Origin of the sequence: uncultured Alteromonas sp. (genome assembly GCF_963976965.1) — a bacterium.
Lineage (GTDB): Bacteria > Pseudomonadota > Gammaproteobacteria > Enterobacterales > Alteromonadaceae > Alteromonas > Alteromonas naphthalenivorans.
Genome location: NZ_CAXBMP010000001.1, coordinates 230686 through 346028, shown reverse-complemented (window position 1 = coordinate 346028; position 115343 = coordinate 230686). Strand labels below are relative to the sequence as shown.

Below are 115343 nucleotides of genomic sequence, written 5' to 3'. Positions count from 1 at the left end.
TCTACACCATTATGCAGCGCTACGTACATGGCGGGAATAATTAGCATACCGGCAATAACAGCAACGCCGATGTCTACTAATGCAACTGAAGCACCAATGGTGGGCAAGTTTTCTTTTTTGCTTAGGTATGAACCGTAAACCAGCATAGTTCCCACACCCAATGACATGGAGAAAAAGGCTTGGCCCATGGCATCAATTAATAAGTCGGGGTCAAGAATACGTGTAAAATCAGGCACCAAATAAGCGCTCCAGCCATCAGAGGCACCAGGCTGCAAACTGACATAAACGATAAGGGCAAGGATGAGCAGTACCAATGTGGGCATCAATCTTACCGACCATTTCTCAATACCTGACTTTACACCACCTACAACGATAAAAGCTGTTAACGCCATGAAAATAAAGCAGAAAATAACGTTACGCGTAACTGAAGATGTAAGCAGCCAGTCACTTGCAGACTGTAGTCCCACCATATTGACGGCAGAATCAGCAAAATAAACCAACATCCAACCGCCCACAATGGCGTAAAACGCAAGGATAAGTGAGACCGTAATACAGCCCCAAATTCCGGTTGCACGACCAATGAAGTTTCCAGAAATATTGCCTAGCGCGTCCACCATGTTAGAACGAGAGCTGCGCCCAATGATGAGTTCGGCCATGAGAACGGGATATGCAAGAACAAATGCGAGAAGTAAATAAACAAGAACAAAAGCAGCACCGCCATTCGTTGCCACTTTGGTGGGGAAACCCCAAATATTACCGAGCCCAACTGCTGAACCCGCTGCTGCGAGCACGAACCCGATTCGAGAAGAAAACTCGCCTCTGATAGCCATGTGATTTCCCTTTATTTATTATTGTTGTATAGGTATATCAGACACAAAAAAAGGGCTGGCCATTGACCAGCCCTCTGTCATCAACCTTTAGTGTGTTATTGCGTATCTGCCTGTTTCAATCATATCAAAAGTAATATTGGCAGCTTCATCTAAGAACGGATCTAACTCTTCCATATCTTCAGGTAGGTCATCAAGTGTTTTGACTAATTCTTTACCCATACGCTGTAAACGTTCATTGGCTCTTTCGAGTGCTTTTTCTTCAGCTTCTTTTTTATCTGACTCACGTTCAGATTTTACCAATGAAATAAAGTTCTTATCTTTGTTTTCTTTGTACTCAACAATATCGTCGTGAATATAAGAAAACTCAGGGTCTTGCATGATACGTTTATTATGTTTCGCAGTTAATACGTCTAATGCAGCCTGTCCGTCAGCAAACGTTGTGTAATTTGCGCGGTTAATGCTGTCCCAAGGTAATGCGTTATCCTGTTGGCTCTCGCCCCAATCAGCCGGTTCTATTGCTGAAGGATAAAGAATATCTGGCACTACCCCTTTGTGCTGCGTACTTCCACCGTCAATACGGTAGAACTTAGCGATAGTGAACTGCACGCTACCTAGTGGGTTGTCGTACAAGTCATAAATTTTACCTAAACCACGGTGTTGTTGAACAGTCCCTTTACCGAAGGTTTGTTCTCCAATAATTAACGCGCGGTTATAATCTTGCATTGCTGCGGCGAAGATCTCTGACGCCGACGCACTGTAGCGGTCTACTAAAACCGTTAATGGGCCATCGTAAGAAACTTTTCCATCGGTATCGCGATTCACGCTCACCTTAGTTTGGCCGTAACGGATTTGTACCACGGGTCCTTTTTCGATGAAAAGGCCGGTAAGTAATGTTGCTTCTGTTAAAGAACCACCACCATTTCCGCGCAAATCTACAATAATACCTTTAACGTTCTGCGCTTTAAGGCTGTTTATTTCCTTTTCAACATCAGCGTGTAGGTTGTTGTAGAAGCTAGGAATCGTAATAACACCTAAAGGCTGATTTGCATGTGGTCCAGTTTCAGGCGTGTAAACCTCAGACTGAGCAGCTCGGTCTTCAAGCTTAATTTTGTCACGAGTAAGACTGACAACAGACATCGTTTTTGCATCTGTCGCGCCTTTTTGAACTTGCAAGCGTACCGCGCTGCCTTTAGGCCCTTTGATAAGCTCTACAACTTCATCTAAGCGCCAGCCGACAACATCAACAAACTCTTCATCTTCTTGAGCCACACCAACAATTTTATCTTCCGGCTTTAATGCGCCCGATTCATCAGCAGGGCCACCAGGCACGACGCTTTTAATAACGGTGTAGTCTTCCTCGCTTTGAAGTACCGCACCAATACCTTCAAATTCCAAATTCATTTCCATTTGGAATCGATCAGCATTACGTGGTGAAAGATAACTAGTGTGAGCTTCGATGGTGCGCGCAAATGCATTCATAGCAATTTGAAATACATCTTCGCTTTTAGTTTGCTTAGTTCGCTTAATAGAACGTGTATAGCGTTTTTCAAGAAGCTCTTTAGCTTCTTCCCACGTTTTGTCAGCAAGAATAAGATTTAACGCATCATACTTAACACGTTGACGCCAAATCTCATCTAATTCATCTTTGCTAGTAGGCCATTCGGCTTCTTCGCGGTCGTAATAAAATTTGTCGTCAGCTTTTTCAAAATCAAAAGGCCCTTCCTCCAGCATAGCCAGCGCAAACTCATAACGCTCAATACGGCGTTGTGCGCTTACATTGTACATGTCGTACGCAACAGAAAGGTTACCTTTACTCAACGCATCATCAAAAGCATTTCGATATTTTTCGAAACCCACCACATCAGACAATAAAAGGACTTGCTTGTTGTGATCTAAAGATTCAATGAAGCGCTGATAGATTCGTGCTGATAACACATCATCCAACGAAATTTCTTTATAGTGAGCGCGAGTAAATAACGCACTTACGCGTTTAGCAGCAACACTATGCTGTGTCTCTTGTTGAAGAACGGGTAGCTCTTCAACATCTGGGGTTGTGGTGACTGCACCAGCGCCTACCCCAACGGTAAGAAATGCACTAGCAATGGAAATTCGAAGGATATCTTTCATATTTACGACCTCTTGGAGCGTGCCAAACGTAAAGCATCTGCATTTACTTTTACCACCATACCTGAGTCTAACTGAACATGAATACCGTCTTTAGCAATTTCGGTAATAACGGCTGGCATAGGTGTTTTACCTAATTTAACCGTTACGTTTGTACCTTGTTGCATATCGGCATCAGTCAATTTAGCCGGTGGTGTCTTAGTTGGTCTCTGAATTTTCGGTTTAGTTCCCTGCTGGCCTTCTTTGTTGCTGCCTGCAGGTGTAGAACCAGAAGATCTCGGACGTGCAAATTGACGTTTTTCTTTCTTTTGAGGCTGCTGAGCTTGCTTAGCTTTGCGCTTTTCAGCGGCTTTCGCTTTGCTTTCTTCTAGCTGCTTCTGTGCATGATCGGCATGCTCTTTCTCAATGGTTTCCCCTTCAACACCATCTAAGTCGACACGGTTAGCGCCTTCTTTGATGCTGTAGAGATAACGCCAGCTATTTGTATAGTGACGAAGTGTAGAGCGGAGTAATGTTTTACTCACTCGTTCTTCGCTTTCTAAACGCTGGGCTAAATCTTGAAAGATGCCGATCTTAAGTGGTAGGGCTTCGCCTTCAATACTAAAGCATTTAGGGAAGGTCTCGGAAAGGAAAGCGATAACTTCCTTACTGCTAGTAAACTTTTCTGGTGATTCCATTAAACTTTCTAAATTATTCAAGAGATTTCTTCATTACTCTCATCATCCCAAGTTGCCAGCGCGTGGTCAACCCAATCGAGTAATTCGTCATCATCAATTTCTAATAAATGTTTATCTTGTTGCCAAGACTCCCAACCGTGTTGCAATAATTGTTCAAGCCGATGGGTTTCAATATCTTCATCGGCTCTATCATAAATTGCGTGAAGTACGAAATTCAATCGTTCTGACGCTTCATCAGGGTCATCGTGATTGTCTTCCATATCTTCATAAGTAGATAGTACTACATGGATGTCAACGTTGTATTTCATAACGATTGCTGAGATTCAATAAGTATATCGGCTATTTTACACAACCCAAGCTCATCTTGCTCGTCGAAACGAGAAAATTCTGGGCTATCGATATCTAAAACACCAATTAGTTCGCCATTTACTACAAGAGGAATGACGATTTCGGAGTTTGAAGCGGCATCACAGGCAATGTGGCCAGAGAAGGCGTGAACATCTGCGATACGCTGTACAGTGCGGGTTTCAGCGGCAGTACCACACACCCCCTTCCCCATAGGAATACGGATGCAAGCGGGTTGTCCTTGAAAAGGACCCAACACTAACTGCGCTTCTTTATAAAAATAAAAACCAGCCCAATTTACCTTATCGAGATGGTTAAAAAGTAGTGCACTGATATTTGCCATGTTGGCAATGACATCGTGCTCACCAGCAACCAGGCTTTTCGCCTGGCTTATTAACTGGGCGTATTGTTCTTCTTTCAAACGGTTACCCTGCTATTGAATGATAGTGAAACTAACGTTTATGCGCGCTTCAACCGTTTCTTGCCCTGGTAAAGAAACCGACATTTCTTTGGCAAACGCATCTGCACGCATAACTGGAACGGGCATATTGCCACCAGATTCAGAGATTGCAACTACTTCGCCCACTTCAACGCCTAATTCCTTCGCCAAAAGTGCCGCTCTTGCCTTTGCATCCTTCACCGCTGCAACTAATGCAGTTTGGTATGCGTTGGTTTGCGTTGTACTAACAAACGAGAACTGTTGAATGCGATCAACGCCACGACCTAGTACACCGTCTAACACTTTATCATAGTTTTCGATATTAGAATCAGTCACTGATATTTCGCGACTTAACGTAAATCCTTCTTGTACTCGACCATTAGGACTGTTCACATAGCGTGGGGTTAAACGAACTTGCATAGATTGAATGTTATTGCGCTCAATACCCTGCTCTAGCAGAAAGCTAACAATAGCGCGTAAATCGGAAGCAAGGGTCGTGTTAAGCTTACCAACAGTTTCGCCTTGTTCTTCAATAACAAAGGTAACTGAATATGCATTAGGCGTGACTGACATTGCGCCTGTGCCTTGAACATGGATAAGTTGTTGCTGAGGCTGAGCCATTGATGCCGTACTAAGCATTGTGGCAACAATGCCCGTTAATAATATCATCGGTGATAAGCGCTTGCCTGCGGCAGTACGTTTAAGAGGCATCGCTAGTTTACTGATTGAATTCATTAAAAACTCCGTGTTTATTATCATTAGTTCAGGCAAATCATAAGTAACGGTAAGTGAACGTATTATGAACCGCAACTAAATCATTCATAAAACAGGCGAGTTAACTGATACGTCAGTTTTAATAAAAAGCGTTTAACTTTTTTTGCTTTATAGGCTTACCCAATGGCGATAATAAAAAGTGGGCCCGATGGCCCACTTTTGATGTGTCGTAAACTTATGCCCTAATCTGTATTTTTTATTTTAGTACTTTTTGTAACGATGTAAGGCAATGATCGATATTGCGTGGTTTACACGCATAGCCCATTAATCCAATGCGCCATACTTTACCAGCAAACTCACCCAAACCAGCACCAATTTCTAAATTGAAATCGTTAAGTAGTCTTGCGCGAACTTCAGCGTCATTAACACCGTCTGGAATGTTCACTACATTGAGTTGAGGTAGGCGATATTCAGCATCTACGGCAAGTGAAAGACCTAAGCCTTCGAGTCCAGCCACCAGCTCGTTATGCCCAGTTTGATGGCGTTGCCATGCGTTTTCTAAGCCTTCTTCTTTTAAAATAAGTAGGGCTTCATAAAATGCATACATACTGTTTACCGGTGCAGTATGGTGATAAGCACGCTTAGCCCCTTTCCCCCAATAACCCACAATTAAGTTCATGTCTAAAAACCAGCTTTGCACTTTGGTTTTGCGGTTTTGAATAACATGCACTGCACGGTCGCTGAACGATACGGGTGAAATTCCTGGTACACAGCTTAAGCACTTTTGTGACCCCGAATAAATGGCATCAATGCCCCACCCGTCTACGTCTAGCTCAATACCGCCTAAAGAGGTTACGGCATCGACTATCGATAAACAGTCGTATTGTTTTGCAAGTTCACATAACCGTTTTGCATCGTTTCTCACACCGGTTGAGGTTTCTGCATGTACGAAAGCCAGCACTTTAATATCGGCCTCTTTTTTAAGTGCATCTTCTACCGCGTTCAAATCGGTTTGCTTGCCCCAATCGTTTTTAATCACGATAGCTTGACCGCCACATCGTTCAACATTTTCAACCATACGGTTGCCGAACACGCCGTTGATGCACACCAATACTTTATCACCTGGCTCCACAAGGTTAACAAAGCAGGCTTCCATCCCGGCGGATCCCGGGGCTGAAATAGGCATTGTTAATGCGTTTTCAGTTTTAAATGCGTATTGAAGCAGCTGTTTGGTAGCATCCATAAGCTCGATAAATAGCGGATCTAGATGACCAACAGTTGGCCTAGCAATAGCGTTAAGAATACGAGGGTTTACGTCTGAAGGACCAGGCCCCATTAATGTGCGCTCAGGCGGAAGAAAAGTGGAATGCGTTTGCATATCAGTCCTTAACAATAATAGTAACAATAGCGTACCTGCATTCTTACAATCTTAACGGCTGGGTACAACAGCTTGTTATGAACATAATTAACATGAATGGAATCACTTCACCCCATAACAAAGTGAACATTGAGCAAGATGTGGATAACCCGTGCGTATCATGAGGATAAAAGCGTTGAAAAAAAATCAGAAACTCCGACCAGTAAAAAGCCTATGATTTTTCAGAAGTTATTATCATTTTATTTAGATTAAGGGGTCTGTAAAATAAATTTCACAATGTTTAGTTTATAAAATGAACAAATATGGACTATAGTTATTGTCCGTCTGAAAGAATTTGCATGCACTTCTCCCTTGCAATAGTTAGCGCACGGCTCAGCAATGAGCCATTCCCCTATGCCCAGAACCTATGTTCTGGGCATTTTTTATGGGACAGGTATAACTTCCTTTGACCAAACGCTCTGCAATAAAGCGCTGAAATGAAGCGCAGGAATACAACGACATAATGGAAGTGGCAAGAATAATAGCGGTTAGCGGTTATTCCTACATAAGACATGATAATTTGGCTTGCGCATACTGATTAAACTTCAGAAAGGTGCTTATTGTAATGCGTGGCATTATGCGCATAGTGCGCTGCAGATGCTTGAAGCTTTTCCTCTACACTGCTATCGAACTGCTTTACCACTTTTCCCGGTGATCCCACCACTAAGCTGTAGTCTGGAATTTCCATATTTTCGGTAATTAACGTATTAGCGCCAATAATGCAGTACTTGCCAATTTTCGCGCCATTTAACACCACCGCGTTGATACCAATTAAGGAGTAGTCACCTACGGTGCAGCCATGCAACATGACTTTGTGACCCACGGTTACGCCTTTACCTAACGTTAGAGGAATGCCCGAGTCGGTATGAAGCACACTACCATCTTGTACGTTCGTGAGCTCCCCTACCGTAATCGCATCCATATCTGCGCGAATGACCACATTAAACCATACACTGCTATGGGGCTTTAATATCACGTTGCCAATAACATGTGCGCCGGGGGCAACATAACTGGTGCTATCACACTTGGGCGTTAACGTATCAAGAGAATATTGCATAAGCGTTCCTTGTTAATATTTTTATAGTTGGCTCAAAATACAGTGTTGATATGTTGTTAGTCGACATCGACTTGTCGCATTAAGCCTTCTTGCGTAGCAGAGGCTACCAGCTCACCTTGTTGAGTGAAAATCTGACCTCTCACCAAACCTCTTGCTCCGCCACTAAACGGACTTTCCATTACATATAATAACCATTCATTCATATTAACGGGGCGGTGAAACCACATCGCATGATCGATAGTCGCAATACGTAGTGATTTGTCGGTGACTGAAATTCCGTGAGGCTGTAGTGACGTGCTTAAAAAGTGGTAATCAGAAGCATACGCTAATGCCGCTTGTTGCAGTGTAATCTCTGGAGCAAGCTCATTCCTTGCTTTCATCCAAATATAGCGTTTAGCCGGTTGGCGATTAGACTGATAGGAATTCGCCGCACCAATAGTACGGATATCTACCGGGCGATGATAACTTAATGCTTCTCGCATAGGACGGGCAATTTTGTCGAAGTTCTTTTCATAAAACTCGATATCAGACTGCACTTCTTGTGGCGGTGGTACGTCAGGCATATCCGCTTGCTGGTGATGCATTCCTTCTTCTGGCACTTGGAACGATGCTGTCATGTAAAAGATGTTTCGACCATCTTGAATTGCTTTTACTCTTCGGGCAGAAAAGCTACGACCATCTCGCACTACTTCTACATCGTAGACCACAGGTTTCTTTGCATCGCCGGGTAGCAAAAAGTAAGTATGGAACGAATGGGCAACACGGTCTTTGTCTACCGTTTCATAAGCCGCAGCTAACGCCTGCCCCAAAACTTGACCACCAAATAATGCGCGAAAGCCTAAATCCCAACTTTGTCCGCGATACAAACCCGCTTCAACAGTTTCTAATTCAAATAACGAAGATAATTTAACCTCAGGCATGCTTTTCTTTCTCTTGTTGCTCAGCGTTCGGGTTTCTTGGGTAGTATTTTTCAGGTAAATACGCCCTATGCTCAAAAAATCGCGTGTCTTTATAGGGTAACTTCATAAAGCCTGAAATGCCTAGCCCTTTTATTGACGGCACATGTTCAACTAACTTGGCTAATAATTCAGAAAACCTATCTTGCTCGTGATGATTGAGCAATGTGTAATAACTATGAATCTTTAAATGGGTACTTAAGGCTTCAAAGATAATACAGCCAGTGTGATGAATCGTATTCAGCTCTTTAATAATTGTAATAATAGGCTCAGGTAATTTCAAAAGCTCATCTGGATCGTCGCCATCCTCAAAGTAAGAATGGGTTCTAGATTCATCTTGTGCCACCGATGCGCGGGACAAATCAAACGGTATTACGCATTTAGATGTTGGTACAAACGCATCGTTCTCGGTTTCTCGTTCGATATGCAGCGTGTTTTTAGCGTTAAACATGCAGCATTTAAATACCCCAGGCTTATGAATAGCGCGTGCAAGGTTAATCACGTTGTTAACCGCAAGTTCGAAAGCTGTTTTTAATGCCGCGTCGTGTAGATTTAAACTGGAGTCTACATAAACGCCGTTTGGCTCCCAGCGAATTGCCATACCACCAACAACGGGATACCGGCCAAGACGACTAATTGCCGACACAAAGGCTTTTTCGGTATCGCCCATGCCTTGCAAAAAGTTTTTGTAATATCGATCGAACTGGGCATCATCGATATACCGTAATGAAGCATCTTCTAATACCGATTGCTGGCGCAAATAAGATTTTCGAGAGCTGTAAACAACGGTTTCAATGTCATCTTGCGATGGCGTAACCCACGTAGGAATACTCGGTACATACTGCAAAACGGTGTCTTTAGAAAACACCATGTGTTTTAGCACGTGCAAATTATTGAAGAAGTAATCTCCTCCTTGTTGCCTTTTCTTTGGGTCGTCACTGAGCATGTATTCTAATATGCTTGCTAGCATTTTTGGCAAGCCTAACGATGAAGGGCGAATAACCTGATGGCCATACCGACATGATTGCCCAGATGCTAAAGCATATAGCGTGCTTGCCATACCTTGCTCATCGAAGCGTGGTGATGATAACGCCCCATTTAACTGCTCTTCTCCAATAAAATAAACATCACCTAATCGGGCGTTTGTTTGGTGAAGCTCGCTAGACATCAAATCCATCACATTGTTACTGGTGTACTGACCATTTTCATCTACTTGTGCAAACACAGATGAGCCCCAATCGATAAGCCCAATGCTCTCTGTAGATTCGTCCCATACCAAGTTAGAAGGTTTAATATCGCCATGAACGATAGGTTTGGCATTGCCATTTTGCGTATGCTGCCGAAAACACTGCAACAAATCACCAAGCTGTACCGCTATTTTCACTATGATCCTTGGCGGCAGTGGCCCACGAGCCAAACTTACTTTTTCAAGATCGTCGCCAGGGGCACGGCCCATCACCAAAATAGATTGTTTACCTATTTGCTGATATTCAACCAATGCAGGCACATAAGGATGAGATACTTGAGATAGCATAAAGGCTTCTTCCTCAAGCCGTTCTTGTACATGCTGAGGAAGATTTATTCGAGAAAACTTAAAGACGTGTTCTTGAGCGATTGAGCTTTGACTAAAGCTTGAACCTGAGCCTGGGTTTTGATTGGGCGCGGTACCTGCAAATGCAAAACCAAACGCCCCTTTTCCCAATAGGGAGATATTGCGATAACCTAAACTAGCTAATTGGTCGATGCACAGTGCTACCCAATCCTTGAGCTTTTTTGCATCTGCATGTGAGAGCAGATAAATAGACTGCTCATCGGGTATATAAAAATGCGTTAACCCTTTTACCTGAGACATGCCAATTGCCTACCTCTTTTTAATGTTTACGCTTATGTGTTTTAACGCGTTTTAGGTATTCGTTTATAAGTGCGAGTCAAAGGGCCTAACCTTCTGTAGTTAGCCATGTCAATGTGTACACAGCGTTACTTCCTAATAACGGCGTGATCTCATCAAGGGCTTCACGCATACTGACATCAAGTTGCCAAGGTGGATTGATGACACATAAGCCAGAACCGTACATGCCAGCATCGGCGGTATTTTCTTCAACGGTAAGTTCAATAGTGAAACAAGGCGTACCTAGTGCCGATAACGACTGACACATCTGCTGGCTAGCCCCACTTTTAGCCCCTGCTCTCTGTGATAGTAGCGGATACCACACTACCATTTGTGCTTGCTGCCAACGTGCTAATACTTTCTTCACCGCACTGACTACATCTTGGTATTCAGAAAGCTTCTCGTAAGGCGGATCTATTAATACCGCGCCACGATTAGGTGATGGTGGCGTCAGTGCAATTAAGCCTTCGTAACCATCCCTGTGATGAACATGGCTCTGGCTATCGCCAATTTGCCACATGGCATCATCAAGCTTTTCGTGTTCAGCTGGATGTAACTCCATAAGATGCAGCACATCGATATCACGTTTCAGTTTGGCGCTAATAGCCGGTGAACCCGGGTAACATCTATCACTTAAAAACCCGTTGCATAGTGACAAATAGGATTGTAACAAAGGCGAACTTGCCGATAGGTTTGCCACTTTATCTACACCAGACTCATACTCTTTATTTTTGGATGCTAAAGCATCATCGAGCTGATAAAGCCCAGCACCACTATGTGTATCATAGAGGGTGAAAGGCTTATTTTTTTTCTTTAGATGGCTTATTACGCCCATCCAACAAAGATGTTTGATAACGTCGGCGTGGTTGCCGGCATGAAATGCATGTTGATAGCTAAGCACGATATACCATGAGTTGACGCGCAAACTGCGCAGGAAATTGTAGTTTAGCAGTCAATAATAACGCTTGGCCTAACATCCACACAAGCCCGACAACCCAGTTCCTTGCAATTAACCGCGATATAAAAAAGCTTCCCATCAATAAGCGCTTTGTAATTACATTCAAAGCACGTGTATCAAGGCACCTGTATCAAAGCACTTTGATACAGGTGTTCACATTTACATATTTATCTATCACTAGGCTATGGGCCTACCGCCCACATTAAAAATACCTATCGCTATTTCAAGTGCATTAGCATGGTTTCTGGTTCTTCGATGAAGCTAGACCAGAGATTATTGAAGCGGACCATAGTGGCACCATCAATGATGCGGTGGTCGCCAGACCAATTCACCATCATGATACTGTGCGCTTCAACGCTACCGTCAGCGGCAAAGCGAGGAAGAGTTTGCGTTTTGCCCAGCGCGACAATAGCCGCTTCTGGCTTATTAACAACCGGTGTAGCTGTAATGCCACCAATAGCGCCAATATTTGAAATGCTGATAGTGCCACCTTTAAGTGCATCACCGCTTAATTTACCTTCTCGAGCTTGCTCGATAGTGGTATGCATTTGCTGGGCAATATCAAACAAAGACAGGTGTTCTACGCCTTTAACATTTGGCACTAAAAGACCCATTTTAGCGTCAACAGCAAAGCCGATATTATGGTGATTAAAATAAGTAAGTTCAGTGCCATCTTCGTTTAATTGGCTGTTAATAATGGGAAATTCTTTTAACGCCAACGACAATGCTTTTACAAAAAATGGCATAAAGCTAAGCTTTATTCCTTTTGCTTCAAACATAGGTTTTAGCGACTGTCTTAAGGCAATTAGCTTATCCATTCTAATTTCATCGCTCACCGTAAAGTGAGGAATGGTCTTGACCGACGCCACCATTTGTTTTGCCATAGCGGCTCGAATGCCTCGTACTTTTTCGGTATAGCTTGCTTCGCTTGCTGTGTTATTCACTTCAGAGCGCAATATATCATTAGTCTCGCCCATGGCATTTGACATAGTGAAGCTTTCATCAGTGTTTGCGCTTTCGCTGGTGGCGCTAACATGGCTGACATCATGTTTTAAAATACGGCCTTTTTTGCCACTACCCGCAACGGCAAGTAAATCAATCTCGTGTTCTCTGGCAATGCGACGCACTGCAGGGCTTGCCAGAACTTTTCCAGGTATCGCGATAGGAGGCTCAAAATCCCCATCTTGCCATTTATCATTAATGGCCGCGTTCCCTTGCTCATTGGTATTATTGTTTGCAGGCGTTGCGCGATGGTTTGTATTTTCGTTTACTTTTTCTTCATTGCCTGCTTTCTTATCTGTAGCAACAGCCGTTGGGTCTTCGGCGCTATTTTGATGACTTTCGCTAGCGCTTTCATCAGTATCAAGGGCAAATAGCGGACTATGCACTTCTGCAATATCGCCTTGTTTATAATAAAGCTTATGTACCGTGCCTGAATGCTTAGCAGGAATTTCTACCACAGCCTTATCTGTCATTACTTCAACCACACTTTGGTCTTCAGCAATAACATCCCCTTCTTTCACATTCCACTTGACGATTTCGCACTCAACAATACCTTCGCCAATATCAGGTAAAATAAAATCAATATTCATATTATTGGCTCCCTTTTAATAATGTAATGAGCGCTTGATAGCTTCGTAGGTTTTAGTTTCATCAGGCATATATTCGGTTTCATGAGCAAGTGGATAAGGTGTATCTAAACCACAAACACGAGTAATAGGCGCTTCTAGATACAAAAAGCATTTTTCTTGGATAGTGGCGGCAATTTCGCTGGCGAAGCCGCCAGTGAGCGGCGCTTCATGATTAATAAGAAGTCGACCGGTTTTCATAACCGAACTGATGACTGCTTCGGCGTCCCACGGTAAAATTGAGCGCAAATCGATAATTTCACACGACACGCCATCATCTAGCGCCATTTCAGCTGCTTTCTGCAAAATCTCAATTTGTGCCCCCCACCCTAATAGGGTGATATCTGTGCCCTCTTGTACTAAATCGGCTTTACCGAGAGGCAGTTCATAATCTTCTTCAGGTACATCGGCAATAGACGCGCGATATAAACGTTTTGGCTCAAGAAACAGCACCGGGTTTTTATCACGAATAGACGCTAGAAGCAGACCTTTAGCTTGGTAAGGGTCTCGTGGAATAACCACTTTTAAACCTGCGCAGTGGGCGAAAAATGCCTCTGGCGATTGGCTGTGGTAATGACCACCCGATATACCGCCACCATATGGCGCGCGTATGGTAAGGCCGCCAACATCAAATTGGCCGCCTGAACGATAACGCCATTTGGCCGTTTCATTTACGATTTGATCGAACGCGGGGAAAATGTAATCACCGAACTGAATTTCAGCAACAGGGAAAGCGCCTTGTGATGCAAGCCCGTTTGCGAATCCAATAATGCCCTGTTCGGTAAGCGGCGTATTAAAACACCTGCCTTTGCCAAATTTTTCTTGTAGATGACTGGTAGCTCTAAATACCCCACCAAAATGGCCAACGTCTTCACCAAACACCATGACTTTTTCTTCGGCTGTCATGGCAGTAATTAACGCGTTGTTAATTGCCTGTAGTAAGTTCATTTTAGCCATTAGCGAACACTCCCAGACGTTTTAGGATATTTTTTAGGGTATTGTTTAATATGAGCTTTTAGCGAAGTAAGCTGATCTTGTAAATGCCAGGGTACACTGTCATAAACATCTTCAACTATTTCCTCTATGCCGCAAATAGGAATGGTTTCACTGACTTTCAGCGCCGCGAGCACGTCTTGACGCGCTTTATCTACCTTGGCTTTATTTTGCTTTTCATCAAACCAACCTTTATGGGTGAGCCAATTCGCCATTCGGGCGATTGGATCTTTTGCGCGCCATTTATCTTCTTCATCTCTAGAACGATAGCCCGTGGGATCGTCAGACGTAGAATGCGCAGCAAGTCGGTAAGTCATGGCTTCTATTAATACCGGGCACATTTCTGCTAACGCTATACGGCGTGCTTCCTGCGTCGCGGCGAATACCGCTAAAGGGTCATTACCATCGACCCGAATCGTTTTTACCCCATAGCCAATTCCGCGTGATGCAATACCATCACCAGCAAATTGTTCTTCTGACGGCGTTGAAATGGCATACCCATTATTACGACAGAAAAAGATAACCGGGCAATTAAGTACCGCAGCCATATTTACGCCTGCATGGAAATCCCCTTCCGAAGCTGCGCCTTCGCCAAAGTAACAAATAGTGACGGCTTCATTACCTGCCATTTTCTGCCCGTAGGCATAACCTGATGCTTGTGGTATTTGGGTTCCTAATGGAGACGATATAGTCATAAAATTCAGCGCTTTATCACCATAATGGATAGGCATCTGCCTTCCTTTATTGGGGTCAGCTTTATTACTGAACATTTGATTCATGAATTGATCAGTTGTATAGCCTCTAAAAGCAAGTGCACCCTGTTCACGGTATTGACTCATGATCATGTCATGGGGAGATAAAGCAGCTGCACTGGCAACGGCAGCGGCTTCTTCACCAGTACTTGCTAAATAAAAGCTAATTCGACCTTGGCGCTGCGCCGCCACCATTCGCTCATCGAGAATTCTGATGTATTCCATGGTGTCGTGAATTTTTAACGCCAACGTTTGGTCAAGCTCTGGAAGTTGAGCAGATTCATGCTCACTTCCATCTGGTTTGAGCAATTGCAGCATGGGAATATCAATTAACCCATTGCCAATAACTTCAACCCTGTTTGTTGTTTTAATTTTTCCGAGATGATTTCTATCTTCCACAATAATCTCCCTGCAATTTGAAGGATTCGAAAGCGAGATTGCTATGTTCACTATGCTAGTAGAAGTATGTTGGTGGCGTTGTGCTATTTCAGCAGTGCTTTATTAACTAAATATGATGAAAATTCTCAATATCTAATTTTAGTAGTATTGATATCCTAATAATCACCAAGAATGTTAAATCGATGCAAATAAAAGGATAAATATAAAATACTAAATTGTAAAAATAAGCTTAGATTAGCGTAAGAGGATGGCTGATAGGCCTTGAAATTGCGGTCATACAGTCAAATTTTCATCCTAACTTTTTAGCGAATATCAAATTAAAAAGTATGACTAAATGTAACAATATGTGTAATTCATATTAATGTTTAATATTCATTACAAAGTGAAAAAAATTGTGCTAGAAATATTATTGTCATTGTTATGACAATAAAAATTGGATCAACAAAGCCAATAAAAATAAGAAATTTCATCCATCCAGGGAAAATCCCAAAAACAGGCCGACGGAGGTTACCTGTGAATAATAAAGTGACGTTAGCTGTATCAGCTGCACTAATGTCGATGTCCATGCATTCTGCTGCAGAGCTATCATCTGCAACCGAATCGTTTTCAGTAACTGCTGATCAACTCAAAGCAGTAAAAGCGACATCGATAAACAAGTACAAGAACACTAAATCAGTTTCCACACCAAAAACACTCTACACCGCTGAGAAAGGACTCGAAAATAAAGATTACATTTACTTTGTACATCTTTCTGATGACGCAGTAGCGAGCTACGATGGTGGTGTTGAAGGTTTAGAAGCGACTAACCCCCAACTAAAAAAACAAGTTTCAGTCACACGATCTAACTCGTCTGCTAGCAAACGCTTAGACGCTTCTCTTCCAGAAGTAAAAGCATATGCCTCTTACCTTGAGAAGAAACAAGCAGAAATTATTACTAAAGCAGAGTCTGCTGTAGGTTCTTTAGAAACTGTAGCAGAATATAAATATGCACTTAACGCAATTGCGGTAAAAGTATCGCCAGCTGAGGCAGAAGCCATAGCGCGTTTGCCTGGTGTTAAAAACGTTGAACGCGATGAAGTGTATCAACTTGATACTGACACTGGCCCTATCTTAATTGGCGCTCCTGCAGTATGGGACGGCACAGCCAATGAAAGCGGCGTAGGTCGTCAAGGTGAAGGCGTAGTTGTTGCGGTACTAGATACTGGTATCAACAGTGATCACCCTTCTTTCGCTGACGTAGGTGGTGATGGTTACGATCACACTAACCCACTTGGCGCCGATGTTTACTTAGGTGAATGTGCGGTTGAAGCTGAAGTTCGTTGTAACGATAAGCTAATTGGTATTTATAGCTACCCGTCTATCTCTGACGTATACGCAGATGCCGATATCTTCCCTCAGAACGGCACTATACGTTTTGGTGAAGATTACAACGGACACGGTTCACATACTGCGAGTACTGCAGCAGGTAACGTGCTTGTCGATGTCGGTGAAGTTACGGCTGAATTTGACGTAAATGCGAGTGATGGTGTTGCAACTGGTTTTACTTTTGGTCAAATTTCAGGTGTCGCTCCTCACTCAAACATTATTTCTTATCAAGTATGTCAACCTGGTAACACTGGTGATACCTATGCAGGTTGTACTGGCGCGGCTATGGCTGCAGCGGTAGACGATGCGGTTGAATCAGGTATTGTTGATGTAATCAACTTCTCTATTTCAGGTGGTGGCTACCCTTGGAGTGGTTCGCTTAACGCAGCATGGTTGAATGCACGTAACGCGGGCATTTTTATTGCTCAATCTGCGGGTAATAGCGGCCCTGATCCAGAAACAACTGAGAAACACGCACCGTGGATTACCGTTGTTGCTGCTTCTACGCACGGTCGAAGTGTAGAGTATGATAAAGAAATCTCTTTCACTGGTGGTGCAACTGAGTTAGGTGCTATCGCTGGTAAGAGTAACTCTGGCGCGATATCTGGTTCAATCGTTTATGCAGGTGATTACACCAATGCAAACGATCCTGATGGCGATCCAGCACAATGTTTAGAGCCTTTCCCTGAAGATACTTTCGCGGGTGAAATTGTTGTTTGTGACCGTGGTGCTATTGCTCGTGTAGCTAAAGCATCTAACGTTGCAAGTGGTGGCGCTGCAGGTTTCGTTCTAGCAAACCTTGCAGATGGTGCAACATCAGTTAATAACGATGCGTATATTATCCCAGGTATCCATGTTGATGCGACGAACGGTGATATGCTGCGTTCATGGTTAGCAGAAGGTGAAGGCCATACCGCTTCAATTACTGCCTCTGAAGGCATTTTAACAGTGGACGACGACGCGGCTGATATTATGGCTGAGTTCTCTTCACGTGGTCCTAATACATCAATTAGCACACTAACACCGTCGGTAACTGCGCCGGGCGTTAGCATTTATGCTGCTTACTCTGATGAACAGTACGGTCAAGATTCTACAGGTTCTGCTCCTGCTGATTACGCCTACCTTCAAGGTACGTCTATGTCAGGTCCTCATGTTGCGGGTGCTGCTGCACTTGTACGTCATGAGAAACCATCGTGGACACCAGATCAAGTACGTTCTGCTCTTATGATGACGGCTACCACCGATGTTCTTAAAGAAGACGGTGTTACCGCAGCAGATTGGTTTGATATGGGCGCAGGTCGCATTGAAGTAGACCTAGCAGTTCAATCTGGCTTAGTTATGGATGAAACAGACGCAAATTATGCCTCTGCTGATCCAGCACTAGGTGGTGAGCCTCGTACACTTAACCTACCTTCTGTTACCGACGACAACTGTGTAGGTTCGTGCACATGGACTCGTACCGTAACAGCAACTAAAGACGGCTCTTGGTCTGTAGACGGTATGGGAATTTCAGATGGTATAGAAATTACCGTTACACCTGCTACCTTCGACCTTACTGCTGGACAATCTCAAGAGTTAACGATTGAGATTGATGCATTCCGCGCAGAAAGTGACGTTTGGTCATTTGGTCAAATCAACTTAGTTTCTGGTTCATCGCCAGACTTACACCTTCCTGTTTCAATTGTTGCATCTAACGGTAATTTACCTGATGAAATAGACTTTGAAGCACATCGTAATCAAGACTCGTACTTGCTTGAAGATGTAATGGCAGTTGAGATTACTGATCTTCAGGTTACGTCTTACGGCCTAACCAAGGCGACCAAAGTTGAAGGTATGGTTGCGCAAGATTCAGACAACAGCGATTATCTAGATGATTTAGAAGATGGTTTGCATATTACTCAAATTGAAGTACCTGAAGGTACACTTCGTTTAGTAGCTGCTACCATGGATACTACGTCGCCAGATCTAGATTTGCGTATATTGTTCGACTCAAATGCCGATGGTATACCTCAAGAAGATGAAGAAGTTGCTGTTGCCGCAACTGCTGCAACTGAAGAGTATGTAAGCGTTGAAATGCCAGAAGCAGGTAGCTACTGGGTAATTGTACAGAACTGGGCTGCATCATCTGATGAAGAAGGTTTTGAAGATAGCTTCGTATTAGCGCATGCCATGGTTGATAACCAGCCAGGTGAAGGGTTAACTATTGACGCTCCTTCAGCTATTCCTCAGTTAACTGAATTCGATGTACGCTTTACATGGGATTTAACTGACGCGGTTGAAGGTGATATCTACGTTGGTGCTGTTTCAATAGGTACTGATGCTGATAACGTTGATAACCTTGGCGTTATTCCTGTTGATATCGTTCGTGCTGAAGATGATGTTTATGTAACTGCAGAATCTGAAGAACGTGTTCTACCAGGTGAAGAAGCAACTTTCTATGTAAACGTACTTCCAAACTTTACTACGGAAGACCGTGACTATGAAATTTCACTGACGCTACCAGATAACGTTACGTTAGTTGAAGGTTCACTGTCTCATGATGGTGTTGCTACTGAAAATACGCTTTCTTGGTCTATTACCCAAGAATCGCTACTTGGTGCTACTCCATCTTACGCAATTACCACTAATGCTACTGACGCATTCTGTGCTAACCCTGACTTCGGTCAAGGCGGTGGATACATCGACCTAGCCGGTTTTGGTATTGGTATAGATGATACATTGGATGGGGATACAGTAGACGGAACTTATTCACTTCCTGCTTACTTCCTAGGCACAATGTATAGTGCAGTTACAGTTACTGATGATGGTTTTGTAACATTAGGTACTGCTATCTCGTCGCCTTGGGTTAACCAAGGGCTTCCAGATGTTGCAGATCCAAATGGTGTTCTTGCTCCGCTATGGCGCGACCAAGAATTTGACGTTGCTAACGGCGTAGGCGTTTCTGTCGCTACTGCAGGTGCTGCGTATACCATCATTGAATGGGATAACATGAGATTCTGGGGTCTTAGCGAAGATTTCGCTGATATTGCAGATTACCAAATTGTTTTCTTCAATGAGCCATCTGAAGGTCAGCCAAACATCGTATTCTCATACGATAACGTGACGCACGACCTTGGTAGTATCTTGCCTGTGACTATTGGTTACGAAGATATTGATGGCGCTACGGGTCAAGCTCCTTACTACACGCCTTACAGCCAAGACTTCTTTGATGCTAACTTTGATGCTGAAATTACATCTGGTACGCAAATCTGTATGTATCTTGATGACGTTGATAGCAGCCCTACTCAATTAGCTTACACCGTTATGGTAAATGCTGATGACGCTGGTGGTGCTATTCAAATGATGGCCATGTCTGAAGTGACTAACATTCCTGGTGCAGCATCTGCAGTATCTGAAACTTACGAAGGTTTACAAGTTGAAGGTCCTCCAGTTGTAACTATCGACGGCATGACAGTGGCAACACTAGAAGTGGTTGAATTAATGGAGTTGAACTTACCTGGCCTAGTAGAAGAGCCTAATGGCGACGCTGTCGACATTACTTGGAAGCAAGTTGAAGGACCAGCAGCTATCATTGCAGGTGCGGGCATAGAAGAAGCTATCCTAGTTGCTCCAGAAGTAACGGAAGATACGCTAATTGTGCTTGAGCTTACTGCTACTGATAGTAACGGTAATACTTCAATGGCAACCGCTAATGTAACGATAAAAGATAACTTACCACCTGTTATCAACATCACGGCTCCGTTTACTGTTGAAGAAGGTGAGTCAATCACTGTTTCTGCTACAGCAACAGATCCAGAAGGTGATGACGTTACATTTACCATCAATGACATCCCAGGCTCAAGTCTAACGACTACAGCGCCTAATACGAATAGCACTATTGCTGTTACGTTTGAAGTGGTTGCATTTGATGGCTTAAATACAACAACAGAAACAGTAACCGTAAGCGTTACTGATAAGAGCGGTGGTTCAATGGGTTGGTTAACATTGCTACTTGTTCCAGTTGTGTATTTACGTAGACGTAAAATGAAATAAGCGATATCGCCTAGATATTACTTAAACGTAAAAGGCCGCTGTTAAGCGGCCTTTTTTATATCTGAAGAATTGTTGAGTATTGCTAGCTATTGTTAAACCTACCTAGCGTTATATCTAGTCAACTACGCTTTTATTATTCTTCATCTGATAATCTCGACAACGTACTATCTAAACGTTTGTTCGGTTGAACCCCCATTTCTCTGAACTTCTCTACTTGCCGGACTAAATTTCCACGCCCACTTGAGAGCTTATTCATTGCTGCATCATAACTGCCATGGGCGGTATCTAGTGCTTTACCAATCTTTTCAATATCAGAGACAAAGCCTACAAATTTATCGTATAGCTTTCCTGCTTGTTCTGCGATGAGTTGCGCGTTTTGGTTCTGGTACTCGTATTGCCAAATATTATTGATGGTACGAAGTGCCACAAGCAAATTGGTGGGGCTAACTAACATAATATTATGATTAAGCGCGAGTGAAACAAGATCCGGCTCTTCTTCAATGGCCAATAGAAAGGCTGGCTCGATAGGAATGAACAGTAAAACATAATCTAACGTGCGCAGCCCTTTTAGCGACTGATATTCCTTGGCGCCTAGCCCTTTAATATGGCCTTTGATTGAAGCGACGTGTGCACTGAGATACTGTTTGCGGCTGGCGTCATCGTCGCAATTAAAATATTGCTCGTACGCCGCTAAGCTTACCTTGGAATCGATTATCACGTCTTTGTCATTCGGTAAATGCACCACAACATCGGGTTGCAATCGCCTACCCTGTTCAGATTGTGCCGACACTTGGGTTTCAAACTCATGGCCTTCTCGAAGTCCAGATTCTTTGAGTATACGCTCTAAAATAACTTCGCCCCAATTACCTTGCTTTTTGTTATCACCTTTAAGTGCATTGGTTAAAGCGGATGCTTCTTCGGTTATGCGCTGGTTCAATGCCTTTAAACTTAAAATTTCCGTTTTTAGTGACGCTCGCTCTTGCCCTTCACGAATGTGTTGTTCTGAAATTTGTCGTTTAAACCCATCTAATTGGGATTTAAAGGGCGCCAATACCGCTTCAATATTATGTTTACTTTGGGTTTGATAGGTTGCACTTTTCTCATCAAAAATTTTATTCGCTAAGTTTTCAAACTGGGTTTGTAAGCGTTGTTCTGACGAATGCATTAACGCAAGCTTTTCTTCATGATTCTGCATAAGCGCATCAAGCCTAGCCTTTTGCGCCTCGTATTGCGCCTGCAACTTACTGTACTCTTTTTGCAGCACGCCTAATGCTTCACTAAGTTGATGTTTCTCAGCTAGCACCTGCTCATACTGACGTGATTTTTCAACCAGCATGCCCATACGCTCTTGGGTTTCATTGTAGGTCTGCTGCTGCGCAAGTAACGCATCATTTTTTTCGGCAATGTTCTTGTGAGCCTTATTCAGTGTTCTACGGGTCGCTATTAGCAAAATAAGAAAAATTAACGCCAGTAAAAAAAAGCCAGCATTCAAATATTGGGGGGACAAATCAGATAAGGAATACATAAATACACACGCACTGTTAATTTATACAGCACTATAAACAAAAACAGGTGCCAATGGCACCTGTTTTAAACACAAATGTATGATTACTTAGATAACGCGTTATCTAAATCTTCAATTTTTGCTTTCCAAATAGCAGGTCCAGTTTCGTGCGCGTTAGCGCCTGTGCTGTCTACTGCTACGGTAACAGGCATGTCTTCCACATCAAATTCGTAAATGGCTTCCATACCTAAATCTTCAAACGCCACTACCCGTGACTTCTTGATAGCTTTAGAAACCAAGTATGCTGCACCACCTACGGCCATTAAATAAACTGACTGGTGCTTGGCAATAGATTTCACCGTTGCAGGGCCACGCTCTGCTTTGCCTATCATACCGATAAGGCCTGTTTTCTCTAACATCATGTCAGTGAATTTATCCATACGAGTGGCAGTAGTTGGACCCGCTGGGCCTACTACTTCATCGCCAACCGCATCAACAGGGCCTACGTAATAAATGAAGCGGTTGGTTAGGTCAACACCTTCAGGTAAACCTTCACCGTTATCAAGCATAGTTTGAATACGCTTGTGCGCCGCGTCACGGCCAGTCAACATTTTTCCAGAAAGTAATACGGTTTCACCTACTTTCCAGTCTTGAATGTCTTCTTTGGTCACATCATTAAGGTTAACGCGACGGGTGTTTTCACCCACTTCCCACGTTACCTCTGGCCAATCTTCCAATTTAGGCGGCGTAAGTTCAGCAGGACCTGAGCCATCTAAATGAAAATGTGCATGTCGGGTTGCTGCACAGTTAGGGATCATCGCCACAGGCTTAGATGCCGCATGGGTAGGCAAAGACATAATTTTAACGTCTACAACGGTAGTTAATCCACCTAGGCCTTGAGCACCAATACCCAATTGATTCACGCGCTCGAAAATTTCAACACGTAGCTTTTCATCTGTGGTTTCTGGACCGCGAGCAATCAACTCTTGAATATCTACCGGATCCATTAAGCTTTCTTTAGCCAGTACAGCCGCTTTTTCTGCTGTACCACCAATGCCTATGCCTAACATGCCAGGTGGACACCAGCCAGCGCCCATAGTTGGCAACGTTCTCACTACCCAGTCAGCAATATTATCGCTAGGGTTTAACATTACCATTTTAGATTTGTTTTCTGAGCCGCCGCCTTTTGCCGCAATCATCACCTCAACTTTTTCACCTGGCACCATATCAATGTGCACAACTGACGGTGTATTGTCTTTGGTATTGGTTCGCGCGCCCGCAGGGTCTGCAACGATAGAAGCGCGCAAGGGGTTATCTGGATTTAGATAAGCGCGGCGAGTACCTTCATCAACCATCTGTTGAACAGTCATGTCAGTTTTATCCCATGTCACACCCATGCCTACTTTTACAAAGCAGGTCACAATACCGGTGTCTTGACATAAAGGACGCTTGCCTTCAGCTGACATTCTAGAGTTAATAAGGATTTGTGCCATCGCATCTTTAGCTGCTTGGCTTTCTTCTCTGTTATACGCTGCTTCCACGGCTTTAACGTAGTCGAGCGGGTGATAGTAAGAAATAAACTGTAGGGAATCTTCAATGCTATCAATGAAGTCCTGTTGGCGGATAACGGTCATGACATCCTCTTTTTTTATTTTGCTTTCGTGGTCTTAGCCTGCTAAAAAAGCGTATACTAGCGCATCTGTTGGCACCGTACCATGTAAAATATGGGTGAAGCTTTGCGATAAAACAAACTTGTGCAGGTAAATTTAACGCGCTTCGCTAACATTAGCAGATTGATAGCGTGCTAATACTGTTGAATTAACCTTCCAGTACCCATTTAACGCAGCTTCAATGCCGACAACATTCTTCTTAACCTGATGTATAGAGTTAGTTTTTAATGCCCGCAACATCGCAAGTTACCATTACGCCAATCAGCACATCGCTTTCCCTTATAGATATTTTTGAGCGGGTTGCCCACAGCGCGGGAGCCGTTTTGCTTGATACCTGTGGCTCCACAAAAAGCAATGGTCGCTACAATGTGATGGTATGGGAGCCTAGCGCTACCGTAACGGCCAAACACGGTGAAGCCCCTCTAGTGCAATTAGATGGCGAGAAGGCATTCACGACTGACCTTCAGCCTTTTGAAGCCGTCACGCACTATCTTCATGGCACAGTGACCAACCTTAAGGTAGATGAGACTAGCCAATCATTAGCTAAACAACTCCCTTTTATTGTAGGCGTAACGGGTTTTGCTGGTTACGATGCAGGGCGCTATTACGAAAAGCTTCCAGCACATGCAGCGCAAACCTATACCACCCCAGATTTTTCTGTAGGGCTTTACTTGTCATCTTTAATTGAGGATACGGTTACCGGTACCTTGTATTTTTGCTCGGCGACAGGTGAAACCACGCCACCTGACTTTGTCATCCAGCCCAATTTTGCTACTGATTTTGAAGATAGTGCTGATACTGGCGATTTTTGCGAAGAAAGTGACCATATAGGCCGTGTCTCTTTAGCCTCTATCAATGATGAGAAAACACAAGGTGATGATATTGCTAAAACGCCGTTTTCATTAACCAGTGATTGGAAATCTAACCTAACAAAAGAAGCCTATATTGACCGTATTGAACGAATTCATGACTATTTAAAAGCGGGCGACTGTTACCAAGTAAACATGGCGCAGCGTTTCACAGCTGCATACACGGGCGATTGCTGGCACGCTTATCGCGCCTTACGAGAAAGTAACCAAGCGCCCTTTTCTGCATTCATTCAGTTAAAAAACAGCACTATTTTAAGTATTTCCCCCGAACGCTTTATTAGTGTTAAGCAGGGCGTGGTGGAAACTAAACCTATAAAAGGTACACGCCCACGGTTTAGTGATGAAGCTAAAGATGCACAAAGTGCTCAGTCTTTGCTGACTGCATCGAAAGATCGTGCGGAAAACCTTATGATTGTTGATTTACTGCGTAATGATCTTTCAAAACACTGCAAGCCTCATTCAGTAAAAGTACCTGAGTTATTTGCCTTAGAAAGCTATGAAGCAGTGCATCATTTGGTGAGCACGGTTGTCGGCGAACTTAACGACGATGCAACGCCATTAGATTTACTTGCCTCCTCATTTCCTGGCGGTTCTATTACAGGCGCACCTAAAATTAGGGCGATGGAAATTATAGACGAGCTTGAAGTACATAGACGCAATATCTATTGCGGCAGCATTTTTTATATGGGCTTTCGTGAAGATATGGACTCAAGCATTTGTATTCGTACGCTGCTTGCGGAGAATAACCAGCTGCATTGCTGGGCTGGTGGTGGTATTGTTTTAGATTCAGTGGCTAATGACGAGTACAAAGAAACCTTGGATAAAGTGTCTAAAATTCTGCCAGTGCTAACCTCCCACTTTGGAGCGGGCCGTGAACAGAGCTGATTTCCTCCGCCAATTTCACCATTTGCGTCAAACGCACCGAGAGCCCGATTACCCGCTTAAATCTAGAGGTAGGCCTGCTGCGGTATTAATTCCTTTAATGGATTATGGTAATGAGCTGACGGTATTACTCACAGAGCGTGCACATCACTTACGTCATCATCCAGGGCAAATTAGTTTCCCCGGTGGCGCAGTAGATGAAGTAGATAACAGCGTTTTTGATGCCGCTTTAAGAGAAGCCCGCGAAGAAATAGGCATGCCTTCTGAAAACGTAGAAATTATTGGGGTGTTACCCAATTACAGGACAGTAAGCGGTTATCAGATAGCCCCGGTTGTTGGTTTTGTTGAACCCAGTTTTACGCCTGTTATCGACCCTAACGAAGTAGAAAGTGCTTTCGAGGTGCCTTTAGCTCATGTACTGAATCGCAAAAATCATCTTATTCATACTGCTCGTAAAGGTAAGCGTTCATCGCCTATCTATTTTATTCCGTGGAATGAACATATGATTTGGGGTGCTACGGCTGCCATACTACGAAACTTGTCTCACCATATTCATCCTTAAGCTCACCTACTCTCAAACACACTTACCCTTGCGTGCCGTTAAATGTTTCTTTACACCACATTAGCAATTCTTATCAATTGATTAGGTTTTCTGTATTGTAGTTAAGCCCGTCTACATGCATGATCTAGGTATTAGTAATGTAGACTGGTGTATTTTTATGATTAGTGTTTTTGATATGTTTAGCGTGGGTATTGGCCCTTCAAGCTCGCACACCGTTGGCCCCATGCGTGCGGGTGCTGAATATGCTAAAACACTTGCAACAGACACCGCATTGTTTTCAAAAATCACTACGATTAAAGTGGAATTGTTTGGCTCTTTAGGTCAAACCGGTATTGGTCATGGTACAGGTAAAGCCGTTATTCTTGGATTATCGGGTGAAATGCCTGAAAGCATTGACGTGAATAAAATAGAGCCATTACTAGAAGACGTACGAAACCAAGAATCTTTGTACCTAAATGGCGAGAAGCCTATTTTATTTCCAAACAAAAACGCGATTGTCTTTCATCGCCGTAAAACCCTTCCTAAGCATGCTAATGCACTTACTTTTTACGTATATGAAAACGACACCCTGCTGTGCGAGCAAACGTACTACAGCATCGGTGGCGGTTTTATCGTAAAAGAAGAAGACTTTGATGCCACTAAAGCACATGCCGGTGCCGTTCAAGCGACTGTACCTTTTCCTTTTAAGTCTGGTGCTGCGCTGCTAGAGCAATGCAAAAATAATGGGTTAAGTATTAGCGCCCTTATGCTTAAGAACGAAACGACTTTTCAACCTGCTCACGCCGTAAAGCAAAAGCTGTTTGAAATATGGTTGGTGATGAAAGCCTGTGTTCAACGTGGCATCGACAGTGAAGGCATATTGCCAGGTGGTCTTAAAGTGGTGCGCCGTGCGCCGGCGCTTTATCGCCGCCTGCAAACTGAACATACTACCGACCCCATGCAAACCATGGACTGGGTAAACTTATTTGCATTAGCCGTAAATGAAGAAAATGCAGCTGGGGGCCGAGTGGTAACTGCGCCCACCAATGGCGCGGCCGGTATTATTCCTGCGGTTTTACATTATGTAGACAAATTTATTCGCCCAGTGGATGAAGAAGTGGCAAGCCGCTTTTTACTCACCGCAGGAGCGATTGGTATTTTGTACAAAGAAAATGCATCCATTTCGGGTGCTGAAGTAGGCTGTCAGGGTGAAGTGGGTGTGGCATGTTCTATGGCTGCGGGTGCGCTGGCAGAGATTATGGGCGGTACTGTACCTGCAGTAGAAAATGCAGCTGAAATTGGTATGGAGCATAACCTAGGATTAACTTGCGACCCCGTGGGTGGCTTGGTACAGGTTCCTTGTATTGAACGCAATGCTATGGGTGCAATTAAAGCGATAAACGCTTCACGGTTAGCACTGAGAGGCAGCGGCGAGCACAAGGTATCGTTAGATAAAGTCATTAAAACCATGCGTGATACGGGTAACGACATGAAAACCAAGTACAAAGAAACAGCACGTGGCGGGCTGGCAGTTAATATTATCGAATGCTAACCGTTAAATGAAATCACTGGCTTTAGTACACCAGTAGAGACAAAAAAGGCGATGGCGGTTTAAGTAAGAACACCGCAAATCGCCTTTTTATTCTGTTACGTATTTTCATACATAAACAGCTAATCCAAATGACCCGATTAACTTTTCAACGCTAAATTTGACTGTTTGGCTAATCTACCTTACTTAACCGGTAAGGTTACTCCTTTGAACATCTTTTCAACTTCATCATTGTTTTTCAGCATCATGGCTTTTTCAACTTTATCTTTTGTTAAATGCGGTGCAAAGCGCTCAATAAAGTCGTACATATAGCTTCGTAAGAAAGAGCCCTTTCTAAAGCCTATTTTGGTCGTGCTGTAATCGAACAAATGACTCGCATCAATTTTCACTAAGTCTGAATCGAGTTCATCGCTAACGGCCATGGAAGCAATAACACCAATACCCACACCTAACCGCACATAAGTTTTAATAACATCGGCGTCGGTGGCGGTAAAGACAATTTTAGGCGTAAGGCCCGCACGCTCAAACGCTTGGTCGAGTTCTGAGCGACCAGTGAAACCAAATACATAGGTTACTAGGGGGTATTTGGCGATATCACTAATATCGATAGAGCCTTTCTTCGACAAAGGATGGTCTTTATTGACAATTACACTTCGATTCCAGTGATAACAAGGCAACATCACCAAATCATTATATAAATGCAAAGCTTCAGTAGCGATAGCAAAGTCGGCTTCGCCCTTAGCGGCCAGATCACTGATTTGCGATGGCGTCCCTTGATGCATGTGTAAAGACACCTTCGGGTACTTGCTCATAAAACCTTGGATCACATCAGGTAGCGCATAACGTGCTTGCGTATGCGTAGTGGCGATATTTAGCTTACCTTGATCGGGTAGCGTATGCTCCCGTGCCACCGCTTTGATACTTTCTACTTTGGCTAAAATTTCGCGGGATATATTAATGACATCGTTTCCGGCATCAGTAACATGGGTTAGATGCTTACCACTACGCCCAAAAATCTGTACACCCAACTCATCCTCTAGCATTCTCACCTGCTTACTAATGCCCGGCTGAGAGGTATATAAACTTTCTGCCGTGGCAGAAACATTCAGATTATTGTTAAGTACTTCTACTATGTAACGTAGCTGTTGTAATTTCATGTAAAACATCGCTCCTTGTAACCAGTTGTGTACTATAACCTTATCGTTATAACCAAAACTACTAATAATTACGATAAGCTATTACAAAAGTGACAGATTAACCCACAAAATAGTAGGTAATTTTGCGCTAAATAAGTAATACTGAAAATGGGTTACCTACTGAATAATTGTTTTCCTTTATCCTTACAGATGTTTTAATTGGTACAACACCTTCAAATTTAAGGAAAATAACGGGTTTTATTCATATGAGTGAAAAAAAGCAACTTACCTCTCCTATCGACTTTTCGTCGGTGCTAGCTGCTGCTGTGCACGATATGAAAAATTCATTATTTCTTCTTATTCAGTCAATTGAAAATCTTTCTAATGATTTAGCCCCTGAAAATAGTAAAGCACGAGAGCAAGTAGCTAGTGTGCATTACGAAGCATCGCGGCTTAATACCAATTTAGTACAAATTTTATCACTTTATCGTGCAGAATTAGAAAGTCTGCCGATAACAGTAGATGAATGCTTTGTTAGTGACTTAATAGACGATGTAGTTGGGTCTAATAATATTTACATTGAACAAAAAGAAATTGTGGTTAAGGCGAATGTCGACCTCAATTTAAGTTGGTATTTAGATAGAGAGCTTATATACCTATTAATTAACGACGTATTGGTAAATGCCCTTCGGTATGGTACCTCTCAAATTTGTATTTCAGCACAGGTTGAAGATGACTGCCTACATATTTGCGTGGAAGATGATGGCATCGGCTATCCAACGTCTATGCTTGAGAAAAGTCACGAAGATTTAGCCGATTTTCAGCTTAGTCAAGGTAGAACAGGGTTAGGTCTTTTCTTTGCTAGACTTATTGCATCTGCTCACTCGCAAGGCAAACTGCAAGGAGAGATTTCTTTAAGCAATGGCGGTTCTCTTGGCGGAAGTGTATTTAGGGTAAAAATACCGTAACATTAACGCATAATAGTTTGGCAGTGAAAGCCAGCATATAATTCGAATTAAGTATTAAACGGAAATACGCGCATGTACATGATAATAATAATTCTGATTGTTGTATTACTGATAGCGGCAATCTTTATAAATGCTATGCAGCAACATCGCGCTAAGGCTGACTCGGAGCGTCGGGCAGATCTGGCTAAACAACGCGCGGTAATTGATGAAACAGAGAATGTTATTCTAGCGTGTTCAAACATGCCTATTTCAGGACGCATGTTACAAATCTTGGATAACCGAGTTTTAGGTGCGCTTAAAACCGTCAATGAGCTTGGCGGTACGCCAGAAACAAAACAAAAACTTGCCAATGCAGAGCAAAAATCCGCTTCACAAAACCCTGACTCGGTTAGCGCTAACGAATTCGTTTTACCCGATAATGACAAACTTATTATTCAGTACATTCAGGCTGTTAAAAAGCTTCGCATTTTACTTCGTTCAGAACACAGTAAAGGCAAAGTTGAAAGCAAAGTATTTTATGACGAAGACAAACAATTAGAACGCTTACAAATTAAGGTTAATGTTGAAACGCTAATCAAACGCGGCAGAGCTGCACAGCAGTCGAACATGTTAGGTTCAGCCCGTCAGTATTACGAAAAAGCAAAAACTGCGCTAGAAAATCAAAATCAGCAAGATGAATACACACAGTCTCGTTTGGCCACACTGCATGAATGGTTGTCAGAAATTCAAAATAATCTTAAAAGCGTTAACGCACAAGACAGAGCGAAGAAACAAGAAGAAGAGCGTGATGAATTGGATGAGTTATTTGCGCCTAAGAAAAAATGGTAACGCACCTGTTTATCAGCATTTGACACTTTACCTATGGTAGTGATGTAACACCTCAGTCCATAATGCTTGACCAGCCACTGACATATCACGCTTGGCGTTTTTCACCATGCCCACCCTTTTTACCAAGGGGTCTTCTTCCATTTTAAGCACGGTTAGCGCTATGCTTTCCATCGACGCAATGCACAGCGATGGCATAATAGCGATGCCTAACCCCTGCTTAATTAGCTGACCAAGGGTACCCAACTGCCCTGTTTCGGCAACAATAACGGCTTCACCCACGGTACTTATCTTCTGTTGCGTCCACATTCTTACTGCCGACCCCCTATTCATCATTACCATAGGGTATTCGATACACGTTTCCCAATTAACCGTTTTTGCTTTTGCCAATTCATGCTGGGGGTTCACCACCACGACAAAACAATCGTCGAAAAGAGGTGTGAATATAAGCCCCTCATTCTGCTGCGGTTCGAAGGTGAAGCCCATCTCGGCTCTGCCCTCTGATACTTCATAAATCACGTTCTCCATCACCACATCTAAAATACGCAGGTTAATATTGGGCGCAAGTTGGTGATACCGTTTAAGTAAATGCGGTAAATGTGATTCGGCAAAGGAAGGCATAGCCGCAATAGTTAGGCGCCCTTTAGCCATGGCGAAAAGGTTCTGAATATCACCAAAAGTGTCGTCCCAGTCCCTCATTATTCTGATAGCGTTAGGTAATAAGGCTTCACCTTCTTTGGTTAACGCCACATGCCTGGTGCTGCGACTAAACAATTTTCCGCCAAGCTGTTCTTCCATTTTCTTTATTGCAGACGAAAGGGCTGGCTGTGTAAGGTGAAGCTTAATAGCAGCCTCAGCAAAGGTACTTGATTGCGCTACGTGAATAAAAGCCTGCAAATTTCTGTATGAAATATTCATTCAACTAAGACCCACACCCTATGTTTGAAATGATAACCGACATGATAGCCAACACATTGACTTGCCCGTAATCCGAAAAATTAACAACCATCACTAACCACTCAATTAATAAATAAAACTTATTAATTGAGTGATTAATTCAATTTTACATAATTGATAACATTGTTGATACTTTTACTTAACACATTTTATCAAAGCTAAATTTAAGGGGAAGTACCATGTCGGGATTTGACAAAGTCGTCACTACCTATCAAGAAGCCATGGACGGGCTGACCGATGGTATGACAGTTATTGCTGGTGGTTTTGGGCTATGCGGCATTCCAGAAGGGCTCATTGCTCAAGTTAAAACCATGGGCACTAAAGGCCTTACTGTGGTTTCTAATAACTGTGGTGTAGATGGTTTTGGACTGGGCATCTTGCTGGAAGACAAACAAATTAAGAAAATGGTGTCTTCCTATGTAGGTGAAAACGCCCTGTTTGAAAAGCAATTATTAAATGGCGAGCTTGAAGTTGAACTTACACCGCAAGGCACGCTAGCCGAGAAGATGCGTGCTGGTGGTGCAGGTATTCCCGCTTTTTATACTGCTACTGGCTATGGCACGCCTGTAGGCGAAGGTAAGGAGGTGAAAACGTTTAATGACCGCCCTTATATCTTAGAAGAAGCCATTTCGGGCGACTTTGCCATAGTGAAAGCGTGGAAAGCCGACCGTTACGGAAACTGTGTTTATCGTCATACTGCACAAAACTTTAACCCTATGGCAGCCACCGCGGGCACAATTACAGTGGTAGAAGCAGAAGAGATTGTTGAACCAGGTGAGCTAAACCCTAGTGAAATTCATACGCCCGGCATTTATGTAAATAGAGTCATAAAAGGGGAATTTGAAAAACGCATAGAACGTAGGGTTGTTTCTAAAACTGTACAAAACACCACAGCAAAGGAGTCACAATAATGGCATTATCACGAGACCAAATAGCAATGCGTGTGGCTCAAGAATTCAAAGATGGCGATTATGTTAATTTGGGAATAGGTATTCCTACGTTAGCCGCTAGTTTTGTGCCTGAAGGCATTAGTGTAATGCTGCAATCTGAAAATGGTTTATTAGGTATGGGCCCCTACCCTCATGAAGATGAGCTAGACGCAGATATGATTAACGCGGGTAAAGAAACCGTTACCGCCATTACCGGAGCTTCAATTTTTAACTCTGCGGAAAGCTTCGCCATGATCCGTGGCGGCCACGTTGATTTTACCGTACTAGGCGCATTTGAAGTAGACGTAAACGGTAACATTGCGTCGTGGATGATCCCCGGGAAGCTTGTTAAAGGTATGGGCGGCGCTATGGACTTAGTGGCAGGCGCTAAAAATATAATTGTGACCATGACTCACACCGATAAACGTGGCAACCCAAAACTGCTTAGTGAGTGCACCCTGCCGCTAACCGGGGTAAATTGCATAACCCGAATTATTACCGATCTTGCTGTATTAGAAGTGGTGGATGGCGCCTTTTTACTTAAAGAACGTGCTCCGGGTGTAACAGTTGAAGATATACAAGCAAAAACCGGCGGCAAATTAGTTGTTTCGGAAAATGTGACCGAAATGCAGGTATAACTGCATTTTCGCCAAGGTAAACGCATAGCAAGCTTTCATAATATCGGCCTTTAAGGGATAATACGCGATGATATTATTCATGAGGCCGAATCTTGCTAGTTACTGACTTACCCGTTCATCACAAAATCATTACCAAACTCGAAAGTAGAAACTTTACCGAGCTCACTGAAATTCAGGAAAAAAGCATGCTTCCTGCTATTCAGGGTAAAGATATTATTGCCTCATCTAAAACGGGATCGGGTAAGACACTCGCATTTTTAATTCCGGCCATAAATAGAATGATGTCGCAAAAGGCGTTAAGTCGACAAGACCCTCGCGCGCTTATTCTTGCACCTACTCGCGAATTAGCGAAGCAAGTTTTCATAGAAGCCAAAACCATGTGTGCGGGATTGAACCTGTCTTGCACCTTGGTTGTGGGCGGTGAAAACTATAATGACCAAGTGAAAGCGTTACGCCGAAACCCACATATTATTGTGGGTACTGCTGGCCGGGTGGCTGACCATTTAAAAGATAAAAGCATATTTTTAAATGGCCTAGAGCTGCTTATTTTCGATGAAGCCGATCGCATGCTTGATTTAGGTTTTTCAGAACAGCTAAACATGATTAATGAATTTGCGAACCACCGTAAACGCCAAACCATGCTGTTTTCTGCCACATTGGATAGCATTGAACTTAATTACATGACTGCCCGTTTAACAAAAGCTGCTGTTCGCGTATCGGTAGGTGATTCAACGGCGCACCATGGCGATATTCAACAACAGTGTTTCTTTGCTGATAATATCGAGCATAAAGACGCCCTACTTCATCACGAAATTTCAAACCGTACTTATAACCAAGCTATTGTCTTTACCGCAACCCGTGAAGATACCGACCGTTTAACCACCATGTTAAACAAAGACAAGCTTGGAGCCATCGCCTTACGAGGTGACTTACCACAAAATCAACGTGCTGCAATTATGAGTGAGTTCGCCCGAGGCCAGCATTCTGTTTTGGTGACTACCGATGTGGCATCACGAGGTTTAGATTTATCTAAAGTTGGTTTGGTTATTAATTTTGATTTGCCCAAAAATGCGGACGAATACATTCACCGTATTGGTAGGACGGGACGTGCTGGTCAAAAAGGCGAAGCCGCTTCATTTGTTGGCCCTCGCGATTGGAAGAGCTTTATAGCACTGAAGGCACATTTACAATATGACCTAGAGTGCGAGGCACACGAAGCACTACCTGCTAAATTCAAAGGAATTAAAGCCCCTACGCCTAAACAAGATACGCAGAAAAATAAAGCCAGTAAGCAAGATGGCGCAGAAGCAACTGTTGCTAAGAAAGTACGCCGCGTAGACACCATGGCAGGTACAGAAATTGGTATGGCGCCAGTAAAACGTAAACCAAGAAAAGTAGAACTTGAACCTGAAGATGATACCGAATTTGAATCTGGCATTAACCTAGATAACAGTGCTGATGATGATTTAGATAATAGCGATAAAACTAGCTAGGTATAGTTGAAACCAGAAATATTTCTGGTTACAGATTTAAATTTTTGCAAGGGAGCCTAAGGGCTCCTTTTTCTTTTTTATTGCAAATAACATATCAATTTACTTAACCGCTGCCACAGCATTTTAAAAAATACATCTTATTCCCCTAACACACGATTTTGGTATTTTTTATTTCATGAGCAAAAATCACCATTAAGATTTGTTTTATTTTCTGGTGTTAGCGGTTAATCTGACAATATGAATAAAATTAAACACTTTATTTTGGGGTGTTTAGACAGGCCGCATTGGGGTCTCGTAAATTGTTAGTTTCCAAGCGGTATCCAATTATTTAAAGTAATGAATTTGAATTTTGTTACAGTAGAACTGCCTAAGTCGCCTGCGACTGTTAGTTAAAAGTTATGTGCTTCTCGGATATTTAGAAATGGAATTTTAATGAATAAACAAAGCAAAGTATTTCACCCAGTTACAAGAGCATGCGCAATGCTCGGTGCTGTTATTTGTAGCTTTTTCGCAGTCACTCTGTTCGTTTCTAGTCTAATTGCCTTACCCGATATTATTACTGCATTAATGGGCTGCTCCAAGGCTATTCTAATAGCTGCTCTTGCGTGGGCCTTTTGGTATGCGGCTAAATATAGTAAAAACCCTTTCCTCATCACACCATTTACCAAGCCGGAATAACGAATACATAATTCAAGGATGTATATGAACGCACCATACAACTCAATAAACTCGCTCACTACGTTCGTTGGAACGCATACACGCAGAGCCGCTTCGCTATTATGCCCTACGTGCATGCGCGCGGTATTGAAAAGTTAGGAACCAAGGATGGAACACTTAAAATTAGCAATGCCGGGCTTAGCCTTAATTGCGATTCAACTCATCGGAATAGTAGTTCCACAAATATTTTATCTAGTGAACCCTGTTTATTTATGGATTGCGATATGCACCGTAGGGCTTCCATGCTTATTCATTTCATTTATATTTTGGGCACTAAGACTATTAAAATTATTTAAAAAAACATATGTATTTAGAATTTTTCTAGCTATTTCTCTAATAATTACAACTATTCCATCAATGATTTTTTTTATTGAAGTCTGGCTTCACTTTAAACCGTCTGACGGTCCTGCTCTTGGTTATATGGGAATCTTTTATTTAGGCTACGCGTATTTGTGGTTGCCAATGTTGATTATATTAACTTTCTATGTAACAAAGGTTCCCAACAAGACACTTACAGTAAGACGATAAACGCATGGTTTTCGTTTATTCCTCACTAATCTTAACCGCATATATTAGACCTCATTGTGAGGCGTAATATGCCAACGGCAAAAACATTACTCGGCGGCGCGACTATTTGTAAGTTACATTTACGGGCAATTTAAAGCCCAATAAAACTCAAAGAGGGACAAAATGCCAATTAAAAAATGGATATTTCAATACAGCATCGCTTTGCCTCTAGTGTTCGCGTTACTTTCGAGCATTCAATACATTAAAGGACATACGGTTTATTACTCTTTGGTCTTTGGTTTGACTTGGTCTTTTATTTCAGTAGCAATATTCGCTACGCGCAGAGCATATAACTTTAAGAAAAATATCGACTGCCAATTATGTAACGACTTAACCCAAAGTGATTCACAACAAAAATAGGTTTGAACATGACTTATGGGTTATTTACCAAGTAAATTCACCTGTTACGCGGGCTGGGATTCAAACGTGTGTGCTGACTTGCTTCGCTAAAGACCGTATAAAAACGCTCCTTATTTAGAATAATATGTGTCTATAAACTGGAAGTGCGTACTATGAAAGAATGGCTTGAAAAAGTAGAAAACGCTTTATCTAAACCTCTGGAATCTGTAGATAGCAGCGATGAAATTCCTAGAGAGAGTATGTATATGCTCGCTCCTATTATTTATTCTCAGGTCCATAACATGAATAATGGGCAGTTGTAGAAGCAAATGAAAAAGATCACATATGGCCTTCACAAGAAATGTCAGTAGAAGTTATAGAGAGATTAAAAACAAAAGGCTTCCCCCATCCTTTTAAACATATCACTGTACCTAACGGAAATCATTTTCAACCTCAAAGTGATTTTCACCCGGAAGTGATTAAATTTTTGAATGAAAAATTCTTGCCTTACTGCGATGCTCATCACCAGAACATCGCCGTTGACTCCCAAAAGCATTTAGGCTCGTAAACTCTCTCGGACAATTAACAATACGCTATTGTCGCTGTGCTCAAGAATGCTTAAACTTATGTTCACGTTTTACAAGGATGATTTATGAAACCAGTACTTTTAATATTGTTATTAGGTCTGTATGCATGTTCTCCTTCCCCTGAAGATTTAGCGAATATAGCAAGTCAGCAGTTCAGGGAAAGTGGCGAAACAGAAGAGACCTGGCTACATGACGGTGAACTCCATTTTTCCACCGCATTAGAATGGCAAAAAGCTTCTTTTCAAAACAAACGGGCGACTTCTTCAGATTTTTTATTAGCACTCGACGAACAAGGGCGACTGGTAGTTAACATTTCTGATAATCAAAGTTTAAAAATACATAGCGAAGAACTTACCCGCAAATTAAACAAGCAATTTGAAATTATTGGTCCGGCTGTTGATAACAAAAACAAATATAAAGACCAATTAATTAGTGATGCCGTCGTTTTAATAGCATCTCAGAATGGTTGGCTAAAAAGTGTATAACAAATAAATCAACTAAAAATAAGCGGGGGTTTACGCTTTCTAGCCGCTAACTTGCTACATAATTAGTTTTCAAAATAGGTAAATAAATGGAACTCAATCAGGTTACTTTACCAGTAAGCAATATGGATGATGCTGTTTGTTTTTACTTAAAGCTTGGCTTCACACAAATTGTAGACACACCTCACTATGCTAGATTTTCTTGCCCAGATGGAAACGCTACATTTTCTTTATCTCATGAAAATGAAGTGTTTGAAAATAAGTCGGTGATTTATTTTGAGCACGAACACCTTGATGAGCTTCACAAAAATTTATCTCAAAAAGGTATTCAGTTTTTACAACCCCCTATTGAGCAAATTTACCTTTGGAAAGAGGCTATTCTAAAAGACCCTTCTGGCAATAAGATCAAACTCTACTGGGCGGGAGAAAACCGCTTAAATCCGCCGTGGAAAGTAGAAATACGAGAGTGACACGCGCTTGAAAGTACTCGTTAGATTGCTTACTTTAAATATCTGTAAATTATTTCTCGCCGTCTATTACGGCGTTTACATCAAGGAAGAATTGTAATGTTCGCCGTAATGTTTGAGTTCGTAGTAAAGACTGGGTATGAAGAGCAATTTCTTTCCGCATGGCCCAAAACCACGCAAGGTATTTTCCTATTCAAAGGAAGTCTAGGTTCTCGTTTACATAGGCATAAGAACGATACTTTTATCGCTTACGCTCAATGGCCAGATGAAGAAACCTATCGCCAAGCCGCTAAAATCGAGATGAGCGCTGCCTATGAACAGCAACGTCAATTAATGCGAGAAAGCCTTAATTTAGAATCAACAAAAACCTTGTATGAAATGGAAGTTGAAATTGATTACTTACATCGTAGAGTCTTTGATGTATAACAATAAATTAAGCAACGACTGACACGGCCGAAGTCGTAAATATTGTTGCCAACTGACTTCGTATAAGGTGTTTTAAGGGCTAAATTTATGGTGAAAGAAAAATGGTATAAAAACCCCGAGATGATAATTGCACTCACAGCGCTGTTTATTGGGCTGCTTACCGCTTTCATTTCAATTTACTCTGCTTACACTGACCGCGCTTATGCTAAAGCTTCGGTATGGCCCAAAATTGAAATTTTTAGAAGCCATAATGTTGATTCTTTTAGTTATGGGGTTGCTAATAAGGGAACGGGCCCAGCGCTCATCAAGTACGCAAAAGTTTATTCGGGTACGAAATTTCTAAAAAAGTGGTCAGAACTTCCAGAATTCAAAAATATATCTCAATCCCATTTAAACAATACTACTTTGCCGTCGGGTCACTCTATAACACCTCTAAAATACAAAGGTGAATCGGTTTCGGATATATTGGCTATAGATAATAATATTGAAATAGAGCTTTGTTATTGCTCAATTTATGAGGATTGTTGGGTAGTTGATCGCACAAATATAACCCAACCAGTCAATTCATGTTCAGTCCGCACTGAACACGCATTCTGGCAATGAAGTAATTCGTTAGAATCGCGCTTAGTCAGTTCTATTGTTGTGGTACCTGATGTAGCCAAATCAGATTTAGAGTTATCCAAAGTTGCATTGATACTTTATTTAGCTTACATATTACCGCCCTCATTGGGTTGTTATTTTCAAGGAAGATATGCGTAGCATCCAAATTTTAGGCTTGATTTGCACACTGTTTGCTTTAGCTATTACATATTGGGCAATGTTTATCATAACCCCCGCATCAACTGAATCTGCCGCAAGTTCGGTAGGCTTAGTATTAATGTTTGTTATTGTTCCTTTATTTGGGTTTTCTGCCACCCTATTAATCCCATCGTCCTTAGCTTTAGTAAACGCTAAGTTTAGAAGAGCAACCTTCTTCTTCGGTAAGTTTTGGTACTGTTTATGGGGTATTAATAGCTTTTTTTCATTGGCCTATTTAACCTTAGGATTATACTTTTCTTTCCTTTATCTTACTGTTGGTTATAGAAATTAATCTCACGATTCAAAATTTTAATAGCCATCTACTCAAATAATGGCTAATAGGGAAAAAGCCAATGAGACAGTTTCTTTTCAGTTTGTCTGTATCAACCTTGTTAGGTGCTGCTATTTTGTTTTTTTCACCCTATATTACCGGTGAAGTTGAGCCTTGGGACGCAGAGACTTTTTATTACACTGGCGCACTACTATTGGCAGGGTTTTTAGTGCTATTAGATCGGCACGTTTCTTATGAAAGCATTTTTATAGGCATTATGCTTGGACAAGCTATTTATATGTTTATTTTTATGCCAGTAGATTCACTGGTCGGGGTGGCCTTGGTTATCATGGCATTCAAGAGCTTATTGTCTTGTGTAGGTCTACTGTTAAAGTCAGCAATTAGTGACGTTTTGCATTTGATTAAAGGGAACACCTAACACTCGTTAAATATGTTCTCTCCCCACTTAGTCACTGTTTTAAAGATAAACTGAATCGCCTGTAAAAATTTAGAAAATATAATGAAGAGAATAAATGTAATTGGTACAAGTGGCAGCGGGAAATCCCATTTTAGCTATCGCCTCGCTAAGCATTTAAGTATTCCTTGCATCGAAATGGATGCACTATTTTGGCTGCCAAATTGGGAACATTTAGAAAACGACGAGTTTCTTTCCTTGCTTGAAGCTCATTTAGAGAAAGCGTCTTGGGTACTAGATGGTAATCAATCTAAGACAAACCACCTAAAATGGCAGTACGTAGATACAATAATTTGGTTAGATTACAGTTTCTATCATACGTTTAAACAAATTGTGGTTCGCTCAATTAAACGTTCATTTTCACAAAAAGAGTTGTGGGCAGGTACAGGAAATACAGAATCATTTAGACGTAACTTTTTCTCTTCCGATTCAGTTATTCTCTGGATGTTACAAAACTACTGGAAAACCAAACGTAAATACGCAACGCTTTTTGCCAGTCAAACATTAAAAGATGTTCGCTTAGTTCGTTTAACGTCCCCCCAACAAGCGGAACAATTTTTAGCTAATGTGTGAGTCATCTAGCCACAAATTAACTGTCCCTCTGTTAGCATCGCCTACCCTGCTGTTTTAGACGATTGTTGTACGGCGTTATTTAGCTGATTAAGCTCTTTTTCAGTAAGGTTTCGCCATTGGCCTGGCTTTAAGTTACCTAGCTCTAGATGCATAATGCGCGTGCGTTTCAACTTGGTAACTTCATAACCGAGGAACTCACACATGCGACGGATTTGTCGGTTTAAGCCTTGGGTTAGAATAATTGAAAACTGAAACTTACCACGAGCTTTTACCTTACACGGTTTAGTTACCGTGCCTAAAATGGGAACGCCTCTTGCCATTTTTTGTACAAAACGCTCACTGATAGGTTGGTTAACCGTCACTTCGTATTCTTTATCATGGGCATTTTCAGCGCGCAGAATTTTATTCACAATGTCGCCGTCACTGGTCAGAATAATCAATCCTTCTGATGGCTTATCGAGTCTGCCTACTGGAAAGATTCTCTGTTTGTGCTTGATTGCATCAATGATATTGCCTTTCACATGACGCTCGGTAGTGCAGGTAATGCCAATGGGCTTGTTGTATACCAAGTAAATGCGGTCCGATTTATCTTCGGCTACCGCTTTAACAAGCTTTCCATCAACCTTCACTTTATCGCCTTGCGCGACTTTGGTGCCTAGCTCAGGCAGCTTATCGTTAATGGTAACTCGATTTTGCTCAATTAATTTATCAGCTTCACGTCGTGAGCACAGTCCTGTATCACTGATATATTTATTAAGACGTTTTGTTACCTCAGAGCTCATGCTAAAAGTCCTTACCCTTTTTTCTAAACGACAACGTGAGTAAACCGTGCCGGTTGTATTCTCAACTTTATTACCGTTAACATTTACTATAAAAAAAGCGAGCTAAAAGCTCGCTTTTTTAACATTCAGTTAGTATTAATATTCCCACCAACACTCTTGCCACCACTCAAGGAATTCCTCAAAGTCGATATAGCCGTCGTTATTGCTGTCTATTAATTTAAAACCTTCCTGTACATGGCTGGCTTTTGTTTTTGGCGAAATAACGGTTAATAACTCGATAAACTCCGTTAAATCAATCTGACCATTACCATCTTGGTCGAAGAAGGTAAAATCTTTCTTTATTTCTTCAATTTTTTCGTCTGAAAGTTGAGCGGTCACGCGCTTTCCCTTTTTTTAGCAACTACATAGAGGGTGAGTGTAACGCCCTTATTGAGTAGTGTCTATGCCTGATTTTCTCTTGCTTTTAACGCGCGTTCACGTTGCAAACGGGCTTTTTCTTCACGCTTTTGTTCCATGGTGATCCGCGCCTCTGTACCCACGTGTTCTTGCTGTCTCATCTTGGCAAGGTTAACTTGTTTTTCACGTTCACGAAAACGAGAAAGTTGATCTTCTGTATGGGTACCAAAACAATGCGGGCAGCTTACGCCAGACTCATATTTCTCACTTTGCATGTCTTCATCTGTAATCGGTAAGCGACAGGCATAACATTGATGATAGTCACTTTTTTCAAGGTCGTGATTCACAGCCACACGATTATCAAATACAAAACAATCGCCTTCCCACAATGATTCTTCTTTTGGTACATCTTCTAAATATTGAAGAATACCGCCTTCCAGATGGTATACCTCGTCAAACCCCTGCTCTTTTAAATAGGCCGTAGATTTTTCACAGCGAATACCGCCGGTGCAAAACATGGCTACTTTTTTGTTTTTCTCTGGGCTTAATGTTTTAGCGACATATTCTGGAAACTCGCGAAAAGTCTCCGTTTTTGGATCGATAGCGTGCTTGAAGGTGCCGATTTCGATTTCATAGCCGTTACGGGTGTCTATCACGGTGACGTCGGGATCGCTAATTAACGCGTTCCAGTCACTAGGTTTCACGTACGTACCTACGGTTTTACGCGGGTCGATACCTTCAACACCCATGGTGACGATTTCTTTTTTAAGCTTGACCTTGGTGCGATAAAAAGGCTGTTCTTCGTGAAGTGACTCTTTACAAGAGATAGGATTAATTCGCTCGTCGGCGTTAAGATATTGGAGTAACCCATCAATACCTTCTCGCGTGCCTGAAACGGTGCCATTAATGCCTTCGCTGGCAAGTAAAAGCGTACCTTTAATGCCATTAGATTCCATGGCAGATAATAGTGGTTGGCGCATGGCCTCGAAGTTTTCAAGCGCAACGAACTTGTACATCGCGCAAACGATATATTTAGACATAGTAGTGTTTACCTTTGCTAGTTGGAACGTAAAACCAGTGCAAAAATGCGGCGCGCACTATATCAAACCAGTTTTAAAATTTCCAGTTAGGCAGCAAGAAAGGATTCAGACTGCTCAATAATGTCACTAAGCATTGTGTTGTCTTCATCAATAGAGGTGGAATAAGTAGCGGCAATGCGCTTTTGAGTGGCTAACGAACAGTTCGTAATAATATCTTGGCAAATTTTCTTTGCGTCATTCGTTTGTGCAAGAGGTACTGGGTGCATTTCATTGTGAAGGCGTACTTCGTCAAACTGCAGTGATGTGGACTCTTGTAGTGCTACTTGATGCGCTATTGTTAGAGACAATCGATTCATGTGCAACCAATCTGACTCACTCGCACATAGTGGTGCTCTACGGTAGAAATTAAGTGCTTCTAGCCGCTGTGTAATACCACTAGTGGCTTCGTCTTCGTTTGGGCTTTCTATCGATATAGTGTCGGCAAGTGCACTTTGTTGCATTGCCAAATACAAAGCAAAAAGCGTGGCATTACCCGCTGCTTTTGACAGCGTACCGTTCCATTCCCAAGCCATGCTGGGGTCTATGGATTTATGTACATTTATATCGTTATCAGACACAAAAATAGTAAGATTTAAAATTCATACCTATGGTGTCGGCAAGATAATGTTTTTCTTAAGCTTATTCTTGCCCTTATCGTTATTTTAAACAATCATATATAGAACCTCTCAAGTAGTTGAAGTGTCATGGTTATCATTGGATGAAAAATGAACTTTTCGGATAAGCAGGTGCTTATTGTTGAAGATCAACGCCCTTTTCTCTTACTGCTTCGTGGATTATTACACTCCATGGGTGCAAGTGAGGTTGTCACCAAATCTTCTGCGGAAAAGGCTCTGTCTCTTTGTAAAAAGCAAAAATTTGATATTGTTGTTTGCGATCTTCATTTAGGGGTAGACAAGAAAAACGGTTTCGAGCTTATTGAAGAGCTTAGAATAAAACGCTTAATTAAACCCACCACCGTGTTTATATTAATTAGCGCTGATAGTGCGCGCCCTGTGGTACTTGGCTCTATTGAACGACGCCCTGATGATTATCTTATTAAGCCTTTTTCGCAGGTACAACTTAAAACACGAATTACCCGTGCCTGGCAGAAACGGCAGTTTTTAGGGGCAGTATTACAAGAAGTGGCCAATGAAAATATCAACAATGCTATCGATTTGTGTGAAGATCTTATTGGTACCCCATCGCCCTACAAAGGTACCTGTGAGCAGTTGTTAGTTGAACTGTATTTGCGCCTAGATCAATACGACAAAGCACTGGACGTACTTTCGCCCTATTCCGAAGGAAAACCAATAATTTGGGCCAAAGTTGCATTGGCAAAAACCTATCTCGCCTCAGAAAAATACGATAAAGCCATTGGTATTGCCGAGGATATTATTAAACGCAACCGGTTTAATGCCGAGGCGCATGATGTATTGGCGAAAGCCAATGATGCAAAGAACCAAGGTGAAAATGCAATTACTGCGATTAAGCAGGCTATAAAACTTTCGCCCTTTTCGTTGCCTAGGCATTTCAGTGCATGTTCTATCGCACGAAACCATAACGATTACATTTTAGCCTCTACCTCTAGTTTGGCCATTTGGGACTTATCGAAAAGAACCGTGCATCAAAACAGCCTGCATTGGTGTGGGTTTATTCGAAGCTTGCTTGATGTCGCCGAATATACAGATGACAAACGTACACGAAACCGCTATCAACAAGAGGCTTTACTTGCCCTGCAACGAGGTAAATTTGATGAAAACATACTACGTATCGACGAAGACTTTGACGTCAGTATTTTTGGCAGCATCATTAACGCCAGAGTTAATGCTATTGATGGAAAAATGCTGGATGCAAAAAAGAACTTGGCGCAATCACAGGCTGCTATAGACGAAAAGTACACCACGCCGCCAATCGCATTTATTCCAGATAGCCTTAAAGTCATGTACGACCTTGGTGAATATGAAGATGCACTGCAACTTCAAGATATTATTAAGCAGCAGAATTTAGAATTCGATTCCAACAGTAACTTTTTATTGCATTCTGAGGCGACCAAAGCCCAACAAAATCTTAAAAATTATCAGCAGTTTAACCGTGAAGGCATTCAGCTTTATCAACAAGGACAGTATGAAAAAGCAAAAGACTCTTTTGCTCTCGCGCAAGGTTTTTCGCCGGTAAATACAGGTGTAGCGCTCAACTTACTGCAGTGCTTATTACAAATATTAAGCAAGAACCAAAAGCCAGATCCTGATTTATTTAAACAATGCCGTCGACTTTATAAACTTATCGACGACATGCCACTAAAGGCCCAACACGAAGAAAAATACTCCACGCTTCGCAACGACTTAGACACTTTTATGGGAACAACATAATGACAATAACCCAAACAAAAAAGATATGTGCACTTGCTAGCCTACTTACTGCTGTAGCACTTAATGGGTGCAGCCAAACACCACCTTGTGAAGACATTGTAGAAGTAAATCGCCAATTACATGTGTGCAAAAGTTTATCGAAAGTGATGAATGACAACCGCTATCCGCAGCAAGCTATGTCAGCGAAAAAACGTTATGAAAGTGAATGTGAAAACTTCAGATACTATCGAGATGATTACGACACTATTTGTAAAGGAGAGCAGCAAGCCATAGGTAAAAAGGCCCAAACGCAGGTTAAAAAGGAAAGTTTACCCGCCAAAGACTACTAAGTAGAAGATTCCTTTTTACCTAGCTTTATTAGGGAATGTCGTACATAAAACTTACATGAACAACTAGTTTTGATTGGCGGTGTGGTTTTGATTTAACCATGTTACGGTACGGTGTAGCGCCATGTGAGTAGTAACATCTTTTCAATGGGGCGTATAAGTACGCGAGAATAAGTAGGCGAGAAAAGGATACGAATATGTCTAAACGCGTTGCAGTGCTAACATCAGGTGGTGATGCACCTGGAATGAATGCTTGTATTCGAGCTATTGTTATAGCCTGTGAAAGGCTCGGATTTACGCTATTTGGTTATCAACATGGGTATAATGGCTTACTTGAGCAAGAGTACGAAATACTTGCGCTTCAAGCAACGCACAACCTCATTCAGCAAGGGGGCACCGTGCTGCACAGCGCCCGTTGTGAACCTTTCAAAACCGACGAAGGTGCGAAAACTGCTGCTACTAACCTCACTAAGCTAGAGATTGATACCTTAATTGTGATTGGCGGTGATGGGTCCTTTAAAGGCGCTGATCATTTAGCAGATTTCTGGCACGGTCAAATTATTGGTATTCCCGGCACAATAGATAATGATGTGGCTGGCACCGATGCTACCATAGGTTATTACACCGCTATCGATACCGTTGTTTCATCAATCGATAAAGTGAGAGACACAGCTGACGCTTTTGAACGTATTTTCATTGTAGAAGTGATGGGCAGACATGCCGGTTTTCTTGCGCTAAATTCCGCCCTCGCCTCGGCGGCCGATTACGTTATTTTGCCAGAAACCTTTCAACATTGTGACGCAGAATTGGATAAAATTACGGAGCAAATTGAGAAAAGAAGACAGCTTAAAGGCGCGGTTAGTTTTATTATAGTGGTGGCGGAAAATGTATGGCCTGGTGGACTTAACGATTTGGCTGACAAACTGGTATCCAAAACCCAGTCTGAAGTTCGCCCGGTTACGCTAGGCCATGTTCAGCGAGGGGGATCTCCGGTAAGTCAAGACCGGTTACTTGCCACTAAGTTAGGCACCTATGCAGTGAGTTTAGTGGGTAGTGACACCAACGGTATTATGGTAGGTGAACTCAATGGTACGCCGAGTGAGATTGCCTTAGCGGAAACATGGGAGAAGGATAAACCCCTAAACCCTTCCAGTATGGAAACCATGCTCACCATCATGAATGAGCGATATTAAAATAAAGCTAATTGAGTAATACAACACCAAAATGGTTACGCATAACCAAGCCTTATCTAGATATATCAACAAGTTACCTTAACTTATTGGTTAACACAAAAATGCCCGATTTCTCGGGCATTTTTAGGTAATCTTACTGTTCGCACAGCCAGTTTGTAGCTAACGTACTAAAGCTTTTAGCCTTACATTTTCATAGCGGCTTTTACTTTGTCTCTATGACTACGACTCACTTTTAGTTCGGTGTCATTTTGCAAAATAAGGTGATATTCACCGCTAATATGGCTTACCAATTTTTTCACGAAACGAATATTGGCAATGGCGGAACGATGCACTCTAACAAACCATTGAGGGTTAAGCTCTTGCTCAAGCTCTTTCATAGTTTTACGCATAATGTGCATGCCATCTAATGCGTGAACACACATATAATCACCCGCGGCATCTATCCACTGTATGTCTTGTACGTTCACCCTAGTGACTTCATAACCATCTTTAATGGCTAAAACATCTGGATAAGGGTTAGTTTCTACCGGCTCGCCATTGGCAAGCTTACGCAAGATTTCTTCGCAATCGTCGCCAGTAAGTTCGGCAACCAAATTCACTAAACGTTTAGACTGTTCATCTTGATGCTGTGTAGCGAAGTATTCTCGCACTTTCACTAGGGCATCTTTAAGACGCTCGTCGTCAGCAGGCTTTAATAAGTAGTCTAGAGCATGCACATCGAATGCTTTAATCGCATAACTGTCATACGCAGTAACAAACACGACCATAGGGATAGGTTGATTAAGCTCTCGTAGCTTATGAATTACCTGAAAACCATTTAGCCCAGGCATTTGAATATCAAGAAAGACTAAGTCAGGGCGAAGTTGTGAAATGCTACTTACCGCTTCTAGCCCATTTTGACACTCAGCAAGTACCTGAATGTCGTCATGACGTTCTAACCTAGCGCGAAGTCCACGGCGGGCGAGTGGTTCATCGTCTACCACTAAGGTTTTAATTACTTGCTTTGTCATGCGCATACATCCTTTACTTCATAGGGAATACGAATTCGAACCCGTACGCCCGACGGCTGATTATCTTCAATAGAAAATGCGAAATTGCGTTGATACAATGAATGCAATCTCTCTTTAATATTTGCCAGTCCAACACCATTTTCACGGCTTAACTGACCATCTATAATGTCGGCACCGGGCCCATTATCAGCCACATCCATTAGTAAATCGTTTCCAAACGCGCGGGCTGTTATAGCAATTTGACCGCCGTTCTCCATTTTAGAGATGGCGTGCTTAACAGCATTTTCAATAATAGGCTGCAATATCATGCTAGGAACAAGTGCATTCTCACACTCTTCATCGATATTCCAAACTACTTCTAATCTGTCATCAAATCGTACTTTTTCAATCTCAAGATATAACCGCAAGGCCTTTATTTCCTGGCCTAAAGGTACTCGTTTAATAGGGTCATTATCTAAAGAATAGCGTAAAAAGTCGCTCAAGCGAGAGACCATGGCCTCTGCAGTATCGTTTTCTTTTAATAACACTAAGGTAGAAATTGCATTTAACGTGTTGAACAAAAAGTGAGGATTAAGCTGATAACGCAGCATCTTAATATGCGCTTGATGAGCCATGGTGCTGGCTTTAAGGGCATTTTGCTTTTCTTTTTGTAACATCTGGAAGTTTTTAATGCCGAAGTAAACGCCACTCCAACAGCCCACCATGATGAGTGAATTAATCGTATTGGTAAAATACATATACCACGCATCGGGCCGATATCCGTGCTTGTAAATTTCCCAATAGTTTATGTTTTTAACCACAGCCCACAATAACGCTATCAAGTAACAGGACGCTATCACTGTCAACAGCATGTTTAACGGCGACTGTTTTCTTGCCCAGCGATAAACGTATCGCAATGGAATAGTTAGCAACCAGCCAGCGTACGCATTGAGTAATATTATAAATACCCAAATTGGTCGTACATCGTGAAGAAACGAGCCAATATAATAAATGATGGCAAAACCTGCCCAGCCTGCGCTGTGCAAAGTCCAAAATAACCTTTCGTTACTTTCAATAACGCGCTGAAAGCGGCTCACATGTTTACCAATGGTTGAATTGATTGATAGATTATACGCAAGGTAAGCCCCTTGCGGAGCATCTTGGTCGTACTTCATATGCGACTTGTCGCACGCTTTGCTAAGATTAGTGACTGCAACTAATAACTAATATTCAATCTCTTAAGCCAATGCATCCACCACCATGCAGGACCCACAAGTAAAAATTGAAGATCTTCTAAAAATGAGGGCTTTTTACCTTCAATTTTATGACCTATAAATTGCAGTATCCACATTACAATAAACAGTGATAGACAGAACAGCCAAACACTTACGCCATAGTAGGCAATCAAATTAATACCACCGAAACAAGCTATGGTAAGCAGTGTCATGGCCGCGCCAATTGGCCCAGACAATTTGAAATAATAAAATAGGATTGGAATGGCGATAATATGCGCCCACGTCACATTGAAATCGGCAATGAAATCGGGCACCGGTACGGCCCAAATAAGTCCTAAAGTGACAAAATAGATGCTGGGCACCGCAATGGCATGAATAAGCACATTGGTTTTATTTTGATGGCTTTCGTTATATTGCAGTAATAGCTTTTCAATCGTTCTCATAGCAAATTCCACTTATTGTTATAATAATTGTTTTATTTTTTTGTTGTGAACATCGTATTAACTAATTAGCGTATGGCCTGCTAACAGCGCATTGACGGCATCGTCGTCGCTATCGAATTTCAAGCCATAATAAACAAAGTCTGATTCTAGCTGGTTATTTTTAACAGTGGCATTCAACGTGGCCTCTTTACCATCAGTTGAATAAACTAATGCAATTTTAGTTTCATCAATGATGACTGGCCATTCAGGCTTAAGAGGTAAGGCTATGCGGCAGCCATCGTTAGAAATATCCACTATAATACCGGTCACATGTTCAGACTCAGGAAAAGCTTCACAGGAGACTTTAACCGCAATACCAGGCTGCGCCCGCTTATTGGCACGAAGGCCTATCGATTCGATTCGACGAGGAAAGCTGGTAATCAACAACCCTGAGGGTTTAGCCAATAATTTGAGTACCTTTACCCTAAACGCTATGACCTGCCCGGCATCGCCTTCCAGTACAAAGCGCACTACAACGTCGTTGCCCACCGTCAATAAGTCTCTTACCACTATCCATTTTGCAGAAGTGGGGATCTGGAATATCATGCAGGTGGCCATTTCCATACCTACATAAGCAGTTTTCACCCGCTTAGGTGCCGTTGGTGTTGTAATTTGTAAATCTACCACTGCACCAGGTGGTAAGGCACACAAATTATCGACGTCTTCTCGGTTAAGTTGACTACTTACTGCATTTTCTGACATGTATTTAAGAACATTCTTATTATACTTACGCTAAATGTAACCAATTTTGTGTCGGCTGACAAAACCTTCTCTATCAGGCATGATGTCGCCATATTTTTTATGATACGAATAATTTTTTATAAAGGTCACCATGAATAACGCTTCACTTCACTACCAATTGTCGATTTACTCGTGGCAACAACATTTATTTGATGTAACGTTAACTGTGCCATCTCACGAATCACAAAGCTTATCGCTCACGTTACCGTCTTGGATCCCGGGCAGCTACATGGTAAGAGACTTTGCCAAAAATATAGTGTCGTTAGCAGCTAAGAATACTGAATCTAACGAACCGATTGCATGCGCTAAGTTAGATAAGCAAACCTGGCGAGTCGACACTCAGGGTGAGGCAGTCACTATTACCTATCGGGTGCATGCCAACGACTTATCAGTGCGTTCTGCGTTTATTAACGACGAATATGCCTTTATAAACGGCACCAGTGCATTTCTTAGCGTTGAAGGCTTTGAACAACAACCATGTAAATTACAAATCATTAAACCCGCGGTGGCGAATTGGCGTGCCTATACCAGTATGCCAATGACTGACGATATGCCAGATAGCTGGGAATATGAAGTGGCAGACTTTGCTGAGTTTATCGATCACCCTCTTTATATTGGGGTATGTAACTTTCACAACTTTGAAGTGGAAGGCGTTACCTTCGAGTTGTTATTCTCTGGCAGAAATAACCTCGACATAGAGCGCATTGCCAATGACTTAACCCCAATTTGTAAGCATCACATGCAGTTGTTTGGCGATCCGCAGCCTATTAAACGTTATTTGTTTATGACCTTGTTGGCAGATACTGGCTTTGGTGGTTTAGAACACCGTGATTCCACCGCTCTACTCTTTCCCCGCTTCGACCTTCCCATGGTGGGCGAAAGCGATACCAAAACCGATGGTTACATTACGTTTTTAAGTTTGTGCAGCCACGAACTTTTCCATACATGGCATGTTAAGCGAATTAAACCAGAGGTAATGGTTAAGCCTGATTTGCAAAAAGAAACGTATACCAACCAACTGTGGATTTATGAAGGCTTTACCAGCTTTTATGATGACGTTACCTTAGCGCGTGTAGGCGCTATCAGCCCACAAAAATACTTAGACATTGTGTCGCAAAATATAACGCGCCTGCTGCAAAATGCGGGCAGGTTCAAACAATCGGTAGCAGAAAGCAGCTTTGATGCATGGACAAAATTTTATAAGCAAGATGCCAGTGCTACTAACGCGATTGTTAGTTACTACACCAAGGGCGGCATTATTGCGTTCGGACTAGATTTGTTACTACGTGAAAAATCAAATAATGAAATCAACTTAGATTTGCTAATGCGTCATTTATGGGATCAGTACGGCCGAGACGAAAAAGGCACGCCCGACGATGTCATTGCCACTTTATGTAAGCAAGATTTTGATATTGATATTTCTGACTATCTTGCTGATGTGGTTTACGGTACAAAAGATGTGCCGTTAGAGAATTGGTTGTCGAACATTGGCGTTGAATTACTCACCCGTACTAAAGTATCAGCTGACGATAAAGGTGGCAAAACAAGCGCCGAGGGTATGAAAAGACAATTGGGTGCTAACTGCAAACCTGCCCCGTTAGGGTTAACGGTTACTCAAGTCTTCGAAGGTCTAGCAGCTGCCGACGCGGGTATTATGGTTAACGATATCATTATTGCCGTAAATGGTTTTGTGGTGAACCAAGCGAAATTACAACGTATATTAGATGCAACAAATACCGGGCAAGTTAGCCTTTCACTTATTCGAGATGGCCGATTGTTAACAGGCGATCTTGATATTAGAAATGCACGAGAAGATGTGTGCAACTTTTCAATAGCGGATGAGCGCAAATTTTCGGCATGGTTGGGGCTTAACTAGCGATTCTTAATTAATCTTTATTAATCTTTGCTTATGTAGATTAGCGCTGTTGAAGAATCGCAAATACGTTTGGATACTAGTAGATACAAAAATGGGCTACCGTGTTGGGTAGCCCTTTTAATTTTAAGGCGATGGCCGGAGCCGTTAGCCTTTTTAGGCGTTCCCGCTCTATTCTGGGGTTCCCACTTTATTCAGGGGTTCCCGCTCTATTCTGGCGTTCCCGACACTACCGTCTGTGGGTCGAGACGCATCTTGCCTAAGTTAATTCGCCAATCTAGGTGTGGGCCCGTTGCTCTACCCGTAGCGCCAATGGTGCCAATCTGCTCGCCTTGCGCTACCGTATCGCCAACTTTCACAGTGATAGAGTCTAAGTGAAGGAAAGTAGAAAAGACGCCCATTCCATGGTCAAGAATTAACGTATTACCTGAATAATATAAATCTTCTGCCAAGGTTACTGTGCCTTCAACGGGCGCGGTAACTGGCGCGCCTGTTGGCCCACCTACATCAACGCCAAAGTGTGGCCATTTTGGCACACCATTCAATACACGCTGGCTTCCGTATACGCCGGTTATCGGCCCTTTTGCTGGCCACTCAAATCGGGTAAACAATGCGTCGGCATCGGTTACTTTACTTCGTGCAATCGACACATTAACGTTGTCTTGCCTAATTCTTTCAAGCACGGCTTTTGGCGGTGTCACCATCTTAGAATCAAGCCCATCTATACGTTGAATGTTGTATTCACGTTTAGTGAGGGTAATATCCCGTACTAATGTGGTGCCATCGGGAAGTTCAACATTAAGCGTGTGAGAAAGGCTTGCATCACGAGGAAAACCAAACACGAATTTGCCTTCGCTATTAAGCGCTAATGTTTCTCCATCAAGGGTAACAATTGCATCAGGGGCAACTTGCCCTCTTATCAAACTCCCTTGTGTTAGGGTACCATTTAGCGTTATCCCATCTTGCTGCGCGTGAACAGCAGTCAAACTACCACTAATCAATAGTAAGGCTGAAAAGCCAGCAGAACGTGCTGCGACTTTAAGTGAGTTAATCACAATAGATTGGATAGACTTAGCACCCTTAACACCCTTAACCCTAGAACTCATTACTACTCCTTTACGCAGCTTCATCACACTTAATTCGCACTAATACCGCACTAGTATAGTGTGTTAGCCAATAGCCGTTATCCGGTTTTGCCTAACACCTTCAAACAAAAAAAACGCCGTAACTAGTCAGACACCATGGCGCCTTTACCCACACCTTCATAAGCCACTACTTGGCAATGATTGTTGGGCGTGCGTTTCTTTTGTTCAACTAACAGATATTGAGCTAAACATTCCACCGTTGAATCTGTGGTGATCACTTCACAATCGGCTTTTGGGATAAGTAACTCAAAATAGCCTTGTGATGATTCGTAAGCAAACGAAAAGTAATCGCTAGGGGTAGCGACTGAACCGGTTATTTTGCGATCTTCGTAGGCTATTTCGTCTTCCGTGGTAGCAATGTAGATATTGTCCCAGCGATTTGCCCAGTAAGCTTGTTCTTGTTCGCTAATTTTACCATCAAGGTAAATATCGATGCGTGAACGATGGCCGTGGGCTATACGCTGACAGTTTCCGTCGTGCTTTTTTAACCCATGGGTATAATGATAAAACGGCGACTCTATAACTTCGGTACGCAGCTTTAAAGTTATGTTATCAACGTTTTCTGGCAAGTGGGTGGCAAGCACCTCTTTTAAGTAAACGCTCACCGATTCCATGGTAACCACATCTGAATACAAAAAGGCATAGGCTTCTGCTGGACAGCGAAGCATGATTTCTCGGCTGTCTTCACAAGTAAAGCGCACTTCAACCTGTTCATTCACGTCATCGTGAATAACTGTTGCGCCCGCATATTCTGCTGGCACAAGCAATTTATGATCGACATATTCATCAATCAGTCGTTTAAGATCTTTTTTAACAATACCAAAATCCTGAACCATACTTTCTTCGTTAAGTTCACCGGTTAGGATTACATCGACAATCCAGCTTTCACCTACCATACCGCGCTTAGGGCAAAGGTAAGAAAAGTCCATTACTGTCAAATCGTTTACAAATAGTTGCATGACACCCTTGTATCGTGTTCGTTTTCTGTTGTTAGTATACGTTTTTTACGTGTTAAACGCAGTGATTAGTCCATAGAAGATTGGCGATTAAGCTGATCTTTTAAATTAGGGGGTATACCACGAATCGTTAAGGTATCGGTGGCAGGGTCGTAAAATACCCGATCGCCCATCAATTTGCGCTCAAAGCTTACCGATACGCCGCCGCCCTGCCCCGTAAATTTCGCGAGTTGTTTTAGCGCAGCGGGATCTGGCTGAATTTCTTTTTCAAGCGGTACTTCCATAGACTGAGTAAATGAAGAAAAGTTGCTGCTAGTTTCTTCGTTTGAAGGCAGCCTATTCGCCAACTCATCTACCGACAAGCTTTCGCCTGCGTCTATTTTTTCTTTGAAATACGTTTTCACTTCTTCACGGTGCTGGTGTTGCTCTTGCGGGTCTAACGACTCACTGGCCAAATAGGCATCTACAGATGAAATCAGCTGCTTGTTTTGCTGCTTTACATCAACCAGCTCTTCGCAGCCAACAAATTGCATAAAGAAGTCAGAAACTTTACGCCCCATACGACCTTTTATAAAGCTGACGTAACGTTGCTGTTCTGGTTGTATATCCCATTGGGTTAAGTCGATGCGAACCGCGAGTTGCATACGTGCCAAATCTAGATGCTCTCGTGCAGACAAATCCAGTGAATTGGTTACTTCAACGTGAGAACGTGTATTTAGCAATGCAATCATTAAATATTGGGTAGCCAAAAACTCGTATTGGCAAAAAATAAGAAAACCTGTTTCTACTGTGCCCGTATCTATTAACGTTTTCACTAATCGCTTAGTGGCTGATAACGAAAAGCTATGAAATTCTTCTTCTAAATTGTCGCCGCCCGCTTTTTTCTGCGCTAGGTAGTTTTTTAGACCTTCTGAAAATTCTGCTACGTCATCAGTGTTTTCTTCATTGCTTTGCGAAACAAAGTGACCAACCCCTTTGCCTGGCTTGGCATTAAAGCTGTGGTTAATCTGATGTGCGAGAAGCTCAATTTCTGGCGTTACTGCCAAACAATTGTCACGAGGGATAGCTTCTATTTTATCCTCGTTATTAACGACTAAACGGTGTACAACAAAGTGATGAATCAGTGCACTCATAGCGATTAGGGTGTCCTGTTGCTTAAAAAATGTCAGAAAAACTAACGGAATTGCGGGATTTTAGAATGAATGATTGTTATCACTCAAACAACGATTATAATCATTTTACGAGTAAAACCATTCTTTTTATCAAAGAAATCATGAAAAAGAGGCGTAACAGTGCCCCAGAACAGTCGTTATACCAATGCTGAATTTGAAACCTTAATGAATAAAGTCATTCTAACCCTCGAAGAAAACGATGCGGGGAGAGATTTATCGCTAATGGTATTAGGTAATGTGATTACCCATATTTTACAGACTCAGGTTAGTCCTGACAAACGCGAAGCCATGGCAGATCAGTTTGCTAATGTGCTCAAGAAGAGTGTTCAAGGTTAAGTAGGCTTTTTTATGATTTTAGCCGAATCTCCTCGCCGCCAGCGAGTGACGAAACTAGTTAATTGGGGCCATTGGTTCGCGCTAGCGAATATAATAATAGCCATTGTTATTGCATCAATTTTTGTTTTTTCTTCACCCATGCCAGGCACGGGCGTGGGCACGCTTTACTTACTGACCAATTGGTTGGGCCATATTGGCTTTATGACCTTTTTTGGCTTTGTCATTTTTATTTTGCCTTTATGCTATTTAGCCACCAACCCAAGGGCAATTAAAGCCAGTGCGTCTATTATTGCAGCGGTTGGGCTTGCCTTGTTAGCATTCGATGCGTTGTTATTTAATCGCACTGGGTTTCATATCAGCTTTCACGCTGCTGACTTGCTTAAAACCGAAGCACAAACACAAATTAGTGAGTTCTACTGGCAACAGTGGGCCTATTTATTCATGCTGTTTTTAGTATGGCTAGGCTTTCAGCTTGTGCTTGCCAATGCCATATGGAAAAGAGTTGAGCGCTTTTCACAGCATAAAATTGGCGTACCGGTAGCCAGCTTTTTCGTGGTGTGCTTTGTCACCAGCCATGCGGTGCATGTATGGGCCGATGCCGAACTGTATCAGCCTATCATCAAGCAAGATAATATGTTCCCGCTGTCGTATCCGGCTACCGCTAAAACGACTATGTCCCGTTATGGGTTGCTTGATTTAGCCGCTTATGAAGAGCGTAAACAGCTGCAGTTTAATACTGATATTCATAATATTAACTATCCTGCGGAACCGGTTTATTGCTCTATAGATTCCGGTATAAACATGACAGTGATAGTGCAGATTGATGATGCCCCTATTTCTGGTATCGACACACTTGGGCTTAATGCGTTAGAAAACTATCATTCTACCGCCAGTAGTTTACGAGGGTTGATTACTACCACCTTGTTTGGTGTGCCAGAAATTTACCAAGACTCATTAAGCCAAAAACGCCCTGTGCTACTAGCCTTGCCGGTTGGTCTAGGAATGCCTGTCTCTACTCATTTTGATGAAAGTTTGCCTGACGATTTGTTTAAAAGTTATCGCCAGCCCCTTTCCAACAATCACAATGGCTTACACATAGCATTTTTACCTGCATCTGTGATTGAGGGCTATGTGACGCAAGATATGCTGCAGTCCAACAAGGTGATGATTGCTACCGGTTACGGTAATGAGAGTTCACAAGGCATGCTGTACAATAACATGTCGCTAAGTGCTGATATTGCGAGCACTGAAGATCTGGCGCCAACGATTATGAATGCCCTTGGATGCGCAGCTCCTACTACCTTCTATTCCACAGGTCAAAACTTGTTGAACCCTAGTCGTAAATGGCTAGTAAGTACCTCTGGTGAGCGTATTGTGGTGTTCCACAATGGCAAACGTACTGATGTGCTAAGTAACGGTAGTTACGAAATTACTGACGTTGCTACAGGTAAGCGCAGCAATGCTCCGCTTAACGTTGATTTATTAAGCCAAGCCATCAAACACTTATCTCGGTTTTCTAACCAAAACTAAGATGTTAAAGGCGCCAAATTAGGCGCCTTTTTTGTATCTTTTCAAATTCTTTTTTATTCCACACCCAATGTAAATACTGATTGAGTACTGCACGGTGTTCTCTTCAATCTAGGTTCCCTCATCATGAACAGTAGTGTTCGCCAGAATGAAGCCAAATGCGACCTATACGCTACTGGGAACAGGTATATCGTTCAAAGAGGTGACTTGTGTGACATTTTCTAATTCAGCATTGGGCGGCGGGGCTTTGCTGGAAACATAATAACAGTGAGATAAATTGACTTCTTGCCCTGCCTGTATATCTCGCCAACTGTCACCAATCATGATACTTAAAGGTAGTGAAATAGAATGTTCTTCTGCGGCCTGTATTAGCATGCCCGGATTAGGTTTGCGGCACGCACACTGTTTTTTGTAAGTGCCAATGCCATGTTCTGGATGATGAGGACAAAAATACACAGAAACTTCACCAATTCCGGCTTGGTAAAAGTCTTGCTGAACCGCGCTCATCAATGCCTTAAAATCATCTTCAGAATACAAGCCTCGTGCAATGCCCGACTGATTGGTAACGATGATAATTTTATAGCCCGCATTTTCAAAACGCGTTATTAGCGAGAATATGCCGTCTACATATTCAAAATCTTCGTACCGGCCCACATAACCATGATCGACATTTACAATGCCATCACGGTCTAAAAATAAGGCTTTAACAGTGTGTGAACCCATGTTGTGCTATCTCTTCAACTGCATTCAAGCGGTTTCTGGCATTTTTAGCCAAGCTTGAACGCGAAAATCAACGGTGACGTGGTTTAGCTTTTCAACAATGACAGCCAACCTATCCGGAGGTAAACGCCAGTAATAAGGCGTCATTTTTATCAACGCGATTTTCTGTTCATCGTTATCGAAATGCAAAGGGTAATTGACGGTTTCATCCAAAGTTTGTTCAAAACCTACCCGCTGCTCTTTTTCTACAGCATGTTTTGCGGGGTTGTCATATACCAGCGACTTTAACTCGAACAAATGCATGGGCGCAGGGTCCACGGTAAGCAAGAGCCCACCCGCTTTTAACACCCGTGCATACTCTTCACTGCTACCGGGGGCAAAAACTTGAATTACAACATCTTGCGTATTTGATTCAATGGGCAAATCAAAGCTACTGGCCACAACAAATTGCTGCGATTTATACGCTTTCGCTGCTAATTCCACCGCAATTTTCGCAATATCACTACCACTGCCAGAAGTGTTAATACCGTTGGCTTCTAAACCGGTTACTAGGGCGTTTAAATAGCTCCCTTCCCCGCACCCTGCATCGTAGATTGCAAGCTCTTCTTTCCCATTGATACTGGCATTTTCACGCTTGCGTGAATCGGTGTAATACTGTGCCACTATATCGGTCATGCGTTGCTTTAACGGCCCATAACCATTGAGGTCGTGGAACTCTCTTCGAGCGCGAACCATACTTTTGTCGTCACCAGGTGACTTAGAGTTTTTAAATTGGACGGGAAGAAGGTTAACGTAGCCTGCTTTCGCTTTGTCATAACTATGGTTATTGCTGCATTGGATGACCGAGGCGCTAATATCGATTGGGCTTCGGCAAAGTGGGCATTGCCACATAAAAAAGAGTCCACTGTAAAACTGTCTAATACTGGCAGCGAGTTTATCAAACTTCGCTGCCGGTGTCGTGACTGCTTCAGCCTTGATACTAGGTTGTGAAAGTGTTTAAGGTAAAGTAAGGCTCACACAATAAAGCATGGCTATAAATCAGCCAATGGATGGGCTTCATTGGTCCAGGGTGAGTCAAAGAAGGATGCAACCACCTCTTCTGGCACATCTTCCACTCTCTTGTACTTCCATTTAGGCGATAAATCTTTTTCTATTAGCAATGCACGTACGCCTTCCTGAAACTCTCCGTGTTGACCACAGCGACAAGACATAATAGCTTCCATACGAAAGCAATCAGCCAAAGATAGTTTGGCGCCACGTTTGCACTCTTCAAATACTAAATGCGCCGTTATAGGCGACCCTTTAGCCAATGTAGATTGTGCCCGGCTTAACCACTTATCTTCGCTTACATCTGCTGATAATAAATTATTCACCACATCAGTTACATTATCGGGTTCACACCACTTCTCGATAACGGCTCGGTGAGATTCTACATTTGCTACAAGCTCATTTTCTGGCGTGTTAAGGCCGTTTAAAATACTGGTAACTTGCCCGTTAAGTGACTCAGATTTATCATCAAGTTTCCACGAGAAGCTTTGCAGTGCATCAAACATGGCGGGCTGTTGATCAGACGCCACTAATACATCAGCTAATTCTACGTAACAGGCGTCTGCCCCATTCATTTGTACACCGGTTAGTCCTAAGAAAAGGCCAGTTTTGCCTGGTAAGCGTGGCAGAAAATAGCTGCCTCCTACATCAGGATATAACCCAATGGTTATTTCAGGCATAGCAAGACGTGACGTTTCGGTGACCACACGATGGCTTGCACCACAGATTAACCCCATTCCACCGCCCATAACGATACCAGAGCCCCACACAATAATGGGTTTGGCGTAATGATGAATTGTATAATCGAGGGTATATTCAGTACGGAAAAAAGAGGCTAGAAAATCAGGAATTTCGCCATTCGATTCAAGCATTGCATTGTACATAGAGACAATATCGCCACCGGCACAAAATGCTTTTTCCCCTGCCGCTTTTAATACGACACAAACAAGATCGCTTCTATTTTCCCATGCTTGGAGTGCGTCTAATAACAAACTCGCCATTTCTAAATCTAACGCATTTAGGGCTTTGGGCTTATTTAGGGTAAGCACGCCAATCGTATGCCCTGACTGTGTTGCGATTTCTTCAACAATCACTACAGATTTTGTATGTTCCACTTTTTACTCCTTGTAGCATCAGCAATTCTTTTTCATCAAGCCTGTTATCACAGAACGCTATTTTCATCGCTTAGCAAGCGCCTTCCGATGATAACTCGCATAATTTCGTTTGTGCCTTCCAATATTTGATGTACCCGCACATCTCTTACGTGACGTTCTAACGGATACTCTTTGATATAGCCGTATCCACCATGCAACTGTAACGCGTCGTTACACACCTTAAAACCCACATCTGTGGCAAATCGTTTCGCCATTGCGCAATAGGTACTGCTGTCGGCATGTTTACTATCAAGCTTACTGGCTGCCATTCTCACCATTTGACGGGCAGCAACCAATTCAGTTGCCATATCTGCTAATTTAAATTGCAACGCTTGGAAAGTAGCAATGGGGTTTCCAAATTGCTCGCGCTCAGTGAGATACTGCCTGGCCACATTAAGCGCTTGTTGCGCCGTTCCTATGGAGCATGTTGCTATATTAATTCTCCCACCATCTAACCCCTGCATAGCCATTTTAAAACCTTGGCCTTCATCACCTAAACGACACGACGCATCAATCTTTACGTTGTCAAAAGTGATCATTCTGGTTGGCTGGGCATTCCAGCCCATTTTCTCTTCCGCTTTGCCGTAAATAATACCGTCGGCATCAGCGGGAACAGCAAACGCACTGATCCCTTTTGGGCCGTCACCACCGGTTCTAGCCATTACTACTAATACGTCAGTACTGCCTGCGCCCGATATAAACACTTTTGCGCCGTTGAGCACATAGCCATTATCTACCGGCGTAGCTTTAGTTTTCAATGAAGCAGCATCTGAGCCAGCACCGGGCTCGGTTAAGCAATAAGAAGCCAGTTTTTCCCCTGATACAAGTACTTCACACCATTGCTTTTTAGTCGCCTCTTGGCCCCAAGTCGCAATCATCCACGTGGCCATGTTGTGAATTGTCAGCATGGCGGTAGTGGTGGTGCAACCCATGGAAAGCTGCTCAAAAATAATAGATGAATCAAGGCGCGATAATCCCAGCCCGCCTTCTGATTCGGGGGTATATAAACCACAAAAACCTAGTTCACCCGCTTTTTTAATGGCCTCAACGGGAAAGTGATGGTCTCTGTCCCATTGTGCTGCATGGGGCGCAAATTCCTGCATCGCAAATTGACGAGCGGTTTCTTCAAAGGCGAGTTGATCATCTGAAAGGTCGAAATTCATATTACTTGCTCTTCTGGGTAATAAATTGGTGATGTATCATGCCTGTATCAACTAGAACACAAGCATTGAGTAGTCAGTCGTAAATACAGTATCTAACAACTTACCTTCACGTAAACGTAAACGTCAAAAATAAATAAAATTAATGTAAAATAATTGTGACAAATACAGTTATACATTAATCTAATTTTCAACTCCCCTTGCCTTAAAATAATAAATAAAGACATATAGTTAGAAAGTTAAACTTACGGCTAATGCACTTTACACCCAGCGCTGATAAGCTATGTTTATTAAAACACTACTATACTGACACCTCTTGGATTATCGGATTGCTATTGTTGAAGATAACGCAACTGCGCGCACGACGTTGCGGGGGCACCTCCTGCCCATTGCAAAATTAAACGTGAGCAGTTTTGGTTCAGGTGTAGAACTTAAATCGGCGTTACGTAAGCAGCATTTCGAACTCATCATTATGGACTACCACTTAGGCCAAGGAAGAACAGGAGTGGAATGGGTGCAAAGCCTTAAAGAATCAGGTTTTATTCGCCCTAGCACTGGCCTTATTTTTCTTACCTCCGATCGTTCTCCGCAAACCATCGGCCGCATAATGGATTTGCAACCTGATGCGTTGCTTATAAAACCTTACACGATTGCCTCATTGTCTCGTCAAATTAAGCACTATTTGAGCTATCGCAAGTATATTGAGCCCGTGTTACGGGAAATGGATAACAAACAACGCCCTTCTGCTATCACACTGTTACGTAAAAAATTGCGAGAAGGCGTACCACCAAGGCTAGCGTCTGATGTAGGTAAACTTTACGCCAAACTCTTGTTTGAAAACGAAGATATTTTACATGCGATGCGTGTATATGATGATGTACTCACGCGTTCAGATAAAGTACTTTGGGCACAGTGGGGCAAAATTAGGTGCCAATATGCGGCGGGACTATGGCCCGATTGCCAAGACGAACTTACTGGTATGGTAACTTCAACCCTAGCGCGAGACAGCGCGTTTGAATGGCTTGCCTCTCTATCTTTTGAGCAAAAGTCGTATGAGCAAGTAGAGACCTATTTAAGCCAGATAAAGTTCAGCGATCTTAGTTTACCCGCTGCTAGGTTAAAATCTCTCGCGTATCAAAAACAGGACAAGGTGGTAGAAGCCATAGATCTGCTCCAAAAAAAGCGCGCTATGCATCGAAGTGCCAAAGACAGATTTAACGATTTCACCTTCGAATTGGCGGAGTTTTACTTATTGCTAGCAGAAGAAGCGCCTAGTACCAATCGAGAAGAAAGCTTAAGCCAAGCTCGTAAGTTAGTTGGCTTGGCAGGTCGCAGTCAAAGTGATCGCCAAGTATTGCAAAAAAGAGACTACCTACTGGCCTTTTCAGCCATTTTAGAAAGCGAAGATCAAAAAGCCGCTCACTTACTTGAAAGTGACTACATGGATGATTACTTGCGCACCGAGCCTTCGATGCTAGTGATTGCCGCAAAAGTACATCATGGTTTGGGCGAGGAAGGTAAAGCTAGCCAATTACTTGCCCTTGCAAAGCAGAAGAATGCCGAGCTGCAGATCATCTCAGAGCAGGTTGCTAACGACGATCTTATTTTTAGTGGTGGTGAGCGCCTGGGCCTTAATCATGACCAGGCAGTTATGCTAAATGAAACCGGTACACAGTTGTTTATGAACAAACAATACTTGCCGGCAATGAAACATTTCTATGATGCATTGAATTTATCGCCAGAAACGGCAGCATTCGGGCTTAATTTATTGCAGTGCATGATTGAATCAGACACCGCCGTTTATCGCAAATACGGAATTCGCAAACTGCTTCGTGTTATTGCTGATATGGCACTTTCAGATAGTAATCATAATAGGCTCACCCAATTAAACCTAACGGCCCAAGCTAATGCAGAAAAGCTAATAGCCCCTGCTATCAACGAAGACAACAAGCACCATTAATCGTTAGGTATAAACTGACCAAGTGTGCTCATACCGATGGTATGTTATTTCAAACGCATTAGTAGGCTTGATGTATCCCAGCGATGGCCACCCATTTTCTGAACGTCGCCATAATATTGGTCGACCAAGGCCGTTAGCGCTAATGTTGAACCATTTCGACGCGCTTCATCAAGGGCAATAGATAAATCTTTTCGCATCCAATCTACCGCAAAGCCATAGTCATAGTGATTTTCGAGCATGGTAGACGCACGATTTTCCATTTGCCAAGATTGTGCAGCGCCTTTACTGATGACATCAATCACCGCTTTACAATCTAATCCTGCTTTTTGACCAAAATGAAGTGCCTCCGCTAGCCCTTGAACAATACCGGCAATGCAAATTTGGTTCATCATTTTTGCTAACTGACCACTACCACTTTCACCTAGCAATTGACTGTGTCTAGCATAAGCAGAAAAAACAGCTTCAGCACGGTCAAAAGCCTGTTGTTCTCCACCCACCATAACGGTAAGCAAACCATTTTCAGCACCGGCCTGGCCGCCTGACACTGGTGCATCTAAAAAGGCGATAGACTGCTTTTGACATAGTGAAAACATTTCACGCGCTACTTCTGCCGACGCGGTAGTGTGATCTATCAGTAGTGTACCCGGCCCCATCGTACCTAAGGCTTGGCTGGCAACGTCTTTAACATCGTTGTCGTTACCTACGCACATCAACACTATATCAGCATCTTTTGCGGCTTCTGCTGGGGATAGGGCAAGGGCGCCCTGAAACTCTTTAACCCACTTATCTGACTTCGCTTTTGTGCGATTATAAACAGTAACATCGAAGCCTGATTTTGCTAGATGCCCTGCCATGGGGTAGCCCATCACGCCAAGCCCTAGAAAACTGACTTTTATCGATGCATTATCGATAGGTGAATCTACAGATGAAGACGTTGTAGTTGTATTATTTGACATAGTGTAACTCTCTTCATAACTGATTATACTGAAGCGAAGTGTAACAAACTTTCTGATAACTAAAACAAAACAATAACTAAAATAAAGAGAAGCGCTATGAGCATATATACTCACCAAGTGGTTAGAAACAATGGCGAAGCTATTGCTATGTCAGACTTTAAAGGCAAAGTATTACTTATCGTTAATACCGCCAGTAAATGTGGTTTTACTAATCAATATGAAGGTTTAGAAAAACTCTATAAAGCATATAGTCCGAAGGGCTTCGAAATATTGGCATTTCCTTGCGATCAATTTGGTCACCAGGAACCGGGCTCAGATGATGATATTGCTCAATTTTGTAATATGAACTTTGGTGTTTCTTTTCCATTATTTAAAAAAACTGACGTTAATGGAACGCAAACCCATCCTCTTTACGTTGAATTAAAATCACAAGCACCTGGTTTACTTGGCTCTAAACGCATAAAGTGGAATTTCACTAAGTTTCTTGTCGATGCTAACGGAAACGTGGTTAAGCGTTACGGCCCAACCACGAAGCCGAGTGAAATAAGTAATGATATTGATGGACTCTTGAAAGCCTAAATTATTAACGTTTGATGAAGAGGGAGTGCAGTGTAATGAAAGTCGCGTTTTTTAGTGCCAAGCCTTATGAAGAAACTGTTTTTAAGGCAGCAGCCTTGAGCTTAGAAAAAGCCTTGAGCTCAGAAAAAGCCTTGAGCGTAGAAAAAGCCGAGGGCATTCCCCCTATTTCCTTTACTTATTTCCCTCATCAACTCACCGCTGAGACTGCCTTGCTTTGCCAAGGCTACGATGCAGTCTGTGTTTTCGTCAATGATGAACTTAACGCGAAAACTTTATATATTTTGCATGAGGCTGGCATCAAGCATATTGCCCTACGCTGCGCCGGTTTTAATAATGTTGATATCGCAACAGCCCATGAACTCAATATCAGCGTATCGAGAGTACCTGCCTACAGCCCGGAAACCGTGGCTGAACACACGTTAGCACTCATTCTTACCCTAAATCGCAAGACACATAAAGCCTATAACAGGGTAAAAGAAGGTAACTTTGAATTAAGCGGTTTACTGGGTTTCACTTTACACAACAAAACAGTAGGCGTGATAGGTACAGGGCGTATTGGCCAATCGGTGATCCGAATTTTGAAAGGCTTTGGTTGCAATGTCTTATGCTACGACCCCTACCCTAATGAGCAACTTAAACAAGAAGGCGTAGTTTACACGTCACTTGAATCGCTTTTTAGCCAAAGCCACATTGTTACTCTTCACTGCCCGCTTACTGAGCAAAGCTATCACCTTATCAATGAGTCGAGTATTGCCCTAATGCCCAAAGGCGCCATGCTGATAAACACATCACGTGGCGGATTGATTGATGATAAGTCGGTAATCAATGCGCTAAAAAGTGGGCATTTAGGGTATGTAGGTTTAGATGTTTATGAGCGAGAATCAGAGTTGTTTTTCAGTGACCACTCACAAGATATTATTCAAGACGACGTATTTCAGCGCTTACTCACGTTTCCCAATGTATTGGTAACTGGGCATCAAGGCTTTTTCACCAAAGAGGCTTTGAGTGAGATTGCCACCATTACCCTAGATAACTTACGCTTCTTTGCCGGTGACTCTAGCCTGAACGTTAACAACAATATGGTTCAGCACATAACTTAAGGGGCTTATTTTAAGAGGCTTGGCTTAACGGGTTAAAGCTAATGAGCATAGAATCAAGCACAACGCTTAAAGAAAATAGTAGAAAAGTAGCAATATTTGCTACTTTTCCAACACAAGATGGAAGTACTTTCCTAACCACATAAACGGTTCTGTTTGGTTATAGGTTCGTTCTAGGTTTACCAACCCTTCAAACTGGGTAGTTTGATGTTCTGGGTTCTTCAAGTAATCATGAAAACATCGTATGCCAGTTTTCGCTTTTACCGTAAAACCAATAGACTCACAAAAATCGCTGGCTTGTTTAGCCGGTAACGGATTTTTAGGGTTAAGGCGAACTTGGTTCCTGACTTTCATACCTTGCGCAATGTAATCAAAATTACCGTAAATGGCGTTAGTCATTAAGTTTGCATCACGGTTAAAAAAACTCAGGCTTAATATTGCCCCTTTACGCATGTTGTCATAGAGAAACTGAATAGCTTGGTAGGGCTCATTCAACCATTCCAATACCGCATGGCACACTATAAAATCAAAGTCTTCCATATTTTGAATATCTAACAAATATTGATGTTGAATACTCACGTTTGGAAACGTTTTTAAATTGTCTTTGGCATGAACTAATACATCTTCTGATCCATCAGTTAACAGTACACTATGTCCTAGCGATGCCAAGTGAGCGGCCATCACACCTGTGCCGCCCCCCACTTCTATCACCTTTTTAGGCTGTATGTTGTCTGATACTTCAACAAAAGGCGCTAACGCCTCACAAAGCATAATTTGCCTAAGTTTCCCTTTTGTCGTGCCATAGATGTTATCGGCAAATTTTGCGGCTATACCGTCAAAAATATGATCTGATTTTTCTGTCATGCTGGGTTTGGAATATCAATAAAAGTCACGTCTAGGTTAAACTCGATTTGAATGTGCTCACCTAATGCCTTCACGCCGTAGCGTTCAGTGGCATGATGACCCGCCGCAAAAAAGCTAATACCCATTTCACGCGCCGTATGAATAGTTTGTTCAGACACTTCACCGGTAATAAACGCATCTACCCCTGCCGCAACAGCTTGTTCGATAAAGCCTTGACCTCCGCCTGTACACCAAGCAACGGTTTTAATAGCTTTATTATCATCACCTTCCGCTAATACAGCTCGTCCTAACTTATCAGCTAATAGCTGCTGTAGGTCATGCTGAGACATTGGGCTTTCGAACTCCCCTTGCATAACCACACCCGTAGGTTTTACGCCGCTTAGGGCTCGCACATTGTCAATATTAAGCAGTGTCGCAAGCTGTCGGTTATTCCCAAACTCGGGGTGAACATCTAACGGTAGATGGTATGCGTATAAATTAATATCGTGTTCAAGTAATGCCTGAATGCGCTTTTTCTTCATGCCGGTAATTGCTTGCGACTCGCCTTTCCAAAAATAGCCATGATGCACCACGATGGCATCGGCATTTTCTGCAATGGCGGCATCAATCAAGGCTTGTGAGGCCGTAACCCCTGTTACTACACGTTGAATTTCTGGCTTGCCTTCAACTTGCAGACCATTAGGGCAGTAGTCGCTAATCTCATGGGCTCTAAGTGTGCCATCTAGATAGCGTTTAAGTTCAAGGTTACTTACTGACACAAACACTCCGGTTAACTGTTATACAATCAGTTCAACAATCATGTTGAACCTATAGAATTGTTAAGCATTATACTAATTTTGAACGACTACTGCCGTCCTTTCTTTTTACACACGCCAGCTACCATTCCCCGGTCTTATTTAAAATTTCCGTAATGGACTTTGCAATTTCCCAGCGCGGTGTATCACTTGAGTTACTCAGTATAATTATTGCGTTTTTACTGTCTGGATATGTAAGCACTAGCGATTTGTACCCACGAACACTACCTGGATGCCTCGCGACTTTCCCATATTCATTCTCATAAACCTGCCAACCTAGTGCCATGTATATTTCACCCCACGTGGTTTTTACTTGTGGCACTAACATCGCATCGAAGGATTGCTTATCTAAAATGACAGGAGCGTGGTTAAGCGTGAGCGTAAGCCATTGGCTTAAATCGTATACATTAGCAATGAGGCCTTCACTGGGGTTAAAAGCTAAGTCATAGGGTCGCTGCTCAAGCTTGTCTATTAACTTTCCCCTGTAGGTTGGGTGCGTTTCAGCGAAATTTTCATTTGAGCCATCATAAAAATGACTTTTTCTGATTTTTGCTGGCTTAAAAATATTGTCATAGATGAAAGCGTCATAGCGCTGACCACTAACTGAGAGAATGATCTCACCCAACAGATTATAATTAGTGTCACTATACACAAAGCTGTGACTTTCAGACTCTTCGGGGACAGCGCCTCTCACCAATTCTAAATAACGCTTCAGCGATCTACCTTGTTTAACACTCACAGGCCTAATAACGTCCGTTAAGCCTGAAGAATGGGTGAGTAATTGCTTTATAGTAATTTGAGATTTTTCAAGCTGGGGGATGTATAAACCCACTTCGTCATCGAGGCTTAATTTTCTTCGCTCTACTAATTTCATTATGGCTTGCGCGGTGAAAAGTTTAGAAATTGACGCAGCCCTGAATAGCGTTTTATCCGTTGTGGGCTTGGTTAACTTCTCATCTAGGTAGCCGAAACCTTCAATATAACTGACTTTGCCGGCAGTAATGACCGCGACTGCCATTGCGGGAATAGCAGACTCACCTCGAACTTCATCCAAATACTGAGTCAGCTCCTTATGACTGCCCGGTTCGGCGGAAATAGCATTTACTGAAAAAATGAATAGTGTTGAAATAGTAAAGTTACGGCATATATACCCAAACGCGTATTCAGTATTCACAAAGGGTTTCCCTACTCATAGCCAAAATTAAAAATAACTTCGGCTATGCCGTTTTAAAATGAAAGTAGCGGTTGGTTCACGATGAAGGTAGAGGACGTAGTTACCAGAATTTTAATACGTTTGCTGCCAGATAACCTACACCTATACCGAAGCACATCATAGAAATTGTTCTAATGAACTTCAAAACCTTTGAAGCATCGTATATTTGCTTACCTTTGAGCAATGAATCAATTATATGATCCTGCCCCGTAATCGACAAAATAATGGAAGCCACAAAAAAGCCGAGGGAGACATAAAGATCTTTATCTGCTTCTATGGCTTTCAATTGAACAAGAACGACGATTGCACCAATAGCAGCGGAAGATAACCACGCATATTGTTTTAGTAATTCAAAATGTAATTCTGTGGTTAGGGTCTCATTTTTGATTTTATTCTGTTGGGCTGAATCTAGTTCCGGTTTTTCTTCTAATTCCAATGAATCCATTATAAACATCCAATTTTAATGTAGATCTACTCTCATTGATGAGGCTAATAATACTTTTGCAATTTTCTTACAGGAGATGAACCAACAGCATTTCATTAGTTGCGTTCAATTTACCGACTTTGTCTAGTAGGCTCAAACGTATCATATCTTGGCAGCGCAGCATCTAAGTTGTCCCAGTTTGCTTTTGACGTAACAAAGTTGTGAGAGATGGGTCTTTCTGAAATATCTGAATCTACAATACCAAGCCGAATTCTCAGTTTTTCAGGATTAGCTGCATTTGAACTATAAATGGGTGATGCACAGGTCGAGCAAAAATGTCTATTTTTACCCGGTTTAAATTCGTAAGTAGCCAGTTTCTTTTGTGGGTCTATTAGGCGGAATTCGTTAGCATTGATAAAGCCATTGGTGGCATAGGCAGTACCACTATTCTTTCTACAAAGTGAGCAATGACAATGAATGATGTCATCTATCGAGCCTAAAATCTCGACGCTTATTTCGCCGCACAGACAGGTTCCGTAATACATATATATACTTCCTTTTACCTAATCCCTATCTAGAATGCATGTTATCCAATCTCGGTAACTTAACACTCTGGCCTCATTTTTTAGTTATTTTGTGAAATGTTGCCAGCAACGCCTTGTGCTACAAAGGGTACTAGGTGACTGATCACCTCTTCAATGTCCACATGCTTGTGAAAATCCGACTCAGCGATTTCTGTTAACGCTCGGCTTGAAGCCATTGAGAAGACAAAACTACCCATTGCAAAGTGCAAGCGCCAGAAAAGCGCTTCTTCAGGTAGGTCGGGTAAGCACTGTTGAATAGCGTCAACCAAGGCTCTAATTGTCTCGCCATAATCGTTCATAATGAAACGGCGCAAATGACCTTGGGTTTCGTTATACCCTCGGCCCAATAGCTGGACAAAAATGGCTGTGCCCGACGGTCTTAGCACATTGAGTTTCAACATAGGAGGAATAAGTGCATACAACAAGGTAGCAACACCTTCGCTACCGGAAGATACCTTATTGTTGGCAAGGCAGGTATTCACTTCAGGCATCAAAACATCGAAATACCTTTTTAGCACTGCCTGAATAAGGTTCTTCTTACTACCAAAGTGATAATTGACTGACGCTAGATTAACCTCGGCCCGAGTCGTAATCTCGCGCATCGATGTCTGCGTGAACCCTTGCTCTGAAAAGAGCAGTTCAGCAGCATCTAAAATATCAGCTTTAGTTTGCTTCGCCATTTTTTATTTTTCTTTAACCTAAGTCTCATCACGCCCGTTCAATCATGTAAAAACGACTCGGAACGGGGCGAAAAGGTTACGCATAACCACAAAAGAATGCTGTAACCTATTATTTTATATTAATTATTATTAAAACCAGTGCCTTGCTTTGTTCCAAGTCTGCATGACTACCCGTTCTGCAACAGCTGCAACCGACAGCCCTAGTTTTTCTGCCACATTCTTTTTCAACGAGTACTTAACCTTAAATATTTCGCGCTCTGGGAAGTGCGATAAAATGTAATCGTCTGAGGTTGAAAGCGCATCTACCAAACCTAGTTCTTTTGCTTTAACACCAGGCCAATATTCACCCGTTGCCACTTTCTCAATGTTCATATCAGGGCGCTGACTATGAACGAAGTCTTTAAATAACGTGTGAATTTCTTCAATTTCTTCTTTAAATTTTGCACGCCCTTCGTCATTATTTTCGCCAAACACGGTAAGCGTACGTTTGTATTCACCTGCCGTATGTTGCTCAAATTCCACATCGTTCTTCTTCAATAATTTGTTGAAGTTCGGCAATTGCGCTAACACACCAATTGAACCGATATAAGCAAATTGTGATGCTAACAATTTATCTGCCACACAAGCCATCATGTAGCCGCCACTGGCAGCTACTTTGTCTACCGCGATGGTTAATGTTAGGCCTTTTTCTTTGATGCGCTGTAACTGCGAAGCCGCTAGTCCGTAACCATGTACCACACCACCACCACTTTCCAAGCGCACAAGTACTTCATCTTCTTTGTTAGCCACACATAAAATAGCGGTGATCTCTTCACGTAAGTGCTCAACTTCGTTCGCATCCATAGAGCCTTTAAAATCGATGACGAATAAACGCGACTTTTCTTCTTCATCGTTCGCTTTTTTACTTTTGTTTTTGGCTTTATCTTCTTTCTTCTGCTTTTTAGCCAATTGCTTCAATGCTGCTTTGTCGAGCAACACTTGCTTCGCGTAATGGGTAATGTCTTTTAATTGCTCTGAAAGAGAGATTATTTCTAACTGACCTTTACCCTGTTTCTGCTTACTAGCAACGCCAACGATGGTCGATACCACGATAATAAACGCGATAACTAAGGTAACGGCCTTAGCCACAAATAAACCGTATTCGTACAAAAACTCCAAACCTATCTCCTAGTACAAAATAAAAGGGTCTGTTATCAGACCCTTCTTAACGACCTTATTGTCCTAAATAGAACTTACATTAAGGCGACTTTATATAATGGCGCCTATAATAGCAGTCTAATTTTCCTCTGACGATAGGGTTAACGTACTGATTGTATTTGCAGATATTTCTTCGTCGGTAAAATAGAGTTCTCGTAACGTGGGTTGAGCCGAGTAAAGCTCGGTTTGATCAGTCGAATGTTCACTGCCATACCCCCTAGATTGAGAGTATGAAAGAAGCCCCCTCCCTTGTGGCCCCTCTTCAGTAAAGTTGATGACCATCATCCAACTGCTTCCATAATTAATATGGTAACCCTCTGCTTCTGCGCTCATAATGGTATTACTGTTAAGCGGCGCATAGGTATGTCTTGGCAGTAAAGTGCCATTGTTCCCAGGCACAATATTAAACACATTAAAACCACCTTCAATGTTATGTGCTCCAGCCCATGGAAGTTTTACGCCCGATGCAGACCCGTCTGGAAGGCTCCGTTCTACAAATTGTACTTCGCCTAAAGTTGCATCAAGCGCTACACCGGCTTGGTTAACAACCTGAACTGCAGCAGCAAATTGATTAATTGTGATGTCATTCTGCAATAAACCACTTGGCGTGGTAACAGGGTTATCAACAGAAAACGGTGTTTCCCACTGTGGCTCCCTGTCGAATTGAAATGCAAACTCTCTAAATACGTGCGCCCCAACACTGTCTTTGTTCATGGTGCCATCCCACGAGGCCAATGCTGCACAGCCAGCGGAGATATCCACGTCTTCACCATTTACCGTAACAGGATCACTACCTTGGGCAGTACAAGCTTGAAGTAAGCTAGGCAACACCATATCGGCCAGCATGCTTCGGTTGTTAAGTAGCAAGGTTTCCACTTCGTCAGGCGTGAATGTGTTGTCACTACCTGCTTCAGATTCAATAAATTGCTGAGCTAACCGTGATCGCAGACTTTGTTGATTTTCCACATTGCCATAAAGTGGCGAAACACCCGTGATAGGTGATGATAAATTTGTTAACCAGAAGCTGTTGTTGGAGTTTTGAACTGAATCTGTTCCTTCATATTTTGGTGCTTCCTCGTAAGGTACAGGTCCATCAAAATCAAACGCTGAGGCAAAACCGGGTAAAACAGTAAAACCTGCCGCTATCTTGGTTTGTATTAAAACAGGATTAGTGGTTAATTCTGAAATGGCGGTTTCAGTTAAGTTGGGCACAGTAGAATCGTCAATATAAAATACCTGACCGTCCGCTGAAGCAGACATGGTGTTGTTAAAAATAACACCATCATAGTCTTTGAAGGCTTGTTTGAACTCATCCATAGAGCCCGCCATATTCATCGCTAGCCAGTGATCAACAACATCCAAATTCGGCAAATTTGCATCTTTAATGGCAAACGCATTTGTGTCCGTCCACTCAAAATTACCCGGCACTTCAATCATAGGCCCGTAATTTGTGTAATAGGCTGTTTTATTGAGCATGATGGTTTGACCTGGTGCCACCGCCACCTCAATCTGCATTGGCTTCTCGTAAATGGTTCGTTTACTACCATCAACCCTGTGGGTAAGACCCGTATCATCATCTTCATCTAACGTTAATTGATAAACGACAAAGTGCTCAGCGGTAGAAAAGGTGTGTGTCCATGCAACGTTTTCGTTGAAGCCTATATTCACCGCACCTGGTAACCCCGTTAAAGAGCCACCTGTTACGTTTAAATAACCTGGTATTTGCGTATGGAACTGCCAAAAACGTAAATTCCCTGTGTGAGGAAAATGGGGGTTTCCTAGAACCATTCCCATACCGTTAGTGGTTTTATCGCTCCCTAATCCCCAGCCGTTTGAACCCATGTCTTGCGGATTTTTTTCCGGCAGTACTATGGTAGGGTTAATGTTAAATGGCATGGCATTTACTCGCCTATTCGCCGCCATGGCAGTGGCTGATGCATCTGTCTCTTGTGAAGCGATGTTCGTGTTTGCCGCAGGTGTAGGTAAGTAACTTTCCCCTTCAGGCGCCGCTAAAAACATTGGGCCTAAAAAGTTAGCAGCACCGGGGAGTAAAGCAACACCCAGTGAATACGTTAATAAATCAGTACTGTCAATTTCTGTTACCCAAGGCTGTCCAGCACATGATTGGTCTTGGTCAGCCACAGGGGTGTCGGCCAAGTAGCGGTTATAACCTGCTGTATAACCTTGAAACATGGCTCTTGAGTTTGCTGACATGCGTGCTAAATTTTCTTCAGCCAGCGCACGAATCCCTAATGTTAAAAAGCCGAAATCGTTAATAAGATGCTCTGAATCACCACTGCCCGCTTGGTTGTCGGGTCCAAAGTATTTCGAGCGCTCAGAATTATATTTAATAATTTGGTCGGCTAAAACACACAAATTATCTTTAGCAAACGCATAACCCACCCCGTAGGCCATACTTTCTAGATTATCCGCTTTAATATGAGGTACACCGTAAGTCGTCCACGTTATGTCAGCCGTTAATACACCATCTGTATCGAAAGCTGGTACCGGTGTAGGTGTAGGTTCAACGGGAGATGGCTCAGGGGTGGTAGGCGTTTGAACGTTATCAAAATTATTATCGTTCCCTCCACAACCTACTAGCGTGGCAGCAATAGAGGCTGCGAGAAGTGTACGATATGGCAAAATACGATTTTTTGGTATTTTCACAAACTGTCCCTTATTGTTGTAATACGCGAAATCAAGATCCTGTATCTTTTTTTCTTCAACAGATCCGACCAATTAACACTACATTAACAATAGGAAACATTCAAACAGCATTTTGATTTTTAGCTTAAATAGGCAAAAAAAAAGACCGACATAAGTCGGCCTTTTCACAATTACAAATCAACTAGTTACATATCGTTAGTTAGATACAACCGTTTCATCAGTAATGGGTAATACTGTAGCGTCAGTAGAAATATACCCGGCTACTTCTCTTTGCATTTCAGCCGTAACTTCAGCGCTGGAGGCTGGGCTTAAACTTGATGCATGCGCACCACTGTTAAATAAGACCAAGCCACTTAGTGCATCGGTACCAGATTGGGTAGTCGTGACCTGCTCTAAACCAATGGTATTGGCAAGCGCTAACTGGCCAGACAATGGCAAAGATGTGGTTACTGGTATCACTTGATCAGGCAGGTTCTCTTCGCCGCCATCACCTACTACCGTCATCATGTGTACTGGTGTCGTTTCACCAAGCGTAGTGGCATAGTTAGTTGGGTCTCCAGCATCCATCACAGTTTGTGCTGCAAATGCAAACTCAGCAAATACCGCATTTACTTCTGCTGCTTGTTCATCACTTAAGGCATCTATAAATGCGCTTACCGCACCCACTAATTGTGCTTCTGAAACATCCGTTGTGCCATAAAGCTGAGTTAACAAGGCAACAAAATCTTCAGATGACTGTGATAATAATAACCCTTTGATAAGCGGACCAAAAGTAGGAGACTCAAGTAAGAACTGAGCCGCACCGCCTCCTGGAGACTCTAACGAGGCTTGTTTAACAGCATACATACCGTCTAGCGCACCTAAAGTCTCGCCCATGCTGGTATTCGCTACTGCGGCAAAGTTACCGCCAGTAATAGCGCCTAGTGATACACCCATGATAGACACACGAGACATATCAAATGACACGTTCTGGCTTGCTGTAGCATCAACTACTGCGTTCAAACCTAAACGTAAGCCCAATAAATCAGACACGCTTTGACGCAGGTTATCACGAGCAGTTGGTAAGCTTGCCAAATTCATGTAATGCGTCGCGCTTACCGTTGTAGCATTGATGTCATCAGTGCCGTCGCCGTCCAAGTCGTAACCACGAGTACCGTGAAGTGGTTGGTCGATAGCCACTGAAGCAATACCTGCCAACGACAACGTACCCGTAATGGCTAGCATATCTTCTTTTTTACTCGTAATACCATGGGCTAAAATCACTACTGGCCAACCCGCATCAGGCATGCTGACAGAGAAGCCGAGTGCACCAGCAATTGCTGGGTCTGGAATTGTCACCTGCACATCTAGCGTTTCTTCACCCATGTTTCCGCCCGTCATCTGAGGGAATGGGTTAAACTTAGTGATGTTACGCGCGTTATCTAGCATTTCGCCATCAACACGTAAATCAGATAAGCCAAGGCTTGAACACGTTTCAAAGTTTGGACCTGGTGTGGCACTGGCGAGTACTTCATCAGAAGCCGTTGCCAACACAATACCGCTGTCGCAAGCTGCTTGCCAAAATTCATTAACTGGTGCAGTTGGGTTTTCTGCACTGGGAACACCTAGGAAATAAGGAAGCGACACGCTACCCTCATAACGTTGTGCGGCACAAAATGGACCCGCTTCAGCAAGTATGCCAGTCGACACAGCCACAGCGAAATCGTTAACCGCACCCCATTGGGCAGATAACTGACCAGACACGGTACCTGCTAACCCAGCGCACGTTTCAAGGGCACTGAAGTCGGTGGCTTCAATAACAGGTACTAGGGCTGCTGCCTCAGCAGGTAAACTGTCGATACCGACTGAGACCGCACCAGCGACTACTTCTTCGGTAACTAAATTTAATGCTTCCATAGCCGTAGGTGCACTATCAACGTCTCCTACTACAATAACAGGAAGTGCTTCACCCGCGGTTGGGTCTCCAGCAGCAGCGCGTGCTGCAAACTCACCTACCATTACTTTTTTGATGGTATCGAGTGAATTCGCAATTGATTGCGTGGTGAATGCGGAAACATAGGTGATATCTTCACGCTCATAACCTGCACCAATCACTGGGTTTACCAGTGAGTTCACAATGCCTTGAAGCAATAATTGATCATCACTTGATAATGGCAGTGTATTGATATCTTGTCGTGTTGAATCCCACGATGTAGAGCCTTGTACAGACTTACCAGACGAATCTTTCAACGCGGTGGTCATTACCAACATGTGACCTTGAGCCGGCTTCAGTGGCTTTAATGGCACAAAGGTAATTGTTGATTCATCAGCAAGAGAAAGCACATAATCTTCGCCGTAAACCAACTGATCGCCAAGCTTACAACCCGCAGAAGGCGTCGTGATTTGCGCGCAATCTGGATCGTTTAAATCCAACCCTAGGGTTGCTTCAAACATCAACACGCCAGCCGCCAAGGTAGACGCGTCAAGTGAAACACCTGCCGGCGTCTCTACCGATATAGCAAATGGATGCTGTGTTGACCATCCGTCTAGTACATTAAGTGCGTTTTGTGGGTCAGCAAAGTTAGTTGGATCGTCTACCGGAATGTTAAGGGTATAATCGAAAAAGCCGTCATCCCCTGGTAGCATTAGAAGATCATTAGGTATATTTAAATCGCCACTAGCGGGATCAAACACGATACGTGAAAATGGTGTTTGGACCTCTGTCTCGGCCTGAATATCGGACAGGGTATCATCGGAGCCGCCACAGCCTGTTAGACCCAGCGCAAGGGCCACACTGGAACTTAATATGAGTTTTCTCATTCTTACTCCCTACAAGCATTGTTGTTATTCTGTGTATCTAAAACTCGCATTGCTTGTAAGCTGGCACCTTTAACGCCTTGTTCTTACTGCAAACTCACCGAGCTTCAAACATGTTAGACCAGTTGTATCTCCCTCAATCTTATTAACTTTGTTGCAACTTTGCAAAGTTTTGTTAACGCTAAACGTTATTTTTTTTTACGTTTGGTGTTTTTATACTTCGAAAGTTTTACTTATTGCGTAGTGTGAGTATCATCTGCACCTATATAATTTGAACCTATTGCGCAGATAACTATATGCGAATTTATTAAGGATACTGATGAACGATTATCAAGCCCCTGCCGATTTATTAAAGGGTAAAGTCATTCTTATCACAGGTGCTGGCGATGGCATCGGTGCTCAAGCAGCGCGGACTTACGCAAAACATGGTGCCACCTGTATTTTATTAGGCAGAACCGTCTTTAAGCTAGAAGCCGTTTACGACGAAATCGTAAATGCTGGAAGTGCTGAACCTGCACCAGAACCTGCAATAGTACCGCTAGATATAAAAGGCGCAACACCGTCACACTATCAACAAATGACGCAAACCATTATAGACCAATTCGGTAAGTTAGATGGTGTGTTACACAACGCTTCTGTGCTTGGGCATTTAAGTTCTTTTAAAGATATTGAGCAACAAGAATGGCTTGATGTGATGCAAACCAACGTAAATGGTACGGTTTTCTTAACACAGGCGCTAATCCCTGCCCTAGAAAAAGCTGATAATGCATCGGTTATTTTTACTACCTCTAGCGTTGGGCGAAAAGGTCGCGCGTTTTGGGGGACTTATGCGGTATCGAAGTTCGCTACAGAAGGTGTCATGCAGACGTTAGCTGACGAGTATCAAAATAAGTCGCTGCGCTTTAACTGTATTAACCCAGGTGGCACACGCACTAATATGCGCGCGCAGGCTTTTCCTGCTGAAAATCCTGATACATTGAAAACACCTGCCGACATCATGCCTATGTATCTTTACCTCATGGGTAACGACAGTATTAATGTGAATGGTCAATCTCTTGATTGCCAACCTAAACGCTAAAAGTGACTACCAACACATAGCCATAGAAAAAGCCGCGTAAACGCGGCTTTTTTATGGTGAAACTTTATGTTTGCTTGATGGCGTGGCTTAGTCGCCTATTTTAGCCCACGTATCACGTAACCCTACCGTGCGGTTAAATACAGGCTTGTCATCTGTACTGTCTGCATCTAAACAAAAATAACCGGTACGCTCAAACTGCCATGCACCTGCTTCAGGCGCTCGCTTAGCAAGCCCAGCTTCAGCCCAGCCAGTCAGAACCGTTAATGACTCTGGGTTTATCACATCAGTAAAGTTCTCTTCAGCGGCTGGGTTAGGCACGTTGAACAAGCGATCGTACAACCTAAACTCAGCTTGCTGCGCTGTTCCTGCGTCAACCCAATGGATAACGCCTTTAACCTTGCGGCCATCAGCCGGGTCTTTACCTAGCGTGTCAGCATCATAGGTACAGTAAACCGTGGTTACGTTACCTTCTGCGTCTTTTTCAACAAGATTAGCTTTAACCACATACGCATTACGTAAACGCACTTCTTTGTCTAGCACTAAACGTTTGAACTTTTTATTTGCTGACTCGCGAAAATCTTCCGCTTCAATCCAAATTTCTCGACCGAAACTAATTTCGCGTGTGCCCATAGCCTCATCACTAGGATGATTTGGCGCTACTAATATTTCGCTGTCGTTTTCTGGATAATTTTCAATCACTAATTTAATAGGATCGAGAACTGCCATCGCACGAGGTGCGTTCACGTTCAAGTCTTCACGAACACACGCTTCTAGCATGGACATTTCTACCATGTTGTCCATTTTAGTCACGCCAATACGCTTGCAAAATTCACGTACTGAACCCGCGGTATAACCACGACGACGCAAGCCTGCCACAGTCGGCATGCGAGGGTCGTCCCACCCGCTAACGTGATTTTCTTCAACCAGCTGAATTAATCGACGTTTGCTCAATACGGTGTATTCAAGGTTAAGACGTGAAAACTCATACTGACGTGGTGTGCTATCAATAGTGATATTTTCAATCACCCAATCATACAAACGGCGGTTGTCTTGGAACTCCAAGGTACACAATGAATGGGTAATACCTTCAATGGCGTCCGAAATACAGTGCGTAAAATCGTACATGGGGTACACACACCATTTATCACCCGTTTGGTGATGGTGAGCGTGTTTAACACGATAAATTACCGGGTCACGCATGCACATAAACGGTGAAGCCATATCGATTTTAGCGCGAAGACTACACTCACCTTCTTTATAATCGCCCGCTGTCATCTTAGCGAATTCACGCTGGTTGGTTTCAACGTCGGTATCACGGTATGGGCTATTCTTACCTGGCGCAGTTAATGTGCCACGTAGTTCGCGCATCACGTCTTGAGTAGAAAAGTCGACGTAAGCTAGGCCTTTGTCGATTAATTCATTCGCAAAACCATGAAGCTGGTCGAAATAATTTGAAGAGTAACGCTCTTCACCATCCCACTCAAAACCCAACCATTTAACGTCTTCTTTAATAGAGTTAACGAAGGTAATGTCTTCTTTTGCTGGGTTTGTGTCGTCGAAGCGCAGATTACAAGAACCTGAGTAATCTTGCGCAACACCAAAATTTAGGCAAATAGACTTTGCATGACCAATATGCAAAAAGCCATTTGGCTCCGGCGGGAACCGAGTTTTAATACTCTCGTGCACACCATTGGCAAGGTCTTTGTCGATGATCTGACGGATAAAGTTGGTCGGACGGTGCTCAGTCTCGGCCATTCGCGTGTTCCCCTTAGCGTTTGAATTAACGTTTAAAAATAATCTTAACGTTTAAAATTAATTAATATTGTGGATTAGTATAACACTGACCTAAAACTGACAACCACGTTTTATTACACCTAGCCTTACAAGTGATTAGTTTTAACGCGATGAAACGTTTTTTTGCTATTTCTTGTATTAAAAAAGGCGTGTGACTAGCAAATAAAGCGTGGTTAGAAGAAAGTATGGTATCTTTCTTCTTGTCGACAACTCGGTCGTAGCAGACAAACATGGTGCCCATGAAAGAAAAAGCAACCTCTTTTGATATTGCACATTTGGCAGGCGTTTCTCAATCAACAGTATCAAGAGCACTAAATAACAGCCCCTTGGTAAATCAAGAAACCCGTGATCGGGTTCAGCGCATTGCTCGCGAACTTAATTATAAAGTTGATAAGAATGCCAGTAATCTACGCAAGCAAAAAAGTAGCACCATTGCACTTTTGTTGTTTGAAGATCCCACCTCAGATGATTCAATGATTAACCCCTTCTTCCTCGCCATGTTAGGAAGTATTACCCGTGCCTGTGCGGCTGCGGGTTACGACTTGCTGGTGTCGTTCCAAAACTTGGAAGATGACTGGCATGCAGAATATGAAGACTCAAATAAAGCAGATGGCATAATTTTATTGGGTTACGGTGATTACACCGATTATCGCAGTAAAGTGGCACAACTTGAGTCACAAGGCACACATTTCGTTCGTTGGGGCGCACCCGATGCCGCTCATCCAGGTGTGAGTGTTGGCTGTGATAATTTTCAAGGTGGTTACAGCATTACCGAACACTTAATCGCCCTAGGTAGAACTCGGTTTGCGTTTATCGGCGATTCAGGCAATAAAGCCCCTGAGTTTATGGCTCGTTTTCAAGGTTATACAGAGGCGCTAACAAGCCATAATTTATACGAAAGTTCGTTGCAAAGTGATGCGGTTTCTACCGAAGAAGCTGGCTTTGATGCCATTCAAGGTATGTTGAACGATGCTAAAACTAACGAAGCAGGGTTACCTGACGCTATTGTTTGCGCATCTGACCTTATTGCTATGGGCGTTTTGAGAGCGTTAAGGCAAACAGCGCTTAAAGTGCCTGACGATATTGCAGTGGTAGGTTACGATAATATTGCTGTGTCGGCCTTCACGACCCCAGCGTTAACTACCGTTCAGCAAAACACGAAGCTAGCCGGTGAATTATTGGTCAGTACGTTAATTAAAGCCATTTCAAATGAAAAGGTAGAAGATTATCTCATGCCAGCGGAAGTCATAATTAGGCATTCATGTGGGGCAAAAACCTAGGCAGCCTACGAGCCTTGGTTGCCTAATTTAATAAGCCTGGCTAACTCGCTAGGCTAACTATCTTACGTTAGCTACCTCAGGTTAGCTATCTTGAGTTGTTTAGTTATAGAAAATGCCCCGCTAAAACATGATTTATAAATAGTGAAAAAGCGCTTGATGTTATTAGTAGTAAACGAGCAACAAGCGCTTTTTTATTGTGAGGTAAAATTTACTGCGCCGACATTTGCTTAATAAGCGCCGCTTCTAGGGCATCTGAATCTAACGCCCCTTCCCTAACCCATACTTGAACGCCGTTGGCGGGCACTGAGGTTGTTAACGCGTCACCGGAAACCAATTCACGTGTTTCGCCAGACAACTGCTCAGTCCATGTGCCAGCTTGCATGTATTCATCGATACTAAAACTTGCAGGTTCTTCGGCTTTATTCAGCATGACCAATGCGGTTTGTTGTGCACTATCACTTTGTAAAACACGGTAAAACGCGGCTTTGTGCCCGGCTAATTCAAGATTGAACTGCAAACCTCGTTGAAGTGCTGGTGTGTTTTTACGCACGTGCGCTATTTTAGTTAGTGCTTGTGCAATAGCATGCGATTTGGCGTTGTCTATATTGTCTTGGCCAAAGTAATTGCGGTTACCTTCGTGCTCAGACGTACCACGCATAAAGCCAATTTCTGAGCCTTGGTACACCACCGGAATACCTCTCACCGTAAACAACCAGTTGTGCGCATTAATGAAACCATTGTCGGTGGCGTTAATGCGTGCCATATCATGGTTGTCGTAGAAAGTCGTTAAATCATAAGGGTTATTGTAAGGCCCATGGGTTAAATACAAGGTGTCGGCTAACGTTGCGAAGTCACTTTCAAGTGGCTTTTCGAACACCTTTACCATGGCTTCTTGCATCGGGAAGTCGAGCACACTTACCGCACCATTTTTTGGAAGTGTGTGCTGCGCGATAAAGTTCGCATCAAATTGGAAGCTTTCGCCGAACATAAAGAAGTCGGGATGCTCTGCCCTCACCCGGTCAGACATTTCTCGCCAAAAATCATGAGGGACATGGCGAATAGTATCGATACGAAATGCATCCGCGCCTTGTGAAATCCAGTAAAGGTAACTATTGATAAGATAATCTCTTACCTTGGGATTTTGATCATTAAGGTTAGACAGCTTTACCAAGTCTGGATAATCATGAAAAAATTCATGCAACGGATTGTTTTTCGGGTCTAAATCTTCCGGGGCCAAGTTCTGGTGATCAGCGACTAACTCGCCTTCAGCATTATAAATTTCACCATATCCAGGTTGGTCAGAGGGCATGGTAAAGCTTGGCGTACCGTGGTTGGCTACAATATCAAATACCGATTTTAAACCGAAGCTTTCACGCATTTGTGTGGTGTACTGTTTCACACTTAAATCATGGCTTATTAGATGCTCATCAGCTTTATAAAAGTTAGTTGCCCAGTACCCGTGATAACCGGTTTTGCCACCGTCTTTAAATGCGCCACCAAAAGTAATTTGCTCATCGCCACTAAATGATTGGTTAGGATTTTGTAGTACTGGCGTCATCCAAACGGCGGTGAAACCCATATCGCGAATATAGTCGCCATTGTTAAGCACCCCTCTCAGGTCTCCGCCCATATAGCCCACATAGGCTTTTTTCCCGTCAGGACCTTCCATGGGTAGCTGCCAGGTTGGAAATTCCCCACCTTGGTCTTCATGGTTATTACTGGGGTCGCCATCCACGAACCGGTCGGTCATTACAAAGTAAATCGCTTCGCTCGCAAACGGTGTGGTGGTACCTGAAATAGTGACTTTGTTATCCGCTTTACCATTCGAGGCAGCTGAAGATTCTGCCTCGGCCTTTGCCGAATCAGCAGACATTGACGACGATGTATAAGCACAAGCTGTTATTGTGCCTACACCCAATGCAAGTGTGATAGCAAGGGTAAGGTTTTTTAGTTTAGGGGTCATTGTGCTAGTTCCTTATCAGCTACGTCTGCTTCTACTACGTCGTGTTCTTTTACGAAAAATACAGCGATAGCCCCCAATAACATGGACGCTCCGGCGACAACAATAATGTATTTAGCTTCGTTATCGAACACACTACTTAAAATCCAGCCTGCGGTTAAGCCAGACACTATCTGTGGTGCGGCTACCGTGAAGTTAAATATGCCCATATAAACGCCGGTTTTGTTGGCCGGTAACGCGCCCGCTAGCATGGCATAAGGCATCGCTAAAATAGCGGCCCATGCAATCCCTACCCCAATCATTGGGATAAGAAGCTTCACTGCCCCAAGGGGCACGGTAACTTCAGTAATCAATAAGTTTACATTCACCATGGTGAGGTCTTGGAAGAACAGAAAACTAACGTAGCTTAAGCCACCTAAAATTAACGCCCCAGCGTAAATAGTTTTTCTGCCAAACTTGTCGGCGAGTCGAGCGAGAAATACTGAGAAGACGGCGGCGAATACCGAATAAGCAGCAAACAATATACCCACCCAGTCACCGGCTGCGCCTTTAGCGGCTACAATAGCGTCGGGTACTTGAGCAACTGAGGCAATGTGCGCTGGATCCCACCATATTTTGTCAACACCCCAGATATGTTGGGTAATTGCTGGCGTGGTGTATACCCACATAATAAACAGGGCAAACCATGAAAAAAATTGTACAACGGCAAGTTGTTTCATGGTTTTAGGCATGTGAACAACCAAGGAAAAAAACGCTTTCATACGCTCGATAAATGGTGCTTTTGGCGTATTTTCTGGCTTAACGTCATTCTCAGTGCTTAGGCCTTTGTATCTATTGTACTCTTCGGGCGAGTATTCTTTGGTGCGAAAAACGGTCCAGATGACCGTACCAAGCAATACCGTAGCCCCAATATAGAAAGCCCAAATAACAGACGGAGCGACTTCTCCCATTTGCGCAGTATTTTCAAGACCTACCACGTTAGTTAACACGAAGGGCAAAATTGAACCTATTACTGCACCAATATTGATTAGCAACGATTGTATGGAATAACCAATGTTACGTTGCGACGGCGGCACCATATCCGACACTAAAGAGCGGAAAGGCTGGAAGCACACGTTAAATGAAGCATCCATTAGCGCGACCATCAGCGCCCCCATTAGCATTGGTGCAAGAAAGGCAACAAATAAAGGTGCGTTGGGTAATAAGATCATACCTAGCACGGCAGCTACCGCACCCGCAAGAATAAAGGGTCTTCTTCGTCCTAAACGATTCCATGTTCTGTCAGACGCCGAGCCAACAATAGGTTGCACAATCAACCCCATAATCGGTGCCACTAGCCAAAAAAGAGACAAAGAATGAAGGTCTGCCCCTAGGTCGGAAAGAATTCGGCTCACATTGGCATTCTGTAGGGCAAAGCCAAACTGAACGCCTAAGAAGCCAAAGCTAACATTCCAAATTTGCCAGAATGATAAACGAGGTTGTTGTACTTGCATAAGACCACTCTACTTTATTGTTGTTCTATTATTTAACGATGAAAACATTCGCCGACATTGGCGCTAACGTTACGGTTTCACTGGAGGCGAATTCCTTATCGTCTTTAAGACGAGTCATATTCTTTTTACCGTTAGTAACCATGTTATATTTATTCATATCTACCGTTGATGCTTTTTCATTTTTGTTCAAGATTACCAATATCACGGGTGACTTACTGTTCACTTTCTTTTCATCGGTATCGTTAGTATCTTTATCGCCCTGTATACTTGGGGGATTTTTAGCATTGGCCTGCCTTGCGTAGGCATACACGCCATCAACAGGTGCATAGTGCTTAAAGCTGCCCTCAAAAACCGCGGGGTAGTTTTGTCTTAGAGAGAGCAATTGTTTAATTCGTGACTGTGCCCAACGCTCATCATCCGATAGCCCTTTGCCAGTAAATGCGTTCTTAGTATCGCTTTTCCACCCGCCAAGGAAATCACTTCGAATAATACCGTGATCTTCCGTGTTAGGGTTGCTCATCAATATTTCGGTGCCGTAGAAAACTTGAGGAATGCCCCGCGCAGTGAGATAAAACGTCATCGCCATATCCCAGCGATTAATGTCTTCATCAACCTGAGAATAGACGCGGCTCATATCGTGATTGTCAGCAAAAATCACTAGGTTATTTGGCTCGCCGTACAGAAAGTCTGTCGCTAACGTTTCATAAACAGACGTTAGCCCCGTGTCCCAGCCTTCTTTTGAAGTAAGCCCGTCAGCCACTGCACTTTGCAATGCAAAGTCCATTACACTAGGCAATGCACTTACATAATCATCATGCCTATGGCTTCCAGCTTGCCAATAAGCGGTAATAGCAGGGTTTACCGACCATTCTTCACCCACTATGTTTAGATTCGGGTATTCTTGCATCAGTCGCGTGGTCCAATCGGACAAAAAGTCTTTATCAGAGTATGAATAGGTATCTACGCGAATGCCGCTTAAATTTGCAAACTCTACCCACCAAATCGCATTTTGAATAAGGTATGTCGCTAGGTGCGGGTTCCTCTGATTCAAGTCTGGCATGCTGGGAACAAACCAGCCATCACTAAATGCTTTGATATCGCTTTGAATTGCATGTGGGTCGTGAAGTGATTCTCGTTTGTGAGTAGTGCCAACAAACACGCCTTGATTGTTAAGCCAATCTTTAGACGGCTTGTCTTGAACCCAAGGGTGACCGCTGCCGATGTGGTTTAGCACCATGTCCATAATAAGCCCAACACCATGCTCAGACGCTTTTTTACTGAGCTTTTGATATTGTGAATTTGAACCGTAACGTGGGTCTATTTTATAATAATCTGTGGTTGAATACCCGTGGTATGAATAGGTATCCATGGCATTTTCAAGCAACGGCATCGACCATATTTGGGTAAATCCCATATCAGCAATATAATCTAGATTGTCGATGACCCCTTGAATATCACCGCCGTGGCGCCCGCCTTTGTTGTCGCGATTTAACTTGTCTTCATATCCATCAACGCTGTCATTGCTTTCATCACCATTGGCAAACCTATCAGGCGCAATAAGGTAAATGGCATCTTTAGGGCCAAAGCCCACCCGCGATTGAGAATGTTGTCGTCGTGCATTAAGTGCATAGTCAATGTCGTGGGATGAACCATCTGGTGCGATGAGCGATATAACAACCCTTCCCGCTTCTGCACTATCTGTATTTAACGTGACGAATAAATAGTTTTCACTGTCTAATCGTTTCGAGCCCACAACGTTGACATCAGTAGCATTGATTGAAGCGGAATAGTTGGCAACACCGTCGCCATGCAACATAAGTTCAACCGTAGGCTTTTCCATACCCACCCACCAATTTGGAGGATAAACGTCTATGTCAGCTATTGCAGCATATGAGAACGTCAGCGATGCAAGTGTCGCAACGCTGTTTACAAAACGGTTGGTGACTAATGAAGCTGCTGAAACCAAAAAGCGAGGCACTAAAGCTGAAGTGAATGAGGGCGCTTTTACTATTAGCCAGATGCGAGAAATGTTAAAACGGAAATGCAACACACCCCCTCCATGTTAATAAGACGTTAAACCACTATGGCATACTACCCCCACCAGCTACTCACGCCAATCCTATGCATACGTATTCACCTTGAGGATGAGTATGAAATAGCGAGCGAAGGCTTGGATAAGCATGTTTTAAGCACATTCTGCTGTGTATTTTTCGGCCAGCGAATTTCATAACGGGGCATGCGTCGAAAAAGTGCCCACTCGATAACTTCTTTCAATTCCATTAAGCATTGGAATAATAATAGAAAACCATATTTGAATTAATCAGGAACCAAATCAAATACCTTACTTTCTAGGCCCGCTAAGCTAATTGTAATTTCAAGCCCATTGTCAGTAGCTGTCATAGTGGCATCTTCATGAGGCAGCAGCGCCTTTACGCTGATGGGCTTCGTGCTATTGAAGCGCCTGGCTAGTGCGTTTATTTCCGTCATATCGCCGGAGGGGATCGTAAGTGTAAACTCCCCTGTGGCTTCTTTTGAAAAATTGGCTATGACTAATATCGCGTTATTTTCAGCATGCCTGATAAAGGCAAACTGTTGCTCAGTATAACCACGAGGGCGCGCACGTTGCAGTTTTTCATAACTGTTACCTTCGCGCACAGCTTGGTTGAGATTAGCTTGATGCAAACTCACAAAATCACCACCGATGGCTTTATTGTTAGATGCAATTTGCATCACATTTTCATAGAAGCGACGTAAGGATATTTCTTCAGCTGTTGACTGGCCACCATCAAATTTCCCCATATTCATCCAGCGTTGATGAGCGGGTACGCCAGCATAATCGAATATAGTGGTACGGGTAGGACTACCAAATCCCATGTCTTCACTGCCATCCTCTCCTACATCTTGACCGAAATACAGTAAGAAAGGGGCGGTGTTTATTAACGCACTTACGGTTAACGCTGGTTTGCCCTGCTTCGCACTGCCCGCAAAATCAGCGCTTGGAATGCGTTGTTCATCATGATTTTCTAGAAAATTGAGCACGTGTGAAGATATGTCTGCAACGTCTTGGGTAGTGCTGACCAATTCACTCACTTTACCTTCACCTCGAACAATTGACTTCAAGGTGTCATAAAAGCCTACTTTATCGTATAGGTAATCCATCTTTCCTAGCTGAATGTAATCTCGGTATTTATCAGGTTGATAAACTTCCGCTAGTAGAAACGCCTCAGGGTTTCTTTGCTTAATGGTACTGTTTAAAAATGACCAGAATTCGACTGGCACCATTTCAGCCATGTCGAACCGAAAACCATCAACGCCTTTATCTAGCCAGTAAATGGCGATGTCTCTGAATTTGTACCACGAATCAGGTAACGATTTATCAGCCCAAAAAACCGCATGTTCTTCTACAGACATATTTCGATAGGCTTCTGGTAGCTTTGGAAAGTCGTAGCTACCGTCGGGTTTTACGCCATAATTAATCTTAACGGTTTCATACCAGTCGTTAATATCGGGCTGTGGTGCTCGACTGCCATTGCCCGTCCATTTAGCCGGAAATTCATCAAATGTTCCGTCAACCAAATGATGATGCTTCTTTCCAGTAACTGCGCTCCCTAAAACAGTATCTGCAACGCCCTCGGGCAATACAAATGGTGTATTGGGTATGTAATAGAAATTATTGTTTCGAGAATATGTTTTTGACGTATCGTCGTTAGCACCAAAGTTATCATGGCGTGACGAAAACGAATGGTAACGGCGCGCTACATGGTTAGGCACTATATCGATAACCACTTTCATATCGTGCTGATGAGTACGCTGGATAAGCGCTTCGAATTCTTGTAATCGGTTAGCGGGGTTATCTGCTAAATCAGGATTAACGTTATAATAATCTTTAACCGCATAAGGCGAGCCAGCACGCCCTTTAATCACATCGGGATCATCGTCAGTAATTCCAATTTTGAGGTAGCTGGTAGCTAAGGCATGATGCGGAACACCGGTATACCAAATATGAGTGGTACCTAACGCTTTTATACTTTGAAGGGCCTGTGGCGTGAAGTCACTAAATTTCCCCACACCATTTTCTTTCAGTGTCCCCCACGGTTTATTGGTGGTATTCGTATTCCCGAACAATCGAGTAAATACTTGATATACCACAGGCTTGCCAGAATTGGTGGTAAATTCTGTGTTTGGGTTATTCGCGCTCTCATTTTGCATAAGATCCACTCCTGACTGTGGATAAGCGATACAGGATAAGAGGCCTAGTGATAAAATCACTACCGTCAATTTCTTAACCGCTGAGTTTTTTGTTTCGTTTTTGTAAACGCTTTGGGAAGGAGTTTGTGCCGCTTTGTCTGCTACACTTTTCACCACATGAAGGTGATTTGTCTTTTCGATATTTAACACTACAAGCATACCTTTGCATTGGGTTGCTAATAGCATACTCGTTAAGGGAATGTTAAAACAATTCCATACGTATTCAATACTAAATTAATACGATGTCATTGCCTTGTTCCGTTTCCCTTGTTCTTCAATTTGTCCTTAAATCTGTAAAATCTTAGTCGTCTTTATAGAAATAAACGCGCAATATAATATTAATACTATGCCGCTTTACTCGCAGTAAATTCTTCTTCTGCTTTCATGGTGGCACCAAACATATTTTCAGTTAAGCTACCGGCAAGATCATTCCTGATTCTCAATAAAAAACTACGCAGCGCGGGGGTGATTTCCTGTTCGATTGTTTTAGTACGAATACGATACACAGCTCGCAAGCCGTTATAATCGATTGGATCGCCCAGACGTTCAAAATTAAACCCGAACATTTTTAGTCGACGTGCCAACTTAGGTTCCATTAATACATACCCGAACTCAATGTCCTGCTCAACACATATACTCAAAGCTACAAAGTAGAGCGCTAAAGACAAATATGGAATATTTTCAAGTAGCACTTTTTCCGCTTCGCTTACTTTTTGTTTACCCGAAGGCTTGAATGGTGCTTTTGCTTTGAGTTGGCGAACTCTAAAAGACTTTGGAATAGCTAAACGAGAAATTTCACAGATTGAAGTTCTGCCAAGCTGAGCGGGCACTAAAGCTTTGTCTTCAATAGCGTGAATACACTTTTCTTCTAGCGGTAAGGCTTGGTGGCGAATAGCAGGCATAATGATACGAATCGTTCCTGCACAATCCCCTGTAGGTAAATGTTTGATATAACAGTTAACAGAGTAATCGTCATATCTGTCGACTTCTAATCCCGTAGAGCGCTCTTTTTCGAAGTTCATTTCTTCACAATAAACTTCGTGTCTTGTGCTGAAACATGTCTCTCGGTCTTCATTGTTTTGTGCTACCACAAGTGAGTAACGACTAAAGAAAAAACTCGATAGTTCATCCATCTGTTTTTTCTTTCTTTTGTTTCTCAATTTCTTCAAATTAGAAGAAATATGGCTATGAATTGTTTTTAACTTATTTAGCGAAGTAGCGACACGTTTTTTCAATTTTTGGTCCTCTATAGATTTAGCAGGCCCAGTTTGAAAAGAATGACAAAAGTTCACCTTGTGCTCACACACAATTTCACTCTCGAATACAACGATTCAAACCGATTTATAGTTTTGATTGATTATTATTATCCCGGCTCTCACGTATGAGGCTATTACCTGAGATATACTCTGATTTTGCTAAACGATCGTAAAGTACGACGTTTGCGGTAGCAGCTAGATTCATACACGAGTACGTAGGTATGTAAACAACATGGTCACACCACTCAAGTACGCTTTTATCTAAACTGCCATCTTCTGGTCCGAAAATGTACATTGCATTTTCAGGATGTTTGAATTCTGGTAAAGGTAACGCGCCTTCTACTAGCTCTATGGCTACTACACTTGCATTTTCGGGCACGACCTCTTTTAAGTCATCAACGCCGATAGTTGGGATCTTTTTATGAAAAGCCTTCGTATCAGCATTAAAGTTCTTTGCAATACGGTATCTGTACCCAGTGTAAAACACACTTGATACTCCGTAGCAGCCTGCAGCTCGTAAGATAGAGGCGACATTTACGGGGTTTTTCGGATTCACTAATCCGATACTTACGGTTTGCTTTGATAGCGAAAGGGAACTCACACGACCTCTTTTTATTATTCTGTTATTTTATTATTTTGCTATTTTGCTATTTTGCTTCGCAATAGCCTTTTAATACTGCCACTTAGCTATTGCTATGACTCGCCATTCTAGTTTATTCATTAGTTCGGTATTGCGCATTATTGTTATACTTTAGTTTAATTACGCGACGGTTTTATTACCTTGCGTACTTTGCGCTTCTACTTTCGACTTCGATATCACTCGTCTTGCCATTCGTCTTCCCTGCCCGTAGCCACGCAGTAATTTCTTTTTATCCATTGTTAAACGCTTAACGCAAAACGCTTCATCAGGCGCTATGACAGTAATCGTGCAGTCAGACGGCGGATCTAACAAAAAATTCAATGTTTCATTATAAATATTTGATCTTTTTGTCATCTTATCTAGTAAAGCCGGTTGAGCGCCATACATTTTTTCTAATAGCCACGCTGTCTTAACTGTGGGTTTTGTAAAGCCCTTAGGTTGAGAGAGCACCACAGTAATATCACGAGCCCCCATCTCATAAGCTTTTCTCACCGGTATAGCATCAGCTACACCACCATCAACATAGCGCTTGCCATTTATTACGGGTTGTTCTCTAAACGCAGTTGGAATTGCACAAGATGCTACCATCAACGCATCAACATTTTCTTCCGTTGCTTGTATGTATTCACATTCACCTGACTCAACACTGGTGATCCCTACATACAATGGCATTGCTGCTTCTTCACCAGGCGCTGGTATACCCAGAGACTTCTTAGAATGGTGCCATAACCAATGTACATCAGTCATATGCCCACCCTTTATAAACCGCATTGGGCTAAAAAACTCACATTTAGTGGCGTACTGCGTGATGATAGTCTTGCTAAGACCTGGCATTCTAGCAACATAGGTTGAAAGGTTGGTTGCCCCGGCCGATACCCCTATCGCGAAATCGAAAGGATAGTAATTTTGTTCCATGAACTTATCCAATACGCCGGCTGCAAAAACGCCGCGCATCGCACCACCTTCTACCACTAAAGCTGATTTCATTGTCTCAATCTCCGTTAAAGCAATATATGAATTACTGCTTAATTAAATCCTTCTATTGGAGCTCCCCTAGCCCTTTAGAAAGCTCAGGAAAACAATGTCACTCAATGATACCTATCATCATCCACACCTATTGCTAACATGTCATTGTGCATAATCATGCACTTTTATTATGTTGAAATGGTGTAAGGCGATTATCTACTACATAGGTTGAATAAAGCAAAGTATGTTCCAATAGTGTGAGTTTTTTATTCTGACGGAATTTCGAAAAAAAAATTGCGGAAAAAATTGATTGGTTTAATGGGAAAAACTGTTCAAAGAAATGAAAAAAGCCGTGAAAATCCACGGCCTTAGTTTCTCATTTAACGCTAACGGTTATTTAGGGCTAACAGTAAGCGTAGGAGACTGACCATTGGGGCCAGATACTTTAAATTCGTATAGCCCCGCTTCAGATACTTCAATAACAAGATTATTGTTGCTAAATGCCAACACTTTTGGTTGATCAGGGGTCACAAGGTTAGATACCGCATCATTTGGGTTACCCAGGTTAACGGTATTCCAATCTTCTGATGCCACTTTGAATTCTGCACTTCCTATGCTGAGCTCAATGTCTACCGTATATTCGCCTTCACCCTGATAGGTAAATAGGTCAGTGGTTCCCCACCCATTCATCCCGCCACGAACGTACACTTCAGTGTCACCAAAATAGGCTTCTTTGTAAACACCTATGGTTGAATTGTTTTCGTCATTCACATCAAAAACAAATACATAGCGGTCAGCTTCTTCAATGGTCAGAAGCAGGTTATCGTTTGTTCTTGCTAAGGCCGTTGTTTGGCCAACGTTCACATTTCTATCTGCATCATCAGCACTTAATGCGCCAAAGTTAACCGTATCCCAATCTTCAGAAGCGACTTTGAATTCATAACTACCTGGTTCTATATCCATTGTCACTTTATAGATACGCCCCCCTTGATACTCAAGTTCGTCGTTAGTGCCCCAATCGTTCAGTGCACCTCGAATATACACTGGCGTTCCAACATAGGGCTCCTCGTTTACAATACTGAGTACTGGAGACTCTGCATCCGAGGCATCAATGGTAAACAGATAAGTAGCGCTTATTGCCGGCGTGAATGCTAAGTTATTGTTGGTCCTAGCCAACACTTTAGGCTCAGTTTCCACAAGCGCAGCATCATCACCTTCTGCAGCACCAAAGTTAACCGTTTCCCAATCCTCTGAAGCAAATTTAAAGCCGTAAGTGGTTGAACCTTCTAGGGTAACGGCCACTTCATATACACCATCACCTTTGTAGATGAATGGGTTATCAGTTGTCCAACCATTCATATCACCGCGAAGGTAAGGCGTAGTATCGCCATAAGGCACAACATCCGGCGCACCAGAAGTTGCGTAGGCCGATAACCCATAACCTTGTACCCCTGATTGCGGCTTCACAAATACAGCAATAGTCAGTGCTGGAACGGTGAAAATACCATTCCCGTCTTCTGCTTCGTTAAACGTTGCCCCTCGAACCGCTTCATCACTTGAGTTCATTTGCAGTGCATGTAATGAAAACCCGGTTGCGGTATTAATACTAATGGATTTCGTTTCGTACCCCGTATTTACTAGCACAACAATGGCATCATTTTGCATATCAAGATCGGCGCGGGCTTCTCCGTCAGTGTCAGCGTCAGAAGCAACACCGTCATCAATGCTCATGGCTATCAAACCTTTTTGCTGGTTTGAACCAATATTATGAAAGCCGATACGGTCGATGATGTCGTCAGCGGTGGTTAAACGAAATAACGGACTTTCCGTACGAATGGCCAGCAACTCGTTAAATGCATCTGACGCAAATATGATGTCGGCCATAGATGCATCACGTTCTGGGCTATAAATAAACTCACCCATTTCTTCCCAACGAACTTCATTGTCTTCAGCTAACGGTAAACCCACGTTCCAGTTATTGGTTTCATAGGTAAAATCAACGAAATTGAACCAATCGCCTGCGTCATAGGTGTTTCTGTCCATAGACTTAGATCGCAGTAAATCACCGCCCATCTGTAAGAATGGAATACCTTGCGACACAAGCGGAATACCGATAGCTACGTTTTGTGCACGTACGCGCTCACTCAACGAAATGTCCATTGGTAATGTATAGTTCAGCTGATCCCATAAGGTTTCATTATCATGTTTAGATACATAATTAATAATGTCGGCTGGGTCTAATGCGTAACCACCTAGGTTACTGGTATTGCTAGCTACGCCTGCCGAGGTTTCAAGCACATAGTCTTGCAGTGTGCCTATCATGCTCATTTTCACTTTGTCTTGGTCGCTTAACAGCGCGTCAGACTCAGGTGAAAAGATATTACCTTGGCGAATAGCTTCACGAATTCTATCGTTGTACGTGCCTATTTGCGTACCGGCCATATTCAGCTGGTTCGCTTGTTCGTAACCTCTGTCGATGCGTGTCCAGCCCTCACCGTAGAAGTAATTATCTTCATCTAATGCTTGCACGCTGTTGCGCAATTGCAACATCGTCTCTTTAGAGGCCTGGCTCATGATGTCAAAACGAAAGGCATCGTATTTGTAATGCTCGGTCCACATAAGTAGTGAATCCAGCATTAATTTTTCCATCATTACGTTACGCGGTTCCGTATCATCACAGCAGGTTTCGCGAACAATATCGCCGGTGTCGATTTCATAGCGATGGAAATAGCCAGGTACAACCTTATCCAGTACAGATTTCGCAAAAACGCCAGAAGCATTGGTATGGTTGTATACCACATCTAACGCAACACGAAGCCCCATTTCATGAAGAGCTTGAATCATTGCCCGCATTTCGACAATTCGTTCTACACCTTCTGCATTTGATGCATAGCTACCTTCTGGTGCGTTGAAATGATGTGGATCGTAACCCCAGTTGAAACCATCAATAGCACGCATGTCACTTGTGAGCTGCTGTGCTTTCGCTGCTTCAGCGAGAGGGTCGTAGCTGTTATATACATCAATAAGTAATGTGGCACTGTTCTCTTCTTCACAAACCACGGCTTCCGCGTTAAGGCGACATAAGTCTGCAACCGTGTCGAATAAACCAATAGTCTTAGTCGGGTCTTCATCAATGGTGGCAATATCGTTCGCGGGCAGCACATGGAAGTAGGTTAAGCCTGCCTCAACCAATTTTTGTAGATGTAAAACAGGCGCCGTGTTTTGCTCGGTAAAGGCTAAGTACTTACCACGATTTGCTTCGCTTGTAGACATATCGCGAATACTGAAATCACGAACATGGCCCTCATAAATAATCGCATCTTCAGGGTTTTCTAACGTAGGAATATTCTGAGTATCCCACCCTTCTGGTTTTAAATCGTCATCTGATAAGTTTACAAAGCGAGAGAAGCGGCCATTGGTGCTAAGGCTTACCGAATAAGGGTCAGTAACTTCAAGTACTTCTACCGCCCCCGTTTGCGGATGAAAAACCGTGACTTCATAGCGATAAAGTTGTCTATCTAACGACATATCGCCTTCAAATTGCCAGATACCTGTATTAGTGTCGTGGGTCATCGTATAGCGACTCGTCAGGGTTTTATTGTCATTGTAAGTTAGTAAATCTACATTTTGCGCTGTGGGGGCCCATACCGATACAGCAATACCCGTGTCAGAATACACGGCACCTAAACTTGCTTCGTTTGCATCTTCATCACCTGCGGTGAAGATAGCATCAATAACCTTTGCGTTTTGTAAGCCTGTTGCTGCTATTAGCACCCCGTCACTGTCATACCCACCCACTACCGCTTGAGTGGTTAAGACAGTCTTAGCATCCTCTAGGCTCCAGTCTCCTTCCCAAGCCTGAAGTGCCGCCAAGTTTTCTGCTTCAGCTGTTTGGTTTTCATCTAACGTGGCAGGCATTAACGTTATTGAGGTGCCGTTGATACCATCTTCCAGTGAACTCTCTAAGTCAGCATTCGCCGAATAGTGAAGCTTCACGGTAGATACGGTATCAGCCACATCCCACAATATCGTATTAGCATCTAACCAATGTGCACTAAAACCTTCTATATCTACAGGCTGTGGCCCAAGAGACATAATGGGGTATTCAAACAACGTGGGCTCCCCTGACAACGTAAAGTTCATACGCACGTACGTTTCGTCATCTTGAACTAGCGAAGCTTGAAAGTCTGAACCGCCCAGCTCTTTACCGGCATCGTCAGTGCCTAAGTGAATGATAAAATTGTGGCAGTTATCAAAATTGTCTTTTAAATCTAATATCCAATACGCACCATAATTAGGGTCGATACCCGTATGTTGACGTCCATTGGCCCAGTCAGTATCTGCATCGGCATAAGCGTCGCATTCATCATTGTTCCATGTATGCAAACGCCAGCCCTCGTACGCGGGGTCGTTTGTGGAATTATCAGCATCAACTGCCGCGCGGTTGTAGTATAAAACTGCTTGATTATCGGCAGGGAAAAATACCGGTAGAGGCAAACTCGGATCGGCGCCAACTACACACGCATCATTAGTTTCATTAGGCACCGTGGGTGCATCACATTGAATAGGCGGTGGTGCTACGCACGCTGTGCCGTCTGCATTAGGTACGTTTGGTACATTACAAGTCAGTAAATTGTTCGAGCCAGACTCAACACCTGAGCCCCCACAACCTACTATAAAGAGCGCCGTTAGGATAAGCGCCGCAATGCGCCAGGCCTTCAGCATTGGCGTTGACATTGGCGCTGATAAGGGTTTTGTTAACATGGATAACTCCAAATTTTTCTTTTTCATAAACGCAGTATTGGCAGCGATAGCCTTTGGTTTCAGTTTCTGGCAGATAGGTAAAATGCTCATAATTGATATGTCATCCCCAAGTAATACTGCGTTCCGAAAAACTGAATGGTGCCGGTTTGTTCAGAAGAGGTGAAATAGCTTTTGGTAGGTTCGTCAGTAACGTTGTTAACTTGAAACAATACGCTCCAATTGTCGTTAATTTCATAGGACGCTTGGTAATCGACAACCAGTTCAGAATCAAAATTTACGGTTTGATCGTTTACAGCTACTTGCTCAGACACAAAGAAATCGCGATAACGCCCAGATAAGCGGGTTTCAAACCCATCGTATTCCCAAAATAGCGTTACCGTGGCCACATTTTCAGATAAGCCAGGCAAGCTATCCGAATACACCGAACTACTCAGCGTACGTTGAATTTCACTTTCCGTGTATGAGTAACTCGCGGTTACCCCTAAACCAGACCAGAAACTTGGCAACATGCTATAAATTTCAGTGTAGGCAATTTCAACACCCCGAATATAGCCACCTTCAGCGTTATTCACCGCCGTGCTATAGCTGCCATTTTCTGTAGGCACGGTAACAAAAATAGGGTTGCCATCAGCATCCCGTGACAACTCAGCCTCTTGCCCTACAAATTCAGGTTCAAGATACACAGGAACCTGAACCGACGCTGGAACCACAATGCCGTTGCCACTAAAGTCATAAGGTTCTATGTTAATTTCTTCAATAAAAGATTCTATGTCTTTGTAAAATGCCGCCAGTATTAACGCCCCTTCGGTATCCTCAAAATAGTATTCCCATGAAATATCGTATTGAGTGGCATAAAAAGGTTCTAGGTAAGGGCTATTTGTTGCGTTACCGTTTACCTTGGCGGTAGGTTGCGACAAGGTCACTTCCCCGGAGTCTCTATCCTGTACAGCGGTTACCGTTTCAACGGTGGTAGAAGCATTTGCCGCAAATCTATTAATAGGCGCACGGCCCATCACTTTTGCTGCGGCTACTCTTAGTTGCGTATTATCTGTCAGCGCAAAATTTAGGTTGATAGACGGCAACACATCATCGTATTCATGAGTAAGCGTTGTGAAGCGATAAAAGTTGTTAATAAGGCCGGCATCGTCGGTAATGTTTTGCGCGCCAGCGGTGGGATCGCTGACTTCAACTGTGACACCGGTTTCTGGATCGGTAATTAACGATGTGGCACGCTGGTAAGTGGTAGAGCTTTGTTTTGTTTTTACGTAACGAACACCCACATTTCCGGTTACAGGCATACCCGCAATCTCAGTATTGAGTCCTGCCATCAAATAAGCAGAGTTTACGGTTTCAAATACCTGCCCACTTTCCTGCATAGTCCAAGAGGTAGATGGCCCTGTACCTGGGCCATTAATCACGCCAGCGGCCCCTGCTCCCCAGGTTTGTACTGGTTGAGGATAGCCACTTGGAAACCATGCATTAAGCGCACTGTTTAAATCTACCGACAAATAGCTTGGGAAATAGCTAAAATCGCCAGCCCAATCAACTTGCTCTACCATATCATCCGTTAAACGCAGCGGTGGCTCACTTGCAGAAAACGCACTGTCGTTTCCGTATTCAAATACCGAACGATCGTTACTGTACTCTCTATCGGAATAGCGATAGCCAAACTCCAATCCAGTCACGATGGGCATATCGACAAAATATTGAAAATCTACCTTATAAGCATCAAGCTCGTCTTTGTTAACAAATGGATAAATGCCGTATTTACTGACCATCACCCTATCGATATCGGAAAATGCATCTGCTTGATTAAAGGCTAAATCAGGAAGGTTGTTGCCATTCAACAAATACGAGATTTGAACGTTCTCATCAAACACTGGGCTGACAGCGTTAGCATCTTCACTGACTAAAGACCACAACAAGCCATTACGGAAATCACTTTTCGCGGTGGAACGAGACACATCAAATTGCACCGATAAGTCAGCACTAATTTCCCAATCTGCGTTAATACCAACGTTTTCAACGCTATCGAAATCTTGGTTGTCGTCGTTAACTAACTCAACTCGAGTAAAGCTACTGTCTGTTCGTGAGAAAGTGCCACCAATCACACTATTGTTTACAATAACAGGGTTCGTGATGCCTGCCGTTATCCCCCCTAGCTTGACTCGATACCCACGGGCAAATTCTTCTGAATCGAACTTAGAGATAAACGCATCGGCTTTTAAGGTGAAATTTTCTAATGGTGCCCACTCTATGGCTGCAACGTAACCGTCGCGAGTTTGCTCGCCACCTTTATGTTGAATCTCAAAGCCTTCAGAAATAAGCTCACATTCTGGGCAGTCGGTGCCAGCTCTGTCGTTATCACCTTCAATACCATCTACATCAACAGCCCCGTTATACGCTAAACCCACAAACTGAGTAGAAACACTGGGTTGGAATAAGCGTGCATAACCTAGGGATAAACCGACGGTGTCGTCCATAAACTTTCCTTGATAGGAAAAGCTCAATCGATGACCAAATTCACTCGCATCCGATATCTCACTGGCTCGGTCGTTATACATGCCACGCATATTGGCACTGAACTTATGCTGCTCCTCCATGACTAACGGGCTTGCTGTCTTGAGTTCTACCGTTCCAGCGATCCCCCCTTCAATGAGTGATGCTTTAGGCGATTTATATACACTCGCTTCGGTGATTAACTCTGAGGGGTACTGGTCGAACTCAATGGCTCTGCTTCCACTGGTAGACACTTGCTCACGTCCATTTAATGTAGAGAACACAAAGTCACCCGCTAAACCACGAATGTTAATCTCGGCCGCTTGGCCCCCTGTACGAACTGCAGATATACCTGGCAATCGGGTAAGCGCATCTGCCATAGATACATCAGGCAAACCGCCCAAATCATCAGCAGAAATTTGTTCTGACACCGTGTCAGAAAAACGCTTTTGGTTGAGTGATTGTATGAGGCTAGTACTAAACCCCCTCACCTCTATGCGTTCGAGCGTTTCCTCGGATATATCGTCGACCGGTATATCTTCACCTGATAATTGGCTACTCGATTGATTGTTACTATTTATGGCAGATTCACTGACTTCATCAATGGTGTCTTCTTGCGTTTGTTGAGCGTATGTTGGCAAAGTAAATGCCAACCCGCTGCTGACCAACGCCACCATGATGGGCTTAAGTTTGAATGTTCTCATTGGTGCCCCGTTCCTTGTTTTTTTATCAACGGTTCGGGAATACCACACCCAAACACGTCACTTATGGTTCTGCCACAAATAGTATCGGGTTGTATAAAAAGAGAGCAACACTATGCATACGTATTCATTTACATTAAATTTACAATGCATTAAATATTAGCAAGGGCTAACTTAAACGGGATAAGTAAGATATTGAAATTAAATAGAGAAAAGCCCCCTCAAGGGTAACTTAAGGGAGGACTTGAGTACTTGACGGCTTAAGAATGTTAAGTGACGAGGCGCGATTTATCGTGATTTACAGCAAGACGCAGTAACTTGCATCACAGCACACAGGCCAATTAGATTAAAAGCTTACAGACGTTTTATTTGCACTATCGATCATTGATTGAATGTATGCGTCATGAGTGGGTAGCGATGCTATTGGTTCACGCTTAATGTTATACAACGACGATAGCATGGCTTGCGTTTTCTCATCTGAAAGGCTATTTGCTAACCCATGATAATCTTCTGGTACTAGCCCTTGTCCATACATAACTTGCAGCCAAGAGCTTTCTAAGAACAGGTCATTTTGCTCACGCACCAAATTGCCATTTTGTTTGAACAGCGCCATTTTGTGAGTCAACGAATCTGGCAAGGTTAAATGGCGCATATCTCGCCAAAAATCACTGTCTTCACGTTCATTTAAACAATAATGTAATACTAGAAAATCTCGTATTTGTTCAAATTCTACTTTTGATTGTGCGTTGTATTCTTCAACCGCACTATCTGAGATACCTTGATGCGGGAAAAGCTTAATTAGCCTCACGATAGCTGATTGAATAAGGTGAATACTGGTAGACTCTAAAGGCTCTAAGAATCCAGAAGATAGCCCTACCGCGACCACATTTTTACACCATTGTTGTCTACGACGGCCAGTAGTAAATTTAATGAGTTTAGGATCGCCCAGTGGTTTGGTGTCAAGGTTAGCCATCAAGGTGTCGTGAGCTTGGCTATCACTAATATAACGTGAACTATAAACGTGACCATTACCATTACGATGTTGTAAAGGAATTCGCCATTGCCAGCCAGCACTGTGCGCGATAGAACGGGTGAAGGGTGCGGTATTTTCATGGCGTTCAGAAGGTACAGCAATGGCGGAGTCACAAGGCAATAAATGAGACCAGTCATCATAGCCTGCCCCCAATGTTTCATTAATTAACAGCCCTCGAAAACCTGTACAGTCAATAAACAAGTCCCCTTCAATGGCATGGCCATTTTCGAGATGTAATGCTTTTACATTCCCACTGTGTTTGTGTCTTGATACGTAGCTGATTTTACCTTCAACACGTTTAACGCCCAGTCCCTCGCTGAGTTTACGTAGGTATTTGGCATACAATGAAGCGTCAAAATGATAAGCAAAAGGGAGCTCTAAAACCGGGTCTTTTGCGTTAATACGTGCAAATTTACCTGCCTCGGCTGCTAAGTAGTTAAGGTCATACTCCCATAAATCGTGTTTCAAACCCTGCTGGCGTGCTTTTAGCCAAAAGTGATGAAAGTGACAAAAGGCCATGCTTTTGCCTGGTGCACCAAACGTATGGTAGTACTGTTGTCCTTGTTGCTTCCAGTTTTCAAAGCGAATTGCCAGCTTAATGGTGGCCTTGGTATCGCGAAGAAAGGTAGCCTCGTCAATCCCCAGCACTTGGTTGACGAGTCTAATGGGCGGAATGGTGGCCTCGCCTACACCTACTGTGCCAATAGCCTCAGATTCGACCAAGGTAATATTCACAGCGTCGCCAATGACTTTTTTGAGCAACGCCGCGGTTAGCCACCCTGCTGTGCCGCCGCCTGCAACAACAACACGTTTTACCGGCGCTTGCTTAGCTTCATGGTGATCTGTTGTCTGTTGATCAGTTGCTTGTTGACTCGCTGGTGTTTTATTTGCTATTGCCATACTCAGCCCTTACTACTTACTTCACCACACTGTAGATGGTTTACTTGTACTTTTACAATAAAAAACCACCTTTTGCTTCCTCGCCTGAATACATCTTCGAGCGCTGAAACAACAAGGTGGCTTGTATCTATTCTACTGTTTGCTTTCGCTTAACCATTAGAAGGTATAGTTAAAGCCTAACAAGTAGTTAGTACCGTATGATTGATATTGCGTAATCTGACGAGAATCCGCCTGAGACGCTTGAATATCATCTTCATCAGTTAGGTTTTGAGCTTGGAAAGTAACACGTAGGCCTTCCAAAGACTCAATACCAGACTCACTAAAGTCGTAACCGATTTGGGCATCAACCAAGGTACCGCCTTGCTTAGTAGCATCTACCAATGCCAAGCTAGTACCACGTTCTTCCGTTAAGTAATCATCACGCTTAGTTGCCGCAACACGGAACTCGAAACCATCGCTTTCGTAAAAGAACGTCATACTGTATGACTCTTCAGACAAGCCTGGAATTCGGGTTTCAGTTTGCGTTGGTGCTGCGTCTACTTCACCTTCCATGAAGGTGGCACTTGCGAACAAGCCAAAGCCTTCAAGTGAGTCATGAAGCAATTCACCTGGTAATGAACCTTGCAGTTCATAACCGCGCACATAACCTTCAAAACCATCTAGTACACTGCCGACTGAACCTAAGAAAGTAGCAGGCGTCTGCCCTTCTGAACCTTGGTGTAAATCAGGAATGTACACATCAGAGAAATCCGTTAGTACGCTCGTATCGCGATGCCAGTTTTTAATATCTTTATAGAAGAATGATGCCGCTACATAACCCGTATCCGAGAAGTAATTCTCATAAGCGATATCTAACTGGTTAGCTTCAAGAGGCTTAAGTTCAGGGTTACCTGAGCTACCGCTCCAAGGACCATTTTCAGGATCGGTACTGGTAATTTGGTTATCATTAAATGCGAAAGACGCCTGCGTATTTGGACGCATATCGTCCATACGTGGTCTTGAAATGACTTTACCCAATGCGAAACGTACAAACTGACCTTCGGCAACTTCTGCTGAAAGGTTAAGTGTTGGAAGTACATCTGTGTAATCAGCGCCGCCAGAAACAGGTACCGCTACTGTCATGCCATCAGCATCGGACGTGGTTGAGAAACCCGTAGATTGCTGGTCAGCATTAACCACTTGTACACCCACGTTACCGCGAATATAGATATCACCTACTTCCATTTCTAAATCAAATTTAGTGTAGAAAGTCAGCAACTCTTCATCAACTGTATAGCTATCACCTAAGCGATCGTTTTGTACCAGCTTGGCATCAGTCGCTGTGTAATAACCACTTTGGAACAGACCAAGTGAATCATACGCTAGAATGCCGTCTATACCGATGAAATCTAGAGGTACTACGCCTAGTACATCTGGAATAGCCGCATCACCAGGATAGCTAGGGGCAGTTAAATATGCACCGTTGTTTTCTTTGGTTTTGCTACGATCTGAGTAGATAACGCCCGCAGACATGCCAGTCACTACGCCCCATTCAACGTACCCTTTTGCATCAAAGCGGTAAGTATCTAGGTCTTCTTCATAGTTTGGTTGGTTAACAAAACCATCTTGTGCGTCTGCGCCAATAATAGGTGCGCCCCATGCTTGTGGACCTGCAAGACGAATTAAGCTTTCATCAGTAAGGTCAACAGGTGCAATGCTTGGGTGATCAGAATATACCGCGCCGGTAGTCGTCATTTCCCAGCTACGAGCAGTAATAGGACGTCCATCAATTCCTGCACGGCCTACGCCTGAATAACTTTCTACATCGATAATGTCTTTTTCAACTTTACCGGTAGAGTAGTCGAACTCTAAGGTCCAGTTATCATTTAAGATGTATTCTGCGTTCACGCCTACCGTCGTTAAATCAGCTTCTTGAGTACGAGCATCATTACGAATAACTGAATAGAAGCCATCGTAGTAACCTGATGTTACTAAACCGTTTTCAACACCAGTAATGGTATATTCGCCAGTTCCCCATTCAGCACCACCTTCTTCAAGACCCCGACGAACGTCATCTTCTACGAAGTCGATATAAAGCGCATCTACTTGAACATTTAGTTTATCAGTAGGCGCCCATTCAACTACAGCGGCGATAGAATCACGCTCTAACATTGCTGAACGTGCAAAAGAGTCGTGACCACCTAAAATAGTAGTTCCTTCTGCCACATCTACACCGGCTGCTGCATTATCAGCATTCGCGCCTGCATAGCCCCAACCACGGAAATGTTGTTCTTGACGTGGTGACTCCATGCTAGCAACAGTCAGTGCAAGACCGATAGTATCGTCAGCAAATTGGTCAACGTAGTTTACTGAAATACGATGTCCGTTGTTGTCAAAATCTGGGTTAGGAGAATCTTCAGCATTCTTTTCATACGAGCCATTAATAGCGAATGTACTTTTTGCTGCAAGCGGACTAATGGTTTGAAGGTCAATTGAACCACCAATATTTTGGGTGGTCATGCCAGCTTCTGCTGTTTTATAAACAACGATACTAGAAATGATCTCAGTTGGGTAAAGGTCGAATTCAACGCCGCGGTTGTCGCCCATACCTAATAATTCACGGCCGTTAAGTGATGTACCTACGTAGTTTTCGTTGAAACCACGTACTGAAATACCACTTGTACGTCCGTTTCTACGCTCACCAGCTAAGCCAGGCAAACGTGAAATAGATTCTGCAATACTTGTGTCTGGTAATTTACCGATGTCTTCTGCGGATAACGCTTCAACAATGGAGGTGCTATCCATTTTAATCGCTTGAGCGCGTTGCAAGCTGCCACGTATACCGCTAACTTGAATAACTTCAACATTAGCTTCATCAGCTGCTTCTGAATTTGTTTCTTGTGCAAATGTAGGCGAACAACCAAAAGCTACGCCACCAGTGATCAGCGCAACCTTGATGAGATTTGGTTTAAATTGTTTCATAAAACAGGTGTCCCATTCAGTTATATTTGTTGTCTTTTTGTTATTTTTATGACAATCGAATGACAATGTATCCAGTCGCTGACAATCCTATAGAGCACACGGGCTTTGCACAATTGCTTGCATACGTATTCATAGAAAATATTCAACACCCCATTAACATTAACCGTTATGAAATTATTGAAATTTAACAACAAAATTACGTAAATTCGCCACCAAACTTGTTTTATGTTGTAATTTTGTTACGTCATAAAGGTATTTTTTGAAGGGTTATGCGAGGGCGCAAACAGTGAGGACGAAAGTTTAAAAAGCAGAATTTTTCTGCTTAGACTTTTTTATAAAACACCAATAGAAAGACACAAAAAAGCCCGCTAATTAGCGGGCTTCACTTAAACACTTACGTGCACTTTGCCAACTACCAACCCGTAGTTTCGCGAAGTGCCTTGCCGATTTCAGCAAGAGAGCGAACTGTTTTAACGCCCGCGTCTTCTAGTGCTTTAAATTTCTCATCAGCTGTACCTTTACCGCCAGCAATGATTGCACCAGCGTGACCCATACGCTTACCTTCAGGTGCAGTAACACCCGCAATGTAAGAAACAACAGGCTTAGTGACGTTAGCTTTGATGAATTCAGCAGCTTCTTCTTCTGCTGTACCACCAATTTCACCAATCATAACGATAGCTTCTGTTTGAGGATCGTCTTGGAACAACTGTAGGATGTCGATGAAGTTAGAACCAGGAATTGGGTCTCCACCGATACCAACACAGCTAGACTGGCCGAAACCTTCGTCAGTAGTTTGCTTAACGGCTTCGTACGTAAGTGTACCAGAGCGAGAAACAATACCTACTTTACCAGGCTTATGGATGTGACCAGGCATGATACCAATCTTACACTCTCCAGGAGTAATAACACCTGGGCAGTTAGGACCAATCATGCGAACGCCTTTAGCATTTACGTATTCTTTAACGTAAAGCATATCTAGCGTAGGAATACCTTCAGTAATACAAACGATAAGCTCGATACCAGCATCAGCAGCTTCAACGATTGAATCTTTACAGAATGCAGCAGGTACATAGATAACAGTCGCAGTTGCGCCTGTTGCTTCTACCGCTTCACGTACTGTATTGAATACTGGAAGACCTAGGTGCTCAGTGCCGCCTTTGCCTGGTGTAACACCACCAACCATTTGCGTACCGTAAGCAATAGCTTGCTCAGAGTGGAAAGTACCTTGACCACCAGTGAAACCTTGACAGATTACTTTGGTATCTTTGTTAATTAATACAGACATTATTTGCCCTCCGCAGCAGCAACAACTTTCTCTGCTGCATCAGTTAGCGACTCAGCAGCAATGATATCAAGACCTGAGTTCGCTAGAACTTCACGGCCAAGCTCTGCGTTTGTACCTTCAAGACGTACAACAACAGGAACACTAACGCCAACTTCTTTAACGGCGCCAATGATACCTTCAGCAATCATGTCACAACGAACGATACCGCCGAAGATGTTAACTAAAACAGCTTTAACGTTGTCGTCAGATAAGATGATTTTGAATGCTTCTGCAACACGTTCTTTAGTCGCGCCGCCACCAACATCAAGGAAGTTAGCTGGCTTGCCACCGTGTAGGTTTACGATGTCCATTGTACCCATTGCTAGGCCGGCACCGTTAACCATACAACCTACGTTACCGTCTAGCGCAACATAGTTAAGTTCGAACTCAGCAGCATGCGCTTCACGTGCATCTTCTTGAGTAGGATCTTGCATAGCTTTAACTTTAGGCTGGCGATATAACGCGTTGCCGTCGATTGCTAGCTTAGCGTCAAGACAGTGAAGGTCACCATCTTCTTTAATGACAAGCGGGTTAATTTCAATCAATGCAACATCAAGATCTTCAAACATCTTAGCTAGGCCAAGGAAAATCTTAGTGAATTGTTTGATTTGAACGCCAGAAAGACCAAGTTTAAACGCCATTTCGCGTGCTTGGTAAGGCTGAGCACCAACAATTGGGTCGATTTCAGCTTTAAGAATTTTCTCTGGTGTTTCTTCAGCAACAGTTTCAATCTCAACGCCACCTTCAGTAGAAGCCATAAACACAACACGACGGGTTGTGCGGTCAACTACTGCACCAAGGTACAATTCGTTAGCGATATCTGTGCAAGTTTCAACAAGGATTTTGCTCACAGGCTGACCATTTTCGTCAGTCTGGAAAGTCACCAAATTTTTGCCAAGCCAGTTTTCTGCGAAAGCTTTAATTGCGTCAGTATCTTTTACTAACTTAACGCCACCTGCTTTACCGCGACCACCTGCGTGGACCTGACATTTTACTACCCACTCACTACCGCCAATGCGGTTAGCGGCCTCTACAGCACTTTCAGGAGTGTCTGCTGCGTATCCTTCAGAAACAGGTAGACCGTATTCTTTGAATAGCTGCTTACCTTGGTATTCATGCAAATTCATGGTGTTTCTATCCGATTTTTAGTAAGACAAAAGCCGCTTTCGCGACTTGATTAATTAGACTGATATTATAGGGCGAATATCAGCGTTGTGGCAGTAACGCGACTTATATAAATAAGCAGCGCTGCTGCACACAATAACAAGAGAGGAAAGCCTTACACGTCTAATAGAAGGCGTGTTGGATCTTCAAGCATCTCTTTAATTGTTACCAAGAAGCCTACTGACTCTTTACCATCAACAATACGATGGTCATAAGACAGGGCTAGGTACATCATTGGCAGAATTTCCACCTTACCGTTAACAGCCATTGGACGATCTTGGATTTTATGCATACCCAAAATAGCGCTCTGTGGCGGGTTAATGATAGGCGTAGACATCAATGAACCAAACACACCACCGTTAGTGATAGTAAAGTTACCGCCTTGAAGGTCTGCCATCGACAATTTGCCATCACGGCCTTTAATTGCCAATTCTTTAATTCCTTTCTCAACACCAGCCATACCTAGTGTATCCGTATCTTTTAAGATAGGCGTAACTAGACCGCGAGGTGTTGATACCGCGATAGAGATATCGAAGTAGTTGTGATAAACAATGTCATCACCGTCAATCGATGCATTAACATCTGGGAAACGTTTAAGTGCTTCAGTTACCGCTTTCACGTAGAAAGACATGAAACCTAAACGAATACCGTGACGTTTCTCAAAGCTCTCTTGATACTGCTTACGAAGTTCCATAATTGGCTTCATGTTAACTTCGTTAAACGTAGTTAGCATAGCAGTAGAGTTTTTAGCTTCAAGTAAACGAGTTGCAATCGTTTTACGAAGACGTGTCATAGGAACACGTTTTTCTGTGCGATTACCAGTAGGTAAATCAGCTGCAGCAGATGGCGCTGAAGCCGCTGGTGCACTGCCACCTTTAAGGTGTTTTTCTACGTCTTCTTTAGTGATACGGCCATTTTTACCCGTACCTTTAACTTTTGCTGCGTCTACGCCTTTTTCTGCCAATAAACGGCGTACTGAAGGACTAAGTGCATCACTGCTGTCATCTGAATCATCAGATGCAGCTTCAGACGACTCAGATGCTGCTGCACCTGACGTTGCGCCTTCAACAAATTTAGCAATCACTTCTTCAGCTGTCACTGTTGCGCCTTCTTCGGCAACAATTTCTGATAGTGAGCCATCAGCAGGCGCTACCACTTCTAGAACAACTTTATCAGTTTCAATATCAACCAAGTTTTGGTCACGGCTTACCACTTCGCCTACTGCAACATGCCATGTGGCGATGGTTGCATCAGCTACCGACTCTGGTAATACAGGTACTTTAACTTCTGACGTTTTACCGCTAGCTGCAGGTGCTGCTTCCTTTTTAGATTCAGCTTTAGCTTCAGATTTAGCTGGCGCAGCGCCACCCTCTTCTAATTTAGCAATAACTTGCTCGCCTAGTACCGTTGCACCCTCTTCATTAAGAAGCTCACCGATAGTTCCGTCGGCTGGTGCTACAACTTCCAGCACAACTTTATCAGTTTCAATGTCAACCAGGTTCTGGTCACGCTTTACCGCGTCGCCGGCCTTTACGTGCCAAGTTGCAATGGTGGCATCGGCAACTGACTCTGGTAGGACCGGAACTTTTATCTCAATTGTCATCATTGTTCCTTATTTAATAGTGAGTGCGTCTTCAACCAGCGCTTTTTGTTGCTGATTGTGAACGGAAACATAACCTACAGCAGGTGAAGAAGATGCTTCACGACCTGCATATGTTAATTTGGCGCCATCTGGAATTGCTTGCCAGAAATGGTGTTGACTGCAATACCAAGCTCCTTGGTTTTGCGGTTCTTCCTGACACCAAACCCAATCTGTAACGTGGCTGTATTGTGCCACAACTTTAGCGCATTCTTCTTGTGGGAATGGATAAAGTTGTTCCAATCTTACGATTGCAACGTCTGTTTGTTCATTTTTACGGCGCTGGTCAAGCAAATCGTAGTAAACCTTGCCTGAACACATCACCACACGCTTAACGTCTTTCGGATTAATATCGTCAATTTCGCTGATCACGTTGTGGAATTTGCCTTCTGCTAACTCTTCAAGAGAAGAGGTTGCAAGCGGGTGACGCAACAAGGATTTAGGCGACATAACGATAAGCGGTTTACGCATAGGGCGAACCACTTGACGGCGAAGCATGTTAAACACTTGCGCTGGTGTTGAAGGTACACATACTTGCCAGTTGTGATCAGCACACATTTGCAAGAATCGCTCAAGACGAGCAGAGCTATGCTCAGGACCTTGACCTTCGTAGCCGTGTGGAAGCAGCATGGTTAGACCACATAAACGGCCCCACTTCGCTTCACCTGAACTCAAGAATTGGTCAAATACAACCTGTGCACCGTTCGCGAAGTCACCAAACTGGGCTTCCCAAATAGTTAAACACTCAGGTTCTGCCGTTGCGTAACCATATTCAAACGCCATAACCGCTTCTTCTGAAAGCACAGAGTCGTATATTTCGATCTCGCCTTGACCTTCACGAATATTTTGCAGTGGCATGTATGTCGAGCCATCAGCTTGATTATGCAATACCGCGTGACGGTGGAAGAAAGTACCACGGCCAGAATCCTGACCTGTCATACGAATGTCTTCACCAGCATCAACCAATGATGCGTAGGCTAGATTTTCTGCCATTCCCCAATCAAGTTTCTTTTCACCGCTTACCATGGCCTTGCGGTCTTGATATAACTTGTTTACACGAGATTGAAGTTTATGACCATCAGGAAAACTGGTTAACGCTTCGCCAAGTGCTTGAAGTTTTTCAACACTGATAGCACCATCATATGGCGTATCCCAATCGTGACCTAAGTACGGAGACCAGTCTACACTGTGCTCTGTCATCGGACGCCATTCTTCAACTACACATGCACCATGATCTAATGCTGCGCGGTATTCTTCTAAATAGCGGTCGGCATCACGCTGCTCAATAACCCCTTCAGCAATAAGCTGGTCGGCATAAATAGCGCGAGGTACAGGATGCTTCTTCACTTTTTGGTACATAAGCGGCTGAGTTGCATTTGGCTCATCAGCTTCGTTATGTCCATGACGGCGATAACACACTAAATCGATAACAACGTCACGCTTGAATTTATTACGGTATTCAAGGGCGAGCTGAGTCACAAAAGCAACCGCTTCTGGGTCGTCAGAGTTAACGTGGAAGATAGGTGCCTGAACCATTTTCGCAATATCAGTACAGTATTGCGTAGAACGAGTATCTTCAGTTTTTGACGTTGTGAAACCAACTTGGTTGTTCACCACAATACGTACTGTTCCGCCCACGGCGAAACCGCGAGTTTGTGACATATTGAAGGTTTCTTGAACTACGCCCTGCCCAGCAATCGCTGAGTCACCGTGAATGGTAATAGGAAGTACGGTGTTAGTATCGTCGTTACGACGTTCAAGACGAGCACGAACTGAGCCCATCACTACTGGGTTCACAATTTCAAGGTGAGACGGGTTAAACGCAAGTGCTAAGTGAACATTGCCACCTGGCGTAGCAAAATCTGATGAGAAACCGGCGTGGTATTTAACATCACCTGCACCTAGTGAGTCATCATGCTTACCAGCGAATTCATCGAATAACACTGATGGGTTTTTACCCAATACGTTAACAAGTACGTTCAATCGACCGCGGTGAGCCATACCAATAACCACTTCTTTAGTGCCGGCAGCACCTGCGTTAGTGATTAAGTTTTTAAGCATTGGAACTAGTGCATCGCCACCTTCCAGTGAGAAGCGCTTGGCACCTGGGAATTTAGACCCAAGATACTTTTCCATGCCGTCAGCAGCGGTTAAGCCCTTAAGAAGAGTAAGTTTCTCTTCTTTAGAAAACTCTGGCTTTGCTTGTACTGACTCAATTTTTTGCTGTAACCAGCGTTTTTGGTCTGTATCGGTAATGTGCATGTACTCAGCACCGATAGAGCCACAATATGTTCTATTAAGTGATTTAAACAATTCACCTAATGACATCGAATCTTTACCAATGGCAAAAGATCCTACGTTGAACACACTGTCAAAATCTTTATCAGAAAGGTTATGGTGAGATAGTTCTAAATCACGAACACGCTCTTGTTTCCATAATCCTAGCGGATCGAGGTTGGCATGCTGGTGACCACGGAAACGAAAGGCGTTAATAAGCTGTAACACTTTAACTTGCCTGTCATCCGATACCGGAGTGCCTTCAACTGGTGCGCTCGACATTCGTGCTGTCGGGCCTAGAGCAGCTAGCTTCCTAAACTGATCTTTAACACTAGTATGGTTGGTTTCAAGTTCAACGCCTTCGACCTTGGGGAGGCTATCAAAGATTTGACGCCAAGTATCGGAAACGCTCTGCGGGTCTTCCATATACGATTCGTACAATTCTTCGACATAGGCAGCGTTGGCACCTGCCATATGCGAGGAATCCCACCACGCTTTCATCACGCTTTCTTGCATTTAATTTGCCTTGCTACGTTTTGTAAATTCTATTAACCATCGGTTTGTATTATAAGGTTATTCGTGACATAACCAAGCGTTATACCGATGAATACAAAAAAAAATAGCCATCACATCCGGATGGCTATTTAGAGCATTGCTTTCTGTCACTCAGGAGTAACCAGAATATAGTACTAAACAGCCCGTTGTAAAAGCATAGACTTAATGTGTCCAATTGCCTTTGTCGGGTTTAATCCTTTCGGACATACACTTACACAGTTCATAATACCGTGACAGCGGAATACGCTAAATGCATCATCTAGATCGTTCAAACGTTCATCAGTTGCAGTATCACGGCTATCGATAAGGAAACGATAAGCGTGAAGCAAACCAGCAGGCCCGATAAATTTATCCGGGTTCCACCAGAACGATGGGCACGACGTAGAACAACATGCACATAGAATACATTCATACAGTCCATCAAGCTTAGCACGTTCTTCAGGAGACTGAAGGTGTTCTCTTGCAGGAGGCTGTTTGTCATCGTTGATTAAGAATGGCTTAATCTTTTCATATTGGGTGTAAAACTGTGTCATATCAACCACAAGGTCGCGTACTACGGGCAAACCTGGAAGTGGACGAACAACAACTTTACTTTTACCCAATGCAGACAATGGCGTAATACAGGCAAGACCATTCTTACCATTCATATTCACACCGTCTGAACCACACACACCTTCACGGCACGAGCGGCGGAATGATAACGTTGGATCTTGCTCTTTAAGAGCAATTAGTGCATCCAACACCATCATGTCACGACCTTCCTCTACTTCTAGAGTGTAGTCTTGCATGCGTGGCTTGTTATCAACATCAGGGTTGTAACGATATATCGAAAATTGTAATTGCATGATCGTTGCCTCTCTTAATATGAACGCACTTTAGGCGGGAAAGCTTCCCGAAGCTTAGGCGCCATATTGACATCACGTTTAAGCATTTTTTCAGTATTCGGATCGTAAACGCTGTGGCATAACCAGTTCTCATCGTCACGGTCCGGGAAATCGAAGCGGCTGTGTGCGCCACGGCTTTCCGTTCTGAAGTTCGCTGCTACTGCTGTGCTGTACGCGGTTTCCATAAGGTTATCAAGCTCAAGACATTCAATACGCTGAGTATTGAAATCGGCACTCTTATCATCAAGGCGAGCATTCTGAAGACGTTCACGAATTTCACCAAGTTGCTTAAGGCCGTCTGCCATGGCTTCACCTTCACGGAATACTGAGAAGTTAAGCTGCATGCATTCTTGCATATCTTTTTTGATTTGAACCGGATCTTCGCCCTTACCTTTCTCTGAGTTTTCCCAGCGATTGAAGCGAGACATTGCCACTTCAAGGTCAGACTCTGATGCTTCGCGGAATGGCGATACGTCAGAAAGGGTTTTACCTAAGTGTAGACCAGTCGCACGACCGAATACTACAAGGTCAAGTAGTGAGTTACCGCCAAGGCGGTTAGCACCGTGTACAGATACACATGCAATTTCACCACAAGCGAATAAGCCGTTGACTACTTTATCGTTACCGTCTGCATCAACAGTTAAACATTGACCGTCAACGGTAGTTGGAATACCACCCATCATATAGTGACAAGTTGGTATTACAGGGATTGGTTCTTTCACTGGATCAACGTGAGCAAACGTACGAGATAGCTCAAGGATACCTGGTAAACGCGATTCAAGTACGTCTTTACCAAGGTGATCAAGTTTAAGTTTACAGTGAGGTCCCCAAGGGCCATCAAATCCACGACCTTCGCGAATTTCAGTCATCATTGAACGTGCTACAACGTCACGACCAGCAAGGTCTTTCGCGTTAGGCGCATAACGTTCCATGAAGCGTTCACCGTCTTTATTAAGTAGGTAACCACCTTCACCACGACAACCTTCCGTTACTAGCGTACCAGCACCGGCGATACCCGTAGGGTGGAACTGCCACATTTCCATATCTTGTAATGCAACGCCAGCACGGATTGCCATACCAACACCGTCACCGGTATTAATGTGTGCATTGGTAGTAGAAGCGAAGATACGCCCTGCTCCACCCGTTGCTAATACGACTGCTTTAGACTTGAAGTAAACCACTTCGCCAGTCTCGATATCGATAGCAGTACAACCAACAACGTCACCGTCTTGGTTTTTAACTAGGTCGAGTGCGTACCACTCAGAAAAGACCTTTGTTTTATTTTTTACGTTTTGCTGATAAAGCAAATGCAGCAAGGCGTGACCGGTACGGTCAGCAGCCGCTGCGGTACGAGCTGCTTGCTCGCCACCAAAATTTCTTGATTGACCACCGAAAGGACGTTGGTAAACCTTACCATTCTCAAAACGTGAGAAAGGTAAACCCATGTTCTCCATCTCAATGATGGCTTCTGGGCCGGTTTTACACATATATTCAATAGCGTCTTGGTCACCAATGTAGTCCGACCCTTTTACAGTGTCGTACATGTGCCATTCCCAGTTATCTTCATGGGAATTACCTAGCGCAACAGTAATACCACCTTGCGCTGATACCGTATGTGAACGGGTAGGAAATACTTTAGACAGTAGTGCACATGATTTGCCAGATTCTGAAATCTGCAATGCTGCACGCATACCAGCGCCGCCAGCGCCAATAACTACTGCGTCAAACTCGTGAACGGGTAAACTCATCTTACACTCCCCACAATACAAACAGACCAACAGCGACGTAACCAAAAGCAATGATGTTTAGAACATACTGAATGATTGCACGCAAACCAGACGCCTTCACATAATCGGTAAGTACTTGCCAAAGGCCAATACGAACGTGGATCATGATGGCGATAAGTGCTGCCAATGTGAACACCTTCATCGCTAGCCCAGAAAATAATCCGCGCCACTCAATGAAAGTAATATTATCAGTGGATATAAAAAACCACGCCATGAATACCGTATAAGCAAAAATAATTGCAGCGGTAGTACGTAGTGAAACGTAATCTTGAATACCATTACGCTTTAAGCTTGCTTGGTTGCCTAGCATAGTGCTACTCCCAATACTACTGTCAGCACAATCCAAAGAGCGATAGCTATTTTGGCGCTGAGGTTTCCTGACTCCAACTCTTCCCAGTGACCTAAATCCATAACTACATGTCTTAGGCCGCCTAAAATGTGGTAAGTCAGCGCTGATAAAGTGCCTATTGCGATCACTTTTCCAATGATACCGTCCATCATCGCTTGTACGTTCGCAAACCCTTCAGGCGAGGAAACAGATACTGCCCATGCCCAAATAACAAAGAGTAATGCGAAGAACATTGCGACACCGGTAACACGGTGGAGAATTGACGAAATAGCGGCAGGCGGAAATTTAATAGTATTGAGTTCTAAATTTACTGGTCTTTGCTTTTTCACAATGTATGCCTGTTTAATCCGTAGGGATAATGAATTACTCACCGTTATTATGTCCTGTGTGAGTTAATTCGTTTATTACCTGTTAATTACCTCATCCAATGAGTTGTTAACAATTTGTGAATTATTCTTTAATGCAATTAACAGAATAATTATTCTGTTTTAATGCACTGCTGAGTATATCCAGCACAGTATATAATTACAATTTTTTGTGCTGTAGTAAGACTTTAGTCTTTTTTGACAAATCTTCCTGATAAACACAAAGAAAAGTAGCCACAAATACTAACAACAAGCATGGAATGCTTAATAAACAAGGCTGTAAAGTGTATCAGCACTAAACTAGAATAACACTATTTTCACTAGCAAAATTAAGGTCTTTTAATGAAAACGGGTAATTCTCAATCGACAAAAGGTTATTTTTTCAGCTAAGGTGTTAATAAATTTGGTAAACGGTGGTTTACCTTTTGCCAAAAGACATTGATAATTACCCTGAAACGGGTTTAGTGCGATTACCAAAATGTTAACGATAGAGATTCCGGCTGAGCATTATAAATCTCAGTAATTCGGAATATTTATTGTGCATAAATGCAATTAAATTGACTTATTGGTACATAATAAAGTACAAATACGCCACTTTTCCCCAACGAAACGAGCATTTTCGCCCGTTTTCGCTGCAAACAGAACCATTCTGAGGAGAGCATTTTATGGCAGATCAGAAAGCCATTCTTAAAGCCG

General features: G+C 43.0%; 97 protein-coding genes (2 of these 97 only partly in view). 32 read left to right on the top strand and 65 right to left on the bottom strand.

All coding sequences use genetic code 11. The annotated features are described in order from the left end of the window. The 14 genes from AAC006_RS01520 to AAC006_RS01455 form a co-directional block, all read right to left on the bottom strand. Positions 1-830, bottom strand: the 5' portion of a protein-coding gene (locus AAC006_RS01520; RefSeq protein WP_126872275.1) for a sodium-dependent transporter. The gene continues 505 nt to the left of window position 1, outside the view; the window shows 830 of its 1335 coding nt (coding positions 1-830); it begins with the start codon at positions 828-830; its stop codon lies off the left edge, out of view. A gap of 87 nt (positions 831-917) precedes the next feature. After that, positions 918-2957: a carboxy terminal-processing peptidase gene (gene prc, locus AAC006_RS01515; RefSeq protein ID WP_126872276.1), complete on the bottom strand. Its 2040-nt coding sequence runs from the start codon at positions 2955-2957 to the stop codon at positions 918-920. A 2-nt stretch (positions 2958-2959) separates the two neighbouring features. Then, the gene (gene proQ, locus AAC006_RS01510; RefSeq protein ID WP_126872277.1) at positions 2960-3631 is read right to left on the bottom strand and encodes an RNA chaperone ProQ; all 672 of its coding nucleotides are present in this window, start codon (positions 3629-3631) and stop codon (positions 2960-2962) included. 17 nt (positions 3632-3648) lie between these two features. Next, a complete protein-coding gene (locus AAC006_RS01505) occupies positions 3649-3939 on the bottom strand; it encodes a hypothetical protein (RefSeq protein WP_013784069.1) in 291 nt (96 codons plus the stop codon). Beyond that, positions 3936-4397: a GAF domain-containing protein gene (locus AAC006_RS01500; RefSeq protein ID WP_057791774.1), complete on the bottom strand. Its 462-nt coding sequence runs from the start codon at positions 4395-4397 to the stop codon at positions 3936-3938. Before AAC006_RS01500 ends, AAC006_RS01505 begins: the two co-directional genes overlap by 4 nt. A gap of 12 nt (positions 4398-4409) precedes the next feature. Then, entirely contained in the window at positions 4410-5150 is a 741-nt protein-coding gene (locus tag AAC006_RS01495; RefSeq protein ID WP_126872278.1) for an SIMPL domain-containing protein, read from the bottom strand. A 235-nt stretch (positions 5151-5385) separates the two neighbouring features. Continuing rightward, positions 5386-6507 (bottom strand): alanine--glyoxylate aminotransferase family protein, encoded by a 1122-nt coding sequence (locus AAC006_RS01490; RefSeq protein WP_013784066.1) that lies wholly within the window; start codon positions 6505-6507, stop codon positions 5386-5388. 577 nt (positions 6508-7084) lie between these two features. After that, positions 7085-7603: a gamma carbonic anhydrase family protein gene (locus AAC006_RS01485; RefSeq protein WP_013784065.1), complete on the bottom strand. Its 519-nt coding sequence runs from the start codon at positions 7601-7603 to the stop codon at positions 7085-7087. Between the two features lie 56 nt (positions 7604-7659). Then, a complete protein-coding gene (locus AAC006_RS01480) occupies positions 7660-8523 on the bottom strand; it encodes an acyl-CoA thioesterase II (RefSeq protein WP_013784064.1) in 864 nt (287 codons plus the stop codon). Beyond that, entirely contained in the window at positions 8516-10411 is a 1896-nt protein-coding gene (locus AAC006_RS01475) for a phosphotransferase (protein WP_013784063.1), read from the bottom strand. Before AAC006_RS01475 ends, AAC006_RS01480 begins: the two co-directional genes overlap by 8 nt. A gap of 85 nt (positions 10412-10496) precedes the next feature. Beyond that, positions 10497-11348 carry a 23S rRNA (adenine(2030)-N(6))-methyltransferase RlmJ gene (gene rlmJ / locus AAC006_RS01470; protein WP_126872280.1) on the bottom strand — a complete coding sequence of 284 codons (852 nt, stop codon included), beginning with the start codon at positions 11346-11348 and terminating at the stop codon, positions 10497-10499. Positions 11349-11623: 275 nt separating this feature from the next. After that, a complete protein-coding gene (locus AAC006_RS01465; RefSeq protein WP_339890561.1) occupies positions 11624-12997 on the bottom strand; it encodes a 2-oxo acid dehydrogenase subunit E2 in 1374 nt (457 codons plus the stop codon). A gap of 15 nt (positions 12998-13012) precedes the next feature. Then, positions 13013-13990, bottom strand: coding sequence for a transketolase C-terminal domain-containing protein (locus AAC006_RS01460; protein ID WP_339890559.1), 978 nt, complete (start codon positions 13988-13990; stop codon positions 13013-13015). Beyond that, a complete protein-coding gene (locus AAC006_RS01455) occupies positions 13990-15177 on the bottom strand; it encodes a thiamine pyrophosphate-dependent dehydrogenase E1 component subunit alpha (RefSeq protein ID WP_339890557.1) in 1188 nt (395 codons plus the stop codon). Before AAC006_RS01455 ends, AAC006_RS01460 begins: the two co-directional genes overlap by 1 nt. 513 nt (positions 15178-15690) lie before the next feature. Between AAC006_RS01455 and AAC006_RS01450 the strand changes: the two genes are divergently transcribed. Continuing rightward, on the top strand, positions 15691-20574 hold the full coding sequence (locus tag AAC006_RS01450; RefSeq protein ID WP_338454191.1) for a S8 family serine peptidase: 4884 nt from the start codon (positions 15691-15693) through the stop codon (positions 20572-20574). A gap of 133 nt (positions 20575-20707) precedes the next feature. Here AAC006_RS01450 and rmuC read toward each other — a convergent pair whose 3' ends face one another. From rmuC to AAC006_RS01435, 3 genes are all read right to left on the bottom strand, one after another. Continuing rightward, positions 20708-22099 (bottom strand): DNA recombination protein RmuC, encoded by a 1392-nt coding sequence (gene rmuC / locus AAC006_RS01445; protein WP_339890555.1) that lies wholly within the window; start codon positions 22097-22099, stop codon positions 20708-20710. Between the two features lie 83 nt (positions 22100-22182). Then, on the bottom strand, positions 22183-23712 hold the full coding sequence (locus tag AAC006_RS01440; RefSeq protein WP_339890554.1) for a fumarate hydratase: 1530 nt from the start codon (positions 23710-23712) through the stop codon (positions 22183-22185). A 132-nt stretch (positions 23713-23844) separates the two neighbouring features. Further along, the gene (locus AAC006_RS01435; RefSeq protein WP_339890553.1) at positions 23845-23988 is read right to left on the bottom strand and encodes a hypothetical protein; all 144 of its coding nucleotides are present in this window, start codon (positions 23986-23988) and stop codon (positions 23845-23847) included. On the opposite strand from AAC006_RS01435, the gene pabB reads away from it, so the two are divergent. From pabB to AAC006_RS01420, 3 genes are all read left to right on the top strand, one after another. After that, a complete protein-coding gene (gene pabB, locus AAC006_RS01430) occupies positions 23976-25502 on the top strand; it encodes an aminodeoxychorismate synthase component I (protein ID WP_339890552.1) in 1527 nt (508 codons plus the stop codon). The two genes, AAC006_RS01435 and pabB, sit on opposite strands and share 13 nt — an antisense overlap. Further along, complete coding sequence (locus tag AAC006_RS01425; RefSeq protein WP_013784054.1) at positions 25489-26061, top strand: CoA pyrophosphatase; 573 nt, start codon at positions 25489-25491, stop codon at positions 26059-26061. Before pabB ends, AAC006_RS01425 begins: the two co-directional genes overlap by 14 nt. A 157-nt stretch (positions 26062-26218) precedes the next feature. Further along, positions 26219-27592 (top strand): L-serine ammonia-lyase, encoded by a 1374-nt coding sequence (locus AAC006_RS01420; RefSeq protein ID WP_013784053.1) that lies wholly within the window; start codon positions 26219-26221, stop codon positions 27590-27592. A 179-nt stretch (positions 27593-27771) separates the two neighbouring features. Here AAC006_RS01420 and cysB read toward each other — a convergent pair whose 3' ends face one another. Further along, positions 27772-28746, bottom strand: coding sequence for an HTH-type transcriptional regulator CysB (gene cysB, locus AAC006_RS01415; protein WP_013784052.1), 975 nt, complete (start codon positions 28744-28746; stop codon positions 27772-27774). A 245-nt stretch (positions 28747-28991) separates the two neighbouring features. Between cysB and AAC006_RS01410 the strand changes: the two genes are divergently transcribed. Beyond that, complete coding sequence (locus tag AAC006_RS01410; protein ID WP_013784051.1) at positions 28992-29693, top strand: HAMP domain-containing sensor histidine kinase; 702 nt, start codon at positions 28992-28994, stop codon at positions 29691-29693. A 72-nt stretch (positions 29694-29765) separates the two neighbouring features. Beyond that, positions 29766-30521, top strand: coding sequence for a hypothetical protein (locus tag AAC006_RS01405; RefSeq protein WP_013784050.1), 756 nt, complete (start codon positions 29766-29768; stop codon positions 30519-30521). Between the two features lie 27 nt (positions 30522-30548). On the opposite strand, the gene AAC006_RS01400 is transcribed toward AAC006_RS01405, so the two are convergent. Then, complete coding sequence (locus AAC006_RS01400) at positions 30549-31436, bottom strand: LysR family transcriptional regulator (RefSeq protein WP_013784049.1); 888 nt, start codon at positions 31434-31436, stop codon at positions 30549-30551. A 218-nt stretch (positions 31437-31654) separates the two neighbouring features. On the opposite strand from AAC006_RS01400, the gene AAC006_RS01395 reads away from it, so the two are divergent. From AAC006_RS01395 to AAC006_RS01345, 11 genes are all read left to right on the top strand, one after another. Then, positions 31655-32386, top strand: coding sequence for a CoA transferase subunit A (locus tag AAC006_RS01395; protein WP_126872286.1), 732 nt, complete (start codon positions 31655-31657; stop codon positions 32384-32386). After that, complete coding sequence (locus AAC006_RS01390; RefSeq protein ID WP_126872287.1) at positions 32386-33042, top strand: CoA transferase subunit B; 657 nt, start codon at positions 32386-32388, stop codon at positions 33040-33042. The genes AAC006_RS01395 and AAC006_RS01390 overlap by 1 nt, the downstream gene beginning before the upstream one ends. Positions 33043-33134: 92 nt before the next feature. Then, a complete protein-coding gene (locus AAC006_RS01385; RefSeq protein WP_339890551.1) occupies positions 33135-34535 on the top strand; it encodes a DEAD/DEAH box helicase in 1401 nt (466 codons plus the stop codon). A gap of 432 nt (positions 34536-34967) precedes the next feature. Beyond that, positions 34968-35213, top strand: a complete 246-nt coding sequence (locus tag AAC006_RS01380; RefSeq protein WP_185864150.1) for a hypothetical protein — start codon at positions 34968-34970, stop codon at positions 35211-35213. A 147-nt stretch (positions 35214-35360) separates the two neighbouring features. Continuing rightward, positions 35361-35780, top strand: a complete 420-nt coding sequence (locus AAC006_RS01375; RefSeq protein WP_339890549.1) for a hypothetical protein — start codon at positions 35361-35363, stop codon at positions 35778-35780. Positions 35781-36331: 551 nt separating this feature from the next. Continuing rightward, complete coding sequence (locus tag AAC006_RS01370; RefSeq protein WP_185864151.1) at positions 36332-36481, top strand: hypothetical protein; 150 nt, start codon at positions 36332-36334, stop codon at positions 36479-36481. Positions 36482-36519: 38 nt separating this feature from the next. After that, on the top strand, positions 36520-36726 hold the full coding sequence (locus AAC006_RS01365) for a hypothetical protein (protein WP_126872291.1): 207 nt from the start codon (positions 36520-36522) through the stop codon (positions 36724-36726). An 84-nt stretch (positions 36727-36810) separates the two neighbouring features. Continuing rightward, positions 36811-37230 (top strand): hypothetical protein, encoded by a 420-nt coding sequence (locus AAC006_RS01360; protein WP_126872292.1) that lies wholly within the window; start codon positions 36811-36813, stop codon positions 37228-37230. Between the two features lie 86 nt (positions 37231-37316). Next, complete coding sequence (locus AAC006_RS01355; RefSeq protein ID WP_126872293.1) at positions 37317-37697, top strand: VOC family protein; 381 nt, start codon at positions 37317-37319, stop codon at positions 37695-37697. Between the two features lie 96 nt (positions 37698-37793). Then, positions 37794-38120 (top strand): antibiotic biosynthesis monooxygenase, encoded by a 327-nt coding sequence (locus tag AAC006_RS01350; protein WP_256772372.1) that lies wholly within the window; start codon positions 37794-37796, stop codon positions 38118-38120. An 87-nt stretch (positions 38121-38207) separates the two neighbouring features. After that, positions 38208-38723, top strand: a complete 516-nt coding sequence (locus tag AAC006_RS01345) for a hypothetical protein (protein WP_126872295.1) — start codon at positions 38208-38210, stop codon at positions 38721-38723. 120 nt (positions 38724-38843) lie between these two features. Here the strand turns inward: AAC006_RS01345 and AAC006_RS01340 are convergent, their stop codons facing one another. Next, on the bottom strand, positions 38844-39035 hold the full coding sequence (locus AAC006_RS01340; RefSeq protein WP_339890547.1) for a hypothetical protein: 192 nt from the start codon (positions 39033-39035) through the stop codon (positions 38844-38846). 236 nt (positions 39036-39271) lie between these two features. Between AAC006_RS01340 and AAC006_RS01335 the strand changes: the two genes are divergently transcribed. Together AAC006_RS01335 and AAC006_RS01330 are read left to right on the top strand one after the other, a co-directional pair. Further along, positions 39272-39628: a hypothetical protein gene (locus AAC006_RS01335; protein WP_126872297.1), complete on the top strand. Its 357-nt coding sequence runs from the start codon at positions 39272-39274 to the stop codon at positions 39626-39628. An 81-nt stretch (positions 39629-39709) separates the two neighbouring features. After that, positions 39710-40237 carry an adenylate kinase gene (locus tag AAC006_RS01330; protein WP_339890545.1) on the top strand — a complete coding sequence of 176 codons (528 nt, stop codon included), beginning with the start codon at positions 39710-39712 and terminating at the stop codon, positions 40235-40237. A gap of 41 nt (positions 40238-40278) precedes the next feature. On the opposite strand, the gene rluF is transcribed toward AAC006_RS01330, so the two are convergent. The 4 genes from rluF to AAC006_RS01310 form a co-directional block, all read right to left on the bottom strand. Next, on the bottom strand, positions 40279-41019 hold the full coding sequence (gene rluF, locus AAC006_RS01325) for a 23S rRNA pseudouridine(2604) synthase RluF (protein ID WP_126872298.1): 741 nt from the start codon (positions 41017-41019) through the stop codon (positions 40279-40281). Positions 41020-41154: 135 nt separating this feature from the next. Beyond that, on the bottom strand, positions 41155-41397 hold the full coding sequence (locus tag AAC006_RS01320) for an EF-hand domain-containing protein (protein ID WP_013784036.1): 243 nt from the start codon (positions 41395-41397) through the stop codon (positions 41155-41157). Positions 41398-41459: 62 nt separating this feature from the next. Then, positions 41460-42455 (bottom strand): rhodanese-related sulfurtransferase, encoded by a 996-nt coding sequence (locus AAC006_RS01315; RefSeq protein WP_288389424.1) that lies wholly within the window; start codon positions 42453-42455, stop codon positions 41460-41462. 86 nt (positions 42456-42541) lie between these two features. Next, a complete protein-coding gene (locus tag AAC006_RS01310; protein ID WP_288389423.1) occupies positions 42542-43027 on the bottom strand; it encodes a VC2046/SO_2500 family protein in 486 nt (161 codons plus the stop codon). Between the two features lie 192 nt (positions 43028-43219). On the opposite strand from AAC006_RS01310, the gene AAC006_RS01305 reads away from it, so the two are divergent. The 3 genes from AAC006_RS01305 (at position 43220) to AAC006_RS01295 (ending at position 46382) form a co-directional block, all read left to right on the top strand. Next, positions 43220-44863 (top strand): tetratricopeptide repeat-containing response regulator, encoded by a 1644-nt coding sequence (locus tag AAC006_RS01305; RefSeq protein WP_288389422.1) that lies wholly within the window; start codon positions 43220-43222, stop codon positions 44861-44863. Then, positions 44863-45192 (top strand): hypothetical protein, encoded by a 330-nt coding sequence (locus AAC006_RS01300; RefSeq protein WP_208805564.1) that lies wholly within the window; start codon positions 44863-44865, stop codon positions 45190-45192. The genes AAC006_RS01305 and AAC006_RS01300 overlap by 1 nt, the downstream gene beginning before the upstream one ends. A 194-nt stretch (positions 45193-45386) precedes the next feature. Beyond that, entirely contained in the window at positions 45387-46382 is a 996-nt protein-coding gene (locus tag AAC006_RS01295) for an ATP-dependent 6-phosphofructokinase (protein ID WP_208805565.1), read from the top strand. Positions 46383-46564: 182 nt separating this feature from the next. Here the strand turns inward: AAC006_RS01295 and AAC006_RS01290 are convergent, their stop codons facing one another. The 4 genes from AAC006_RS01290 to AAC006_RS01275 form a co-directional block, all read right to left on the bottom strand. After that, the gene (locus tag AAC006_RS01290) at positions 46565-47392 is read right to left on the bottom strand and encodes a LytTR family DNA-binding domain-containing protein (protein WP_339890544.1); all 828 of its coding nucleotides are present in this window, start codon (positions 47390-47392) and stop codon (positions 46565-46567) included. Then, a complete protein-coding gene (locus AAC006_RS01285) occupies positions 47389-48468 on the bottom strand; it encodes a histidine kinase (RefSeq protein ID WP_338454243.1) in 1080 nt (359 codons plus the stop codon). Before AAC006_RS01285 ends, AAC006_RS01290 begins: the two co-directional genes overlap by 4 nt. Before the next feature lie 119 nt (positions 48469-48587). After that, on the bottom strand, positions 48588-49049 hold the full coding sequence (locus tag AAC006_RS01280) for an Mpo1-like protein (protein ID WP_013784028.1): 462 nt from the start codon (positions 49047-49049) through the stop codon (positions 48588-48590). Between the two features lie 57 nt (positions 49050-49106). Further along, positions 49107-49790, bottom strand: a complete 684-nt coding sequence (locus AAC006_RS01275; protein WP_338454215.1) for a PilZ domain-containing protein — start codon at positions 49788-49790, stop codon at positions 49107-49109. Positions 49791-49920: 130 nt separating this feature from the next. Between AAC006_RS01275 and AAC006_RS01270 the strand changes: the two genes are divergently transcribed. Next, positions 49921-51705, top strand: a complete 1785-nt coding sequence (locus AAC006_RS01270) for a PDZ domain-containing protein (RefSeq protein WP_126872303.1) — start codon at positions 49921-49923, stop codon at positions 51703-51705. 206 nt (positions 51706-51911) lie between these two features. Here the strand turns inward: AAC006_RS01270 and AAC006_RS01265 are convergent, their stop codons facing one another. The 3 genes from AAC006_RS01265 to yejK all read right to left on the bottom strand — a co-directional run bounded on the left by AAC006_RS01265 (position 51912) and on the right by yejK (position 54936). Next, positions 51912-52808 carry a M23 family metallopeptidase gene (locus tag AAC006_RS01265; protein ID WP_208805568.1) on the bottom strand — a complete coding sequence of 299 codons (897 nt, stop codon included), beginning with the start codon at positions 52806-52808 and terminating at the stop codon, positions 51912-51914. Positions 52809-52930: 122 nt separating this feature from the next. Further along, positions 52931-53806, bottom strand: coding sequence for a 6-carboxytetrahydropterin synthase (locus AAC006_RS01260; protein ID WP_338454218.1), 876 nt, complete (start codon positions 53804-53806; stop codon positions 52931-52933). Between the two features lie 65 nt (positions 53807-53871). Continuing rightward, a complete protein-coding gene (gene yejK, locus AAC006_RS01255; RefSeq protein WP_339890540.1) occupies positions 53872-54936 on the bottom strand; it encodes a nucleoid-associated protein YejK in 1065 nt (354 codons plus the stop codon). Between the two features lie 159 nt (positions 54937-55095). Between yejK and AAC006_RS01250 the strand changes: the two genes are divergently transcribed. Further along, positions 55096-55311 (top strand): DUF1414 domain-containing protein, encoded by a 216-nt coding sequence (locus AAC006_RS01250; RefSeq protein WP_013784021.1) that lies wholly within the window; start codon positions 55096-55098, stop codon positions 55309-55311. A gap of 12 nt (positions 55312-55323) precedes the next feature. Further along, complete coding sequence (locus AAC006_RS01245) at positions 55324-56841, top strand: DUF3413 domain-containing protein (RefSeq protein ID WP_339890537.1); 1518 nt, start codon at positions 55324-55326, stop codon at positions 56839-56841. 162 nt (positions 56842-57003) lie between these two features. Here the strand turns inward: AAC006_RS01245 and AAC006_RS01240 are convergent, their stop codons facing one another. The 4 genes from AAC006_RS01240 to AAC006_RS01225 form a co-directional block, all read right to left on the bottom strand. Further along, the gene (locus tag AAC006_RS01240; RefSeq protein ID WP_339890535.1) at positions 57004-57561 is read right to left on the bottom strand and encodes an HAD family hydrolase; all 558 of its coding nucleotides are present in this window, start codon (positions 57559-57561) and stop codon (positions 57004-57006) included. A 24-nt stretch (positions 57562-57585) separates the two neighbouring features. Then, entirely contained in the window at positions 57586-58449 is an 864-nt protein-coding gene (locus AAC006_RS01235; protein ID WP_339890533.1) for a putative RNA methyltransferase, read from the bottom strand. Positions 58450-58589: 140 nt separating this feature from the next. After that, complete coding sequence (locus AAC006_RS01230) at positions 58590-59720, bottom strand: enoyl-CoA hydratase/isomerase family protein (protein WP_339890532.1); 1131 nt, start codon at positions 59718-59720, stop codon at positions 58590-58592. Between the two features lie 47 nt (positions 59721-59767). Then, complete coding sequence (locus AAC006_RS01225; RefSeq protein ID WP_339890531.1) at positions 59768-60922, bottom strand: acyl-CoA dehydrogenase family protein; 1155 nt, start codon at positions 60920-60922, stop codon at positions 59768-59770. A gap of 313 nt (positions 60923-61235) precedes the next feature. Here AAC006_RS01225 and AAC006_RS01220 point away from each other — a divergent pair, with 313 nt between their 5' ends. After that, positions 61236-62879 (top strand): response regulator, encoded by a 1644-nt coding sequence (locus AAC006_RS01220; RefSeq protein ID WP_339350545.1) that lies wholly within the window; start codon positions 61236-61238, stop codon positions 62877-62879. 44 nt (positions 62880-62923) lie between these two features. Here the strand turns inward: AAC006_RS01220 and AAC006_RS01215 are convergent, their stop codons facing one another. Beyond that, the gene (locus tag AAC006_RS01215) at positions 62924-63835 is read right to left on the bottom strand and encodes an NAD(P)-dependent oxidoreductase (protein ID WP_126872310.1); all 912 of its coding nucleotides are present in this window, start codon (positions 63833-63835) and stop codon (positions 62924-62926) included. A 96-nt stretch (positions 63836-63931) separates the two neighbouring features. On the opposite strand from AAC006_RS01215, the gene AAC006_RS01210 reads away from it, so the two are divergent. After that, positions 63932-64414, top strand: a complete 483-nt coding sequence (locus AAC006_RS01210; protein WP_013784013.1) for a glutathione peroxidase — start codon at positions 63932-63934, stop codon at positions 64412-64414. 35 nt (positions 64415-64449) lie between these two features. Next, on the top strand, positions 64450-65514 hold the full coding sequence (locus AAC006_RS01205; protein WP_013784012.1) for a 2-hydroxyacid dehydrogenase: 1065 nt from the start codon (positions 64450-64452) through the stop codon (positions 65512-65514). Positions 65515-65613: 99 nt separating this feature from the next. Here AAC006_RS01205 and AAC006_RS01200 read toward each other — a convergent pair whose 3' ends face one another. The 9 genes from AAC006_RS01200 to AAC006_RS01160 all read right to left on the bottom strand — a co-directional run bounded on the left by AAC006_RS01200 (position 65614) and on the right by AAC006_RS01160 (position 76733). Next, positions 65614-66375 (bottom strand): methyltransferase, encoded by a 762-nt coding sequence (locus AAC006_RS01200; protein WP_013784011.1) that lies wholly within the window; start codon positions 66373-66375, stop codon positions 65614-65616. Continuing rightward, complete coding sequence (locus AAC006_RS01195) at positions 66372-67133, bottom strand: Nif3-like dinuclear metal center hexameric protein (RefSeq protein ID WP_339350541.1); 762 nt, start codon at positions 67131-67133, stop codon at positions 66372-66374. The genes AAC006_RS01200 and AAC006_RS01195 overlap by 4 nt, the downstream gene beginning before the upstream one ends. Before the next feature lie 118 nt (positions 67134-67251). Then, entirely contained in the window at positions 67252-68343 is a 1092-nt protein-coding gene (locus tag AAC006_RS01190) for a serine hydrolase domain-containing protein (protein ID WP_339890528.1), read from the bottom strand. Positions 68344-68443: 100 nt separating this feature from the next. Beyond that, positions 68444-68827: a hypothetical protein gene (locus AAC006_RS01185; RefSeq protein ID WP_013784008.1), complete on the bottom strand. Its 384-nt coding sequence runs from the start codon at positions 68825-68827 to the stop codon at positions 68444-68446. A 110-nt stretch (positions 68828-68937) separates the two neighbouring features. After that, a complete protein-coding gene (locus tag AAC006_RS01180) occupies positions 68938-69351 on the bottom strand; it encodes a GFA family protein (protein WP_013784007.1) in 414 nt (137 codons plus the stop codon). A gap of 80 nt (positions 69352-69431) precedes the next feature. After that, positions 69432-70070: a TetR/AcrR family transcriptional regulator gene (locus tag AAC006_RS01175; protein ID WP_339890526.1), complete on the bottom strand. Its 639-nt coding sequence runs from the start codon at positions 70068-70070 to the stop codon at positions 69432-69434. A 129-nt stretch (positions 70071-70199) separates the two neighbouring features. After that, the gene (gene sohB, locus AAC006_RS01170) at positions 70200-71228 is read right to left on the bottom strand and encodes a protease SohB (protein ID WP_339890524.1); all 1029 of its coding nucleotides are present in this window, start codon (positions 71226-71228) and stop codon (positions 70200-70202) included. A 117-nt stretch (positions 71229-71345) separates the two neighbouring features. Continuing rightward, positions 71346-73934 carry an acylase gene (locus AAC006_RS01165; RefSeq protein WP_339890522.1) on the bottom strand — a complete coding sequence of 863 codons (2589 nt, stop codon included), beginning with the start codon at positions 73932-73934 and terminating at the stop codon, positions 71346-71348. Between the two features lie 195 nt (positions 73935-74129). Further along, complete coding sequence (locus AAC006_RS01160; RefSeq protein WP_339890520.1) at positions 74130-76733, bottom strand: VolA/Pla-1 family phospholipase; 2604 nt, start codon at positions 76731-76733, stop codon at positions 74130-74132. Between the two features lie 316 nt (positions 76734-77049). Between AAC006_RS01160 and AAC006_RS01155 the strand changes: the two genes are divergently transcribed. Beyond that, positions 77050-77808 carry a YciK family oxidoreductase gene (locus AAC006_RS01155; RefSeq protein WP_339890518.1) on the top strand — a complete coding sequence of 253 codons (759 nt, stop codon included), beginning with the start codon at positions 77050-77052 and terminating at the stop codon, positions 77806-77808. 87 nt (positions 77809-77895) lie between these two features. On the opposite strand, the gene glnS is transcribed toward AAC006_RS01155, so the two are convergent. Continuing rightward, the gene (gene glnS, locus AAC006_RS01150; protein WP_339890516.1) at positions 77896-79563 is read right to left on the bottom strand and encodes a glutamine--tRNA ligase; all 1668 of its coding nucleotides are present in this window, start codon (positions 79561-79563) and stop codon (positions 77896-77898) included. Positions 79564-79841: 278 nt separating this feature from the next. On the opposite strand from glnS, the gene AAC006_RS01145 reads away from it, so the two are divergent. After that, positions 79842-80882 carry a LacI family DNA-binding transcriptional regulator gene (locus AAC006_RS01145; protein ID WP_126872323.1) on the top strand — a complete coding sequence of 347 codons (1041 nt, stop codon included), beginning with the start codon at positions 79842-79844 and terminating at the stop codon, positions 80880-80882. Between the two features lie 208 nt (positions 80883-81090). Here AAC006_RS01145 and AAC006_RS01140 read toward each other — a convergent pair whose 3' ends face one another. From AAC006_RS01140 to AAC006_RS01090, 11 genes are all read right to left on the bottom strand, one after another. Next, a complete protein-coding gene (locus tag AAC006_RS01140; protein WP_126872324.1) occupies positions 81091-82845 on the bottom strand; it encodes an alpha-amylase family glycosyl hydrolase in 1755 nt (584 codons plus the stop codon). Further along, complete coding sequence (locus AAC006_RS01135; protein ID WP_126872325.1) at positions 82842-84335, bottom strand: MFS transporter; 1494 nt, start codon at positions 84333-84335, stop codon at positions 82842-82844. The genes AAC006_RS01140 and AAC006_RS01135 overlap by 4 nt, the downstream gene beginning before the upstream one ends. 28 nt (positions 84336-84363) lie before the next feature. Continuing rightward, positions 84364-86385: a glycoside hydrolase family 13 protein gene (locus AAC006_RS01130; RefSeq protein WP_126872326.1), complete on the bottom strand. Its 2022-nt coding sequence runs from the start codon at positions 86383-86385 to the stop codon at positions 84364-84366. 266 nt (positions 86386-86651) lie between these two features. Next, positions 86652-88544, bottom strand: a complete 1893-nt coding sequence (locus AAC006_RS01125) for an alpha-amylase family protein (protein WP_260563448.1) — start codon at positions 88542-88544, stop codon at positions 86652-86654. A gap of 383 nt (positions 88545-88927) precedes the next feature. Then, on the bottom strand, positions 88928-89818 hold the full coding sequence (locus AAC006_RS01120) for a PEP-CTERM/exosortase system-associated acyltransferase (protein ID WP_256772405.1): 891 nt from the start codon (positions 89816-89818) through the stop codon (positions 88928-88930). Between the two features lie 106 nt (positions 89819-89924). Next, positions 89925-90440: an RNA methyltransferase gene (locus AAC006_RS01115; RefSeq protein ID WP_057791637.1), complete on the bottom strand. Its 516-nt coding sequence runs from the start codon at positions 90438-90440 to the stop codon at positions 89925-89927. Positions 90441-90599: 159 nt separating this feature from the next. Then, positions 90600-91466: a patatin family protein gene (locus AAC006_RS01110; protein WP_126872328.1), complete on the bottom strand. Its 867-nt coding sequence runs from the start codon at positions 91464-91466 to the stop codon at positions 90600-90602. A gap of 372 nt (positions 91467-91838) precedes the next feature. Beyond that, complete coding sequence (locus AAC006_RS01105) at positions 91839-96209, bottom strand: alpha-1,6-glucosidase domain-containing protein (RefSeq protein WP_244360225.1); 4371 nt, start codon at positions 96207-96209, stop codon at positions 91839-91841. 86 nt (positions 96210-96295) lie between these two features. Then, the gene (locus tag AAC006_RS01100) at positions 96296-99412 is read right to left on the bottom strand and encodes a TonB-dependent receptor (RefSeq protein WP_126872329.1); all 3117 of its coding nucleotides are present in this window, start codon (positions 99410-99412) and stop codon (positions 96296-96298) included. Between the two features lie 343 nt (positions 99413-99755). Further along, positions 99756-101342 carry a tryptophan halogenase family protein gene (locus AAC006_RS01095; RefSeq protein WP_126872330.1) on the bottom strand — a complete coding sequence of 529 codons (1587 nt, stop codon included), beginning with the start codon at positions 101340-101342 and terminating at the stop codon, positions 99756-99758. A 156-nt stretch (positions 101343-101498) separates the two neighbouring features. Beyond that, entirely contained in the window at positions 101499-104303 is a 2805-nt protein-coding gene (locus AAC006_RS01090) for a TonB-dependent receptor (protein WP_208804797.1), read from the bottom strand. Positions 104304-104362: 59 nt separating this feature from the next. On the opposite strand from AAC006_RS01090, the gene AAC006_RS01085 reads away from it, so the two are divergent. Then, a complete protein-coding gene (locus tag AAC006_RS01085) occupies positions 104363-104491 on the top strand; it encodes a hypothetical protein (RefSeq protein ID WP_257720343.1) in 129 nt (42 codons plus the stop codon). A gap of 224 nt (positions 104492-104715) precedes the next feature. Here the strand turns inward: AAC006_RS01085 and sucD are convergent, their stop codons facing one another. The 8 genes from sucD to sdhC all read right to left on the bottom strand — a co-directional run bounded on the left by sucD (position 104716) and on the right by sdhC (position 114611). Continuing rightward, a complete protein-coding gene (gene sucD / locus AAC006_RS01080) occupies positions 104716-105588 on the bottom strand; it encodes a succinate--CoA ligase subunit alpha (RefSeq protein WP_013783986.1) in 873 nt (290 codons plus the stop codon). Further along, positions 105588-106754 carry an ADP-forming succinate--CoA ligase subunit beta gene (gene sucC / locus AAC006_RS01075; protein WP_057791629.1) on the bottom strand — a complete coding sequence of 389 codons (1167 nt, stop codon included), beginning with the start codon at positions 106752-106754 and terminating at the stop codon, positions 105588-105590. Before sucC ends, sucD begins: the two co-directional genes overlap by 1 nt. 152 nt (positions 106755-106906) lie before the next feature. Next, positions 106907-108394, bottom strand: a complete 1488-nt coding sequence (gene odhB / locus AAC006_RS01070) for a 2-oxoglutarate dehydrogenase complex dihydrolipoyllysine-residue succinyltransferase (protein ID WP_013783984.1) — start codon at positions 108392-108394, stop codon at positions 106907-106909. 9 nt (positions 108395-108403) lie between these two features. Next, the gene (locus tag AAC006_RS01065; RefSeq protein ID WP_208804799.1) at positions 108404-111223 is read right to left on the bottom strand and encodes a 2-oxoglutarate dehydrogenase E1 component; all 2820 of its coding nucleotides are present in this window, start codon (positions 111221-111223) and stop codon (positions 108404-108406) included. A 173-nt stretch (positions 111224-111396) separates the two neighbouring features. Continuing rightward, on the bottom strand, positions 111397-112107 hold the full coding sequence (locus AAC006_RS01060; RefSeq protein ID WP_013783982.1) for a succinate dehydrogenase iron-sulfur subunit: 711 nt from the start codon (positions 112105-112107) through the stop codon (positions 111397-111399). A 14-nt stretch (positions 112108-112121) separates the two neighbouring features. Then, the gene (sdhA, locus tag AAC006_RS01055; RefSeq protein ID WP_013783981.1) at positions 112122-113894 is read right to left on the bottom strand and encodes a succinate dehydrogenase flavoprotein subunit; all 1773 of its coding nucleotides are present in this window, start codon (positions 113892-113894) and stop codon (positions 112122-112124) included. Position 113895: 1 nt separating this feature from the next. Continuing rightward, on the bottom strand, positions 113896-114243 hold the full coding sequence (gene sdhD / locus AAC006_RS01050) for a succinate dehydrogenase, hydrophobic membrane anchor protein (RefSeq protein ID WP_126872334.1): 348 nt from the start codon (positions 114241-114243) through the stop codon (positions 113896-113898). After that, a complete protein-coding gene (gene sdhC / locus AAC006_RS01045; RefSeq protein WP_013783979.1) occupies positions 114237-114611 on the bottom strand; it encodes a succinate dehydrogenase, cytochrome b556 subunit in 375 nt (124 codons plus the stop codon). The genes sdhD and sdhC overlap by 7 nt, the downstream gene beginning before the upstream one ends. Positions 114612-115312: 701 nt before the next feature. Between sdhC and AAC006_RS01040 the strand changes: the two genes are divergently transcribed. Beyond that, positions 115313-115343 carry the 5' portion of a citrate synthase gene (locus AAC006_RS01040; RefSeq protein WP_013783978.1) on the top strand. 1247 nt of this gene lie beyond the right edge of the window, so 31 of the gene's 1278 nt are visible here — the first part of the coding sequence; its start codon is at positions 115313-115315; its stop codon lies beyond the right edge, outside the window.

Excerpts from the sequence above, each read along its gene's own strand:
- AAC006_RS01225 (WP_339890531.1), bottom strand. The coding sequence starts at position 60,922 with ATGAATTTCGACCTTTCAGATGATCAACTCGCCTTTGAAGAAACCGCT.
- AAC006_RS01260 (WP_338454218.1), bottom strand. The coding sequence starts at position 53,806 with ATGCAACTATTTGTAAACGATTTGACAGTAATGGACTTTTCTTACCTT.
- AAC006_RS01290 (WP_339890544.1), bottom strand. The coding sequence starts at position 47,392 with ATGACAAAGCAAGTAATTAAAACCTTAGTGGTAGACGATGAACCACTC.
- AAC006_RS01365 (WP_126872291.1), top strand. The coding sequence starts at position 36,520 with ATGTCAGTAGAAGTTATAGAGAGATTAAAAACAAAAGGCTTCCCCCAT.
- AAC006_RS01065 (WP_208804799.1), bottom strand. The coding sequence starts at position 111,223 with ATGCAAGAAAGCGTGATGAAAGCGTGGTGGGATTCCTCGCATATGGCA.
- AAC006_RS01490 (WP_013784066.1), bottom strand. The coding sequence starts at position 6,507 with ATGCAAACGCATTCCACTTTTCTTCCGCCTGAGCGCACATTAATGGGG.
- AAC006_RS01310 (WP_288389423.1), bottom strand. The coding sequence starts at position 43,027 with ATGGCTTGGGAATGGAACGGTACGCTGTCAAAAGCAGCGGGTAATGCC.
- AAC006_RS01200 (WP_013784011.1), bottom strand. The coding sequence starts at position 66,375 with ATGACAGAAAAATCAGATCATATTTTTGACGGTATAGCCGCAAAATTT.
- AAC006_RS01180 (WP_013784007.1), bottom strand. The coding sequence starts at position 69,351 with ATGTATTACGGAACCTGTCTGTGCGGCGAAATAAGCGTCGAGATTTTA.
- pabB (WP_339890552.1), top strand. The coding sequence starts at position 23,976 with ATGCCCGCAACATCGCAAGTTACCATTACGCCAATCAGCACATCGCTT.
- AAC006_RS01460 (WP_339890559.1), bottom strand. The coding sequence starts at position 13,990 with ATGGCTAAAATGAACTTACTACAGGCAATTAACAACGCGTTAATTACT.
- AAC006_RS01355 (WP_126872293.1), top strand. The coding sequence starts at position 37,317 with ATGGAACTCAATCAGGTTACTTTACCAGTAAGCAATATGGATGATGCT.
- rmuC (WP_339890555.1), bottom strand. The coding sequence starts at position 22,099 with ATGTATTCCTTATCTGATTTGTCCCCCCAATATTTGAATGCTGGCTTT.
- AAC006_RS01480 (WP_013784064.1), bottom strand. The coding sequence starts at position 8,523 with ATGCCTGAGGTTAAATTATCTTCGTTATTTGAATTAGAAACTGTTGAA.
- AAC006_RS01485 (WP_013784065.1), bottom strand. The coding sequence starts at position 7,603 with ATGCAATATTCTCTTGATACGTTAACGCCCAAGTGTGATAGCACCAGT.
- AAC006_RS01300 (WP_208805564.1), top strand. The coding sequence starts at position 44,863 with ATGACAATAACCCAAACAAAAAAGATATGTGCACTTGCTAGCCTACTT.
- rluF (WP_126872298.1), bottom strand. The coding sequence starts at position 41,019 with ATGAGCTCTGAGGTAACAAAACGTCTTAATAAATATATCAGTGATACA.
- AAC006_RS01330 (WP_339890545.1), top strand. The coding sequence starts at position 39,710 with ATGAAGAGAATAAATGTAATTGGTACAAGTGGCAGCGGGAAATCCCAT.
- AAC006_RS01370 (WP_185864151.1), top strand. The coding sequence starts at position 36,332 with ATGAAAGAATGGCTTGAAAAAGTAGAAAACGCTTTATCTAAACCTCTG.
- proQ (WP_126872277.1), bottom strand. The coding sequence starts at position 3,631 with ATGGAATCACCAGAAAAGTTTACTAGCAGTAAGGAAGTTATCGCTTTC.
- AAC006_RS01090 (WP_208804797.1), bottom strand. The coding sequence starts at position 104,303 with ATGAAACAATTTAAACCAAATCTCATCAAGGTTGCGCTGATCACTGGT.
- AAC006_RS01475 (WP_013784063.1), bottom strand. The coding sequence starts at position 10,411 with ATGTCTCAGGTAAAAGGGTTAACGCATTTTTATATACCCGATGAGCAG.
- yejK (WP_339890540.1), bottom strand. The coding sequence starts at position 54,936 with ATGAGTGCACTGATTCATCACTTTGTTGTACACCGTTTAGTCGTTAAT.
- AAC006_RS01395 (WP_126872286.1), top strand. The coding sequence starts at position 31,655 with ATGTCGGGATTTGACAAAGTCGTCACTACCTATCAAGAAGCCATGGAC.
- AAC006_RS01245 (WP_339890537.1), top strand. The coding sequence starts at position 55,324 with ATGATTTTAGCCGAATCTCCTCGCCGCCAGCGAGTGACGAAACTAGTT.
- AAC006_RS01345 (WP_126872295.1), top strand. The coding sequence starts at position 38,208 with ATGGTGAAAGAAAAATGGTATAAAAACCCCGAGATGATAATTGCACTC.
- prc (WP_126872276.1), bottom strand. The coding sequence starts at position 2,957 with ATGAAAGATATCCTTCGAATTTCCATTGCTAGTGCATTTCTTACCGTT.
- AAC006_RS01315 (WP_288389424.1), bottom strand. The coding sequence starts at position 42,455 with ATGTCTAAATATATCGTTTGCGCGATGTACAAGTTCGTTGCGCTTGAA.
- AAC006_RS01060 (WP_013783982.1), bottom strand. The coding sequence starts at position 112,107 with ATGCAATTACAATTTTCGATATATCGTTACAACCCTGATGTTGATAAC.
- AAC006_RS01085 (WP_257720343.1), top strand. The coding sequence starts at position 104,363 with ATGACAATGTATCCAGTCGCTGACAATCCTATAGAGCACACGGGCTTT.
- sdhA (WP_013783981.1), bottom strand. The coding sequence starts at position 113,894 with ATGAGTTTACCCGTTCACGAGTTTGACGCAGTAGTTATTGGCGCTGGC.
- AAC006_RS01380 (WP_185864150.1), top strand. The coding sequence starts at position 34,968 with ATGAATAAACAAAGCAAAGTATTTCACCCAGTTACAAGAGCATGCGCA.
- AAC006_RS01205 (WP_013784012.1), top strand. The coding sequence starts at position 64,450 with ATGAAAGTCGCGTTTTTTAGTGCCAAGCCTTATGAAGAAACTGTTTTT.
- AAC006_RS01215 (WP_126872310.1), bottom strand. The coding sequence starts at position 63,835 with ATGTCAAATAATACAACTACAACGTCTTCATCTGTAGATTCACCTATC.
- sucC (WP_057791629.1), bottom strand. The coding sequence starts at position 106,754 with ATGAATTTGCATGAATACCAAGGTAAGCAGCTATTCAAAGAATACGGT.
- AAC006_RS01210 (WP_013784013.1), top strand. The coding sequence starts at position 63,932 with ATGAGCATATATACTCACCAAGTGGTTAGAAACAATGGCGAAGCTATT.
- AAC006_RS01105 (WP_244360225.1), bottom strand. The coding sequence starts at position 96,209 with ATGTTAACAAAACCCTTATCAGCGCCAATGTCAACGCCAATGCTGAAG.
- AAC006_RS01350 (WP_256772372.1), top strand. The coding sequence starts at position 37,794 with ATGTTCGCCGTAATGTTTGAGTTCGTAGTAAAGACTGGGTATGAAGAG.
- AAC006_RS01420 (WP_013784053.1), top strand. The coding sequence starts at position 26,219 with ATGATTAGTGTTTTTGATATGTTTAGCGTGGGTATTGGCCCTTCAAGC.
- AAC006_RS01335 (WP_126872297.1), top strand. The coding sequence starts at position 39,272 with ATGAGACAGTTTCTTTTCAGTTTGTCTGTATCAACCTTGTTAGGTGCT.
- AAC006_RS01495 (WP_126872278.1), bottom strand. The coding sequence starts at position 5,150 with ATGAATTCAATCAGTAAACTAGCGATGCCTCTTAAACGTACTGCCGCA.
- AAC006_RS01390 (WP_126872287.1), top strand. The coding sequence starts at position 32,386 with ATGGCATTATCACGAGACCAAATAGCAATGCGTGTGGCTCAAGAATTC.
- AAC006_RS01405 (WP_013784050.1), top strand. The coding sequence starts at position 29,766 with ATGTACATGATAATAATAATTCTGATTGTTGTATTACTGATAGCGGCA.
- AAC006_RS01375 (WP_339890549.1), top strand. The coding sequence starts at position 35,361 with ATGGAACACTTAAAATTAGCAATGCCGGGCTTAGCCTTAATTGCGATT.
- AAC006_RS01240 (WP_339890535.1), bottom strand. The coding sequence starts at position 57,561 with ATGGGTTCACACACTGTTAAAGCCTTATTTTTAGACCGTGATGGCATT.
- AAC006_RS01155 (WP_339890518.1), top strand. The coding sequence starts at position 77,050 with ATGAACGATTATCAAGCCCCTGCCGATTTATTAAAGGGTAAAGTCATT.
- AAC006_RS01185 (WP_013784008.1), bottom strand. The coding sequence starts at position 68,827 with ATGGATTCATTGGAATTAGAAGAAAAACCGGAACTAGATTCAGCCCAA.
- sucD (WP_013783986.1), bottom strand. The coding sequence starts at position 105,588 with ATGTCTGTATTAATTAACAAAGATACCAAAGTAATCTGTCAAGGTTTC.
- AAC006_RS01160 (WP_339890520.1), bottom strand. The coding sequence starts at position 76,733 with ATGAGAAAACTCATATTAAGTTCCAGTGTGGCCCTTGCGCTGGGTCTA.
- AAC006_RS01280 (WP_013784028.1), bottom strand. The coding sequence starts at position 49,049 with ATGAGAACGATTGAAAAGCTATTACTGCAATATAACGAAAGCCATCAA.
- sdhD (WP_126872334.1), bottom strand. The coding sequence starts at position 114,243 with ATGCTAGGCAACCAAGCAAGCTTAAAGCGTAATGGTATTCAAGATTAC.
- AAC006_RS01100 (WP_126872329.1), bottom strand. The coding sequence starts at position 99,412 with ATGAGAACATTCAAACTTAAGCCCATCATGGTGGCGTTGGTCAGCAGC.
- glnS (WP_339890516.1), bottom strand. The coding sequence starts at position 79,563 with ATGGCCGAGACTGAGCACCGTCCGACCAACTTTATCCGTCAGATCATC.
- AAC006_RS01295 (WP_208805565.1), top strand. The coding sequence starts at position 45,387 with ATGTCTAAACGCGTTGCAGTGCTAACATCAGGTGGTGATGCACCTGGA.
- AAC006_RS01235 (WP_339890533.1), bottom strand. The coding sequence starts at position 58,449 with ATGTGGCAATGCCCACTTTGCCGAAGCCCAATCGATATTAGCGCCTCG.
- AAC006_RS01265 (WP_208805568.1), bottom strand. The coding sequence starts at position 52,808 with ATGAGTTCTAGGGTTAAGGGTGTTAAGGGTGCTAAGTCTATCCAATCT.
- AAC006_RS01400 (WP_013784049.1), bottom strand. The coding sequence starts at position 31,436 with ATGAATATTTCATACAGAAATTTGCAGGCTTTTATTCACGTAGCGCAA.
- odhB (WP_013783984.1), bottom strand. The coding sequence starts at position 108,394 with ATGACAATTGAGATAAAAGTTCCGGTCCTACCAGAGTCAGTTGCCGAT.
- AAC006_RS01360 (WP_126872292.1), top strand. The coding sequence starts at position 36,811 with ATGAAACCAGTACTTTTAATATTGTTATTAGGTCTGTATGCATGTTCT.
- AAC006_RS01435 (WP_339890553.1), bottom strand. The coding sequence starts at position 23,988 with ATGTTGCGGGCATTAAAAACTAACTCTATACATCAGGTTAAGAAGAAT.
- AAC006_RS01440 (WP_339890554.1), bottom strand. The coding sequence starts at position 23,712 with ATGACCGTTATCCGCCAACAGGACTTCATTGATAGCATTGAAGATTCC.
- AAC006_RS01410 (WP_013784051.1), top strand. The coding sequence starts at position 28,992 with ATGAGTGAAAAAAAGCAACTTACCTCTCCTATCGACTTTTCGTCGGTG.
- AAC006_RS01505 (WP_013784069.1), bottom strand. The coding sequence starts at position 3,939 with ATGAAATACAACGTTGACATCCATGTAGTACTATCTACTTATGAAGAT.
- AAC006_RS01145 (WP_126872323.1), top strand. The coding sequence starts at position 79,842 with ATGAAAGAAAAAGCAACCTCTTTTGATATTGCACATTTGGCAGGCGTT.
- AAC006_RS01305 (WP_288389422.1), top strand. The coding sequence starts at position 43,220 with ATGAACTTTTCGGATAAGCAGGTGCTTATTGTTGAAGATCAACGCCCT.
- AAC006_RS01465 (WP_339890561.1), bottom strand. The coding sequence starts at position 12,997 with ATGAATATTGATTTTATTTTACCTGATATTGGCGAAGGTATTGTTGAG.
- AAC006_RS01270 (WP_126872303.1), top strand. The coding sequence starts at position 49,921 with ATGAATAACGCTTCACTTCACTACCAATTGTCGATTTACTCGTGGCAA.
- AAC006_RS01140 (WP_126872324.1), bottom strand. The coding sequence starts at position 82,845 with ATGACCCCTAAACTAAAAAACCTTACCCTTGCTATCACACTTGCATTG.
- AAC006_RS01275 (WP_338454215.1), bottom strand. The coding sequence starts at position 49,790 with ATGTCAGAAAATGCAGTAAGTAGTCAACTTAACCGAGAAGACGTCGAT.
- AAC006_RS01135 (WP_126872325.1), bottom strand. The coding sequence starts at position 84,335 with ATGCAAGTACAACAACCTCGTTTATCATTCTGGCAAATTTGGAATGTT.
- AAC006_RS01095 (WP_126872330.1), bottom strand. The coding sequence starts at position 101,342 with ATGGCAATAGCAAATAAAACACCAGCGAGTCAACAAGCAACTGATCAA.
- cysB (WP_013784052.1), bottom strand. The coding sequence starts at position 28,746 with ATGAAATTACAACAGCTACGTTACATAGTAGAAGTACTTAACAATAAT.
- AAC006_RS01125 (WP_260563448.1), bottom strand. The coding sequence starts at position 88,544 with ATGCAAAATGAGAGCGCGAATAACCCAAACACAGAATTTACCACCAAT.
- AAC006_RS01110 (WP_126872328.1), bottom strand. The coding sequence starts at position 91,466 with ATGAAATCAGCTTTAGTGGTAGAAGGTGGTGCGATGCGCGGCGTTTTT.
- AAC006_RS01175 (WP_339890526.1), bottom strand. The coding sequence starts at position 70,070 with ATGGCGAAGCAAACTAAAGCTGATATTTTAGATGCTGCTGAACTGCTC.